At 70.3% G+C, this 115,343-nt stretch carries 99 protein-coding genes, 4 pseudogenes and 1 riboswitch (1 of these 104 running past the window's edge); of the genes and pseudogenes, 67 read left to right on the top strand and 36 right to left on the bottom strand.

Going from position 1 to position 115,343, the window contains the following annotated elements; translation table 11 throughout:
• The 8 genes from hemL to ACFC09_RS20300 form a co-directional block, all read left to right on the top strand.
• Positions 1–806, top strand: partial view of a glutamate-1-semialdehyde 2,1-aminomutase gene (gene hemL / locus ACFC09_RS20335; protein WP_376530061.1) — the 3' portion only. Its footprint begins 526 nt before the window's first position; only the last 806 of its 1,332 coding nucleotides appear in the window; the start codon falls outside the window, past its left edge; the stop codon is at positions 804–806.
• On the top strand, positions 803–1,486 hold the full coding sequence (locus ACFC09_RS20330; protein WP_376530059.1) for a histidine phosphatase family protein: 684 nt from the start codon (positions 803–805) through the stop codon (positions 1,484–1,486). The genes hemL and ACFC09_RS20330 overlap by 4 nt, the downstream gene beginning before the upstream one ends.
• A gap of 228 nt (positions 1,487–1,714) precedes the next feature.
• The gene (locus ACFC09_RS20325; protein ID WP_376530057.1) at positions 1,715–3,025 is read left to right on the top strand and encodes a hypothetical protein; all 1,311 of its coding nucleotides are present in this window, start codon (positions 1,715–1,717) and stop codon (positions 3,023–3,025) included.
• Positions 3,026–3,091: 66 nt separating this feature from the next.
• Positions 3,092–3,682 carry a TlpA family protein disulfide reductase gene (locus tag ACFC09_RS20320; protein ID WP_376530055.1) on the top strand — a complete coding sequence of 197 codons (591 nt, stop codon included), beginning with the start codon at positions 3,092–3,094 and terminating at the stop codon, positions 3,680–3,682.
• A 1-nt stretch (position 3,683) separates the two neighbouring features.
• Positions 3,684–4,457: a cytochrome c biogenesis CcdA family protein gene (locus ACFC09_RS20315; protein WP_376530053.1), complete on the top strand. Its 774-nt coding sequence runs from the start codon at positions 3,684–3,686 to the stop codon at positions 4,455–4,457.
• A 3-nt stretch (positions 4,458–4,460) separates the two neighbouring features.
• On the top strand, positions 4,461–6,191 hold the full coding sequence (locus ACFC09_RS20310; protein ID WP_376530051.1) for a cytochrome c biogenesis protein ResB: 1,731 nt from the start codon (positions 4,461–4,463) through the stop codon (positions 6,189–6,191).
• Positions 6,188–7,288, top strand: coding sequence for a c-type cytochrome biogenesis protein CcsB (gene ccsB / locus ACFC09_RS20305; RefSeq protein ID WP_376530048.1), 1,101 nt, complete (start codon positions 6,188–6,190; stop codon positions 7,286–7,288). The genes ACFC09_RS20310 and ccsB overlap by 4 nt, the downstream gene beginning before the upstream one ends.
• Before the next feature lie 40 nt (positions 7,289–7,328).
• Positions 7,329–7,769, top strand: coding sequence for an SRPBCC domain-containing protein (locus ACFC09_RS20300; protein WP_376530046.1), 441 nt, complete (start codon positions 7,329–7,331; stop codon positions 7,767–7,769).
• An 80-nt stretch (positions 7,770–7,849) separates the two neighbouring features.
• On the opposite strand, the gene ACFC09_RS20295 is transcribed toward ACFC09_RS20300, so the two are convergent.
• Entirely contained in the window at positions 7,850–8,815 is a 966-nt protein-coding gene (locus ACFC09_RS20295) for an isopenicillin N synthase family dioxygenase (RefSeq protein WP_376530044.1), read from the bottom strand.
• A complete protein-coding gene (locus ACFC09_RS20290; RefSeq protein WP_376530042.1) occupies positions 8,808–9,281 on the bottom strand; it encodes a nucleoside deaminase in 474 nt (157 codons plus the stop codon). The genes ACFC09_RS20295 and ACFC09_RS20290 overlap by 8 nt, the downstream gene beginning before the upstream one ends.
• Positions 9,282–9,705: 424 nt before the next feature.
• Here ACFC09_RS20290 and ACFC09_RS20285 point away from each other — a divergent pair, with 424 nt between their 5' ends.
• Positions 9,706–10,473, top strand: a complete 768-nt coding sequence (locus tag ACFC09_RS20285) for a CDP-alcohol phosphatidyltransferase family protein (RefSeq protein ID WP_376530040.1) — start codon at positions 9,706–9,708, stop codon at positions 10,471–10,473.
• Between the two features lie 211 nt (positions 10,474–10,684).
• Here the strand turns inward: ACFC09_RS20285 and ACFC09_RS20280 are convergent, their stop codons facing one another.
• Together ACFC09_RS20280 and ACFC09_RS20275 are read right to left on the bottom strand one after the other, a co-directional pair.
• Positions 10,685–11,434 carry a TioE family transcriptional regulator gene (locus ACFC09_RS20280; RefSeq protein WP_376530038.1) on the bottom strand — a complete coding sequence of 250 codons (750 nt, stop codon included), beginning with the start codon at positions 11,432–11,434 and terminating at the stop codon, positions 10,685–10,687.
• Between the two features lie 36 nt (positions 11,435–11,470).
• The gene (locus ACFC09_RS20275) at positions 11,471–11,860 is read right to left on the bottom strand and encodes a PLD nuclease N-terminal domain-containing protein (protein WP_376530187.1); all 390 of its coding nucleotides are present in this window, start codon (positions 11,858–11,860) and stop codon (positions 11,471–11,473) included.
• 88 nt (positions 11,861–11,948) lie between these two features.
• Here ACFC09_RS20275 and ACFC09_RS20270 point away from each other — a divergent pair, with 88 nt between their 5' ends.
• From ACFC09_RS20270 to ACFC09_RS20230, 9 genes are all read left to right on the top strand, one after another.
• Complete coding sequence (locus ACFC09_RS20270) at positions 11,949–13,406, top strand: menaquinone biosynthesis decarboxylase (RefSeq protein ID WP_376530036.1); 1,458 nt, start codon at positions 11,949–11,951, stop codon at positions 13,404–13,406.
• Between the two features lie 79 nt (positions 13,407–13,485).
• Positions 13,486–14,388 carry a menaquinone biosynthesis prenyltransferase MqnP gene (gene mqnP, locus ACFC09_RS20265; protein ID WP_376530034.1) on the top strand — a complete coding sequence of 301 codons (903 nt, stop codon included), beginning with the start codon at positions 13,486–13,488 and terminating at the stop codon, positions 14,386–14,388.
• A gap of 46 nt (positions 14,389–14,434) precedes the next feature.
• Positions 14,435–15,007 (top strand): Uma2 family endonuclease, encoded by a 573-nt coding sequence (locus tag ACFC09_RS20260; RefSeq protein ID WP_376530032.1) that lies wholly within the window; start codon positions 14,435–14,437, stop codon positions 15,005–15,007.
• 31 nt (positions 15,008–15,038) lie between these two features.
• Positions 15,039–15,722, top strand: coding sequence for a UbiX family flavin prenyltransferase (locus tag ACFC09_RS20255; protein ID WP_376530030.1), 684 nt, complete (start codon positions 15,039–15,041; stop codon positions 15,720–15,722).
• Between the two features lie 100 nt (positions 15,723–15,822).
• Positions 15,823–16,278, top strand: coding sequence for an Lrp/AsnC family transcriptional regulator (locus tag ACFC09_RS20250; RefSeq protein WP_376530028.1), 456 nt, complete (start codon positions 15,823–15,825; stop codon positions 16,276–16,278).
• A 57-nt stretch (positions 16,279–16,335) separates the two neighbouring features.
• A complete protein-coding gene (gene mqnE, locus ACFC09_RS20245) occupies positions 16,336–17,499 on the top strand; it encodes an aminofutalosine synthase MqnE (RefSeq protein WP_376530026.1) in 1,164 nt (387 codons plus the stop codon).
• Between the two features lie 87 nt (positions 17,500–17,586).
• Positions 17,587–18,111 (top strand): GNAT family N-acetyltransferase, encoded by a 525-nt coding sequence (locus ACFC09_RS20240; protein ID WP_376530024.1) that lies wholly within the window; start codon positions 17,587–17,589, stop codon positions 18,109–18,111.
• A 127-nt stretch (positions 18,112–18,238) separates the two neighbouring features.
• Entirely contained in the window at positions 18,239–18,550 is a 312-nt protein-coding gene (locus tag ACFC09_RS20235; protein WP_376530022.1) for a DUF4229 domain-containing protein, read from the top strand.
• A 124-nt stretch (positions 18,551–18,674) separates the two neighbouring features.
• Positions 18,675–19,436: a TetR/AcrR family transcriptional regulator gene (locus tag ACFC09_RS20230; protein ID WP_376530020.1), complete on the top strand. Its 762-nt coding sequence runs from the start codon at positions 18,675–18,677 to the stop codon at positions 19,434–19,436.
• On the opposite strand, the gene ACFC09_RS20225 is transcribed toward ACFC09_RS20230, so the two are convergent.
• On the bottom strand, positions 19,424–20,260 hold the full coding sequence (locus ACFC09_RS20225; RefSeq protein WP_376530018.1) for a MaoC family dehydratase: 837 nt from the start codon (positions 20,258–20,260) through the stop codon (positions 19,424–19,426). The two genes, ACFC09_RS20230 and ACFC09_RS20225, sit on opposite strands and share 13 nt — an antisense overlap.
• Complete coding sequence (locus ACFC09_RS20220; protein WP_376530185.1) at positions 20,260–21,837, bottom strand: 3-oxoacyl-ACP reductase; 1,578 nt, start codon at positions 21,835–21,837, stop codon at positions 20,260–20,262. The genes ACFC09_RS20225 and ACFC09_RS20220 overlap by 1 nt, the downstream gene beginning before the upstream one ends.
• 125 nt (positions 21,838–21,962) lie before the next feature.
• Between ACFC09_RS20220 and ACFC09_RS20215 the strand changes: the two genes are divergently transcribed.
• Entirely contained in the window at positions 21,963–23,288 is a 1,326-nt protein-coding gene (locus tag ACFC09_RS20215) for an acetyl-CoA C-acetyltransferase (RefSeq protein ID WP_376530016.1), read from the top strand.
• A gap of 311 nt (positions 23,289–23,599) precedes the next feature.
• A complete protein-coding gene (locus ACFC09_RS20210) occupies positions 23,600–25,465 on the top strand; it encodes an AMP-dependent synthetase/ligase (protein WP_376530182.1) in 1,866 nt (621 codons plus the stop codon).
• A gap of 281 nt (positions 25,466–25,746) precedes the next feature.
• Here ACFC09_RS20210 and ACFC09_RS20205 read toward each other — a convergent pair whose 3' ends face one another.
• The gene (locus ACFC09_RS20205; RefSeq protein WP_003974443.1) at positions 25,747–25,950 is read right to left on the bottom strand and encodes a cold-shock protein; all 204 of its coding nucleotides are present in this window, start codon (positions 25,948–25,950) and stop codon (positions 25,747–25,749) included.
• 286 nt (positions 25,951–26,236) lie between these two features.
• On the opposite strand from ACFC09_RS20205, the gene ACFC09_RS20200 reads away from it, so the two are divergent.
• Complete coding sequence (locus ACFC09_RS20200; protein ID WP_376530011.1) at positions 26,237–27,082, top strand: menaquinone biosynthetic enzyme MqnA/MqnD family protein; 846 nt, start codon at positions 26,237–26,239, stop codon at positions 27,080–27,082.
• 354 nt (positions 27,083–27,436) lie between these two features.
• Here ACFC09_RS20200 and ACFC09_RS20195 read toward each other — a convergent pair whose 3' ends face one another.
• Positions 27,437–32,011 (bottom strand): FtsK/SpoIIIE domain-containing protein, encoded by a 4,575-nt coding sequence (locus ACFC09_RS20195; protein WP_376530009.1) that lies wholly within the window; start codon positions 32,009–32,011, stop codon positions 27,437–27,439.
• A gap of 387 nt (positions 32,012–32,398) precedes the next feature.
• Between ACFC09_RS20195 and ACFC09_RS20190 the strand changes: the two genes are divergently transcribed.
• Positions 32,399–32,701 carry a WXG100 family type VII secretion target gene (locus ACFC09_RS20190; protein WP_376530006.1) on the top strand — a complete coding sequence of 101 codons (303 nt, stop codon included), beginning with the start codon at positions 32,399–32,401 and terminating at the stop codon, positions 32,699–32,701.
• Positions 32,702–33,485: 784 nt separating this feature from the next.
• The gene (locus ACFC09_RS20185; RefSeq protein ID WP_376530004.1) at positions 33,486–33,701 is read left to right on the top strand and encodes a hypothetical protein; all 216 of its coding nucleotides are present in this window, start codon (positions 33,486–33,488) and stop codon (positions 33,699–33,701) included.
• A gap of 811 nt (positions 33,702–34,512) precedes the next feature.
• Here the strand turns inward: ACFC09_RS20185 and ACFC09_RS20180 are convergent.
• The 6 genes from ACFC09_RS20180 to ACFC09_RS20155 all read right to left on the bottom strand — a co-directional run bounded on the left by ACFC09_RS20180 (position 34,513) and on the right by ACFC09_RS20155 (position 40,028).
• Complete coding sequence (locus ACFC09_RS20180) at positions 34,513–35,181, bottom strand: hypothetical protein (RefSeq protein WP_376530002.1); 669 nt, start codon at positions 35,179–35,181, stop codon at positions 34,513–34,515.
• Between the two features lie 27 nt (positions 35,182–35,208).
• Positions 35,209–35,874, bottom strand: a complete 666-nt coding sequence (locus ACFC09_RS20175; RefSeq protein WP_376530000.1) for a hypothetical protein — start codon at positions 35,872–35,874, stop codon at positions 35,209–35,211.
• A 24-nt stretch (positions 35,875–35,898) separates the two neighbouring features.
• Positions 35,899–37,173, bottom strand: coding sequence for a hypothetical protein (locus ACFC09_RS20170; RefSeq protein ID WP_376529998.1), 1,275 nt, complete (start codon positions 37,171–37,173; stop codon positions 35,899–35,901).
• A gap of 312 nt (positions 37,174–37,485) precedes the next feature.
• Positions 37,486–38,532, bottom strand: a complete 1,047-nt coding sequence (locus ACFC09_RS20165; RefSeq protein WP_376529996.1) for a hypothetical protein — start codon at positions 38,530–38,532, stop codon at positions 37,486–37,488.
• The gene (locus ACFC09_RS20160; RefSeq protein ID WP_376529994.1) at positions 38,520–39,176 is read right to left on the bottom strand and encodes a hypothetical protein; all 657 of its coding nucleotides are present in this window, start codon (positions 39,174–39,176) and stop codon (positions 38,520–38,522) included. The genes ACFC09_RS20165 and ACFC09_RS20160 overlap by 13 nt, the downstream gene beginning before the upstream one ends.
• 555 nt (positions 39,177–39,731) lie before the next feature.
• Entirely contained in the window at positions 39,732–40,028 is a 297-nt protein-coding gene (locus ACFC09_RS20155) for a hypothetical protein (protein WP_376529992.1), read from the bottom strand.
• A 160-nt stretch (positions 40,029–40,188) separates the two neighbouring features.
• Here ACFC09_RS20155 and ACFC09_RS20150 point away from each other — a divergent pair, with 160 nt between their 5' ends.
• Positions 40,189–40,479, top strand: a complete 291-nt coding sequence (locus ACFC09_RS20150) for a winged helix-turn-helix domain-containing protein (protein ID WP_376529990.1) — start codon at positions 40,189–40,191, stop codon at positions 40,477–40,479.
• Positions 40,480–40,539: 60 nt separating this feature from the next.
• On the opposite strand, the gene ACFC09_RS20145 is transcribed toward ACFC09_RS20150, so the two are convergent.
• From ACFC09_RS20145 to ACFC09_RS20120, 6 genes are all read right to left on the bottom strand, one after another.
• Entirely contained in the window at positions 40,540–41,280 is a 741-nt protein-coding gene (locus ACFC09_RS20145; protein WP_376529988.1) for a hypothetical protein, read from the bottom strand.
• 41 nt (positions 41,281–41,321) lie between these two features.
• Entirely contained in the window at positions 41,322–42,233 is a 912-nt protein-coding gene (locus ACFC09_RS20140; protein ID WP_376529986.1) for a hypothetical protein, read from the bottom strand.
• 104 nt (positions 42,234–42,337) lie between these two features.
• On the bottom strand, positions 42,338–43,588 hold the full coding sequence (locus ACFC09_RS20135) for an enoyl-CoA hydratase/isomerase family protein (RefSeq protein ID WP_376529984.1): 1,251 nt from the start codon (positions 43,586–43,588) through the stop codon (positions 42,338–42,340).
• A gap of 1 nt (position 43,589) precedes the next feature.
• Entirely contained in the window at positions 43,590–43,889 is a 300-nt protein-coding gene (locus ACFC09_RS20130) for a hypothetical protein (protein WP_376529982.1), read from the bottom strand.
• 73 nt (positions 43,890–43,962) lie between these two features.
• Positions 43,963–44,952, bottom strand: a complete 990-nt coding sequence (locus ACFC09_RS20125; RefSeq protein WP_376529980.1) for a hypothetical protein — start codon at positions 44,950–44,952, stop codon at positions 43,963–43,965.
• A gap of 44 nt (positions 44,953–44,996) precedes the next feature.
• Positions 44,997–45,509, bottom strand: a complete 513-nt coding sequence (locus ACFC09_RS20120) for a hypothetical protein (RefSeq protein ID WP_376529978.1) — start codon at positions 45,507–45,509, stop codon at positions 44,997–44,999.
• A gap of 660 nt (positions 45,510–46,169) precedes the next feature.
• On the opposite strand from ACFC09_RS20120, the gene ACFC09_RS20115 reads away from it, so the two are divergent.
• The 14 genes from ACFC09_RS20115 to ACFC09_RS20050 all read left to right on the top strand — a co-directional run bounded on the left by ACFC09_RS20115 (position 46,170) and on the right by ACFC09_RS20050 (position 60,242).
• Positions 46,170–46,889 (top strand): hypothetical protein, encoded by a 720-nt coding sequence (locus ACFC09_RS20115; RefSeq protein WP_376529976.1) that lies wholly within the window; start codon positions 46,170–46,172, stop codon positions 46,887–46,889.
• Between the two features lie 17 nt (positions 46,890–46,906).
• The gene (locus tag ACFC09_RS20110) at positions 46,907–47,887 is read left to right on the top strand and encodes a hypothetical protein (protein ID WP_376529973.1); all 981 of its coding nucleotides are present in this window, start codon (positions 46,907–46,909) and stop codon (positions 47,885–47,887) included.
• Entirely contained in the window at positions 47,884–49,191 is a 1,308-nt protein-coding gene (locus tag ACFC09_RS20105) for a CpaF family protein (protein WP_376529971.1), read from the top strand. Before ACFC09_RS20110 ends, ACFC09_RS20105 begins: the two co-directional genes overlap by 4 nt.
• Before the next feature lie 110 nt (positions 49,192–49,301).
• Entirely contained in the window at positions 49,302–50,309 is a 1,008-nt protein-coding gene (locus ACFC09_RS20100) for a type II secretion system F family protein (RefSeq protein ID WP_376530180.1), read from the top strand.
• Positions 50,306–51,226, top strand: a complete 921-nt coding sequence (locus ACFC09_RS20095) for a type II secretion system F family protein (RefSeq protein ID WP_376529969.1) — start codon at positions 50,306–50,308, stop codon at positions 51,224–51,226. The genes ACFC09_RS20100 and ACFC09_RS20095 overlap by 4 nt, the downstream gene beginning before the upstream one ends.
• 130 nt (positions 51,227–51,356) lie before the next feature.
• Positions 51,357–51,608 (top strand): hypothetical protein, encoded by a 252-nt coding sequence (locus ACFC09_RS20090; protein WP_376529967.1) that lies wholly within the window; start codon positions 51,357–51,359, stop codon positions 51,606–51,608.
• A gap of 60 nt (positions 51,609–51,668) precedes the next feature.
• Positions 51,669–52,130 (top strand): TadE family protein, encoded by a 462-nt coding sequence (locus ACFC09_RS20085; RefSeq protein ID WP_376529965.1) that lies wholly within the window; start codon positions 51,669–51,671, stop codon positions 52,128–52,130.
• Positions 52,131–52,544, top strand: a complete 414-nt coding sequence (locus tag ACFC09_RS20080; protein WP_376529963.1) for a TadE/TadG family type IV pilus assembly protein — start codon at positions 52,131–52,133, stop codon at positions 52,542–52,544.
• Complete coding sequence (locus ACFC09_RS20075; protein ID WP_376529960.1) at positions 52,541–53,002, top strand: TadE/TadG family type IV pilus assembly protein; 462 nt, start codon at positions 52,541–52,543, stop codon at positions 53,000–53,002. The genes ACFC09_RS20080 and ACFC09_RS20075 overlap by 4 nt, the downstream gene beginning before the upstream one ends.
• 285 nt (positions 53,003–53,287) lie before the next feature.
• Positions 53,288–56,332, top strand: coding sequence for a BTAD domain-containing putative transcriptional regulator (locus tag ACFC09_RS20070; protein ID WP_376529958.1), 3,045 nt, complete (start codon positions 53,288–53,290; stop codon positions 56,330–56,332).
• Positions 56,329–57,225 (top strand): prepilin peptidase, encoded by an 897-nt coding sequence (locus ACFC09_RS20065; RefSeq protein ID WP_376529956.1) that lies wholly within the window; start codon positions 56,329–56,331, stop codon positions 57,223–57,225. The genes ACFC09_RS20070 and ACFC09_RS20065 overlap by 4 nt, the downstream gene beginning before the upstream one ends.
• Positions 57,226–57,636: 411 nt before the next feature.
• Positions 57,637–58,836 (top strand): cyclic dehypoxanthinyl futalosine synthase, encoded by a 1,200-nt coding sequence (mqnC, locus tag ACFC09_RS20060; protein ID WP_376529954.1) that lies wholly within the window; start codon positions 57,637–57,639, stop codon positions 58,834–58,836.
• 17 nt (positions 58,837–58,853) lie between these two features.
• A complete protein-coding gene (locus ACFC09_RS20055; protein WP_376529952.1) occupies positions 58,854–59,300 on the top strand; it encodes a hypothetical protein in 447 nt (148 codons plus the stop codon).
• Between the two features lie 246 nt (positions 59,301–59,546).
• On the top strand, positions 59,547–60,242 hold the full coding sequence (locus ACFC09_RS20050) for a demethylmenaquinone methyltransferase (RefSeq protein WP_376529950.1): 696 nt from the start codon (positions 59,547–59,549) through the stop codon (positions 60,240–60,242).
• 188 nt (positions 60,243–60,430) lie between these two features.
• Here ACFC09_RS20050 and ACFC09_RS20045 read toward each other — a convergent pair whose 3' ends face one another.
• Both ACFC09_RS20045 and ACFC09_RS20040 read right to left on the bottom strand, forming a co-directional pair.
• Positions 60,431–60,739: a PASTA domain-containing protein gene (locus tag ACFC09_RS20045; protein WP_376529948.1), complete on the bottom strand. Its 309-nt coding sequence runs from the start codon at positions 60,737–60,739 to the stop codon at positions 60,431–60,433.
• A 392-nt stretch (positions 60,740–61,131) separates the two neighbouring features.
• Positions 61,132–61,596: pseudogene (locus tag ACFC09_RS20040) on the bottom strand (GNAT family N-acetyltransferase); the annotation flags it as partial.
• A 47-nt stretch (positions 61,597–61,643) separates the two neighbouring features.
• On the opposite strand from ACFC09_RS20040, the gene ACFC09_RS20035 reads away from it, so the two are divergent.
• A complete protein-coding gene (locus ACFC09_RS20035) occupies positions 61,644–62,978 on the top strand; it encodes a geranylgeranyl reductase family protein (protein WP_376529946.1) in 1,335 nt (444 codons plus the stop codon).
• Positions 62,979–63,304: 326 nt separating this feature from the next.
• Here the strand turns inward: ACFC09_RS20035 and def are convergent, their stop codons facing one another.
• On the bottom strand, positions 63,305–63,931 hold the full coding sequence (def, locus tag ACFC09_RS20030; protein ID WP_376529944.1) for a peptide deformylase: 627 nt from the start codon (positions 63,929–63,931) through the stop codon (positions 63,305–63,307).
• An 89-nt stretch (positions 63,932–64,020) separates the two neighbouring features.
• Between def and ACFC09_RS20025 the strand changes: the two genes are divergently transcribed.
• On the top strand, positions 64,021–65,856 hold the full coding sequence (locus ACFC09_RS20025) for an FAD-dependent oxidoreductase (protein ID WP_376529942.1): 1,836 nt from the start codon (positions 64,021–64,023) through the stop codon (positions 65,854–65,856).
• A gap of 54 nt (positions 65,857–65,910) precedes the next feature.
• On the opposite strand, the gene ACFC09_RS20020 is transcribed toward ACFC09_RS20025, so the two are convergent.
• Positions 65,911–66,741, bottom strand: a complete 831-nt coding sequence (locus ACFC09_RS20020; protein ID WP_376529940.1) for a C40 family peptidase — start codon at positions 66,739–66,741, stop codon at positions 65,911–65,913.
• An 801-nt stretch (positions 66,742–67,542) separates the two neighbouring features.
• Here ACFC09_RS20020 and ACFC09_RS20015 point away from each other — a divergent pair.
• The 14 genes from ACFC09_RS20015 to nuoN are packed head-to-tail and all read left to right on the top strand — an operon-like array spanning position 67,543 to position 83,422.
• Positions 67,543–67,902, top strand: a complete 360-nt coding sequence (locus ACFC09_RS20015) for an NADH-quinone oxidoreductase subunit A (RefSeq protein ID WP_376529938.1) — start codon at positions 67,543–67,545, stop codon at positions 67,900–67,902.
• Positions 67,903–67,915: 13 nt separating this feature from the next.
• Positions 67,916–68,470, top strand: a complete 555-nt coding sequence (locus ACFC09_RS20010) for an NADH-quinone oxidoreductase subunit B family protein (protein ID WP_018528252.1) — start codon at positions 67,916–67,918, stop codon at positions 68,468–68,470.
• The gene (locus tag ACFC09_RS20005; RefSeq protein WP_376529936.1) at positions 68,467–69,219 is read left to right on the top strand and encodes an NADH-quinone oxidoreductase subunit C; all 753 of its coding nucleotides are present in this window, start codon (positions 68,467–68,469) and stop codon (positions 69,217–69,219) included. Before ACFC09_RS20010 ends, ACFC09_RS20005 begins: the two co-directional genes overlap by 4 nt.
• Positions 69,216–70,556 (top strand): NADH-quinone oxidoreductase subunit D, encoded by a 1,341-nt coding sequence (locus ACFC09_RS20000; protein WP_376529934.1) that lies wholly within the window; start codon positions 69,216–69,218, stop codon positions 70,554–70,556. The genes ACFC09_RS20005 and ACFC09_RS20000 overlap by 4 nt, the downstream gene beginning before the upstream one ends.
• Entirely contained in the window at positions 70,553–71,335 is a 783-nt protein-coding gene (gene nuoE / locus ACFC09_RS19995) for an NADH-quinone oxidoreductase subunit NuoE (RefSeq protein ID WP_376529932.1), read from the top strand. The genes ACFC09_RS20000 and nuoE overlap by 4 nt, the downstream gene beginning before the upstream one ends.
• A complete protein-coding gene (gene nuoF / locus ACFC09_RS19990; protein ID WP_376529930.1) occupies positions 71,332–72,681 on the top strand; it encodes an NADH-quinone oxidoreductase subunit NuoF in 1,350 nt (449 codons plus the stop codon). The genes nuoE and nuoF overlap by 4 nt, the downstream gene beginning before the upstream one ends.
• The gene (locus ACFC09_RS19985) at positions 72,678–75,182 is read left to right on the top strand and encodes an NADH-quinone oxidoreductase subunit G (RefSeq protein ID WP_376529928.1); all 2,505 of its coding nucleotides are present in this window, start codon (positions 72,678–72,680) and stop codon (positions 75,180–75,182) included. Before nuoF ends, ACFC09_RS19985 begins: the two co-directional genes overlap by 4 nt.
• A complete protein-coding gene (gene nuoH / locus ACFC09_RS19980) occupies positions 75,179–76,543 on the top strand; it encodes an NADH-quinone oxidoreductase subunit NuoH (RefSeq protein ID WP_376529926.1) in 1,365 nt (454 codons plus the stop codon). The genes ACFC09_RS19985 and nuoH overlap by 4 nt, the downstream gene beginning before the upstream one ends.
• On the top strand, positions 76,536–77,147 hold the full coding sequence (nuoI, locus tag ACFC09_RS19975) for an NADH-quinone oxidoreductase subunit NuoI (protein ID WP_376529924.1): 612 nt from the start codon (positions 76,536–76,538) through the stop codon (positions 77,145–77,147). The genes nuoH and nuoI overlap by 8 nt, the downstream gene beginning before the upstream one ends.
• Complete coding sequence (locus ACFC09_RS19970) at positions 77,144–77,986, top strand: NADH-quinone oxidoreductase subunit J (protein ID WP_376529922.1); 843 nt, start codon at positions 77,144–77,146, stop codon at positions 77,984–77,986. The genes nuoI and ACFC09_RS19970 overlap by 4 nt, the downstream gene beginning before the upstream one ends.
• On the top strand, positions 77,983–78,282 hold the full coding sequence (gene nuoK, locus ACFC09_RS19965; protein WP_023547474.1) for an NADH-quinone oxidoreductase subunit NuoK: 300 nt from the start codon (positions 77,983–77,985) through the stop codon (positions 78,280–78,282). Before ACFC09_RS19970 ends, nuoK begins: the two co-directional genes overlap by 4 nt.
• Before the next feature lie 15 nt (positions 78,283–78,297).
• On the top strand, positions 78,298–80,199 hold the full coding sequence (gene nuoL / locus ACFC09_RS19960) for an NADH-quinone oxidoreductase subunit L (protein WP_376529919.1): 1,902 nt from the start codon (positions 78,298–78,300) through the stop codon (positions 80,197–80,199).
• 5 nt (positions 80,200–80,204) lie between these two features.
• A complete protein-coding gene (locus ACFC09_RS19955) occupies positions 80,205–81,776 on the top strand; it encodes an NADH-quinone oxidoreductase subunit M (protein ID WP_376529917.1) in 1,572 nt (523 codons plus the stop codon).
• Positions 81,773–83,422: an NADH-quinone oxidoreductase subunit NuoN gene (gene nuoN, locus ACFC09_RS19950; protein ID WP_376529915.1), complete on the top strand. Its 1,650-nt coding sequence runs from the start codon at positions 81,773–81,775 to the stop codon at positions 83,420–83,422. The genes ACFC09_RS19955 and nuoN overlap by 4 nt, the downstream gene beginning before the upstream one ends.
• Positions 83,423–83,527: 105 nt before the next feature.
• Here the strand turns inward: nuoN and ACFC09_RS19945 are convergent.
• A pseudogene (locus tag ACFC09_RS19945) lies at positions 83,528–83,752 on the bottom strand (Uma2 family endonuclease); the annotation flags it as partial.
• Positions 83,753–83,940: 188 nt separating this feature from the next.
• Here ACFC09_RS19945 and recQ point away from each other — a divergent pair.
• Positions 83,941–85,980, top strand: coding sequence for a DNA helicase RecQ (gene recQ / locus ACFC09_RS19940; protein ID WP_376529913.1), 2,040 nt, complete (start codon positions 83,941–83,943; stop codon positions 85,978–85,980).
• A gap of 129 nt (positions 85,981–86,109) precedes the next feature.
• Here recQ and ACFC09_RS19935 read toward each other — a convergent pair whose 3' ends face one another.
• The gene (locus tag ACFC09_RS19935) at positions 86,110–87,048 is read right to left on the bottom strand and encodes a M56 family metallopeptidase (RefSeq protein WP_376529911.1); all 939 of its coding nucleotides are present in this window, start codon (positions 87,046–87,048) and stop codon (positions 86,110–86,112) included.
• Positions 87,049–88,217: 1,169 nt separating this feature from the next.
• A complete protein-coding gene (gene fahA / locus ACFC09_RS19930; RefSeq protein WP_376529909.1) occupies positions 88,218–89,444 on the bottom strand; it encodes a fumarylacetoacetase in 1,227 nt (408 codons plus the stop codon).
• A 234-nt stretch (positions 89,445–89,678) separates the two neighbouring features.
• Between fahA and ACFC09_RS19925 the strand changes: the two genes are divergently transcribed.
• The 4 genes from ACFC09_RS19925 to ACFC09_RS19910 all read left to right on the top strand — a co-directional run bounded on the left by ACFC09_RS19925 (position 89,679) and on the right by ACFC09_RS19910 (position 93,379).
• On the top strand, positions 89,679–90,953 hold the full coding sequence (locus tag ACFC09_RS19925) for an ATP-grasp domain-containing protein (protein WP_376529907.1): 1,275 nt from the start codon (positions 89,679–89,681) through the stop codon (positions 90,951–90,953).
• Positions 90,950–91,162 (top strand): hypothetical protein, encoded by a 213-nt coding sequence (locus ACFC09_RS19920; RefSeq protein WP_376529905.1) that lies wholly within the window; start codon positions 90,950–90,952, stop codon positions 91,160–91,162. The genes ACFC09_RS19925 and ACFC09_RS19920 overlap by 4 nt, the downstream gene beginning before the upstream one ends.
• Positions 91,159–92,355 carry an NAD(P)-binding domain-containing protein gene (locus ACFC09_RS19915; RefSeq protein ID WP_376529903.1) on the top strand — a complete coding sequence of 399 codons (1,197 nt, stop codon included), beginning with the start codon at positions 91,159–91,161 and terminating at the stop codon, positions 92,353–92,355. Before ACFC09_RS19920 ends, ACFC09_RS19915 begins: the two co-directional genes overlap by 4 nt.
• 217 nt (positions 92,356–92,572) lie before the next feature.
• On the top strand, positions 92,573–93,379 hold the full coding sequence (locus ACFC09_RS19910; protein ID WP_376529901.1) for an HAD family hydrolase: 807 nt from the start codon (positions 92,573–92,575) through the stop codon (positions 93,377–93,379).
• 51 nt (positions 93,380–93,430) lie between these two features.
• Here the strand turns inward: ACFC09_RS19910 and ACFC09_RS19905 are convergent, their stop codons facing one another.
• Positions 93,431–93,937, bottom strand: coding sequence for a transglycosylase SLT domain-containing protein (locus ACFC09_RS19905; protein WP_376529899.1), 507 nt, complete (start codon positions 93,935–93,937; stop codon positions 93,431–93,433).
• Between the two features lie 2 nt (positions 93,938–93,939).
• Positions 93,940–94,114: riboswitch (cyclic di-AMP (ydaO/yuaA leader) on the bottom strand.
• Positions 94,115–94,905: 791 nt separating this feature from the next.
• Positions 94,906–95,515 (bottom strand): annotated as a pseudogene (locus ACFC09_RS19900) (hypothetical protein); the annotation flags it as partial.
• A 206-nt stretch (positions 95,516–95,721) separates the two neighbouring features.
• Between ACFC09_RS19900 and ACFC09_RS19895 the strand changes: the two are divergent.
• The 6 genes from ACFC09_RS19895 to ACFC09_RS19870 all read left to right on the top strand — a co-directional run bounded on the left by ACFC09_RS19895 (position 95,722) and on the right by ACFC09_RS19870 (position 104,024).
• Complete coding sequence (locus ACFC09_RS19895) at positions 95,722–96,732, top strand: polyprenyl synthetase family protein (protein WP_376529897.1); 1,011 nt, start codon at positions 95,722–95,724, stop codon at positions 96,730–96,732.
• A 386-nt stretch (positions 96,733–97,118) separates the two neighbouring features.
• Positions 97,119–98,351 (top strand): outer membrane lipoprotein carrier protein LolA, encoded by a 1,233-nt coding sequence (locus ACFC09_RS19890; RefSeq protein WP_376529895.1) that lies wholly within the window; start codon positions 97,119–97,121, stop codon positions 98,349–98,351.
• A 32-nt stretch (positions 98,352–98,383) separates the two neighbouring features.
• Complete coding sequence (locus ACFC09_RS19885; protein WP_376529893.1) at positions 98,384–99,370, top strand: ABC transporter ATP-binding protein; 987 nt, start codon at positions 98,384–98,386, stop codon at positions 99,368–99,370.
• Positions 99,357–100,289, top strand: a complete 933-nt coding sequence (locus tag ACFC09_RS19880; RefSeq protein ID WP_376529891.1) for an ABC transporter permease — start codon at positions 99,357–99,359, stop codon at positions 100,287–100,289. The genes ACFC09_RS19885 and ACFC09_RS19880 overlap by 14 nt, the downstream gene beginning before the upstream one ends.
• Positions 100,290–100,870: 581 nt before the next feature.
• Positions 100,871–102,187, top strand: coding sequence for a tetratricopeptide repeat protein (locus tag ACFC09_RS19875; protein ID WP_376529889.1), 1,317 nt, complete (start codon positions 100,871–100,873; stop codon positions 102,185–102,187).
• 256 nt (positions 102,188–102,443) lie between these two features.
• Positions 102,444–104,024, top strand: coding sequence for a hypothetical protein (locus ACFC09_RS19870; RefSeq protein WP_376529887.1), 1,581 nt, complete (start codon positions 102,444–102,446; stop codon positions 104,022–104,024).
• Between the two features lie 219 nt (positions 104,025–104,243).
• Here ACFC09_RS19870 and ACFC09_RS19865 read toward each other — a convergent pair whose 3' ends face one another.
• Complete coding sequence (locus ACFC09_RS19865) at positions 104,244–104,678, bottom strand: winged helix-turn-helix transcriptional regulator (RefSeq protein WP_376529885.1); 435 nt, start codon at positions 104,676–104,678, stop codon at positions 104,244–104,246.
• A gap of 145 nt (positions 104,679–104,823) precedes the next feature.
• On the opposite strand from ACFC09_RS19865, the pseudogene ACFC09_RS19860 reads away from it, so the two are divergent.
• Positions 104,824–105,978: pseudogene (locus ACFC09_RS19860) on the top strand (MFS transporter); the annotation flags it as partial.
• Between the two features lie 80 nt (positions 105,979–106,058).
• On the opposite strand, the gene rarD reads toward ACFC09_RS19860, so the two are convergent.
• Together rarD and ACFC09_RS19850 are read right to left on the bottom strand one after the other, a co-directional pair.
• Positions 106,059–107,042: an EamA family transporter RarD gene (rarD, locus tag ACFC09_RS19855; RefSeq protein ID WP_376530177.1), complete on the bottom strand. Its 984-nt coding sequence runs from the start codon at positions 107,040–107,042 to the stop codon at positions 106,059–106,061.
• 275 nt (positions 107,043–107,317) lie between these two features.
• Complete coding sequence (locus ACFC09_RS19850) at positions 107,318–108,172, bottom strand: NAD(P)H-binding protein (RefSeq protein ID WP_376529883.1); 855 nt, start codon at positions 108,170–108,172, stop codon at positions 107,318–107,320.
• 123 nt (positions 108,173–108,295) lie between these two features.
• Here ACFC09_RS19850 and ACFC09_RS19845 point away from each other — a divergent pair, with 123 nt between their 5' ends.
• Complete coding sequence (locus tag ACFC09_RS19845) at positions 108,296–108,718, top strand: winged helix-turn-helix transcriptional regulator (RefSeq protein ID WP_376529881.1); 423 nt, start codon at positions 108,296–108,298, stop codon at positions 108,716–108,718.
• 306 nt (positions 108,719–109,024) lie between these two features.
• On the opposite strand, the gene ACFC09_RS19840 is transcribed toward ACFC09_RS19845, so the two are convergent.
• The 4 genes from ACFC09_RS19840 to ACFC09_RS19825 form a co-directional block, all read right to left on the bottom strand.
• Positions 109,025–110,104 (bottom strand): 2-oxoacid:ferredoxin oxidoreductase subunit beta, encoded by a 1,080-nt coding sequence (locus tag ACFC09_RS19840; protein ID WP_376529879.1) that lies wholly within the window; start codon positions 110,102–110,104, stop codon positions 109,025–109,027.
• A complete protein-coding gene (locus tag ACFC09_RS19835) occupies positions 110,097–112,025 on the bottom strand; it encodes a 2-oxoacid:acceptor oxidoreductase subunit alpha (RefSeq protein ID WP_376529877.1) in 1,929 nt (642 codons plus the stop codon). The genes ACFC09_RS19840 and ACFC09_RS19835 overlap by 8 nt, the downstream gene beginning before the upstream one ends.
• A 351-nt stretch (positions 112,026–112,376) precedes the next feature.
• Positions 112,377–113,036, bottom strand: a complete 660-nt coding sequence (locus ACFC09_RS19830; protein ID WP_376530174.1) for a LuxR C-terminal-related transcriptional regulator — start codon at positions 113,034–113,036, stop codon at positions 112,377–112,379.
• A 515-nt stretch (positions 113,037–113,551) separates the two neighbouring features.
• Positions 113,552–114,901, bottom strand: a complete 1,350-nt coding sequence (locus ACFC09_RS19825; protein WP_376529875.1) for a sensor histidine kinase — start codon at positions 114,899–114,901, stop codon at positions 113,552–113,554.
• Positions 114,902–115,343: the final 442 nt, after the last annotated feature.

The raw sequence follows: 115,343 nt of genomic DNA, 5'->3' as shown, positions 1-115,343 counted from the left end.
TGCCCGACACCCCGGGCGTCACCGGTGCCCAGGCCGGCGACACCATCGTCCTGCCGTACAACGACCTGGAGGCCGTGCAGGAGGCGTTCCACCGGTACCCGGGTGAGATCGCCTGCGTGATCACGGAGGCGTCGCCCGGCAACATGGGGGTCGTGCCGCCCGCGCCCGGGTTCAACCAGGGACTGAAGGACGCGTGCGCCAAGAACGGCGCGCTGTTCATCTCCGACGAGGTGATGACCGGTTTCCGTACCAGCAGGAGCGGCTGGTACGGGATCGACGGCGTCAGGCCGGACCTGATGACCTTCGGCAAGGTGATGGGCGGCGGGTTCCCGGCGGCCGCCTTCGGAGGCCGCGCGGACGTCATGGCCCACCTCGCCCCGGCCGGGCCGGTCTACCAGGCGGGCACGCTCTCCGGGAACCCGGTCGCCACCGCCGCCGGCGTCGCGCAGCTGCGGTTGCTGGACGACGCGGCCTACGAGACGGTCGACGGCGTCTCCGCGCAGATCCGCTCCCTCGTCACCGAGGCGCTGACCAAGGAGGGCGTCGCCCACCGGGTGCAGGCCGCCTCCAACATGTTCTCCGTGTTCTTCACCGACCGGCGGGTACGCGACTACGAGGACGCCAAACGGCAGGAATCCTTCCGCTTCACCGCCTTCTTCCACTCGATGCTCGCGAACGGCGTCTACCTGCCGCCGTCGGCCTTCGAGTGCTGGTTCGTGTCCACGGCCCACGACGAACGGGCCCTCCAGAAGATCGCCGACGCCCTTCCGGCGGCGGCCCGAGCCGCCGCGGAGGCCACCGCATGAGCACCGACAAGGACATCACGGTCGTCCACCTCATGCGGCACGGCGAGGTCGCCAACCCGGACGGGGTCCTCTACGGGCGGCTGCCCGGCTACCACCTGTCCGAACTCGGACGGCAGATGGCCGACCGGGTCGCCGAGCACCTCGCCCCGCGCGATGTGACGTACGTCGTGGCCTCCCCGCTGGAGCGGGCGCAGGAGACCGCGACCCCGATCGCCAAGACGCACGGGCTGGCCCTCGACACCGACGAGCGGCTGATCGAGGCGGAGAACCTCTTCGAGGGCAAGGCGTTCGGGGTGGGCGACGGCGCGCTGCGCAAGCCCGGCAACTGGAAGTACCTCGTGAACCCGTTCAGGCCGTCCTGGGGCGAGCCGTACGTCGACCAGGTGGTCCGGATGAAGAGCGCGCTGGACGCGGCCCGGGACCGGGCGCGCGGGCACGAGGCGGTGGTGGTCAGCCACCAGCTCCCGATCTGGATCGTGCGCTCGTACGTGGAGGGGCGGCGGCTGTGGCACGACCCGCGCAAGCGGCAGTGCACGCTCGCGTCGCTGACGACCTTCACCTACCAGGGCGACCGGATCGTCTCGGTCGGCTACACCGAGCCCGCCCGTGACCTGGTCCCGCCCCACCTCCTGGCCGGCGCCAAGCCGGTGAAGGGCAAGAGCAAGGCGTTCGGGGCCTGAGCGCCGGCCCCGGCCCACAACCGCCCGGCCCGCCGCATCCGTACCGTGATGTACGGCACTTTCGCGGGCGGCGCCGGGGCGGTCCGCCGGGCGGGACCCGGAGCGCACGGGGCCTTGCGGTGTTTCCGCAGCCTTGCTGAGAAAAGTATGAGAATAGGCGGAACCTCCCTGTACATCACGCCCTCTGACTGGATGACCACCAGCAGGACGTGATGAATCGGGGACCTCATGCGCACCTTCTCCCGCAGGGGAATGCTCGGCCTCGGCGCGGGAGCCGCGGCCGCCGCCGGGCTCGTGGGCTGCGGCACGCTCAATGCCTCACACGGTGGCGGGCACGGTTCCGGTTCCGCCGGGAACGCGGTCGGGAGCGGGAGCGGGAGCGGCACGGGACACGGCAAGGGTCAGGGCGCCACCGGAGCGCCCGCCCGGCCCATCGGCGACGGTTCCACGTCCTTCACCGGCAAGCAGCCGCACCAGCCCGCCGCGCCCGAGCCGCTGGAGCCCGGCCAGGTGCCGCCGCAGTTCGTGATCTTCTCCTGGGACGGGGCGGGCGAGGTCGGCACCGGCCTCTTCCCGCGCTTCCTCGACCTGGCCAAGGAGCACGGCGCGGCCATGACCTTCTTCCTCTCCGGGCTCTATCTGCTGCCCGAGTCGAAGAAGCGGCTCTACGACCCGCCGAACAACCCGCGCGGCGCCTCCGACATCGGCTACCTCACCGACGAGCACATCAAGGCGACACTGGCCGGCGTCCACCGCGCCTGGCTGGAGGGCCACGAGATCGGCACCCACTTCAACGGGCACTTCTGCTCCGGCCACGGCACCGTCGGCGACTGGACCCCGCAGCAGTGGCGGAGCGAGATCGAGCAGGCCAAGTCGTTCGTGAAGGAGTGGCGGACCAACAGCGGCTGGACGGATCTGCCCGCGCTGCCCTTCGACTACGACAAGGAACTCGTCGGCGGCCGTACGCCCTGCCTGCTCGGCCAGGACAACCTGCTGCCGACCGCCCGCGAACTGGGCTGGCGCTACGACGCCTCCTCGCCCGGCGGCCGACAGGTGTGGCCGCGCAAGCGGCAGGGCGTGTGGGACCTGCCGTTGCAGCAGATACCGTTCCCCGGCCACTCCTTCGAGGTCCTGTCGATGGACTACAACATGCTCGCCAACCAGTCGGTCAACTCGACCAAGGCCCCCGCCCACAATTATCCGGGCTGGCGCCGACAGGCAACAGAAGCCTACATAGCGGGATTCAAGCGGGCATACAAGACAAATCGCGCACCTTTCTTCGTGGGCAACCACTTCGAGCAGTGGAACGGCGGCATCTACATGGACGCCGTGGAGGAGTCCTTCGAGCACATCGCGCGGGAGCGGGACAAGGGCGCCGACGTCCGGCTCGTCTCCTTCCGGCAGTTCGTCGACTGGCTCGATGTGCAGCGCCCCGAAGTGCTGGACAAACTGCGCACACTGGACGTCGGGCAGGCTCCGGCCGGCGGCTGGAAAACCTTCCTCTCCGAGTCGTCCCCGAACCCCTCGAACACCGCCTGAAATGCGGGTTTCCGTCCGTGAGGGGGGTGCGCAAGATCCCCGGATCGGACATGCGAAACTTTTCACATGAGTACCCGCAGCCGCGCCGTCCTGTTCAGCGCCGTGGCCGCCGCGGCGGCCCTGACCCTGTCCGCGTGCGGCTCCGGCGGCACGTCCGGTGGTGGTGGCCACACCAACTTCATCACCGGTAACAACGGCATCGACACGGTCGCCAAGGGCTCGCGGGAGGCGGCACCCGACCTGTCCGGCAAGACGATCGACGGCCAGACGCTCGACGTCGCCGACTACAAGGGCCAGGTCGTCGTCATCAACGTCTGGGGCTCGTGGTGCGGTCCGTGCCGGGCCGAGGGGAAGTACTTCGCCCAGGTCTCCAAGGACTACGCGGGCAAGGGCGTCCAGTTCGTCGGGATCAACACGCGGGACACCAGCACCACCCCGGCGATCGCCTTCGAGAAGGACGAGGGGATCACCTATCCCAGCCTGTACGACCCGGACGGCAGGCTGATGCTCCGGTTCAAGAAGGGCACGCTGAACCCGCAGCTGATCCCCTCCACCCTCGTCCTCGACCGGGACGGCAAGATCGCCGCCCGTGCCTTGCAGGCCCTCGACGAGGAGAACCTGCTCAGGATGATCAAGCCGGTCGTCGCGGAGAAGTGACGTGAGTGCGCTCCTGACGCTCGCCGAGGAGACGGGCCGGAACCAGACGGTCTTCAGCGGGGCCCTGCTCATCGCCGTGCCGGTCGCCGTGATCGGCGGTCTCGTCTCGTTCTTCTCCCCGTGCGTCCTGCCACTCGTGCCCGGCTATCTCTCCTATGTCACCGGAGTCGCCGGCACCGACCTGGCGGAGGCCCGCCGGGGCCGGATGGTCAGCGGCGCCTCCCTGTTCGTCCTCGGCTTCACCGTCGTGTTCGTCTCCGGCGGCGCGCTGTTCGGCTTCTTCGGCTCGACCTTGCAGGAGCATCAGTCGGTCCTCTCCAAGGTGCTGGGCGGGCTCATGGTCGCCATGGGTGTGTTCTTCATGGGGCTGATGCCGTGGCTCACCCAGCGTGAGTTCCGCTTCCACCAGCGGCCGAGCACCGGACTGGTCGGCGCGCCGCTGCTCGGCGCGCTGTTCGGGATCGGCTGGACGCCCTGCATCGGCCCGACCCTCGCCTCGGTGCAGGGACTCGCCATGAACCAGGCCAGCGCGGGCCGCGGCGCGCTGCTGACGGTCGCCTACTGTGTCGGTCTGGGCGTGCCCTTCGTGCTCGCCGCCATGGCTTTCCGCAAGGCGCTCGGCGCTTTCGGCTGGGTCAAACGCCACTATGTCTGGGTGATGCGCATCGGCGGCTCGATGATGATCGTCACCGGTGTGCTCCTGCTGACGGGCGCCTGGGACCGTCTGGTGCAGGAGATGCAGACCTGGTCCAACGGCTTCACTGTGGGGATCTGATCGATGAGCACGACTTCGAAGACCGCGCCCGACGACTCCCCGGGCGGACGGGAGGACCAGGGACTCGGGGACGCCGGCGCCCAGTTGTCCACCGCCCCGCGCGACGAACCGGTGAACCTGCCCGGCCTGGGCGTCATCGGCTGGGCCCGCTGGTTCTGGCGGCAGCTCACCTCCATGCGGGTCGCGCTGCTGTTGCTCCTGCTGCTGTCCCTCGGCGCGATCCCCGGTTCGCTGATCCCGCAGAGCGGCAGTGACGCCAGCAAGGTCGACGACTTCCGCAAGGCGCACAAGACACTCGGCCCGATCTACGACAAGCTCGGCCTTTTCCACGTCTACAGCTCGGTGTGGTTCTCCGCCATCTACATCCTGCTGTTCATCTCCCTCATCGGCTGCATCGTGCCCCGCACCTGGCAGTTCGTGGGCCAACTGCGCAGCCGGCCGCCGGCCGCGCCCAAGCGGCTGACCCGGCTGCCCGCCTACACCACCTGGCGCACCACGGCCGACCCCGAGCAGGTCCGCACGGACGCGCTCGCGCTGCTGAGGAGGCGCCGCTTCCGCGTCCATGCCGTCGGGGACGCGGTCGCCGCCGAGAAGGGCTACGCCCGTGAAGTGGGCAACCTGCTCTTCCACATCGCGCTGATCGTGCTGCTGGTCGCCTTCGCCACCGGTCAGTTGTACAAGTCGGACGGCACCAAGCTGGTCGTCGAGGGCGACGGGTTCTCCAACTCGATCCTCCAGTACGACGACTTCCAGTCCGGCAACCTCTTCACCAACGACGACCTGGTGCCCTTCAGCTTCGACCTGAAGGACTTCAAGGGCACCTACGAGCTGACCGGTCCGAACCGCGGCACCCCGCGCACCTACGAGGCGAAGATCTCCTACAACAAGGGCGCCTACGGCAAGGAGCAGACGACCACCATCCAGGTCAACCAGCCGCTGGACATCGACGGCGCCAAGGTCTACCTCGTCAGCCACGGTTACGCGCCGGTCTTCACCGTCCGCGACGGCAGCGGCAAGGTCGTCTTCCACGACGCGGTTCCCCTCCTCCCGCTGGACGGCAACTCGACCGGATCCGGTGTGGTCAAGGTCATGGACGGCTACAAGAACCCCCAGGGCGTCAGCGAACAGCTCGGCTTCCAGGTGTTCTTCCTGCCGACCTGGGGCGGCAAGGGGAGCCCGATGCTCTCCCAGTTCCCGGGGCTGCTCAACCCGATGATCGCGCTGAACGCCTACCACGGTGACCTGGGCGTCGACTCGGGCATTCCGCAGAGCGTGTACCAGCTGGACAAGAGCCATATGAAGGAGTTCAAGGACTCCAAGGGCGGTCTGCTGAAGCAGCAGCTCACCCCGGGGCAGACCATGACGCTCCCGGGTGGTGCCGGCTCGATCACCGTCGACAAGGACATCAAGGAGTGGGCCGGCTTCGAGATCGTCCAGGAGAGCGGCGGCCGCTGGATGCTCGGCGGTGCCCTCGCCGCCATCTTCGGTCTGGCCGCGTCCCTGTTCATCCAGCGCCGCCGCGTCTGGGTGCGCGCCGTGCCCGGCCCCGACGGCGTCACCGTCGTCGAGATGGCCGGCCTCGGCCGCAGCGAGTCCGCGAAGGTGCCCGAGGAACTGGGCGACCTCGCCGGCCTCCTCTACGACCAAGCCCCAGGGGCCCCCGATCCCTCCGACGATCCCTCCCCATCCCCCGACTCCCCAGTCGTACTTGCCGAAGGGGCTGAGAAGCAGTGACTTCCGCCGCCGCAATCGATCTCGCCGCCGCGACCAACGAACATCTCGCGAGCCTCAGCAACACGCTGATCTATTCGTCGATGGCCGTGTACACGCTGGCCTTCTTCGCCTATATCGCGGAGTGGCTGCTCGGCAGCCGCAGCAAGGTCGGCCGCACGGCCGCCGCGCTGACCGCCGACGTCCCGAAGAAGGAGGCCGCACCCGCCGTCACCGTGAAGAGGGCCGGCGGTACCGCCGTACTGGAGCGGCCGAAGGTCGTCGTCCGGGCGGCGGCCGGTGCCCGGGACGTGCCGGACGGTCCGGGCGCCCACGGCGGTGACGAGAAGGGCGATCTGTACGGACGGATCGCCGTCTCGCTCACCGTGCTCGCCTTCCTGGTGGAGTTGGTCGGGGTCATCACCCGCGCCGCCTCCGTGGAGCGGGCGCCGTGGGGCAACATGTACGAGTTCAACATCACCTTCTCCACGGTCGCCGTCGGCGTGTACCTCGGCCTGCTGGCGCTGCGGAAGAACGTCCGCTGGCTCGGGCTGTTCCTGATCACCTCGGTCCTCCTCGACCTCGGCCTCGCTGTCACTGTCTTGTACACCGCCAGCGACCAGTTGGTTCCCGCCCTCCACTCGTACTGGCTGTACATCCACGTCTCCACCGCGATCTTCTGCGGTGCGATGTTCTACGTCGGCGCGGTCGCCACGATCCTCTACCTGTTCAAGGACTCGTACGAGAACAAGCTCCAGACCGGCGGCACGCCGGGCCGGTTCGCCACCTCGGTGCTGGAGCGGCTGCCCGCCTCCGCCTCGCTCGACAAGTTCGCCTACCGGCTCAACGCGGCCGTCTTCCCGCTGTGGACGTTCACGATCATCGCGGGCGCGATCTGGGCGGGCGACGCCTGGGGCCGCTACTGGAACTGGGACCCCAAGGAGACCTGGTCCTTCATCACGTGGATCGGCTACGCCGGCTACCTGCACGCCCGCGCCACGGCCGGCTGGAAGGGCCGCAAGGCCGCCTACCTCGCGATGCTCGCGTTCGCCTGCTGGCTGTTCAACTACTACGGCGTGAACATCTTCGTGAGCGGCAAGCACTCGTACGCGGGCGTCTGACCCGCGTGCGGAACCCCTCCCGCCGGTCCAGGCTGGTGTCATGGCCGGATCCATCGAACAGGGCAGCAGCCAGACCCGCGGGAACAAGCACATACTCCACTTCCTGGTACGGCTTCCGCGGCCCATGGAGACGGTCTGGCCCGCGCTGACCACGCCGGAGGGACTCGCCCGCTGGCTGACCGCCGCCGACGTCCTCGAACCCCGGCTCGGCGGCGCGGTCACGCTGCGCGGCCTCGGCACCGGCCGGGTGAGCGCGTGGGACGTGGACCGGGTCGCGGAGTACACGCTGGAGGGCCGTGGCCGGATCAGGTTCCACCTGGAGCGGGGCGGGCCCGACCGGAGCGTGCTCCGCTTCACCCACGAGTACCGGGGCGGGGCGGCGGAGGAGTCACGCTGGCGGGCTCGCTTCGAACGGCTGATCGATATCTTGGCGGCGGCCCCGCAGCGGAGCGGCGACCTCACGAACGGCCGCGGCCGGTAGGGGCGGAGCGGCGGCGGCGACGGCCTGCCGCCAGGCCCCTGCCGCCAGGCGGTCACCGGGGCGGTGTCCGGCCGGCCCGCTCAGCCGACGGTGATCGAGTCGAGTTTCTCCCGCAGGTAGACGTGGGAGTCGACGGGCGGATACGCCACCCGCCCCACCGGCGCGGGCACCGACTCGACCAGCGTGCCCGGGGTGCACTCACCGAAGTAGACCAGCGACATCAGCTCCTCGGCGGGCGCGTCCGCGGGCGGCGGCAGCACCCGGTGCCGTCCCGACCGCCACCGGTCCCCGGTCCACCGGGCCATCAGGTCACCGATGTTGACGGTGAGCGCGGCGGGGTCGTAGGGCGCGTCCGCCCAGCCGTCGTCGTCCGTGTAGACCTGAAGCCCGCCCCGGCCCGCCTGCCGGTCCAGGACGGTGACCGTCCCGAAGTCGGTGTGCGGCCCGATGCGGAACTGTCCGGGCAGCGGCTCACCGGTCACCTCCCGCCCCGGATACCAGTTGATGTTGAAGCCGTACGTCGGATGGTCCAGGTGCCGGGTGAAGAAGTCCGGTTCGAGGCCGAGGGAGTGGCCGAGCAGCGCCAGCAGGTGCCTTTGCAGGACGGCCAGCCGCGCCAGGTACTCCTCGCACAGCGGCCGCAGCCGCGGGATCTCGGCGGGCCACACGTTCGGCGCGTACCACTCGGCGTTGACGGCCGGGTCCGCGAACGGCTCGTGGGTCGCGAAGGTCAGCGACTCCTTCAGGTCCGGCGGCGTCTCGGTCCCCTCGGAGTACCCGTTGGCCTCGGCGCCCGGTCCGAGCCAGCCGCGCCCGCCGACCCGCGCCGCGTAGACCTCCTTCGCCTCGGCGGGGAGCAGGAAGAACGCGCGGGCCGCGGCCCGGATCCGGGTGCGCAGCCCCGGATCCACACCGTGCCCGGTGACCAGCAGGAAGCCGGCCCGTTGCAGGGCCCGGTCGACGGTGCGGGCGAGGTCCGCGCGGGCCCCGGGGTCGCCGGAGAGCCAGGGCAGCAGGTCGATCGTGGGGATGCGGGGGTCAGTCACCGATGTCCTCGTTCCACAGAGCCGGATGGTCCCTGATGAAGTCGCGCATCAGCCGTACGCACTCGGCGTCGTCCAGCAGCACGATCTCCACGCCGTGCCCGGCCAGCCAGTCGTGTCCGCCGCGGAAGGTGACGGCCTCGCCGACCACGACCCGCGAGATGCCGAACTGGCGCACCAGACCGCAGCAGTACCAGCAGGGCGACAGCGTGGTGACCATCGTCGTGCCCCGGTACGTCCGCTGTCGGCCCGCCGCGCGGAAGGCGGCCGTCTCCGCGTGCGTCGCGGGGTCGTCGTCCTGCACGCGGCGGTTGCGGCCGCGGCCGAGGAGGGTGCCGTCGGGACCGTAGAGGGCGGCGCCGATCGGGATGCCGCCCTCGGCGCGCCCGGCGCGGGCCTCGGCGACGGCGGTGGCGAGCCAGTCGCGGGCCCGGTCCGGGTCCAGGCGTTCGGCGCGGTCCATGCCCATGCGTCAACCCTCCTTGCGCGTCAACCCTCCGCGGGCTGTCCGGCCGCCTCGGTCCCGCGGCCTCCGGTCCTGCGGCCTTCGGTCCCCGGTCCTTCGGTCTCCGGTCCTTCGGTCTCCGGTCCTTCGGTCTCCGGTCCTTCGGTCTCCGGTCCTTCGGTCTCCGGTCCTTCGGCTTTTGGTCCCCGGTCCTTCGGCTTTCGACACGGAACCCGTCCGACGCGCGCGGAGCAGTCGCCGGGAGCCGGGAGAGCCGACCGGCCCGCTGACATTCTGCCCGGACGCGGGCGGCGGACGCCGTCGGACGCGGTTACCGGGACCTGACGTCCCGTGGTGGCCTCGGTAAAGCACATGGAAACGCACTCTGTACGCTGGCCCGATCGTCGCCGCGCGAGCGGCAGTTGGGCCCCGGGTGGGAGGAACGGTCATGGGTGCTGCTCCGGTTCTTCAGGAGCTGCGAGAGGTCTGCCAGCCGCAGGCCAAGCTGGCGAGCCGCAACGGCGAGCACTGGGCCGGGCGGCTGTACATGCGGCGGATCTCGCTGCGGCTGACCCGCCAGTTGGTGCGCACCCCGGTCACTCCGGACCAGCTCACCTGGACCATGGTGGTCTGCGGGGTCGCGGCGGGCGCCGCCCTGCTGGTCCCGGGCCTGCCCGGGGCCGTCCTGGCGGTCGTCCTGATGCAGTTGTTCCTGCTGTTCGACTGCGTGGACGGCGAGGTCGCCCGCTGGAAGGGACAGAACAGCGCCACCGGCATCTACGTGGACCGGCTCGGCGCCTATCTCGCGGACGCCGCGCTGCTGGCGGGCGCCGGCTTCCGGGCCGCCGAGAACGGCTTCGGCGGCTGGCTGTCCGTCGGGATCGCCACCGCGCTCGGCGTCGTCCTGCTGAAGGCGTCCACCGACCTGGTGGACGTGGCCCGTGCCCGGCGTGGACTCGGCGTGGCCGGCGACGAGTCGACCCGGCCGCGCTCCGAGGGCGTGGCCGCGGTGCGGCGGCTGGCGGCGGCGTTCAAGATCCACCGGGTGACGAACGGGATCGAGGCGTCGCTGGTGCTGCTGGCGGCGGCCGTCGCGGACGCGGCGACCGGCGGGCTGGAGCCCACGCGCTGGGCGCTCGGCGCGCTGGCCGTGATCACGTGGGTGATGGTCCCGGCCCACCTGCTGTCGATCCTGTCGTCCTCCCGGCTGCGCTGAGCCGACCCGTCCGACCCGTCCGACCCGCCCGGCCGGGCCAGTCGGATCGCCGGACTAGCCGGATCAGCCGGACCGGTCGTGCCCCTCACCCGCACCAGCCATCAGCCTCGCCCACCTGCCCCACCCACCTGCCCCACCCACCTGCCCCACCCACCTGCCCCACCCACCTGCCCCACCCACCTGCCCCACCCACCTGCCCCACCCACCTGCCTCACCCACCGCCGTTCGGATGGTCGAGGTACCCCAGGTAGTCGTGCAGTCGGCCCGAGCCCGCGAGCATCGCGCGCGACCGTGCCGTGAGCGCGCGTTCGCGCGTCACGAGTGCCGCCCGCAGCGCCTCGTCACCGCCCTCGCGGCGCAGGTCGTCGAGGACGGGGCGGATCTGCTCGAAGAGGTGCTGGGCCCGGCGCAGCGTGTGGATCAGCCGGGCGTCGCGTACGTCGGCGGGGCCGTAGCGGCGGTAGTGCGTGCCGTGTTCCCGGCCCGGCGTGAGCAGGCCGGCGTCCTCCCAGACGCGCAGCGCGGAGGTACGGACGCCGAGCAGTGCCGCGACCTCGCCGATGCGCAGCCCGGTCCGGGGCCCGGGGCCAAGGGGCCGCCCGGCGAGGGTCCGCAGTGCCTCGCCCGTCGCCCGCAGCGCGCCGCGTTCCTCGTGCAGCGCCGCGTGCGCCGCGTCCACGAGGGCGAGCGCGCCGGGCACGTCCGCCTCGTGCACCGCCCGCATGATCCGTACCGCCTGCGTCGTCCCGTACCCCGCGGGCAGCGACCGGTACGTCAGCAGCGCCCGCCGGTGCACCTCCCGGAAGGTCCGGTAGCCGGACGCCGACCGTTCGGCCGGGGGCAGCACGCCCGCCTCCTCGTAGTTGCGGATCTGCTGCGTGGAGACGCCGGCGGCGCGGGCGAGGTCGACGGTGCGCAGCCGCTCGCCGCGGGGCTCGGCCCGGTGTTCGTCGCTCGTCATCGGTGCGCGGGGCGGGGCAGGACGGATCCGGGCCCCTCAGCCCTCCTGCGGTTCCTCGCCCTTCTCCTTGCGGCGCAACTCCTCCTCGCGGCGGCGCAGATCGGCCTCCCAGTTCTTCAGCAGCCGCTCGTCCCGCTTGTTCTCCTCGGCGAGGGACTTCAGGAACTCGGGGTCGTCGTCCGGGGCGACCTGCTCGAAGCGGTGGTTGCGGTGCCATTCGGACGGCGTGCGGCCGTCGGCGGGCGGGACCCGGACCTTGCCCGTGGCCAGCCAGACGATGGGGCCGACGATCCAGAAGAGAAGGATGATGAAGACCCAGGCGATCTTGGGCAGGTGCCGTGCCTCGTCCTCGGGCGTGTTGAGGCAGTCGATGAGCGCGAAGATCGTCAGTGCCAGCGGCACGAGGTACATCAGCACCCTGAGCATGTCGAGAAGTCCCCTGGAGACGATGGAGGGGTTCCGCACCGGCCCCCCGTGACCGGGCCAGAGTAGCCGCTCGGGGATACTGGACCCCATGGCTTACGACGATCTTCGCTCCCTGCTCAGGGCTCTGGAGCGCGAGGGCGACCTCAAGCGCGTGAAGACCGAGGTCGATCCCCATCTGGAGGTCGGGGAGATCGTCGACCGGGTGCAGAAGTCCGGCGGTCCGGCGCTGCTGTTCGAGAACGTGCGCGGCTCGCGCATGCCGCTCGCCATGAACGTGTTCGGCACCGACCGGCGGCTGCTGAAGGCCCTCGGCCTCAAGTCGTACGGCGAGATCTCCGACCGGATCGGCGGGCTGCTCCGTCCCGAACTGCCGCACGGCTTCGTCGGTGTGCGCGAGGCGTTCGGGAAGCTCGGCGCGATGGCGCACGTGCCGCCGAAGAAGGTCAAGCCGGACAACGCGCCCGTGCAGGAGGTCGTCCTGCACGGCGACGACGTCGACCTGCACGCCCTGCCCGCGCTGTTCACCTGGCCCGGGGACGGCGGCTCCTTCTTCAACCTGGGGCTCACCCACACCAATGACCCGGAGACCGGGATCCGCAACCTCGGCCTGTACCGCCTCCAGCGCCACGACAAGCGCACCATCGGCATGCACTGGCAGATCCACAAGGACAGCCGGAACCACTACCAGGTCGCCGCCCGCCGGGGCGAACGGCTGCCGGTCGCCATCGCCTTCGGCTGCCCGCCCGCCGTGACCTACGCGTCCACCGCCCCGCTGCCCGGTGACATCGACGAGTACCTCTTCGCCGGGTTCCTCGCGGGCCGGCGGATCGAGATGGTCGACTGCAAGACCGTGCCGCTCCAGGTGCCGGCCAACGCGGAGGTCGTCCTGGAGGGCTGGCTGGAGCCCGGCGAGATGCTGCCGGAGGGTCCCTTCGGTGACCACACCGGCTTCTACACGCCGCAGGAGCCCTTCCCGGCCCTGACCATCGACTGCGTCACGATGCGCAGGCGGCCCCTGCTCCAGTCGATCGTCGTGGGCCGGCCGCCGACGGAGGACGGCCCCCTCGGCCGGGCGACGGAGCGTTTCTTCCTCCCCCTGCTGAAGATCATCGTCCCGGACATCGTGGACTACCACCTGCCCGAGGCCGGCGGCTTCCACAACTGCGCGATCGTCTCGATCGACAAGAAGTACCCGAAGCACGCGCAGAAGGTCATGCACGCGATCTGGGGGGCGCACATGATGTCCCTCACCAAGCTGATCGTGGTCGTCGACGCCGACTGCGACGTGCACGATCTGCACGAGGTCGCCTGGCGGGCCCTCGGCAACACCGACTACGCCCGTGACCTCACGGTCGTGGAAGGCCCGGTCGACCACCTCGACCACGCCTCCTACCAGCAGTTCTGGGGCGGCAAAGCGGGGATCGACGCGACGAGGAAATGGCCCGAGGAGGGCTACACGAGGGACGGGGGCTGGCCGGACATGGTCCTGTCGGACCCCGATACGGCGGCCCTGGTGGACCGTCGCTGGAAGGAGTACGGACTGTGAGGAACACCGCCACGACGGGATGCGGCAGCGCGGGGACGAGGCTTCCCCGCCGCCGCGGGGGCGAACCGGAGTACGGCCTGTGAGCAGCGCTTCCGCCGCGATCCCGCAGCCGGGACGCACCCGGGCGTTCCTGCGCCTGGTGATGATCGAGCACTCCGTCTTCGCCCTGCCCTTCGCCTACATCGCGTCGCTGACGGCGATGTACGAGTGGGACAGGAACATCCACTGGGGCCGGCTGCTGCTGGTCACCGTCTGCATGGTGGGCCTGCGCACGTTCGCGATGGCGGTCAACCGGATCATCGACCGGGAGATCGACGCGCGCAATCCGCGTACCGCCCACCGTGAGCTGGTGACCGGCGCGATGTCGGTCCGGCACGCCTGGACCGGCGCCCTGATCGCGCTGGTGGTCTTCCTCGGCGCGGCGGCCCTGCTGAACCCGCTGTGCCTGGCCCTCGCCCCCATCGCGGTGATCCCGATGGTGGTCTACCCCTACGGCAAGCGCTTCACGAACTTCCCGCAGGCCATCCTGGGCCTGGCGCAGGCCATGGGCCCGGTGGGCGGCTGGCTGGCGATCAGCGGCGAGTGGTCCTGGCACGCGGTGATCCTGGGCCTCGCGGTCGGCATCTGGATCGGCGGCTTCGACCTGATCTACGCCTGCCAGGACGTGGCGACCGACCGCGCGATCGGTGTCCTGTCGGTCCCGGCCCGGTTCGGCATCCCCGCGGCGATCTGGGGCGCCCGGGTCTGCCACACGATCACGACGGCCCTGTTCGTCTGGTACGGGGTGGCCACGGGCGCGGGCGCCTTCTTCTGGCTGGGCCTGGTGATCGTCGCGGGCGCGTTCGTGTACGAGCACAGCATCGTCCGCCCGCACGACCTGACCCGCCTGAACCGGGCGTTCTTCAGCGTCAACGGGTTCATCGGGATTGCCCTGTTCGTGTGTGCGCTGCTGGATCTCCTCGTGCGGGGGCTGACCGTCTGAATACGGTCCGGACTAGCATCGAGGGCAGGACTCCAGGGAGGACACCGTGACTGTCTCGGACCTTGACCGCCTGCACTCGCAGCTCAGCAAGCTGGAGGACATGTTCCCCGGCTATGTGACGGAGATTGTCGAGGGCAGCATCGTGATGAACCCGGTCAGGCCGTTCCACGGGAGGACGATCCAGCGATTGTGGGGGATCGTCGAGGAACAACTGACACCGGAGTGGGCGCTGGTGACCGATGTGGCGTTCTTCTTCGACGAAGCCAACGAGTTCTGCCCGGACCTCGCCGTCATCCCCGCCGCGGCCGAGACCGAGAACCGCGGTTCCTACCCTGCCGACCTGATCGAGTTCGTCGCCGAGGTCGTGTCCCCGGAAAGCGTTCGCCGCGACTACACCCTGAAACCCCTCCGGTACGCCTCCCGAGGCATCCCGAATTACCTGGTCGTCAATCCGCTGGAGGGCCACGTCGTCACGATGTGGAACCCCGGCCCCGAGGGCTATAGGGGCCGCGACACGATTCCGTACGGACCGGAGATCAAGGTCGATTCACCGCTCGGCAGGTTGGTGATTCCCACGTCGGACCTCCCCGTCGACCCCAAGGCCCCCCACCCGTCCTGAACACCCCCGGGCCCACCGGTACGCTCAAGGTGTGAACGCAGGAGAATCGCAGCGCGCGCCTTGGATCGTGGGGGTGTCCGGAGCTTCCGGGACACCGTACGCGGCTGCCGTGCTGCGGTCGCTGCTGGCTGCCGGGGAGCAGATCGACCTGGTCGTGTCCCGGGCCTCCCGGCTGACGCTCCTCGACGAGACCGGGATCGCCTTCCGGGACTCGCACTGGCGTCAGGACCTGCGGGAATGGCTCGCGCGTGGGGCCGACGGCAAGCCCGGTACGTTCCCCGTGGCCGCCGCGGACACCGAGCGGGTGCGGTACTGGAGCGCGGGCGACCTGGCCGCCGGGCCCTCCTCGGGGTCGTATCCCGCGCGGGGGATGCTCATCGTGCCCGCCTCCACCGCCTGTGTGGCCGGTGTGGCGCTCGGGCTGTCCAAGGACCTGCTCCAGCGGGCGGCGAGCGTCACCCTCAAGGAGCGCCGCCCCCTGGTCGTGGCCGTGCGGGAGACCCCGCTGAACGGCCAGACGCTGCGCCACCTGGTAGCCCTGGACGACGCGGGCGCGCGGGTGGTGCCGGCCTCCCCGGCCTTCTACGCGGGGGCCACCCACATCCAGGACCTGGTGGACTTCGTCGCCGGACGGGTCCTCGACGCGGCGGGCGTCGCGCACCGGCTCTACCGCCGGTGGGCGGGCGACCTCGGCGGTGGTTCCCGGACCGCGTGAGCATCGGGCGGCACCGGCCGTGCTCCGGTCTTCTCTTCGGAAAACTTCAGGAACTCGGCAGATCTCTCTTCGGATCTCATCAGCGGAAGGCTTCGATCGCATGGACGTGGTGGACAGACAGCTCATCCAGGCCCTGAGGGAGAACGGCCGGGCCTCCTACGCCGAGCTGGGGCGCCTCGTCGGCCTGTCGGGCCCCAGCGTCACCGACCGCATCAACCGGCTGGAGGCGGCCGGTGTCATCACCGGCTACCGGGCCACCGTGGACGCGGCCTCGCTCGGCCTCGGCGTCACCGCCCTGATCGGCATCTCGCTGTCCGACGCGACCGACCACGAGGAGGTGGCCCGCAGGCTGAAGGACCTGCCCGAGATCGAGGACTGCTGGTTCATCGCGGGCGAGGACTCGTACATGCTCAAGGTGCGGGCGGCGGACGTGGACGGCCTGGAGCGGATCATCCGCCGGCTGTCGGGCACCAAGGGCGTCTCGCGCACCCGTACCACCATCGTGCTGTCCACCAAGTGGGAGAACCGGGTGGGTGAGCTGCCCGAGGAGGTGTAGCTCCCGGGGCGTACGGTGGGGCCGGAATCGTCGAGACGCCGAGAGAGAGGCACGGACATGGACGTCGGGCTCAAGCGCGAGCTGGAGGAGAAGGTGCGCTCCGGCGAGCGGCTGACCCGCGAGGACGGCATCGCGCTGTACGAGTCGGACGACCTGGCGTGGCTCGGCGGCCTCGCCCACGAGGTGCGCACCCGCAAGAACGGCGACGTCGTGCACTTCAACGTCAACCGGCACCTCAACATGACGAACGTGTGCACGGCGGCCTGTGCCTACTGCTCCTTCCAGCGCAAGCCGGGCGAGAAGGACGCGTACACGATGCGCATCGAGGAGGCCGTCGGACTGGCCAAGGCGATGGAGCCGGAGAACATCACCGAGCTGCACATCGTCAACGGCCTGCACCCGAACCTGCCGTGGCGCTACTACCCGCGTTCGCTGCGGGAGTTGAAGGCCGCCCTGCCGAACGTGTCCCTGAAGGCGTTCACGGCGACGGAGATCCACCACTTCGAGACCATCTCCGGGCTCGGCGCGTCCGAGATCCTCGACGAACTGATCGACGCCGGCCTGGAGTCGCTGACCGGCGGCGGCGCCGAGATCTTCGACTGGGAGGTGCGGCAGCACATCGTCGACCACCAAACGCACTGGGAGGACTGGTCGCGCATCCACCGCCTGGCGCACGAGAAGGGGCTCAGGACCCCGTGCACCATGCTGTACGGCCACATCGAGGAGCCCCGTCACCGGGTCGACCACGTGCTGCGGCTGCGTGAACTCCAGGACGAGACCGGCGGTTTCCAGGTCTTCATCCCGCTGCGCTACCAGCACGACTTCGTCGACATGAAGGACGGCAAGATCCGCAACCGCCTCCAGGCCCGGACGCAGATGGCGACCGGCGCCGAGGCGCTGAAGACCTTCGCCGTCTCCCGGCTGCTCTTCGACAACGTCCCGCACGTCAAGGTGTTCTGGGTGATGCACGGCGTGCGGACCGCCCAGCTCGCCCTCCAGCACGGCGCCGACGACATGGACGGCTCGGTCGTCGAGTACAAGATCACTCATGACGCGGACAACTTCGGCACCCCGAACAAGCTGACCCGCGAGGACCTGCTGGACCTCATCCGCGACGCGGGTTTCCGCCCGGTGGAGCGCAACACGCGCTACGAGATCGTCCGCGAGTACGACGGCCCGGACCCGCTGCGCCGCGAGTCGCCGCAGCCGATGCGGCTCTGAACGGGCTGCGGCCGACGGGGCCGCCGGGTGGCCGTGCCGCGTCGGACGGCCGCCCGGCAGCACGGTGGTAATGGGTACGATGGCTCCATGTCCCTTACTTTCACGCTCGATCCGGCCGTCGACCGCGCGCTCCGCGACGGCGTCCTGGACCTGTGGGCCGACGTCTCCGACGCGGGCGGCGCCGTGGGCTTCGTACCGCCGGTGTCGCGGGAGCTGATACGTCCGGAACTGGTCCGCCACCTCGTGGCGATGGCCGAGGGGCGCACCCGGCTGCTGGTCGGGCACGACGCGGCGGGCGAGGTCGCCGCCACGGCCTTCCTCTCCTTCAACCCGCACCGGCTGATGCGGCACTGGGTGTGGCTGTACACGGTGATGGTGCACCCGCGCCACCAGGGCCGCGGATACGGCCGTGACCTGCTGGCCGCCGCCGCGGACGCGGCCCGCGGCTTCGACGGTATCGATGCCATCCGGCTCACCTGCCGCGGCGGGCTCGGCCTGGAGCGGTTCTACGCCTCCTGCGGGTACAAGGAGGTCGGCCGGGTGCCCGGCGCCATCCGCGTCGCCGACGGGGACGACCGCGACGACATCACGATGCTGCTGCCGCTCGCCTGACACCCGCACCCCCCTCACAAGATCGAGCCGGCGGCGTGCTTCACTGGATGGTGCCTCTTTGGGGTGTTCCGACCTCCCTCGACTCCATCGAGCGGGGTGACCGCCAGAAACGGAAGAGTGGATTGCGATGCTCCGCTACACGCTGATGCGCCTCGGTATCTTCGTGGGCTGCTTCCTCGTCGTCTGGGGTCTCGTCTCCTCCGGCCTCTTCCCGCGCGGTTTCGGCGACTCCAACCTCCTGTGGGTGCTGCTGCTCGCGCTGGTGCTCTCGGCGCCGATCAGCTTCATCGTGCTGCGCCGTGAGCGGGACCGCGCCTCCGTGCAGATCGTGCGCAGGGTCGACCGGGCGAAGGCCAACCTGGAGGCCAACCGCAGCCAGGAGGACCCGGCCGACGACGCCGCCCGCACCCAGGGCCACGCCCAGAGCCAGCCGTCCTGACCACACCCCGGGGCGACGCGACCGCGCCCTTCAGGGGCGCGGGGAACTGCGCGACCGGCCACGACACCGCCGCAGCCGAACGACACACGGCCCCCCTCACCGGCTGAGCGCCTACGCTGGGCCCATGGGTGCCGGGAAGACCAAGCGGATGCCGCGGGCGGTCCGCGAGCAGCAGATGCTCGACGCCGCCGTACGGACCTTCGGCCGACGCGGGTACGCGGCCGCTTCGATGGACGAGATCGCCGAACTGGCCGGTGTGTCCAAGCCGCTGGTGTATCTCTACCTCAACTCCAAGGAAGACCTGTTCACGGCGTGCATCCGGCGTGAGGCCAAGGCGCTGACGGACGCGGTGCGCTCCGGTGTCCGCCCCGGGCTGCCGGCCGACCGGCAACTCTGGGACGGCCTCCGGGCGTTCTTCACGCACACCGGTGAGCACCCGGACGCCTGGTCCGTGCTGCATCTCCAGGCGCGCACCCACGGCGCGGCCTTCGCCGCCGAGGTCACGGTGATGCGGGAGGAGATCGTCGCGTTCGTGACCGAGCTGATCGCCGTCGCCGCCCGCGAGGCGCACCGCAACCCCGACCTGCTCGAAGGCGAGGTCGCGGGCCTCGCCGAGGCCCTGGTCGGCGCCGCCGAGTCCCTCGCCGCCTGGGCCAACGCCACCCCGGACGTCACGGCCCGGCAGGCCGCGGCGACCCTGATGAACTTCGCGTGGGCGGGCCTCGGCGACCTCATGGCGAACCGCCCCTGGACACCGCCCGAGGAACCCGCCGAGCCCGCCGAATCCGCCGAGCCCGCTATGCCGGCCGAGCCCGCCGAGCCCGCCGGGTCGGCCGGGTCCGCGGCTTCCGACAGGTCCGGTGAGCGGGTCGTTCAGGTCGGGTAGACCGCGCCGGTCAGATGGATCCGGCCGTCCCCGCCGCGCAGCTCGAACCGCCCCCCGTCCGCCCCGTACGTCACCGTCCCCGGCAACAGCACCGGCGCCCGGAACTCCGCCCGCACCCGTACCGCCTCCGGGCTGCCGTGCGCAGCGAGGCAGCGGGCCACCGTCCACATGCCGTGCGCGACGGTCCGGGGGAAGCCGAACAGGCGGGCGGTGAGCGGGTGGAGGTGGATGGGGTTGCGGTCGCCGGACGCGGTGCCGTAGCGCCGGCCGATGTCGGCGGCCAGCCGCCACTCGGCGAGCGCGGGCAACGGCCGGTGCTCCGGCCGCCGCCCGGCCGCCGCGGCGCCGGACGTCCGGTGGCGTGCCAGATAGGTGCTCCGCGACTCCCACACCACCTCGCCGCCGGCCCGTACCTCGGTGACCACGCACGCCTCCGTACCGCGCCGGTGCGGCGCCAACCCCGCCAGGTGTACGGCGAGTTCGTACTCCCCGGTGGCCGTGAGCGCCCGGTGCCGGGTCAGCTCGACCGACGTGTGGACGAGCCCGAGCAGCGGCAGCGGGAAGGCGCGGTCGCTCATCAGCCGCATGGCCAGCGGGAAGCCCAGCACCTGCGGATAGGTCAGGGGCAGGGCGTCGTCGCCGGTCGCGAAGCCGCACACCCGCTCGTAGCGCGCCAGCCGCGCCAGGTCGATGCGCTGCGCGGGCAGCACGAGCCGGTCGCGGGGGAAGTCCGCGTCCGGGCGGGGCCGTTTGAAGGGGGAGCGCAGGGCCCCGCGGGCGAGCAGCGGCGCGAGCGCGGGCGGCTGGGTGAGGACGACGGACATCACGCCCCCAGCAGGCTCTGCCCGCAGACCCGTACGACCTGCCCGTTCACCGCGCCCGAGGCCGGGTGGGCGAGCCAGGCCGTGGTCTCGGCGACGTCGGCGGGCAGCCCGCCCTGGGCGAGCGAGTTCATCCGGCGGCCCGCCGCACGGATGAGGAACGGGACCGCGGCGGTCATCCCGGTCTCGATGAACCCGGGCGCGACCGCGTTGACGGTCACCCCGTGCGCGTCCAGCGCGCGCGGTGCCAGGGAGCGGACCAGACCGACGATCCCCGCCTTGCTCGCGCCGTAGTTCGTCTGCCCCGCGTTGCCCGCGAGCCCGGCGATCGAGGCGGTGGCCACGACGCGCCCGCCGGGCCGCAGGGTCCCGCGGGCGAGGAGCGCGTCCGTCGTGCGCAGCACGCTGCCCAGGTTGACCTCCAGCACCGGACTCCAGCGTTCCGCGGGCATGTTGACCAACCGCCGGTCCCGGGTGATGCCCGCGTTGTGGACGAGTACGTCGAGACCGTCCGGGAGCGCGGCGGCGATCCGCTCGGCCGCGTCGGCGGCGGTGATGTCCAGGGTGAGCGCGCTGCCGCCGAGCCGTTCGGCGACCCGGCAGGCGTCGGCCTCGGCGGCGGGCACGTCCAGGACGACGACGTGCGCCCCGTCCCGGGCCAGGGTGCCGGCGACGGCCTCGCCGATACCGCGCGCGGCACCGGTGACCAGGGCGGTGCGCCCGGCCAGGGGCCGATCCCAGTCGCCGGGCGGCTCGACGGGGCCCGCGCCGACGTGGATCACCTGGCCGCTGACGTAGGCGGACTTGGGGGAGAGCAGGAAGCGGAGGGTGGACTCGGCGGCGGACGCATCGCGCAGCCGCAGCAGATTCACGGTCCGGCCGCGGCCGATCTCCTTGCCCAGCGACCGGGTGAAGCCCTCCAGGGCCTGCTGGGCGGCCGACTGATGGTGGTCGGCGGGGTCGAGCGGCGCGCCCAGCACCAGCACCCGGCCGCTGTCGGCGACCGAGGGGACGACGGGGTGCAGGGCGGAGTGCACCTCGGCGAGCGCGTCGACGTCCCGCACCCCGGTGGCGTCGAGGACGACGGCGGCCGGGCGCCCCCGACCGGCGGCGGGCTCGTCCCGGCGGACGGCAGACTGCTCCCGCCCGTCGACGCCCCACTTCCGACCGGCGGCGCCCCGCTCCCGACCGGCCGCGGGCTGCCCCCGATCGACGTCGGCCGGCCGCTCCCCACCGGCGGCCGACAACTCCTCGTCGACGCCCGGCCGCTCCCCGTCGACGCCCGGCCGCTCCCCGCCGACGCCCGGCCGCTCCCCGCCGACGTCCGGCCGGTCGCCGCCGGTGGCGGGGCGCTCCCCGCCGTCGGCAGGCCGCCCCTCGCCGACGGCGAGCCCCGTGCGGGCCAGTACGGGGGCGAGTACGAGGCCGGAGGTGCCCGCCGTCAGGTGGAGCAGGCCGCCGTCGAGCGCCGGGGACCCCGGTGACCAGCGGCGCAGCACCGCCGGGCGGGGCAGCCCGAGCCGACGGGTCAGGAAGCGGCCGGGTGCGGTGCCGGCGAAGCTCAGATAGCGGTCGGCCATGTCTCCCACTTCCACGGGGTCCGGGGTGCCGTCCGGAGCAGGCGTCCGGAGCGGTGCTCAGCTCACTTACTCTGGAGTAAGGTTACCGGAGGTAAGCCTACGACGGGGTGGAGGAGCAGATCGAGATGAGTCCCCTTGAGCCGCCGCGGGCCCGCCGGGTCGCGGTGATCGGCGGCACCCGCATCCCGTTCGCCCGCTCCGACGGCCCCTACGCCACCGCCTCCAACCAGGAGATGCTCACCGCCGCCCTGGACGGCCTCGTGGAGCGGTACGGTCTCCACGGCCCCGGCGCGGTCGGCGAGTTCGTGGCCGGCGCGGTCCTCAAGCACAGCCGGGACTTCAACCTCGCGCGCGAGACGGTCCTCGGCTCGACGCTCGACCCCCGCACCCCGGCCTACGACATCCAGCAGGCCTGCGGCACCGGCCTCCAGGCCGTCATCGCCGCCGCCAACAAGATCGCCCTCGGCCAGACCGAGGCGGCGGTCGCGGGCGGCGCCGACACCGCGAGCGACGCCCCGCTGGGCGTCAACGACGGCCTGCGCCGCCTCCTGCTCCAGGCCCGGCGGGCGAAGTCGGCCGGGGCCCGGCTGAAGGCGCTCGCGAAGCTGCGGCCCGGCCACCTGGTCCCCGACATCCCGCGCAACGCCGAACCCCGCACCGGCCTGTCGATGGGCGAGCACGCCGCGGTGACGGCCCGAGTCCGGGCCCTGCCCGAGCGCTCGGCTCCGTCCGGGCGGGGCGGCCGCCGGTCCCGCGCCGCGCAGGACGAACTGGCCGCGACCAGCCACCAGCGCCTCGCGGCGGCCTACGAACGCGGCTTCTTCCAGGACCTGGTGGTCCCGTTCCGGGGCCTGGCGCGGGACCAGAACCTGCGCCCCGACTCGACGCCGGAGAAACTGGCCGCGCTCAAACCGGTGTTCGGGCTGGCGCACCCCGACCCCACCATGACCGCGGGCAATTCGACCCCGCTGACGGACGGCGCGGCAGTGGTGCTGCTGGCCTCCGAGGAATGGGCGCGGCAGCGGGACCTGGAGCCGCTGGCCTACCTCACGGCGTACGAGACGGCGGCCGTGGACTTCGTCCGCGGCGATGTGGCGGGCGGCGAGGACGGCCTGCTGATGGCGCCCGCCCACGCCGTGCCGCGCATGCTGGAGCGGGCCGGCCTCGGCATGGCGGACTTCGCACTCGTCGAGATCCACGAGGCGTTCGCCTCCCAGGTGCTGGCGACGCTGGCCGCCTGGGAGGAACGGGGCCTCGCGCCGGTGGACCGCGCGCGGCTGAACGTGGCGGGCTCCTCCCTGGCCACCGGCCATCCCTTCGCGGCGACCGGCGCCCGTATCGTGGCCACGCTGGCCAAGCTGCTGGCCGAGCGGGAGGGACCGGCCCGCGGGCTGATCTCGGTCTGCGCGGCGGGCGGGCAGGGCGTCACGGCGATCCTGGAACGAACGTGACACACCCTCACGTAATCCCCGAGACTGCACGTCCCCGGCGCCGGATCCCTCCGGAAACCGCACACCCCCGCCACAGCCGGGCCGTACGATCACCTGCCTGATCGCTGTCCGACTGCCGGAGACGCCGCTCGCGCGGCCTGTCGGCCCGCCGTCGGCGAACGCCTCGGTGCGCGAGGCACGTACGCCACGCGGCAAGCAGTCCGCCGCTGCACGCCCGAGGAGCCGCCCCCGTGTCCACCCGGTACCCGAACGCCCCCGTCTCCTTCGGCCAGACGGTCACCGCCACCGACTACGACGGCGCGCCGATCCTCGTGGAGCCCGAGATCCGGCGCCTGGACGGCGCCGTGCGCGAGGTGTCCGTACCGCCGTTCACCCCGCCGGTACGGCACGGATCGCTCGCCGACCTGCCCTTCGACAACGCGGCGGCCGACCCCGACGCGGTCGTCCTCAGCCGCCGGACGGCGGACGGCGACTGGACGGAGGTGACCACAGCGGCCTTCGCCGACCAGGTGCTCGCCCTGGCCAAGGGGCTGCTGGCGGAGGGGCTGGCACCGGGCGACCGGATCGCCGTCATGGCCCGCACCCGCTACGAGTGGACCCTCCTCGACTTCGCCGCCTGGGCGGCCGGCCTGGTGACGGTCCCCGTCTACCCCACCTCGTCCGTCTTCCAGACGCGCTGGATCCTCCAGGACTCCGGCGCGGCCGCCCTGGTGACGGAGACCGCCGCCCAGGCCGCCGCCCTCGGCCCGGAGCTGGACCGGGTACCCGATCTGCGGCACCTGTGGGTGATCGAGAAGGAGCACCTGGAACGGCTCGCCGAACGCGGCGCCGCCCAGGTCCCGGACGCGGAGGTCGCCGTCCACCGGGGCATGCTCGGCCCGGACACCCTCGCCACCCTCATCTACACCTCCGGCACCACCGGCCGCCCCAAGGGCTGCGCCCTCTCCCACGGCAACTTCTTCGCCGAGGTCGACAACGCCATCGAACTGCTCTACCCGGTGTTCAAGGCGAGGACCGGCGAGGAGCCGTCCGTCCTGCTGTTCCTCCCGATGTCCCACGTCTTCGGCCGCATGGTGGCGATCGCCTGCGTCCGCGCCCGGGTACGCCTCGGCCACGCGCCGAGCCTCAAGCCCGAGGACCTGCTGCCGGACCTCGCCGCCTTCCGGCCGACCTGCCTGCTGACCATCCCGTACATGCTGGAGAAGGTCTTCAACACCGCGCGCGCCAAGGCGGAGTCGGGCGGCCGGGCCTCCTCGTTCGACCGCGCCGCCGCCGTGGCCAGGCGCTACGGCCAGGCCCTGGAGGCCCGGCAGACCGGCACCGGCAGCGGCCCTGGCCGCACCCTGCGCGCGGCCCGCGCCCTCTACGACCCGCTGGTCTACCGCCGCATCCGCAACGCGATGGGCGGCCGGGTGCGCTACGCGATCTGCGGCGGCTCCCCGCTGGGCAGCCGCCTGGCCGCCTTCTACGCCGGGGCGGGCATCGAGATCTTCGAGGGGTACGGCCTGACCGAGACGACCGGTGCCTCCACCGTGACCCCGCCGCTCAGGCCCCGCCTCGGCACGGTGGGCTGGCCCATGCCCGGCACGAAGGTCCGGATAGCCGCGGACGGCGAGATCCTGATCGCGGGCGAGCACGTACTGCGCGGCTACTGGGACCCGTCGGCGGGCGGGGTGGTCCCGGCGACCCGGGAGGGCTGGCTGCCCACGGGCGACATCGGGGAGTTGGACGACGAGGGCTATCTGACGATCACCGGCCGCAAGAAGGAGCTGCTGATCACCGCGGGCGGCAAGTCGGTGGCACCGGCGCCGCTGGAGAACTGGCTCCGCTCGCACCCGCTGATCTCCCAGGTCATGCTGGTCGGCGACGCCCGCCCCTATGTCACCGCCCTGATCACCCTCGACCCCGACGGCATCACGCACTGGCGCCGGATGAACGGCAGACACCCGGTCCCGGCCGAGCTGCTGGTGGACGACCCGGACCTGAACGCCCTCCTGCAACGCGCGGTGGACGAGGCGAACCGCATGGTCTCCCGCCCCGAATCCATCAGGAAGTTCACCGTCCTCCCGACGGACTTCACCGAGCGGGCGGGCCATCTGACCCCCTCGATGAAGCTGCGCCGCGCCGAGATCATGCGCGACTTCTCGGCGGCGGTCGAGGCCCTGTACGAGGGGTAGCCGGGGCGGGACGGCACCCGAGACCGCGCGTCCGGCGCGTATGCCGCGCGGCGCACGTGGCCCCTGTTGCCCCTGCCCCTGTTGCCTCTGAAACCCCTGATGCTCTTGTTGTGCCTTGAGGCTGGTGTGGCTGGTGTGGCGTGGCTGGTGTGGCTGGTGGGTCTGCTGTGGCTGTCGGCGGCCGGTCGTCGGCGGGGAAAGGGCAGGAGCCCCGTCGCCGGAAGGCGCGGGGCTCCTTGGGTACTTCTTTCAGGCTGCGATCGGCTCGCTGCTCAGACGGCTCAGACGGGGGTGACGTTCTCCGCCTGCGGGCCCTTCGGACCCTGGGTCACGTCGAAGCTCACCTGCTGGTTCTCTTCGAGGGAACGGAAACCCTGAGCGTTGATCGCGGAGTAGTGGACGAAGACGTCGGGGCCGCCGCCTTCCTGGGCGATGAATCCAAAGCCCTTTTCGGCGTTGAACCACTTCACGGTTCCGGTAGCCATAAGCCCTCCTTGGGCTCACAAAGGGTTGCCCTGCTCCAGAACCTGCAAGTGTGAAACCGTGCCGCACAAGTGCATATGTCTGAAAACGACGAGAGCCCGCGGTTACATGCTCCGCAGGCTCTGTACTGCAAGGGAAACCAAACTGCAACTTGCGGCGAGCCTAGCACGCGGGCCGCCCCGAGCAATAGAGGTCAAGATCACGTCACCCGGAAGTTTGAACACCTGCTGGGCCACTTGACGTAGGGGCGGTCCCGGAACCGTACCTCAGGGGGTCTAGTCTCGCGATGTGGACATTTCTCGCACCCGGCCGCGCGTCGGCCACATCCAGTTCCTGAACTGCCTGCCCCTCTACTGGGGGCTCGCGAGAACCGGCACCCTCCTCGACTTCGAGCTGACCAAGGACACCCCGGACAAGCTCAGCGAGCAGTTGGTGCGGGGGGACCTCGACATCGGGCCCATCACCCTCGTCGAGTTCCTCAAGAACGCGGACGACCTGGTCGCCTTCCCCGACATCGCGGTCGGCTGCGACGGCCCGGTGATGTCCTGCGTGATCGTCTCCCAGGTCCCCCTCGACCAGCTCGACGGCGCCCGGATCGCCCTCGGCTCGACCTCCCGCACCTCCGTGCGCCTCGCCCAGCTCCTGCTCGCCGAGCGGTTCGGCGTACGGCCCGAGTACTACACCTGCCCGCCCGACCTCAGCCTGATGATGCAGGAGGCGGACGCGGCCGTACTCATCGGCGACGCCGCGCTGCGCGCCAACCTCCTCGACGGCCCGCGCTACGGGCTCGCCGTGCACGACCTGGGCACCCTGTGGAAGGAATGGACGGGCCTGCCGTTCGTCTTCGCGGTCTGGGCGGCCCGGCGTGAGTACGCGGAGCGCGAGCCGGTGATCACCCGTCAGGTGCACGAGGCGTTCCTGTCCTCGCGCAACCTCTCCCTTGAGGAGGTCGGCAAGGTCGCCGAGCAGGCGGCCCGCTGGGAGTCGTTCGACGAGCGGATCCTGGAGCAGTACTTCACGACCCTCGACTTCCGCTTCGGCGGCCCGCAGCTGGCGGCGGTCACCGAGTTCGCCCGCCGGGTCGGCCCCACGACGGGCTTCTCGGCGGACGTGAAGGTGGAACTGCTGGCGTAGCGAGGGCGCAGCCGCCGCCGCGAGGGACGGGCGAAGGAGCGGGCGAAGGGCGCAGCTGCCGGTACGGGCAGCCGGAGCCGGCCCGTACGGGCGGAGCCGGCCGGTACGCAGGGGCGGGCGCCCCGATCTCCCGCCCGACGAAGACCGACCAGCTCGCGTCGCCGCCGTGACCCCGCCCGCCGTGACCCCGGCCGCCGTGACCCCGCTCGCCGTGACCCCGCTCGCCGTGACCCCGGCCGCCGTGACCCCGGCCGCCGTGACCCCGGCCCCACCCCGGCTTCCCCGAGACCTCGGCCCCCCCGAGACCCCGGCCCCGTGACCGGTGCCCGGGGACCGAGGCCCGGTGCCCCGGTCTCAGCCCGGTACGACCACCGTGCGCAGTTCGCCGTCGCCCAGGTGGAGCATGCCCCTGCCGGGGGCGATCTGACCGCCCACCAGGCTGCGGGACAGGCGTACGCCGATGAGGTCGCCGCTGGAGGACTCCTGCGGGGACAGCAGGATGCCGCGGCGGGCCTTCTTCGCGTCCACCTGCCAGCCCGAGAAGCCGCTGCACACGTCCTCCTCGTCACCGGCGATGACGAGGGCGAGGCCCAGTTCGGCGCCGCGGGAGACGATGCGCTTCATCTGGGAGGCGGCGTCGCAGTCCTCCAGGATCTCCCCGTCGTCGACGAGCACGGCGATCGGCTCCTCGGGTGACGCCGAGTCGATGACCTCCTCGAACTCGTCCTCGTCCACGTCGTCGCCGGTGAAGACCTTCAGCACGCCGTCCGTGCCGTCGAGCTGCCGCAGCGGCGACTGGCGCGGGGCCGCGACGACCAGCCGTACGCCCTGGGCGAGATAGGACCGGGCGAAGTTCAGCAGGACCGTCGAGCGGCCGGACTTCGCCGGGCCCGCGACCACGAACGACGGGACGCCGTCCGCGAGATCGGGACCGAAGCCGACGATCTCGTCGCCGCCGATGCCCGCCAGCGCCCACAGCCGCGAACGGGACGCCTCCGGATCGCGCATCTCCCACGCCTCCGCGAAGGAGATCCGGCTCGGCAGGCTGTCCACCCGGAACGGCCGGCGCGAGCGCGGTACGTCCGCGTCCCGGGCCGCGGCCGCCTCGCCGATCGCCGCGATCGCCGCCGCCTGCCCCTGCCCGGTCGTGTCCTCGGCGAGCAGCGCGAACTGCGTCTCCGTACCCGACTCGTTGCGGAACGCGCGGCCCGGCGGGATCTCCTCGGGCACCTTGCGGGCGGGGATGCCGAGCGTGGAGAAGTCGCTGCGGTCGGCCAGCCGCAGCCCGTACTTGTCCTCCGTCAGCGTCGCGATCCGGCCGACGAGCAGCGTACGGTCACCGGTCAGCACCAGATGGATGCCGACGCTCGCCCCCTCGCGCATCAGCGTCGTCAGCTCGTCCGTCAGCGAACCGTGGTCGATCTCGCCCAGCGTGGGCACCCAGCCCTCCCAGCGGTCGAGCAGTACGACGATGTGCGGCAGCCGCTCCTCCGCGGGCGCCGCGGCCCGCTGCTCGCCGATGTCGGCGAAGCCCTTGTCCGCCAACAGGTCCTGGCGGCGGGAGAGCTCGCCCTTGAGCCGGCCCACGAGCCGGACGACCCGCTCGGTCTGGTTGCGGCCGACGACCGCGCCGCAGTGCGGCAGCCGGGTCAGCGCGTTGAGGGCGCCGTTGCCGCAGTCGATGCCGTAGAGATGGACGTCGGCGACGGAGTGCGTACGGGCGAGGGAGCCCGCGATGGTGCGCAGCACCTGCGACCGGCCGCTGCGCGGGGCGCCGCCGATCATCAGATGGCCGAAGGACGCGAAGTCCACGACCACCGGACGGCGCGCCTGGTCGGCGGGCAGGTCCTCCACACCGTACGGCGCGGGCGCGAGCCGCCCCGGCGCGAGCGCCGCCGCCGACGGCGCTGCGATCTCGTCGATCTCCGCCAGCAGCAGCGTCTCGGCGAGCGCGGGCAGCCACGGGCTGTGCTGGGCCGGGATGCGCAGCGCGGCGTTGGCGTCGCGCACCGCGTCGACCAGCACCTTCAGATCGGTGATCTCCTCGTCCTCGCGCGCCTCGGCCTTCGGCTTCACCAGCGCGGCCCGGCCCAGGTCCGCCCAGGCCAGCTCGCTCACCCAGGGGGCGAGCGCGGCGGGGTCGGCGGCACCGGGCCGACGGCCGCCCACCCGCCCGGACTGGAACGGCACCAGCGACGCGTGCCCGAGCCGGACGTACGCCCGGCCCGGCGTGTTCTTGGAGATGTGCCCGGCCTCCGGCGAGTCGATGACGTCGCTGGACTCGCCGCCGTCCGTCACGCGCAGCGCGATCCGCAGGTTGGTGTTGGCCCGGATCTCGGGGGAGACCACACCGCTCGGCCGCTGGGTGGCCAGCAGCAGGTGGATGCCGAGCGAACGGCCCCGCTGGGCGATGTTGACCAGACCGGTCACGAAGTCCGGCAGATCGCGCACCATCGAGGCGAACTCGTCGATCACGATGAGCAGCCGGGGTACCGGGGCGTGCGAGGGATCCCTCCGCACCAGGTCCTGGTAGTCCTCGATGTCCTTGGCGTCGGCGGCGGCCAGGATGTGCTCGCGCCGCTTCAGCTCCGCGCCCAGCGACTCCAGGGCACGTTCCACCAGGTGGGCGTCGAGGTCGGTGACCATGCCGACGGTGTGCGGCAGTTGCACACAGTCCTTGAACGCCGAGCCGCCCTTGTAGTCGACGAGGACGAAGGTCATGTTCTCCGGCGTGTTGGCCACCGCCAGCGAGGCCACGATGGTCTGCAACAGCTCCGACTTGCCGGAACCGGTGGTACCGGCGATCAGCCCGTGCGGCCCGTCCTTGCGCATGTCGATGCCGAACGGGCCGTCGTACGACTCACCGATCACCGCGAGCGTCGACTGACCGCCCATCCGCCAGCGTGCGCCGATCGCGTCACCGGTCGGCGGCTCCAGTTGCAGCACGTCCAGCAGCCGGCTCGCGGCCGGCAGCGCCGAGTCCTCCGTCTCCCCGCTGATGTCCCGCAGCGGGGACAGGGAGCGCGCGAGGCGCAGGCACCAGGGGGCGGAGACGAAGTCCGGCCGTACGTCCTTGATGCGCTCCGCGCCCGCCTCCTCGACTCGCAGCCGCAACTCCTTTTCCGCCACGGCCTGTTCGGGCTCGGGTCCGCCCGTCGCATGCCACGCCTGGAACGACGGGAACCCGCCGGCGGCCTGCTGCGGGACCACCTGCTGGGCCGGGCTGTCGTACTCCCGCGCCTTCGGCTCGGCGACGACGTACGCCTGGCACTCGCCCGGCAGGAACCGCTCCTCCGCGTCCAGACACACCGCGTACATCGACACCGCGGGCCCCTCGCGCAGCAGCCGCACCACTCCGGGCAGCGACCGCAGCCGCCGCGACCCGTCCCAGACCACGACGATGTCCGGATCGCTGAACGAGGTCCCCTGCCCGCGGTTCTGCTCGGCGGTCTTCTTCCGGGCGTCGAGGATCTGGGTCAGCTCGCCTATCCGGGCGCCCACGGTCTCGGCGTCGGTGCCGATGAGGACGTTCGCGTCCTGCCCGCCGGTCGGCCGGGCGTGCGGCAGCCACCGCATCCAGTCCCAGCTGCCCTGCGCACTGCTCTCGCTCAGCACGTACACCTGGACGTCCATCGGGCTGTGCAGCGCGGCGGACTGTGCCACCGCCCACCGCCCCATGGCCCGCGCGGAATCACCGGGGCCCGCCATGCCGATGACGCCGAGCGAGCGCAGCGAGAGCGAGACGGGCGCGTCCTCGATGTCCCAGGTGACCTGCCGCCGGTGGTCGTCCTGCTCCGGGTCGTCGAGGACGACCTCCGACGGCAGCCGTCCCGTCCCGACCCGTACCACCAGATGGTCGCGATCGGTGCGCCGCCGCTCCCACAACCGGGTGCGCGGACCGGTGCCGAGCGACAGCACGGCGGCCGGGTCGGGCACCGCGTTCCGCCGGTCCTGCCGCTCCGCGACCAGCGCGTCCTGCGCGTCCTTCTCGATCCGCTCCTTCTGCTCCTTGTACTCCTTGAGCTGCTTCGCATGGGACTTGCGCCCGTGCTTCTTGTCCATGAAGTAGTTGGCGAACAGCAGGACGGGACTGAGCCCCGCCATGATCAGGTAGTACCAGCGGTGGAAGATCAGCACGGAGACGACGGAGCCGACGAGCGGCGTGAGCGCCATCAGCCAGGGCAGCGGCCGGGCCTCGTAGTCCCGGGGCGGGCTCGGCAGCCGGAACTTGGTCTGCCGGTCCGGCGGACGCAGCCGGGGCGGCCGGTTGTAGTCGAGCCCCACCCCGTCCTCCGACCACTTCAGCGCGGCGTTGGGCGGGCTGTAACGCCCCAGTTCGAGCAGCGAGTTGCCGACGGCGACCTGAGCGCCGAGCGGCCAGGCCCCGTCCTCGCCGGCCTCGGCGATCTTCTTCCCGTCGAGGGTGACGGCCTCCTGATCGGCGTGCACGGCCACCCGGCAGGTGCCATCGGTTGCGACTGACAAGGTGAGGGCGCGGGCGTCGAGTTCGGGATCGTCGATACGGAGGTACGAGGCCGGCCCGCTGCCGATGTCGTACCGCCCGACCCCGAGCCGGTGCACGAACCCGGCGACCGGCCCGCCCACCACCCGCAGCTCCACCAGCCCGGTGGGCTCGCCGGGCAGGCACCCGGCGGGATCCTGAAGGCTGACGACGGCCCCGTCCCGCAGCGGCGAACCGACCACGGTGGCACCAGGATCGACGCCGTACCCGTCCACGTACACGAGCGGCGCACCGCCCGCCGGAACCGGTTGATGCTGCCCGATCGGAATGACCTGCGCCCCGCTGACCCCGACGTGCTTGGCCAGTTCCACGGCGATGTCCCCGACGCTGGACTCGGGGTCGGCATCGAGTACGACGTCGGCGGAATCACCGCCGAACGGATCGACGACGGTCAGAGTCAGGCGCACGCTTGTCCTCCCCAAGCCCCCCGTGCCCGCTTCCCTTCCGCAGGTCACAGTCGAAGCGACGATATCCGCTCGGCGCTCGGGCGGGGCAACGGGGAAGCGGACCCTTCCCGATGGCAATGCACCGCGCCGAGCCCACCAGGCCGCGCACCCGCATTCGGTTCCGTGTCCGTGTCCGTGTCCGTGCCTGTGTCCGTGCCTGTGTCCGTCCCGTATCCGTTCCCGGACCCGGTTCCCGATTCGGGGATGTGGCCGGTCAGTTGACCCCCGTAAGCTGCAGTCGCAAGAGCGGACGATCGCACCGGCGGAACCATGTGTACCAGCCGTCTCGTCCGCGCACAGGGAGCCACGGGGGTTGGCCCTGCGGCGTTTTGAAGAGGGAGCAGCTTCATGGCCAAGGACCTTGACGTCACATACCAGGACATGCGGGATGCGGCCAAGCATGTCGTCAAGGAGAAGGAAAAGCTCCAGGAGAAGCTGGACGGCCTGCGCAAGTACATCGCGAACCTGGTCGAGTCCGGCTACGTCACCAAGAGCTCGTCGAAGGCGTTCGACGAGAACTTCGACGAGTTCGTACGGGGGACTAAGGACACGCTGGACGGCCTGGACGGCATGGGGGACTACCTGACGACGGCCGCGGACAAGTTCGAACAGATCGACGAGGAACTGGCTAAGTCGGCCAAGAGCCGGTAAGAGTCGGTATATCGGGGTCGACTTGGTGCGGTGGTGCGTACGGGCGTGCCACCGCACCGAGTGCCCTGAACACGACGCAACGCCACGGGGTGCTATGTCCGGCCAAGATGACCAATCACCAGTTGGCTGAGGCCGTCCGAGGTGCTCGAACTCCCGGGCGGGCCAAGAGGGGGACATAGAATATGCGACCCAGGGATTGGTTCCGGTCGCGGACAGCGATCCCGTTCCCGGTGACCCTGACCAAGTTGCCGCACTCGGGCGCCGGCTACGCGAGACCACCGAAGAGCTGGATCGGCAGATCCGGAATCTCAATGCGGTGAAGTCGACTCCTGGGACAGTAAGGCGGGAAAAGAGTTTCGAGAGAAGGCCAAGGGGAGCGTCAGAAAACTCGAAGCTGCATTCAAGCGCTAGGATGCTGCGGCGGATGCTCGCAGCCTAAATGATGGCCTGTCCGAGAAAGACAAGGACGACAAGAAGAAGCTCGAAGACCGGCGGGATGCTGCCGGGGACGAGATCGAGGCCGCTCGCGAGAAGATCAGGCGTGCCCAGGAGATACGGGACAGCGCCGCCAAACGGGCATGCGAGGCGATTAATGCGGTCATCAGTCACGACTCTCTGAAGGACGGTTTCTGGGACAAGTTCGATAACTGGGTCGAAGAGATCGGGAAGTGGACTGGGTCAGATCGCAACTTGGCTCGGCGTCGCGTCACTGGTCATCGGTTGGATCCCGGTCATTGGCCAAGCTCTGGCCGGTGTTCTGGGAAGCCTGTCCATGCTCTTGACCTTGGTCAGCACCCTTGCGACGCTCATTGAGTTTGCGCGAGGTAACGCGGACTGGATGGACCTCGGGATGGCCGTGGCAGGATTCCTCATGATGGGTGTGGGGAAGGCTTTCTCCGTTGGTTTCGAAGGTCCCATTCATCCAGCTGATCCGCCAGGTGATGGTTGCGTTGAGATGGAAAGCGACGTCACCAGAGGGTCGCAGGTACTCTTCATCTGACGCTTCTCACGCCGGCTCAGCTTGCGCTGGTGCAACCGGGCGCTTGCCTCAAGTTGGAGATCCAGCCACTGCGCAAACTCAGACTCGGGAGCTGACAACGGCATGGAAAACCACAGCGTCGGGTTGGAGTCGGTCTAGACGATCACCATCTGCGATCCCTTTCCTGTCATTTCAGGGCCGGTTTAAACCATATGCTGCGTGCGAACTCGTCCCAGTCCTCGACGAGCGAGGACAAAGGCACCGCAACCCCTCCCCGAGGTGCTCCGAGTGGAAAGCCGGGACGTCCGGGGGACGGACGGGACTCTCCTCGTCCGCCTGGTTCACTTTGAGGAGCCCCGTGTCGCGGTTTTCGTTGCCAGGCTGTACGGATAGTGCGTAGAAGGGGTGGGGAACGCTGCGCGGGTCGCCGCCGTAGAGGAATAGCTGGTCCGTCGGCACTGCCGGATGAGGGTGCGCGTCCAGAAGCTGCCGGAACCGTGTGGCAAGGACTTCCTTGTTGGGGCTCCGCTACCACTTCCTGTCTCTGCAGACCATGATCTCGGCTCAGGTCTCCTACCAGTCCCGCAACTTGGCCTGATCGAGTTCGGTCCAGTGGAGAGGTATCAGGTACACCTCGGTGGGGTCGGCCTCGGTCTCGAAGGAGATCATGTACAGCTCCAGCGGAAGGTTGTCATCATGGCCTCGTAGAGGTCTGCTAGACGCTCCAGTACGTGGAGTCGACGCCTACTCCCGATCTACTGGGTGGTTCGGAGACGATGAACGACGCTGGTAGGCAAGTGTCTTAGAGACGTGCCGAGGGACCTCCCGTTACTCAATTCTTCTGCATTGCTACCAGAGGAGATTCGAAACTTGTCAGCTGGGCAATCTGTCGCAGGATCGCCCGATACTGGGTCCGTCGTTCCACCACGCTGGTAGTCAGCATCAGGACTGCCATGCGCTTGCAGTCCGGGTGCGGAAGGTAGGCGTAGATCTGCAGCAGCGGAGTCGATGGAAGGCCGGATTCAGGGGAAGGGGTCCGAACGGTCTCACCCATCGATGCAGGCCCGCTGGGCAGTTCTAAATATTCGACATGCGCGTGCTGCTCTGCTGTCGCCACCGCCCGTGCCGCACTTACAGACCGTGGAGACCATGCGATCCCGCGCCATGACACCGTGAAGAGTGAATGCAGGGTTCTTCCGCTGCCTTCACCCACATCGTCTTGATGCACTCCAAGGGAGCAATGGACTGTACCCACCTCGCGCAGGGCGCCGAGGAGTTGCCGGCCCGATGCCAGCTGGGCAACGAACTGCTGGCGGGTGACACCATCGGGAATGGCCTGGGCCAGCGGAGCAAGGGATTCTCTGAGCCGGTCGGCCTCGGTAGACGCAGGCGGGGCCAGTAAAACATCGATCGGTATCTCGGTGAAGCCGCCGGGGACGGCGAACCAGATACCGGTACTGGGGTCATTGACCGAATCGTCGATGACGACACTGGATGTCATATCTATGAGATTTCGTTGGTGAACGCATCATGGACGAGCAGGTCGGACCCCGGCGCGGCGACCGCGCTCGATGTCCTCGGCGGTGGCTCCCCAGTCGCTGACAGAACGACCGCCTCCGTCTGCTGACATCTGCTGGTGCAGGAATCGGAACCGGCGGGGGCTCACCCCGTCGGGCGAGGACGCGGCGATCACGCCGATGAAACGGGGGTCCCCTGCTAGCCACACCACATCGATCTGAGATTTCAGTTCGGGGTTCGCCCTGGGAGCCATACGCCGATGCCACCAGCCGACCCCCCAGTGGCGGGGGAACACCATGGGAAGCTGCTCGTCCGGTTGAGCAGGATTCGGAAACTCGAACCAACCGTACTGCCTGCCTACGACATCGGCTCGATCAGTGAGCCCGCACGGGATGGCACTGTACAAACGCCACGGGTACTCCCGCAGAATCCGCCTGGTACGGAAGACGACGGGGATGGAGAAGACCTGGATGAACGCGCGATAGAAGCTGTACAGCAGGAATGGTACGAAGAGGATCGTGTACCGGGGGGACAGGAAAACCACCAGGACGGCCAAGAGGGCAATCCAGAGAGCGATCCAGCCGACGAGCGCGAGCAGGCTTACTGACAGTTGCTTCGACCATGCGCGCTGGGTCGGAGCATGCTCCCATGCTGTGAGATTGTCTGTGGGATCCATATGAATTCTCTCTCGTCCTTTGATTCAGAACACGTAACGGGCGAGGTCTACCAGGGCGCCGCCGTCCAGAATGCTCCTTACGCCGTCAACCCCGGTGGCACCGTCCGAAGCTCCATCGTTGTCCAATGCGTCCACGGCGCTGGACACCAAGCCATAACCGGCCGTCAGGGCACCGAGTGAGGCAGACGAGATTTCCACGACTTCGCCTACCTTGGCGGAGTCGCGGGCTCCGCGCACCACGAGATCCAGGGCTGGATTGCCGAGATCTGATATGGCTTTCGCTTCGCTCATCGTCTTCCCGCCCAGCGTCGTCATTACCTTTCCGAGGGTGACCGCTTCTTCGCTGGTACGCAGGGCACTCATCGTTCCGCGAACGCCCATGCTTACGGCGCCGATTCCCGGAACGGCGCCCAGGATGTCGCCGCCCAGACTGACGACATTGCCCCAGAAGTCGGAGTCAAACTCACCTTTGGTGAAGCCGTCTTTCAAGGAAGCAAGTACTTCGGAGTCAGACAGCCGCATGACCAGTGCGGATGCGCTCAACGCAGCCGCAGCCAGCAGTAGGACCGCGGCAGCGGTGCCTCCCGTCGCCACGAACAGGGCAACCAGGCCGATAACGCCGGCGGTGAAACTCAAAATGTCCGGAAGGTTTTCTGTGAACCAGTCGGTGAATTCGTCAAGCCATCCCGGCTCGTGCGGTGCCAACTTCTTCGTGGCATCCCGGATCTTGGCGGCGCGGTATCCGGCTTTATCCTTGTGCTCCTCGGCGAGCTTCTTCGCCCTTCCAATGATTTCGTCGAGGTCGGCCTGGGCCTGCTCCACCGCCAAGTTTGCCTTGGCCAAGGATTTCTGTGACTTGTCGTACCGACTTCCTTCCCCCTTGAGGCCGGGATCGTTCTTCGCCTCTGCGGCGTGTCCCTTTGCCGCGTCTATGACGGCCTGTGCACCCTCGGCGTCTTGCTCAAGCTTCCTGGCTCGTCGTCGGAACTCTTCAAGCTCACCTTCCCAGTAGTTGAGCTGTCGAGCAGCCTTCCGGATCGAGTGGGCGGCGTTCTTCAGATTGCGCGGGAGGGGGCCGCCATCGAGTTGCTCTCGGAAGGCCACAGCAGCGTCCCCCTTCCAATAACTTCCATCCATTAGCTGCGTGACGAGCCCATGCGTCTCCTCCAGAGCTTTGGTGCAACTGCTGAGCTTCTTGTACAGGTCGCTGACCGTCTCGGTAGAGCCCGGTGCCGGATTGAAGCCTAGGTGTGGAAAGTCGGGGTTCGGCGACTGCCCAAGGGCTGGCGGGTAAGTCATTGTCTACCCCCTGAGTGGTAAAGCCCAGTCATCCCTAACGCCTTTTTCGGAACTCGTCGACGTCTTGGCAACGGCCGTTCCGTGAAGCGGAAAATTTCACCTGCAGTCGGAGACGAGCGACATTGCCTCACGACGCTGGAGAGGGTCATGGAAACCGTACCTGTGTAATCATGCCGACCCCTTCAGGGGAACTTCGGAGCGACCGTGCCGCCCGTCAAGCAGGACACGCATCGTGACTCCCGTGAGGGTGACGGATATGCGGGCGAGGGATTTTCCTTCGGTTCGGGCTGCCAGACGTTCATGGCGTTCCCGCTATCTATTGAGGGCCTGCGCTTCCTGCGCTGTGACGTCCTGAGTGGTCCCGAAGGTCCCGTTCGGCAGATCGCCACCCGCGCCACCTGTTCCGGTCCAGCTGATCTGCCAGGTGATGGTTGCTTTGAGATGGAAGGCGGTGTCACCAGAGGATCGCAGGTACGTGACGCCGCATGGCGGGATGTCATCGGCCTTGCCCTTGGCGTAGGGCTCGCCGATGGATCCGTCGGCGTTGAAGGCGCACTCGCCCGAGGCGGGGAAGGTCTCGGCGTCCGCCGTGCCGGGTTCGAGCTTGAGGGAAACTGGTTTGGCGGTAGTGGTGGCTTGGATACTGAGGCCGTTGGCGTTGAGCTGGGCGGTGACGGAGACAGGCTTGAAGGTGGCTCGGTCGAGCCACGCCCAGGTTGCGAGGTTGACCTTGGTGATGTTCGCGGGGGCGAGGCTGACCTTCGTGTCCGGAACTTTGACGCGGTTGTACGCCAGTTGGGCCAGCATCTCCGGTGTGACGGCGTTCTCCACGTTCGGGGTTTCACCGTTTTTGACCCAGAATGGCTGCTTGTTGCATTTCTGGGCTTCATCGCTCAGCCAGCGGTCCGGGTCCCGCGTGGCGACCCACCAACTGCCTTCGTCCGCCTTGTCCTTGTTGTAGTTCTTGTATTTACCGTCTTTGTAGTAGTCGCGGTTTTGGGCGACGGCGCTCTTGGCGTAATTGGGCTGCTGGGGATCGTTGGCCACGAGGTCGTAGCCTGCCTCAGTGGTCTTCGCGAATTCGTCGGCGGAGTAGGGCTCGTACCAGCAGGCGGGCGGGGTCCAGTCGCCTGCTGGTACAAGGGGCCCGGAGGCGCTGTCGCTTTCTTTGACGGATCCGCTGAAGGCGATTCGAGATTCGAGTGTCTGGCCGCTCCGCGAGCCCTCCGGCTTCGGGTCAGAGCCTTCGTTCCCACCGCCTGGGGCGACGTCCGCGTGCACGGGACCGGCCAGGACCACACATCCGACAGCGATGCCAGCCACCAAGAGCAGGCGGCGCTGGGGGGTCATGGCGTGCATGCGGAGTTGCCCCTCTCGGAGTGCAGTACGGCGGTCTGCCAAACACCCTTGGTGCTCTTCTCCAGACGTGTGGAGTAGAGGAGATAGGACTTGTTCGTCACCGGAGTGATCTGGGCTTTCCCGGTCTTCTTGTCCTTGACGTACGCCTTGCCCTCGAATGAGCAGTAGGTGAGGGTCGCCATTCCGGTGGCATACACATCGACCTTGGGGTTGAAATAGCGGGTTTCGCCAGTCATGGATTGCTTGGCGTCCACGAACTGCTTGACCCACTGGGACGCGCCCACCAGAGCGTCCCCTTTGTAGTACACGCCGAGAACAGGGTCGTCGGCGTTGCTCTGGGTGATGGCATAGTCCAGCGCGTTGATACGCCGGGAGGTGTCCGCCAGAACGACGTCCTTGGTGGCGTCGCCGGTCTTCCAGTTCTCGAAGACGTTCGAGACATCGCTGGGCAGCGTGACCTGCGGGCGCTCCGCCGATCCTGAGGCGCTTGCGCTCGGCGTGGCAGAGGTTCTGGTGTCGCCGGTATCGGCTCCGGCGATCTTGTCGCTGCCCTTCGCCACGCTGTCACTACCGCCGCATGCGGTCAGAACAAGGACTGTCGTCGCGCTGATCGCGACAGCAACTGGCAAGGTGCGGCGCTTCACTGTGGCTCCCCGTGAGACAAAGTTCCAGTCAAGAGTCCAACGCTATCGGTAGGGTTCTCGCTTCCGCCAGGACGAACTTCCCCATGCACATGGGCAATTCCGGCGTAAGGGATCCTTCCGGGAGTGCCTCGTGGCTTGAATGTGTTCGAACGGCAGACGGCTCCGGGCGCGGTCGGGTGCCATGTCCGGAGCCGTCGTTGTGCGCTTGTTTGTTTTGCTATCGCGCAACTGTGCATCTCGGGCAGGAGCACGGTGGATACGCCGAGGTGAACGGCACCGGTTCCCCGTGCCCGCCGGCCACGACCTCGACCTTGCCCCGGTCGTCGGTCACCCTGCCCTCCCTGTCGATTCTGTAGATGCGGAGGCTGAGACGGGAATGGCGGGGTGTGGGATCGAGGAGTTCGAATCCGTCCGTCCCGGGTGAGTAGTGCGCGGCGCATTCCGGGCATGCGTAGACGTTGAAGCCGGGGCCTGTTGGGGCGTGGACCTCGTGGATCAGGACCGGTTCGTTCGTCGAGCGCTCGCAGCGGGCGCACATGCGCAGAGCCGGGCGGGTCATCGGCCGGCCGCCGGTACGCGTACGCCGTGGATGAGCTTCGGGCCCACGTCGATTCCGAGGGTGGCCAGGGAGGCGGCCCGGCGGCGTTCGCGTTGGCGGCGGTGTTCGTCGGGGGCCAGGACGTAGGGGCGTACGAGGCGCGATGCGTTGCCGTCGAGGGGATCGGTGAAGCGGGGTGGCGGGACGGGGATGAAACGCAGGGGTGGGGGTGCGCCTCGGCGGTGGCGGCCCTGGGGGCTTGGGGTGCAGACGCTCAGCATCCAGGTGAGGAGGCGGACGATACAGTCCGGCATGTCGACGCTCCGATTCAGCGTTGGCCGTGCCCCGGGACGGCTTCCACCCGTCGCCGGGGTCTATTGCGCAATCAGCCTACATTGCTGCGCATGTCAGTGCATAGCAGTATGCAGCATCGCACCCATCAATGCAGCTCAGGGCTGTTTTACGGTGGTTGCTATGGCAGCAGACGCAGGGGATTCGCCGATCGACCCCAACAAGATCGCGTACGTCTATATGCAGGTGGCTGACCACATCGCTGCCCGGATCGCGTCGGGTGCGCTGAGGCCGGGAGCGCGACTGCCAGGTGAGCGGGATCTCGGTGAGGAATACGGGGTCGCGTACCTGACCGCCCGCCGAGCCGTTCGCGAACTCCGTGAGCGCGGCCTCGTCGTCACTCTCCCGGCGAAGGGCACCTTCGTCGCGTATCCGGAGGCCGACGTGTCGTCAGATGGTGAGGGACAGGAGTAGCAGGGTCCGGGTGCCGAGCTTGGGCTCCGGGACTTTGCTTGGCCGGCGTCGTTCTGGCTCTCAGGCTTCCTCGGCCGACGTGAGGGGCGTCAGATCCTCGGTGGGATCGACGAAGGAAACCGTCTGGAGAATCGCCCCCATCATCTCGACGAACTGGCTCCACTGATCCACGGAGGCGGTGAAAAGCGTGAAGACAGCGGTGAACGGGCCGGTCGGGAACGGTACGTGGACCTGGATCTGGGCGGTGACGAGTTCCGTGGCCTCACCGCTTGCCGTCACGGCGGGGTTGAGGTTCAGCTGACGCCAGGCGACGCATGACACGGCCGGGCCGCAGGGGAGGTCGAGCCAGTCGACCTCGTTGTACCGGTCCGCGGACAGGGCCGCGAGGATTCCCTGTGCTACGACATCGGTTTCGGCGTCGGCCTGGTCCGTGGGTATCGCGGCCAGGGTGAAGGCGCACTGGGCGGCACCGCCGGAGAGGTCGTGCCTGGCTATGTCGCCCTCGGGGGTGCGTTCTTCCTCGGAGGTGGAGAACAGGCCCATCGCGGCGTAGGAGACACCGGTGTTCTGCATGAGTTCGGCTATGGCCGAGTAGTACGGGGCGGCGGGTTCCCAGACGGTTTCGTCACCGCGGGAGTAGAGGTCCCGTACGAAGGAGTGCGCTCGGGCCGCACGCTCGTCGGGGCTGTCGGCGAGGGGGAGTGGGAAGAAGCCTTCGGGGGTCAGGAACCAGACGGGTGGGGGATCCGTCAGGGGGAGGGGAGGTGGGAGGGGGGACGTGGATTCGGCAGATGGTGGCATGGAAGCGGGATCCCCGTTTCGGGTGTGATGTGCCTTCGGGTTCAGAGGTCTTCGGGGTGGTACTTCAGGGGGTCGGCCTCTTGGCCGTCCTCGTCCATGGTGAGAGTCTGCTCCGAGGCTCCGAAAGCAGAAGTGAGTCGACTTGGTAGCAGAATGTCGACGTGATAGTGGCCGCAGGAGTTACGTGTGATGATGGGAGCAACAGATTCCGGTGTCTTCGCCTCCATAGCGAAGTTCAGAATCGTTGCCCTCTGCTGCAGTGTGAGGGAATCAAGCGGAAGTAGTTCCAGCGTAGGCTTCAGGTACCGTGTCAGCCGACTGCGTGCAGTGGACCTGAGCCTGCACCACGATCCGTCCTCGAAGATGACCTTGAAGTCGTCTCCGTCTCTGAAGTCTTTGAGTTGAACGGCGCTGATGTCGGTACGTGGACACTGCCATAGGACCGTATCGTTGATCGCTTCGAAGTTTTTCTTCTCATAAGGAAGTTGGACGACAACAAGTCTGCGGTCGGTGACGATTACGTGTGTGAGCTGGCGCTTCTGATCAGTGCGGCTTGGATCCAACTGCCAGGGCAGGTTGCGGGCAATGGTGCCAGGCGCGGCCCACATGACCGGAAAGTCCTCGACCTCGTCCGCTGGTTCGTCCGGGGTGTCGGAGCCGAAGTCCCCGGAGGGGCCGGCAATGTTGCCGCCTGCCGCGCTGAGGAGGGCCATGAAGGCTACACCGACAACCATGCCTGCTCCCTTGAGGGATTTCAGGGCGACAGTGCCGCCCGTTGAGCGGGCAGTGAAGGCGGGGCCTTCGGGCCAGCCAGGCAAATCGTGCTGGATGTCGTTGCGGCCGGTATCACGGAACCAGCGCATACCCTTGACGCGCATCGCGGCGCCCGTTGCGAAGGTGACGGGCGCGCGGGCAAGGAGAATTTCCCCCGGTTCGGGCTGCCATACGTTCATTTCGCTATACACTCCCTGCACTCTGATCCCCGGGTTTGCAGTCCTGTGACGTTCTTTGTCGTCCATGCTTGGCAGTGGTCACGGTATGGATTTCAGTTGCCATGCTAATCGCTGGAGACGGCGTCCTTGATATTGGTGATTGCCTTGGGGGCGATCTTGAGGCTGCCGTCGATGACTCGGCCCATTCCGCTCATTGGATCTACCTCCAATTTTGTGAGGGTGTTGATTCCCTTGGTGCCGATCCACTGTCCCTCGTGATAGCCGGCGCTCACGACGCCCCCCATGCGCGTTGCCAGTCCGCTGGTTGCGTGGGAAACCTCGTAGGTGAATTCGGACATTCCACGGATCTTCACCAAGCCCGCTAGTCCGAGTCCGCCCTTGATGTCTATCGATGCCTTGCCCATGGCCATCTGAATGCGTGATTCACCGATATTCGCGATCCGGAATCCCTTGCCCAGCGCGGCAGCCTTGGCCGCCGCTGCCCCCTTCGCCACCTCAGCGGACTTACCAGCGATCTTGATCCCCTTCCCGAACATCCCGAGCCCCGGCATCAGCCCCAACGCATCGGTCCCGAGCGTCATCCAGCTCACATCCGCACCGGCGGCCATGGCGACGCCATGGGCCGCCAGGGCCAGTCCGCTGCCGATGAGGGCGGCTGTGCCGAAGATGGCGGCGAGTGGAGGGAAGGGGAGGGTGGCGATGGCCAGCATGCCCAGTACCGCGGACGCGTTGCTGAGGATGTCGCCGACCGTTTTGATCAGGTCGGCGTGTTCCTTGAGCCAGTCGCCGGTGGCGTCCCAGGCGTCCGCTATGCCCTTGCCGAGTTTTTCCCAGAAGCCGGGTTCGTCGGGGGCTATGTCCGCGGCCTTGTCGAGTTCCTTGCCTATCTTGTGGGCGGCTTGCTTGTAGCGGTCTTCGAGGTCGTGGACCTTGTTGATGACCTCGTCGACGGCGCCGGAGGCTTTGCCGAGTTCGTCGCTGCCGTCGCTGCCGGCCTCGGCTTTGGCCTTGTCCTTGGCGTCGAGTTTCTCGCCGGCGAGTTTTTCGAGCCGGTCCGCTTCGTCCTGGAAGTCCTGGAGCTCTCCTGCCCACCGGTGGAGCGCCCTGGACGCCTTGTCGAACGATTCGTAGCTCTTGCGGATGAGCGGTGTGACGTCCTCGCCGATGTACTCGGTGAAGGCGATCGCGGTCTTGCCCTTCCAGGCGCCGCATTCGATGCGTTCGAGTTCGTGTACCGCGGTGCCGAGTTCGCCGGCCAGGTTGCCGAGTCGTTTGGCGAGTTCCCGGGTGTCGATCACGTCCCCGGGGGTGGGGTCCCAGCCTATGCGGGGGAAGGAGGGCCGCTTGCCGGTCACGTCACTTGCCCTTCTTCTTGACCTTGAGTGATTCGGCGAGTTCCTGGTCGAGCTTGTCGAAGGTGTCGCCGATGGTGTTGATCATCTTCACGGCGCCCTGGGTGTGCTTGCCGAGCTGTTTGATGCCGTAGCCCCAGTCGTCGGCGAAGTCCTGGACGTCGTCGACGAGTTTGCTCTCGCCGACGGCCGAGGCGTCGGTGCCGCGCAGGCTGCGGCGGGCGTCCTCCATGCGGTCGCTGATGGTGGAGAAGGTCTTCTTCAGGTGTTCGAAGACGGTGTCTTCGAGGCGCAGGTCGCTCATGTCGTCTTCCGGTCTCCGGTCTCCGGTCACGGGCCCGTCGCGAGGGCACGTCGCGAAGCTGGTGGGTGGGTCGTCAGCGGTTGACCGACTGGATCTCCTGGACCGTGACGGCCTGGTCGTTGCCGAACGTGCCGTCAGGGAGCCGCTTCGGGTCGGGATTGCCCGTGCCCGTCCAGGTGATCCGCCAGGTCACCGTGGCCCGCAGCCTGAACGTGCCGTTCCCGGAGGAGCGCAGGTAGGTGACGCCGCACGGCGGGGTCCGGTCGGCCTTGCCCTTGGCGTAGGGCTCTCCGACGGAGTCGTCGGCGTTGAGTGTGCAGTCGCCCGAACCGGGATGGGTCGTGGCGTCTCGGGTGCCGGGTTCGAGCCTGAGCGCGACTGGTTCGGCGGTGGTCGTGGCCTGGATGTGCATGCCGCCGACATCGAGGGCGGCGGTCACCGAGACCGGTTTGAACCGGGCCTTGTCGAGCCAGGCCCAGGTGGGCAGATTGACCTTGGTGGTGTCCTGCGGCGCCAGGCTCACCTCGGTGGCGGGCAGCCGCACGCGGTTGTAGGCGAGTTCGGCGAGGATCTGCGGGGTGACCGCGTGGTCCACGGGCGGCGCGGCACCGTTCTCCACCCAGAAGGGCTGCTTGTCGCAGACCTGGGCGGCCGGCTCCATCCAGCGGTCCTGGTCGACGACGGCGACCCACCAGTTGCCCTCGTCCTGTATGCCGAGGTTGTAGTTCTTGTACGTGCCGTCCTTGTAGTCGTTGCGGAACATGCCGACGGACGCCTTGGCGTAGCTGTGCTGGCCCGGCGTATTGATCGTTTCGGTGTACATGTTCTCGACGTACTCGGAGAAGTCCGCGGCGCTTCTCGGTTCGTACCAGCATGCGGGTGGGGTCCAGTCGCCGACGGGTGTGACATGGCCCTTGTCGCCGCCTCCGCCCGCGGTGGAACCGCTGAAAGTGATCAACGAGTAGAGCCGTCCGCCGTCCTGCCCGCCGCGGGTCTCGGTCTTCTGGCCGTTCGACTTTCCAGGCGTTCCCCACCCGAAGGCGGTGCCGGGAAGGAGCGCCAAGGTGACCGCGGCTGCCCCTGCGGGGAGCCAGCAATGCCTGATCCTCAAGGAGTGCACGCCTTGTTCCCCCGCTCCGATTCGAGCTTCGTGGTCTGCCAGACGCCCTTGTCGTTCAACTGAAGGCGGGTGCTGTAGAGCACATAGGATTCGGCGGTCGCTGGTTCCTTGTCGACCTTCTCCGTCTTCCGGTTCTTGTTGTACGCCTTGCTCTCGTCCGCGCAGTACGACACACCGGCGGTCTTCTTGTCGAAGACACTGATCCTGGCCGCGTAGTAACGCACAGCACCCGAGTAGGTGAGGCCGGAGTCCACGATCGACTTGACCCAGTCCTGGCTCCCGGCGAGGGCCGTGTCGGCTTGGTAGAAGGCCAGCGCGGAGGTTTCCGGGTCCCCCTTGGTGACGGAGTACGTCACCGCGGTCTGCGCCCTTCCGGCGTCCGCCAGGACCGCGTCCTTGGTGGCGTCCCCGGTCTTCCAGCCCTCGAAGGTTTCGTGTACGTCGCTCGGCAGCGCCAGGTCGGGCCGCGTGGCGCCGCTCGTCGTCGGGCTCGGAGCCACGGAGGGCGAGGAGTCCCCGCTGTCGGCCCCCGCGATCCTCCCCCCGTCCCCGCCCGAGTCACCCCCGCCGCACCCCGTCAGCAAGAGGCTTGCGGTTGCGGCAACCGCGGTGGCAATCGGCGCAGAGCGGCGCATCACTGTGGGCTCCCCGTTGAGACATGAAGGCTGTCAAGGGCACTGACGGTATCCCTGGGATTGGAGGTTCCGCCAGGCTGGAGCGGCGTCGGCCGCCGGAACGGTGCGGGGGCAACAGCGGTTTCCCGTACGGAGGGTGGGGAACCGCCCGCACCTCTCGTGGGCGAAACGTGCAGGCATCGTGTCCGCCCGGTGAGCGCTTGCCCGGCGGTGGGATTGTCGGGTGTTCGTCGGAGCGCAGGCAGTAGGCTCCGTACCCCCTTGGTTCAACTGCTGTGTGTTGGGGGGATGTTGCGGAGCGCGACCGCGTTCCGGGTGGGTCCACGCACACGGAGCGTGCCTTGAGGGGCTTATGTACGGCTGATACGGTGCGTTCGCTTGACACTCACCCTGGTGCTGGGTATCCGCCCGGCTCGGGCGGTGCGTCCAGCACGTCTCGTGTTTCACGCGCGGGCGTCGGGGGTGAAGTGTCCGCTTTTTTTGGCAACTTGGCAGGCATTTCTTGCGGGTACGGGGAGCGGTTGCGTGAAGATCCAGGAGCGTACGGGGGCGGGCGCGGGTCGTGCCGCCGCTCCGGCTCAGCCGTCGGTCGGTGACCGGCTGCCCACTCCGCCTCGTGAGCGCAAACCGGCGTTGGCCGCGCTCGCCGTGCTGCTGATCCTGCTCGGCGCGCTCGGCGCCACGACGCTCGTGCTGCGCGCCGGTGACCGGATCGAGGTCATCAAGGTGACCAAGGAGATCCCGGTCGGCGAGTCCGTCAAGAACGGCGGGGTGACGTCCGTGATGGTCGCCGCCGACGACGGCATCGACTACGTCCGCTGGGACCAGCTCGACACCCTCAAGACCCTCAAGGCCAAGTCCACCATCTACACGGGCACGGTCGTGGTGGGGCAGATGTTCGCCGCGGGCGACTCCCTCCCCAAGGGGAAGGCGTCCGTCGGCGTCTCCCTCAAGCAGGGCCAGTACCCGGCCGACATCAAGCCCGGTGACACCGTCGCCGTCTACAGCGTCGACTCCGGCGGCTCGAACTCGGGCAGCTCGGCCGACTCGTCCGGGACCTCCTCCGGCGGGCTCATCGTCGGCGACGCGCGGGTCAGCTCGAAGTCCGACGGCAGTGACGCCACCGTCAGCACGGGCAACCTCTCGCTGACCCTGCTCGTCGACGAGGCCGACGCCGCCGCCGTGGCACGTGCCGCGTCCGCCAACGCGGTGGCCGTCGTGCGAGTTCCCGGCACCGGCAACTAGAAGGCGGCACCCACCCCATGGCGCTCATCGCAATCGCCGCCGACAAGGGTTCCCCCGGCGTCACCACCGCGGCCGTCGCCCTCGCCGCCGTCTGGCCGAGGCGCGCGCTGCTCGCCGAGGCCGACCCGGCCGGCGGTGACCTCGTCTACCGCAGCGCCGCCGCGCACGGCGGGCCGCTCAACCCGAACACCGGCATGCTGTCCATAGCGGCCACGGCCCGGCGCGGGCTCGTGCCCGACCAGCTCTGGGACCACGTGCAGCCGCTGAGCGGCGGGCTCGAAGTCCTCGTCGGGCTCGGTATCGCCGAGCAGGCGGCCGGGCTGGCCGGCCTGTGGCCCACCCTCGGGCACGCCTTCGCCTCCCTGGCCGACTCCCCGAACGCCCCCGCCGACGTCATCGCCGACTGCGGACGCATCAGCGGCGACACCCCGGCCGTGGAACTGTTCCCGCACGCCGCGCTCGTCCTGCTGGTCTCGCGTACCGAGCCCGAGTCGCTGGCCCGGGTCCGGGACCGCGCCGCCGCGCTCTCCGTCAAGCTGCACGGCGGCCCGCGCGGCGCCGCGACCCTCGCCACCCCGCTCATCGGCGTCGTCCTGGTCGCCGACCCGAGCAGTTCCGCCAAGCTCGCCGGCCAGGTCAACGACATGCTGGTGCACGCCCAGACCGGCGCGCGGGTCGTCGGCACGCTCGCCGACGACCCGTCCGGCGCGGAGCAGTTGGCCGGCCGCAAGCGGGGGCGCCTGGAGAAGTCGCTGCTGATCCGCTCGGCCCGCAAGGTCACCGCCGACCTGTACCAGCAGTACGGCGCCGCGTGGGCCGCGTCCGCCCAGGCCCAGCAGGCGCACCAGTCCCAGCAGCAGGCGCACCACGGCGGACAGCAGCCCCAGCAGCAGGCGTACCAGCCGCAGCAGGGCCGGCAGCAGCCGCCGCAGCAGGGCCAGCAGCCGCCGCAGCAGGGCGAGCGGCCCCAGCAGGGTCACGCGGGGGCCGGACGATGACCGCTGTCGACCACCAGTTGGTCAAGCGGTTCCGGCAGGACGCCGGCGACCGCATCGCCGAACAGCGCCGTCAGGACCAGGTCCGCGGCGTGTCGCCGATGTCCACGGAGGACGAGCGGCAGTACGCCCGCGCGGTCATCGCGCAGATCCTGGAGGAGTACGCCCGCACCGAGATCAACGCGGGCCGTACCCCGCTGGACGCCGAGACCGAGGAGCAGTACGCGGCCGCCGTGCACGCCGCCCTCTTCGGTGTGGGCCGGCTCCAGCCCCTGCTGGACGACCCCGACGTCGAGAACATCGACATCAACGGCTGCGACCAGGTCTTCGTCGGCTACTCGGACGGGCACGAGGTCAAGGGCGAGCCCGTCGCCGAGACCGACGAGGAACTGATCGAGCTGATCCAGGTGCTGGGCGCCTACTCCGGTCTGTCCTCCCGGCCCTTCGACTCCGCCAACCCGCAGCTCGACCTGCGGCTGCCCGACGGCTCCCGGCTCTCGGCCGTCATGGACGTCGCCCGGCGGCCCGCGCTGTCCATCCGGCGGGCGCGCATGGGCAAGGTGTTCATCTCCGACCTCGTCGGCAACGGCACCCTCGGCCCCGAGCTGGGCCACTTCCTCGCCTGCGCCGTCCGCGCCCGCAAGAACATCATGATCGCGGGGGCCACCAACGCGGGCAAGACGACCCTGCTGCGTGCCCTCGCCAACGAGATCCCGCCGGGCGAGCGGCTCATCACCGTCGAACGCGCCCTGGAACTCGGCCTCGACACCTTCGCCGACCTGCACCCCAACGTGGTGGCGTTCGAGGAACGGCTGCCCAACTCCGAGGGCCAGGGCGCCATCAGCATGGCCGAGCTGGTCCGCCGCTCGCTGCGCATGAACCCGTCCCGGGTGATCGTCGGTGAGGTGCTGGGCGACGAGATCGTCACCATGCTCAACGCGATGTCGCAGGGCAACGACGGCTCGCTCTCCACGATCCACGCCAACAGCTCCAGCGAGGTCTTCAACCGTATCTCCACCTACGCGTTGCAGGCGTCCGAGCGGCTGCCCATCGAGGCCAGCCAGATGCTGATCGCGGGGGCCGTGAACTTCGTCGTCTTCGTCCAGCGACGCAACAACTTCCAGACCGGCGGCCGGCTCCAGCGCGTGGTCACCTCGATCCGCGAGGTCAACGGTGTCGACGGCCGGGTGCTGTCCAGCGAGGTGTTCGCCGAGACGCCCGACGGCCGGGTCGTACCGCATGCGCCGATAGCCTGCCTGGAGGACCTGATGGCCTACGGCTACCAGCCGCACGGGGCGTGGGGGTGACCATGACGTACTTCACCGCCACCGCCACCGCCACCGCTGCCACCCTCGGCACCGGCACGGGCACCGGCACCGACGCCGTCACGCGTACGGCGTTCGGCTCGCTCGGCTCCATGGGCGGCCTCTTCTCCACCACCGTCCTGTACTCGATCGGCAGCGGCGTCGCCGTCGGCGGCGGCATCGCGCTGCTGATGCTCGCCGTGCGCGGCCTGCCCGCCAAGCCGGCGCACGAGAAGCAGAAGGCCAACGAGCGGGCCGCCGAACTGATCCGGTTCGCCGGGCAGCGCGGCTCGCTCGCCGCGATCGTCGGGCTCGCCGTCCTGCTGCTGACCCGCTGGGCGGTGGCCGGTCTCGCGGCCGGCGTCCTCGTCTTCTTCTGGGACCGCCTCTTCGGCGGCGCCGGGGAGGAACGAGCGGCCATGCGCCGGGTGGAGGCCCTGGCCTCCTGGACCGAGTCCCTGCGCGACACCATCGCCGGCGCGGTCGGCCTGGAGCAGGCCATCCCGGCGTCCGCGCGGGCCGCGGCCCCCGTCCTGCGCCCCCACCTCGACTCCCTCGTCGACCGGCTGCGCGCCCGTACTCCGCTGCCCGACGCGCTCCAGGTGCTCGCCGACGAGATCGACGACGCGTCCGCGGACATCATCGTGGCCGCGTTGATCCTCAACGCCCGGCTGCGCGGCCCCGGTCTGCGTCAAGTCCTCGGCGCGCTCGCCAAGTCGGCGCGCGAGGAGGTCGACATGCGCCAGCGCGTGATGGCCCAGCGCGCCTCCACGCGCCGCTCGGTGCAGATCGTGGTCGCGGTGTCGATCGCCTTCGTCCTCGGACTCGCCATCTTCAACCGCGACTTCGTCTCGCCGTACGGCAGCCCGGTCGGCCAGCTCGTACTCGCCCTCGTCTGCGCCCTGTTCGCGCTCGGCTTCTGGTGGCTGCGCAAGCTGTCCACGATCGAGACGCCCGAACGCTTCCTGGTCCGCGACGAGTCGTCGGTGCAGTTCGTACGGCCCCGCGGCGCGGTCACGAGCACACAGCCGCACGCCCCGCAGGCCCAACAGCCGCTCCATCCTCACCAGCACCACCAGTCGCAGCCGCCGTTCCAGTCGGAAGAGGGTGTACGCCGGTGAACCTGACGATGCCGATCCTGATCGGCGTGGTGTTCGGACTGGGCGTCTACGCCCTCGTCCGCGCCCTGATGCCGTCCAGGCGGAGCGCGGTCGCCCAGGTCGCGCGGATCGACGCGATGCGGGCGCGGGGCGCGGCGTACGAGTCCGCGCGGCAGACGCAGGACACGGGACGCTTCGGCGCGCTGCGCGCCGAGATCGGCGCCCGCGTCTCCGAGTTCTACCTGCACCAGGGCTGGGAACAGCGCTCGCTGCGCGCCGACCTCGCCGTCCTGGACCGCAGCTGGGAGAAATTCCTGGCGACGAAGGTGCTGCTGGCCACGGCCGGGCTGTTCTTCGGGCCGTTCCTGTTCGCGGTCGTCTACACGATGGGCTTCGGCCGCAGTCCGGTCATCCCGGTCTGGCTGGCCCTGATGTGCGCGGCGCTCTTCTTCTTCCTGCCCGACCTCGAAGTACGGCGGGACGCGGCCGACAAGCGCCGGGACCTGCGACGGGTCATCGGGGCCTATCTGGACCTGGTGTCGATGAGCCTGGCCGGCGGGCGCGGCCTGCCCGAGGCGTTGATGGCGGCGGCCGAGGTCTCCGACGGCTGGGCCAACCAGCGCATCCGCAGCGCCCTGTCCGACGCCCGGATCACCGGCATCAGCCAGTGGCAGGCGCTCGGGCAGCTCGGGGAGGAGCTGGGCGTCGAGGAACTCAAGGACCTCTCGGCCTCGCTGGCGCTGGTCGCGGACGACGGCGCCAAGGTGCGCGAGTCGCTCGCCTCCCGCGCGGAGACCATGCGGCACCGCGAACTCGCCGAGATCGAGGGCAGCGCGGGCGAGAAGTCCCAGTCGATGCTCGTGGCGCAGCTGCTGCTGTGCGCGGGATTCCTGGTGTTCCTGATCTTCCCTGCGGCCGTGCGGGTGTTCCAGGTGTGAACCTCCGACCGGCAACGACGAGCCCCACGACCCGAATCCATCGCCTTCACTTCACTTCACTGCTTCCGCTCCATTTCTCCCACTGCCCAGACCGTCAGCCGAGTCGAGCTGAGTCGAGAGGACGACTTCCATGACTGAACGCACCGTCCGCACCGGAATCCCGGCGGTGGACTTCCTGATCACCTTCCTCCAGTGCCGGGTGCAGCGCGCCCGCTCCGGCGAACTGGACCGTGGTGCCTCCGCCGTCGAGTGGGTCATCATCTCCGCGGTGGTGGTGGCGATCGTCGGCGTGGTGGCCGCGATCATCAACGCCGCGCTGAGCGACGGCGCGAACAAGGTCGGCGACTGCATCAGGGGCGCGGACGCGGGCAAGACCTGCTGACCGCTGTAAGGCGCGACAAGAAGACGCGAAGACGCGAAGACACGACGCGACACGACGGGGATGACGGGGTTGTTTGTGGGCGTGGGCAGATGGGCGCGCCGCCGTGCGCGGGCCGCGCGCGGCGAGAGCGGTGACTCGGGCATGACCGCGATCGAGTTCGTGCTGCTCACCCCCGTCCTGTTCTTCATGATCTTCGCGACGGTGCAGTTCGCGCTGTACTTCTTCGCCGACCACGTGGCCCAGGCGGCGGCCCAGGCGGGCGCCCGCAAGGCCCGCGCCACCGCCGACGAACAGCCCGGCGCCTGGCGCGGCGAGGCCCGTGATGTCGTCGACTCCTACATCAGCCAACTCGGCCCGCAGCTGGTGGTCGCGCCGGACGTGAAGCTGCTCCAGCCGGACGCGGGCACGGTGGGTGTGGAGATCTCGGCGCGGATCCCCACGGTCTTCCCGGGACTCGACCTGACCGTGCACGCGCAGTCCTCCGGACCGGTGGAGCGGTTCGTGCCGGAAGGGGGCAACTGAATGCGCGGCCGCGACCCCGCGGGCGACGACCGGGGTCTGTCCACGGTCGAGGTCGTGATCCTCGCGCCGGTGATGATCCTGTTCATCCTCGTCCTGGTGGCCTTCGGCCAACTGGTCGACGGCCGGGGTGCGCTGGACGGCGCCGCGCGGGACGCGGCCCGCGCCGGCTCGATCCAGAAGGACCACGGCACCGCCATGGCCGAGGCCCGCAGGGCCGCCGAGGCGGACCTCGCCGACGTGTGTTCCGGCCCGGTCTCCGTCGTCCAGACCAGCCAGGGCTTCGCACCCGACAGCATCTTCACCGTCGAGGTGAGCTGCCAGGTACGGGGCCTGGCCATGCTGGGCCTGGACATCCCGACCCGGCTGTCGTCGAGCTTCAGCTCCCCGCTCGACCCGTACCGGAGGTCGGCGTGAGGACAGCGGTACGCGCCTGGTGGTCCGCGCGCCGGACCGGTCTTGACGACCGGGGTTCCGGCGCCGGAGCGGTGATCATCTTCGCCCTCGTCTTCCTCTCCTTGTCCGCCTTCGTGATCGACGGCGGCATGTCCATCTCCAAGCGGGAACGCGCCGCCGACATCGCGGAACAGGCGGCCCGTTACGCGGCCCAGGACATAGACAAGGACGCTCTCTACGACAACGCGGGCGGCCCCGCGCCGATCAACTTCCAGAACTGCGACGCGCGGGTGAAGACCTTCGCCCGCGAGATGGACATGACGGGCGCCGACATCGCCGCGACCCACTGCGTGCTGGCCGACACCCAACAGGTCGAGGTCGAGGTGCAGTTGACGTACCAGCCGGTGTTCACCGGCATGTTCTACGGCGGGAACGTGGTCGTGCACGGCCAGGCGGTGGCGCGGAACGAGGTCGGCTGAGCCGGGGGTGCGGCGTGACGTTCGTACGGGGTGAAGGGGCGGAGAGGTGAAGGGGTGGAGAAGTGAAGGGGGGAGACGTTGCACGGGGAACCGATGACGATCGCCGGGGGCGACGCTCGTGGACCGGTGATCCGGTGAACGGGAGGGCCGGTGCGCCGGGTTCGGCCGCCGCGGACCTTCGACGCTGTCAGTCCCAGTCAATAGGATCTCCCTAGGATCTCCTAGGAACCACTCGCTCGACCCGCCCCGCCCAGTTCCTCCCACCCACGACCCAGGACACCCGCCATGGCGCGACGCAGCACATCAAGCTCGACGGGAAGACCGACGGGCCCGAGGAATCGGACACCGCAGCCGGTACGCGTGCGGCGGCGTACGTTCGGGGACTTCGTCAAGGCGTTCTTCGCGTTCCTCGCCCTGCTCGTGCTCGTCGTCGGCGTGCCCGGTGCCCTCGCCGTCACCGTCGGGTGGCCGCTGCCGCACGGGGCGCCGAGCCTGGAGTGGTTGCAGCAGGAGATCACCGTCCAGACCTTCCTGCACGTGCTGACGGTGATCGTGTGGCTCGCCTGGGCCCAGTTCACCGCCTGCGTGCTCGTCGAGGCCAAGGCCGCGCTGTCCGGCGTGGGGCTGGCCGGGCGGGTGCCCGGCTCCGGGCCCAGCCAACTGCTCGCCCGGCAACTCGTCGCCGCGCTGCTGCTGGTCGGCGCCACCGCGGCCAGCCTCACCCCGGGGCTGTCGCAGCTCGGGCACAGCATGGAGGGCAACCAGCGGGGCACGGTGGCCGCCGCCCAGCAGACCCCCGGACTCTTCGCCCAGCAGCAGGAGCAGGTCTCCGGCACGGCCGCCGCCCTCGCCGAACAGGCCGCGCAGGCGGCTGAGGCGGCGCAGACCGGCGTCCACGGCGTCCACGCGGACGCGGGCGGCACGGTCGCCAAGGACGCCGGGACGAAGTACTACCGGATCCAGCCGCCCGAGGGCCGCCACCACGACTCCCTCTGGGAGATAGCGCAGCGGCACCTCGGCGACGGCCGCCGGTACAAGGAGATCTACGAACTCAACAAGGACCGCGTCCAGCCCGACGGTTCGCGGCTGTCCGAGGCCAGCCTCATCCGGCCCGGCTGGATCATGGAGATGCCCGCCGACGCGCGCGGCGGCGAACTGGTCGAGATGCCCGCCGCCCAGGCCGCCGCCCCGGACGTCCAGCAGCAGATCCAGGACTATGCGCGCAACGGGGGACCGGACGGGGGAGCGAACCAGCAGGCCCAGGGACATGCCCAGCAGGGCGGCGGCTCGGGTGCCGCCCAGGTCTCGCTGCCCGCGCAGCAGACCGGCGCGCACGGCGGTGCGCACGCTGGCGCGGACGGCGGATCGGACGGCGGCGCCGGCGCCGGGCACGGGCAGCGGCACGCGACGCCCGCCGCGTCCGGCAGCCAGTCCACCGGCCACGCCTTCGGCCTTCCGGAAGCCCTCATCGGCGCGCCGCTGCTCGCCGCCGGCCTGCTCGGCGCGCTCGGCAGGCGGCGCCGGCAGGCGCTGTGGCAGTCGGCCCTGGGAACCGTCGGCGGCCGGCGCGGCATGGAGCCGCCCACGCCGACCGGCGACGCCCAGGACGCGCAGGACGCGCTGCTGGTCGGCGCCGACCCCGAGGGCGTACGGCTGCTCGACCGCTCGCTGCGCGGCCTGTCCGCCTCCCTCGCCGCCGAGTCCCGCCCGCTGCCCGTCGTCTACGCCGCCTGGCTGAGCAACGGCGACCTGCACCTCCAACTCGCCCAGCCCGCCGGCAAGCCGCCCGCGCCCTGGCAGCTCGGGCAGGACCAGACGTTCTGGACGCTCGCCCGCGCCGACGCCGACCGGTACGAGGACACGGACACCGCCGCGCCCTACCCCGGCCTCGTCAGCCTGGGCACCATGGACGACTCCCGGCTGCTGCTCAACCTGGAAGCGGTGCCCGGCATCGTCTCGCTCGGCGGACGCGAGGCCGACCGGGCCGCCGTGTTCGCGTCGGTCGCCGCCGAACTCGCCACCAACGGCTGGTCGGACCGCATGACCATCACCCTGGTCGGCTTCGGCGAGGACCTGACCGCGCTCGCCCCCAACCGGCTGCGCCACCTCGACGGCATCGAGGCGCTGATCGAGACCATGGCGGCCGAGACCCGGCAGCGGCGCGGCGCCCTGGGCGCCGCCGGGCACGACTCCGTCCTCACCGGCCGTACCGGGCCCGCCCAGCACACCCGTTGGGCGCCGCACCTGGTGCTGCTCGCCGCGCAGCCCTCCGCCGAGGACGCCGTGCGGCTCGCCGAACTCGCCGCCGACGCCGGCCGCCTCGGCATCGGCTACCTGGTCGGCACCGAGACCGGTGATCTGCCCGGCGCGGCCTGGGAGATGGAGATCACCGCCGCGGGCAGGCTGCTCGCCCCGCTGCTCGGCCTGGACCTGGACGCCCAGCTGCTGCCGGTGGCCCAGCAGCGCGCCGTCGTCGAACTGTTCGTCGAAGCCGACCCCGAGCACGATCCGGACGGCCCGGTCAACGCCCCGCCGTTCCTGGTCGACATCAGCGAGCAGGGCCGGCCCGCGGTCTACGCCCGCCTCGTCGGACCGTACGAGATCATCGGCCTGGACACCCCGGACGGCGAGCGCAGCGCGCTGCTCCACGAGGCGCTGGCCCTGCTGCTCCTGCACCGGGAGGGCGTGCACCCCCGGGTGCTGGCCTCCGCGCTGTGGCCGCGCGGCGTCACCGAGGACGTACGGGACGCGCTCGTCGAGCGGCTGCGCGGCTGGCTCGGCAGCGACCCGGACGGCACCGCCCGCCTCGCCGCCGACGCGACCGGCCGGCTCACCCTCGCCAAGTCCGTCGTCTCCGACCTGGACGTCCTGCGCTCCCTCTACCACGAGGCCACGCAGGGCAAGGGCGTGGACAGCAGGGCCGTCCGCGGGCGGCTGCTGACCGACGCGCTGGTCCTGGTCCGCGGGCCGCTGCTCGCGGACCGTCCCGAGGGCCGGTACCGCTGGCTCACCCACGAGATCGTCGACGCCCAGCTGCCGCTGCTGGTCGCGGACATCGGGCTCGCGCTGTCCGCGTTCCACCTGGAGAAGGACCGCGCGGAGAAGGCGATCGAGGCGCTGGACGCGGCGCTGCGCACCGCGCCGTCCGACGAGCGGCTGTGGAACGAGTCGCTGCGCGCCACCCACGCCACCGGCGAACCGGCCCGGCTCCGGGCCCGCGCCGCCGACCTGCTCACCCGCAGCGGCGCCCGCGGACTGCCGCCGCGCACGGAAGCGCTCCTCGACGAGCTGCTGCCGACGTGGCGCGACGGCGTCGCGGCGGCGGGATGAGCGACCTCGCGCTGATCGTCGTCGCCGCGCTGTGGGGCGCGGCGGCGGGCGTGCTGCTGCCCCGGGCCGCCTACCGGTTCGCCGCCCCGGCGGGCGAGCCGTGGCGCGACCACTGCCCGGCCGGACACCCGGTACGGGGCTGGCTCGGACCGGGCCGCTGCGGACAGTGCGCCGCACGGCCTGCCGAACCGGACGCCCTGCCCCTCGACGCCCTGCCCCTCGACGCCCTGTCCTCCGACGCCCTGTCCTCCGACGCCCTGTCCTCCGACGCCCTGTCCTCCGACGGCCCGTCCCCCGACGGCCCGTCCCGGGACGACCGGAGCGCGCGCGGCGCCCGCGGCGCGGCCCGGTACGGCCCTCGTGTCCTGAGCCTCGCGGCCGTCACCGCGCTCGTCTGCGCCGCCCTCGCCGCCACCACCGGTACCCGGCCCGAACTCGGCGTCTGGCTGCTGCTCGCCCCGCCGGGGGTGCTGCTCGCGGTCGTGGACTTCCGGGTGCAGCGGCTGCCGGACCCGCTGACCCTGCCGCTGGCCGCCGCCGCGCTCGGTCTGCTCGCCGTGGCCGCCGTCGTGCCCGAGCACGCCGGTGACTGGCTGACGGCGCTGTACGGCGCCCTCGCGCTCGGCGGCGGCTACTTCGTGCTGTTCCTCGTCAACCCCGGCGGCATGGGCTTCGGCGATGTGAAGCTGGCCCTCGGCGCGGGCGCCGCACTCGGCTGGTACGGCTGGCCGACCCTGCTGCTCGGCACCTTCGCCGGGTTCCTGTCCGGCGCGCTGTACGCGGGCGGCCTCGTGGTGGCCCGCCGGGCCGGCCGGAAATCGGCCATCGCCTTCGGGCCGTTCCTGATCGCCGGGGCATACGTGGGGCTGCTGATCGGCGGGTACGCGGCCTGAGCCCGGCGGGGTCGCAGCAGGGGACCGGCGGGGTCGCGGCCTGGGACCGGCGGGTACGCGGCCTGAGCCCGGCGGGGTCGCGGGGCTCGCGGTGGTGGGGCTCGCGGTGGTGGGGGTCGTGGCGGTGGGGTCGCGGTCACTGCCGGGCGGGCTCGTCGCGGTGGGCTCGTGGCCGGTGGCCGGGCTCGTACGGAATCTGCGGCGGGGCTGGTAAGCGGCCCGGGGCCAGGCCATGGGGAGCCTGCGGCCGGGGGCTGGTACGCGGCGGGGGCCAGGCCGTACGGAGCCTGCGGACGGGCAGGTGAACGGCCTGGCGTAGGCTGGCCCGGTCTGTCCGCCGCCGCCCAGAACCACCGTTCACAGCGCGTTTCGCGCGCACCTTTTGATTCAGTCGACGAAAGGGACGCCCCGGTGACCGAGAAGGCCGACCTCCAGTCCGTCCTCGACCGTGCGGCCGCCGGAGGGCGGATCACCCCCGAGGAGGCGCTCGACCTCTACCGCGACGCTCCGCTGCACGCCCTGGGTGCCGCCGCCGACGCGGTGCGCCGGCGCAAGTACGCGGGCATCGAGCACATCGCGACGTACATCATCGAGCGCAACATCAACTACACGAACGTCTGCGTGACCGCGTGCAAGTTCTGCGCCTTCTACGCCGCGCCCAAGGACACCGCCAAGGGCTGGACCCGCGACCTCGACGACATCCTGCGGCGCTGCGCCGAGACCGTCGAACTGGGCGGCACCCAGATCATGTTCCAGGGCGGCCACCACCCTGACTACGGCGTCGAGTACTACGAGCAGCACTTCCGGGCCATCAAGGAGGCGTTCCCCCAGCTGGTGATCCACTCGCTGGGCGCGTCCGAGGTCGAGCACATGGCCCGGATCTCCGGGGTGACGGTCGAGGAGGCCGTCACCCGGATCCACGAGGCCGGCCTCGACTCCTTCGCGGGCGCGGGCGCCGAACTGCTGCCCGAGCGGCCGCGCAAGGCCATCGCCCCGCTGAAGGAGAGCGGCGAGCGCTGGCTGGAGATCATGGAGACCGCGCACCGGCTGGGCGTCGAGTCCACGTCGACGATGCTCATGGGCACGGGCGAGACCAACGCCGAGCGGATCGAGCACCTGCGGATGATCCGCGACGTACAGGACCGTACGGGCGGCTTCCGGGCCTTCATCCCGTACACCTACCAGCCCGAGAACAACCACCTGAAGGGCCGCACCCAGGCCACGCTCTTCGAGTACCTGCGGATGATCGCCGTCGCCCGCGTCTTCCTCGACAACGTCCAGCACATCCAGGGCTCCTGGCTGACCACGGGCAAGGAGGTCGGACAGCTGTCCCTGCACTACGGCGCGGACGACCTCGGCTCGATCATGCTGGAGGAGAACGTGGTCTCCTCGGCGGGCGCCAAGCACCGTTCCAACCGGCTGGAGATCATCGACCTGATCCGCAAGGCGGGCCGGGTACCGGCGCAGCGCGCGACGACGTACGAGCACCTGGTCGTCCACGACGACCCGGCGAACGACCCCGTCGACGAGCGGGTGATGTCGCACATCTCGTCCACCGCCATCGAGGGCGGCACGGCCCACCCCGAGCTGAAGCTGCTCGCGTCGAACTGAGCGGTGGAGGGGGCGAGTTGGAGACCATTCACGCGGCCGACCAGGTCTACGTCACCTGGGAGTCCGCGCCGGTCGCGGACGGTGCCGTCGTGGTGGGGCGGGACCGGATCGGTGCCGTGGGGACGTTCGCGGAACTGCGTGAGCGGTTCCCGGGTGCGCGGGTGCGCCGCTGGCCCGGCCGTCTGGGGCCCGCCCGGGTCCACGAAGGGCCGCTCCCGGATGCCCCGAGCCCCCGCGAACGGATCCACGCCGTGCTGAAGCTCGGCGCGGCGGCGGTCCTGGCGGACCACGTCGACTCACCCGCACTCCGCGCGGCCGCCGAACGCAACGACGTGGCGGTGCTGCCGGGTTCCGGGCCGACCGCGCTCCGTCCGTCCGGCCGCGCCGACCTGGCCGTCCTGGACGACACCGGCGCCTGCATCGCCACGGTGTGCGCGGGCCGCCTGGTGCACCGTAGACGGTGAGGGTCCGGGCTGCGCCGCCTGGTGCACCGTAGACGGTGAGGGTCCGGGCTGCGCCGCCTGGTGCACCGTAGACGGTGAGGGTCCCCGGGCTGCGCCGCCTCGTGCACCGTGGACGGTGAGGGTCCGGGCTGTGCCGCCTCGTGCACCGTGGACGGTGAGGGTCCGGGCCGGAGGGAAACGTCTCGGACGGGGGTGAGGGTGAGGCTGCTGCCGGGACGGTCCTGCCCCTCCTGCCACAATGGGTCCGTGACCCGCGCATCCCTGGACAAGCAGCCGCACGAAGTCGCCTCGATGTTCGACGACGTGGCGGCACGGTACGACCTCACCAACGACCTGCTGTCGCTCGGCCAGGACCGGGTGTGGCGCAAGGCCGTCGCGCAGGCGGTCGACGCCCGCCCCGCCCAGAAGGTCCTCGACCTCGCCGCGGGCACGGCGACCTCGTCGCTGCCGTTCACCCGCACCGGCGCCTACGTCGTCCCGTGCGACTTCTCCCTCGGCATGCTGCGGGTCGGCAAGCAGCGGCACGCCTGGATGCCGTTCACCGCGGGGGACGCGACGAGGCTGCCGTTCAAGGACGACACCTTCGACGCCGTGACGATCTCCTTCGGGCTGCGCAACGTCCAGGACACCGACGCCGCGCTGCGGGAGATGCACCGGGTGACCCGGCCGGGCGGGCGGGTGGTGATCTGCGAGTTCTCGCATCCCACCTGGACGCCGTTCCGCACCGTCTACACCGAGTACCTGATGCGCGCGCTGCCGCCGGTGGCGCGGGCGGTCTCCTCCAATCCCGACGCGTACGTCTACCTCGCCGAGTCCATCCGGTCCTGGCCCGACCAGCCCGGCCTGGCCGGGCGGCTGCGCGCGGCGGGCTGGTCGAAGGTGGCGTGGCGCAATCTCACCGGCGGTGTGGTGGCCCTGCACCGGGGCTTCAAGGTGAGCTGAGCGCCGACGCCCGCCGGACGGACGTGGGGCGGTCCGCCGCGTGGTCCCCGCACCGGCTGCGCCGGCCGACCGGCGTGGTTCCCGCGCCGGTCCCGGCCGGTTGCCCCCGGCAGGCCGTCCCCGGCAGGCCGTCCCCGGCAGGCCGTCCCCGGCAGGCCGTCCCCGGCAGGCCGTCCCCGGCCCGTGGCTCACCCTTTGGTCATCTCGAAGGTGTCGCCCGGCTCGTCCAGTTCACGTTGCAGTCCGCCCGAGGGCGGTCTCGGGATGCGTGGCTCGCGGACTCCGCCGCCGCCTTCGCTCTCGCCGAAGTCGAACCACACGTACACCATGGACTCCCGCGGCACTTCGGCACCGGGCTGCGGGTACTGGCGCACGACGTAGTCGACGACGGTGAGATGGAAGTCCGGCCGGTCCGGCGCGTTGAGAAAAAGGCCCTGTGCTCGGGCCCTCTCGCGCGCGTCCACGGCCATCAGACCGACCAGACGCGGGACACGCACTTCGGGTGTTTTGGGTGTTATGCGCACAGATGTCACCCCCAGCGGTACTGGAAGGGTAACCCCGGCGCGCGCCGCCCGGAAGCGACAGATGTCTTTCTGTGACAGACGACTACTGTCCGTCACAGATCAAGGCGGTAGCAGTGCCCCTGCCGCTGCCCGGCCCTCGTCGCCTCCCTCGCCACCGCCGCCCCACCAGTGGGTCCTGCCGCCCCCATGGGCCCGGTCCCCATGGGCCCCGTCCCCATCGGCCCGGAACTCATGGGCCCCGTCGCCGTCGGTCCCACCGTCCCCGGCCGCGCCCCTTCCGTTCCCGTACTCCGTTCCATTCCCGTACTCCGTTCAGTCGCCGTCCGCCCCGCCGCCCCCGGCCGTACCCCCGTCGGCTCCGCGGGCGGCGTCATGAACCTCTCCGCGAGCCGCATCCCCAGCCGCCGGGTGACCGCGATGGACCGTTCGTTGCGGGCGTCCACCATCGCCACCACGCTCGGCACCCCCACCGCCCGCAGCCGCTCCAGGGTCTCCAGCGCCGCCGCCGTGGCATGGCCCTTGCCCCAGTGCGCCCGTCCGAGCCGCCAGCCGATCTCCGGCTCGCCCGTCGGACCCCAGCTCCGCTCCCACGGCTGGGCGCCGGTGAAGCCGATCACCTCACCCGACGCGTCCAGCATCGTCCACAGGCAGAAGCCCAGTTCAGCGTCGTGCCGCCGCTGGCGCGCGGTGAGTTCCTGGTAGACGGACAGCTCCGCGGGCCGACCGCCGTGGAACTCCATGACCTCCGGATCGTCGAACACCCGGTGCCAGGCGAACGCGTCCTCGTGGGTGGGCACACGCAGCCGTACTGTGGGGAGGGTTCGGTTCACGGGGCAGCCCTTCAGCCGGGTGATCAGTACCGCTGAATAGACTGCCCATGTCCAGTGCCCTTCGGCACCTACCATTCGAACCTGGGGGAGATCCCGCCGTGACCGAGCCCCTCTCCGACAACACCGCCGATGTGATCGTCGTCGGCGCGGGGCCAGCCGGCTCCACGACCGCGTACCACCTCGCCAGGGCCGGACTCGACGTACTCCTGTTGGAGAAGACCGAGTTCCCGCGGGAGAAGGTCTGCGGTGACGGCCTTACCCCGCGCGCCGTCAAACAGCTCGTGTCGATGGGCATCGACATCTCCGAGGAGGCCGGCTGGCTGCGCAACAAGGGCCTCAGGATCATCGGTGGCGGGGTCCGCCTCCAGATGGACTGGCCCGATCTGGCCTCCTTCCCCGACTACGGACTCGTCCGCAAGCGCGACGACTTCGACGAGCAGCTGGCCCGCCAGGCGCAGAAGGCGGGGGCCCGGCTGTACGAGCGCTGCAACGTCTCCGGGCCGATCGTCGACGACCGCACCGGCCGCATCACCGGGGTGACGGCCAAGCTCGGCGAGGAGAAGCGGGAAGTCACCTTCCGCGCGCCCCTGGTGGTCGCCGCCGACGGCAACTCCACCCGGCTGTCCCTGGCGATGGGTCTGCACCGGCGCGAGGACCGCCCGATGGGCGTCGCCGTCCGTACGTACTTCACCTCCCCGCGCCACGACGACGACTACCTGGAGTCCTGGCTGGAGCTGTGGGACCGGCGCGGCTCGCAGGACCGGCTGCTGCCCGGCTACGGCTGGATCTTCGGCATGGGCGACGGCACGTCGAACGTCGGCCTGGGCGTGCTCAACACCTCCGCCTCCTTCAAGGACCTGGACTGGCGCGAGATCCTCAAGGCGTGGTGCGCGTCCATGCCGGAGGACTGGGGCTACACCCCGGAGAACATGACCGGCCCGATCCGCGGCGCCGCGCTCCCCATGGCCTTCAATCGCCAGCCGCACTACACCAAGGGCCTGCTGCTCGTCGGCGACGCCGGCGGCCTGGTGAACCCCTTCAACGGCGAGGGCATCGCCTACGCCATGGAGTCCGGCCAGATCGCCGCCGACGTCATCGTCCAGGCGCAGGCGCGGGCGACTCCGGGCGGGCGCGAACTGGTCCTCCAGCGCTACCCGCGCGTCCTCAAGGACACCTACGGCGGCTACTACACGCTGGGTCGCGCCTTCGTGAAGCTCATCGGCAACCCGAAGGTCATGCAGATCGCCACCCAGCGGGGCCTGTCCCACCCGATCCTGATGAAATTCGCCCTGAAGCTCCTGGCCAACCTCACCGACCCGACGGGCGGCGACGCGATGGACCGGATCATCAACGGCCTGACCAAGGTGGCCCCCAGGGCCTGATCCGCCCCGACCGGAATCCGCCCCGACCGGAATCCGTCCCGACCGGAATCCGTCCCGCGAGGGCGCCCTTTCGGGGCGCGCCGGGAAGGCGCCCCGAAAGGGGCGCGGGGAACTGCGCGCCCAGCCACGGCGCAGCCGCGGACGCACGACGGCGCTCGGTCCTTCCATAGGTCGGCGCCCGGCGCCCGGCGGCGAGCAGCCGGCAGGCTGCATTCGGCAGCCGGAGGGCGGTTGCCGACGGCCGGTTGCCGACCGCCGGTGACCGGCAACCGGCGGTCGCCGACCGGCGGTCGCCGACCGGCGGTCGCCGACCGCCACCGGCCCGCCTAACTCGTCAGGGCCGCCGTCCGGGCGGCCCGGCGGGCGAACACCTCCTCCCGCCGGTCCGCCACCTGCCGCAGCGCCTCCTTGCGCTCCCGCTTGGAGAGCCGGTCCAGGTAGAGGTGTCCGTTCACGTGGTCGGTCTCGTGCGCGAGGCAGCGCGCGAAGTACCCGGTGCCCTCGACGACGAGCGGACCGCCGTCCCGGTCCAGACCGCGCACCATGGCCCGGTCCGGACGCGGCACCTCCACCACGGCACCCGGTACGGACAGGCAGCCCTCGCTCTCGTCGAGCAGGTTCCGGCCGGCCGGGTCGAGCTGGTCCAGTACGGGATTGACGATGTGTCCGACATGTCGGACACCGTCGTCGTCGAGGCAGTCGTAGACGAACAGCCGGAGGTCGACCCCGACTTGGTTCGCCGCGAGACCGGCCCCCTCGGCGATGTACATCGTCAGGAACATGTCGTCGATGAGCGCGGCGAGGTCGGGTCCGAACTCGGTGACGTCCCGGCACGGCTTGTGCAGGACCTCCTCGCCGGCCTCGGTGATCCGCCGTACCGAGCCGCGCCCGGCCTCGGGGGCGAGCCGCGGATAGGAGTCGACGGGCCTGCCCTGGACGAAGACGCTCGGCATCTGATGCCTCCTTGTGGTTGTGAGAATGCTGTGGGTGACGGGACTTTTGGGTTCCCCGTTGCGGAACCCCTCCCTACTCTCCGGGTTTCATGACACCAGAACACGCTCAGCAGTCCCAGGGGCGCGTCGGACACTCCCGCAGACGCTTCCTTGCCGCCGCGGGCGGGATGGCGGCCGGGGGAGCGGCCGCCGCCACCGTCCTGGGACCGGCCGGAAGCGCCGCCGCGGCCCCCGGCGCCACGGGCAGACGGGTCGCCGTCCTCGGCGGCGGCGTCTCGGGTCTCAGCGCCGCCCACGAACTGGCCGAACGCGGCTACGAGGTCACCGTCTACGAGTACTACGACGCCCTCGGCGGCAAGGCCCGCTCGATGGACGTCCCCGGCACCGGGGTCGGCGGACGCAGGCCGCTGCCCGGTGAGCACGGGTTCCGCTTCTTCCCCGGCTTCTACCGGAACCTGCCGGACACCATGCGCCGCATCCCCGTCCCCGGTAACCCGGGCGGGGTCCACGACAACCTCCGCAGTGGCACCGAGGCTTTGTTCGCGCGCGACGCCGGCCGCCCCGATCTGCACTTCCCGCTGCGCCGGCTCACCACCCCGCCCGCACCCGGTGACCTCACCCCGTCCTGGATCCGCGACCAGCTCCTGTCCGTCCTCGACCTCGGCACCCGGCTGCCCGCCCACGAGGCGGCCTACTTCGTCGACCGCCTCCTGGTCCACCTCACCAGTTGCGACGCCCGCCGCGAGGAGCAGTGGGAGAAGGTCGCGTGGTGGGACTTCATCCGGGCCGGCGAGATGAGCCGCGAGTACCAGGTGCTGCTCGGCATCGGCCAGACCCGCAACCTGGTCGCCACCCGCGCCGAGATCGCCTCCACCCGCACGGTCGGCCGGGTCATCATCGAGGCCCTGCTGCTGTGGGGTCTGCTGGGCCGGGGCATGGACGGCGACGCCGACGTCGACCGCGTCCTCAACGCCCCCACGAGCGAGGCATGGATCGACCCCTGGGAGACGTACCTGCGCTCACTCGGCGTCGAGTTCGTGCTCGGCACGCAGGTGCGGGAGGTGGTGTACGAGGGCGGCCGGGTGAGGGGAGTGCGGGTGTCCGCGCGGGACGGCGGCGCGGAGCGCACCGTCACCGCCGACCACTACGTCTCCGCGCTGCCCGTCGAGCACGCCCGCGCGACCTGGGGCCGGGCCCTGCGCGCGGCCGACCCGCAACTGGGCCGGTGCGACGCGCTGAAGACGGACTGGATGACGGGCGTGATGTTCTACATGCGAGGCCCGACCCCGGTCGTGCACGGGCACGTCAACTGCATGGACTCACCCTGGGCGGTGACCGCCGTCGGGCAGGCCCAGTTCTGGGACGGCCGGGACTTCGCGCGCGACTACGGGGACGGGCAGGCCCGCGACTGTCTCTCCGCCATCGTCTCGGAATGGGACAAGCCCGGCATTCTGTATGGGAAGACGGCCCGCGAGTGCACCCGGGAGGAGATCGTCGCCGAGCTGTGGGCACAGCTGAAGGACGGTCTGAACGACCCCGGCAAGACCACCCTCAGGGACGAGGACAGGCTGGGCTGGTTCATGGACCCGGCGGTGACGGGGCTGGGCGGCCCGGACCCGCAGAACCGCGAGCAGCTGCTCATCCACCCCACGGGCACGCTCTACAACCGCCCCTCGGCGAGGACGGCCGTACCGAACTTCTTCCTCGCGGGCGACTACATCCGCACGGATGTGGATCTCGCGACGATGGAAGGCGCCAACGAGTCCGCGCGACGGGCCGTCAACGCACTCCTGGATGCGGACAATTCGGACGCCGAGCCCTGCCGGCTGTGGGAGCTGTTCCGCCCGCCGGAGCTGGAACCCCTCAAGCGGGTCGACGAGCTGCGCTACCGGCTCGGCCTGCCCAACACCTTCGACCTGGGATGAGGCGGAGGGCCGCCGCCCCCGAGCGGCGGCGGCCCTTTCCGGTCGGAGGTGTGCTCACAGCACGCGCACCGCGCCGCTCGGCGGGTCGTACGACAGCGGCTTCTCGACGATGCCCGTGGACGGGTTCTGCGCGCCGACGAACATCCCGTCGCCGACGTAGACCGCCACGTGGTAGGCGCTGCCCGAACCGCCCCAGTAGAGGATGTCGCCCGGCTGAAGGTTGCTCAGCGAGACCTGGGTACCCGCGGTCGACTGGTCCTGGGAGACGCGCGGCAGGCTGACCCCGATCTGCTTGAAGGCCGCCTGTACCAGGCCGGAGCAGTCGTAGGCGCTGGGGCCGGAGGCGCCCAGCACGTAGGACTTGCCGATCTGCGCCTTCACGAACGAGATGACCGCGGCGACCGAACCGGTGGCCGTGGAGCTGCTGCTGGAGACGCTCGCCGAGGCGCCCGAGCCGGAGGCGGACGCCGAAACGGAGAGGGCGGCCCGCGCTGCTGTGCGCGAGGCGCGCTCGGCGGCGGCCTTGCGGGCGGCCTCTGCCGCCTTCTTCTTCCTGGCCTCGGCCTTCTTCTTGGCGTCCGCCAAGTCCGCCTTGGCCTGCTTCGCGGCGTTTGCGGCGGCGGCGTCGCGTTCGGCCGCGAGCTCGTAATTGGCGGCGGCCAGCTGAGTGACCTCCGCGGACTGGGCCACCTGCACGGCCATGTCGGCCGTCAGGGTGGGCAGTTCGAGCGTCTGGGTCACGGGTTCGGCCGCGTTCGCCGAACCCGACGCTCCGGCGACTGCCAGGGTGCCGAGGACACCACCGGCGACTCCGGCCCGCATCGCCATCCTGGACGAGCTGCGGCGGGGTTTCCGGTGGCTTCGTATGTGAGCGGTGTGGGACATGGGAATAACCGGTACCAGGGGCTCCTTCATATCTTCAAGAAACGTGTGGTGCGCCACAGTTGCTCGGTCGCGACAGCGAATCCCGGGCGTGTCGCTTTTTATTGACGCCGTAACGGACATTGTGGACGCAGGCGATCATGCCCGTGATCATGGGCTTTCGCTAATACGCCCGAATTGCCCTGCGCCTATCACCGCTTGGGGTCGGGGCCAAGCCTGCTCTTATGCGCCTCTCATCGATGTGGCAGAGGTCACGGAACGGTCACCGCGGCGCTCGCGTCTCGTGTCCGGTTTGCGCCCCGTCGACTTCGTGAACGCGTGCACGCGGCCACGAGTGCGTGTGCGCGTCCACATCGCGCCCCTCGCCCTCCCCTGAGGTGTGAACGCGCTCCTCTATCACCACGTCCGGTCCCATGCCAATTTGCATGCAAGAGAAGTCTCTTGATATTGAGACGCACCCTCCAACCTGCGCTGACGAGCGAAAATGTCACCTCTGGTGACTGCTCGAACGCTTCGCGTGTGAAGATCACTGCTCATCCGACTTCATGATCCTTCGTCAGGTGGTGGAGATCACAAAGCTTGTGTAATACCCCGTGTCGCAGATCACAGAGCGGCGGGCATAAGATGCGTGTCAGTTGGGCTTGTGACCTGCTTCACATGTTCTCGATCTTCGCTCGGGACGAGCGGGGCCCGTGGGACGGGTGGGGCGGCTGTGAGTCCGATGCAACCTCCCCCGGGTCCCGGCTTCGCCCGACCAGGGGGGACGCCCATGCAGTCAGTGCCGACTGAGAGGAGCGAGGAGCGGTGAACGCGTATGCGCCCATCCTCGTACTGGGAGCCCTCGGGGCAGGCTTTGCGATCTTTTCCGTGGTCATGGCCACGTTGGTCGGGCCGAAGCGGTACAACCGCGCCAAGCTCGAAGCCTACGAGTGCGGCATCGAGCCGACCCCCACGCCGACCGGCGGCGGACGCTTCCCGATCAAGTACTACCTGACGGCGATGCTCTTCATCGTCTTCGACATCGAGATCGTCTTCCTCTACCCCTGGGCCGTCACCTTCGACGCCCTGGGTGTCTTCGGGCTCGTGGAGATGCTGCTTTTCGTACTCACCGTCTTCGTCGCGTACGCGTACGTATGGCGGCGCGGCGGCCTGGAATGGGACTGAGGGGCCTAGGGACATGGGACTCGAAGAAAAACTGCCGAGCGGTTTCCTGCTGACCACCGTCGAACAGGCCGCGGGCTGGGTGCGCAAGTCGTCCGTCTTCCCCGCGACCTTCGGCCTCGCCTGCTGCGCCATCGAGATGATGACGACCGGCGCCGGCCGTTACGACCTGGCGCGCTTCGGCATGGAGGTCTTCCGCGGCTCGCCGCGCCAGGCGGACCTCATGATCGTCGCGGGCCGGGTCAGCCAGAAGATGGCCCCGGTGCTGCGGCAGGTCTATGACCAGATGCCCAACCCCAAGTGGGTGATCTCCATGGGCGTCTGCGCGTCCTCGGGCGGCATGTTCAACAACTACGCGATCGTCCAGGGCGTCGATCACATCGTCCCGGTGGACATCTATCTCCCCGGCTGCCCGCCCCGCCCCGAGATGCTGATGGACGCGATCCTCAAGCTCCACCAGAAGATCCAGTCCTCGAAGCTCGGCGTGAACGCCGAGGAAGCGGCCCGCGAGGCGGAGGAGGCGGCGCTCAAGGCCCTGCCCACGATCGAGATGAAGGGGCTGCTGCGATGAGCGACGCGAACGGCACCGGCGGCACCAACGGCGTGAACCCCGAGAAGGACCTCGCCGCCTCCAACCTCCCCGGCCGGCGTGGCGACGGAGGCGAGGAGATCCGCGTCCAGCGCGGCATGTTCGGTGCCAACAACGGCGGTGACACCTCGGGCTACGGCGGCCTGGTGCGCTCGGTCCGGCTCCCGGGACCGGCCACCCGCCCCTACGGCGGCTGGTTCGACGAGGTCGCCGACGAACTGGAGGGCGCGCTGGAGGAACAGGGCCTGGTCCCCGGCAACGCCATCGAGAAGACGGTCGTCGACCGGGGCGAGGTGACCTTCCACATCGAGCGCGAGCACCTGGTCCGGGTCGCCCGCACCCTGCGCGACGACCCGGCCCTGCGCTTCGAACTGTGCACCGGCGTCAGCGGCGTCCACTACCCGCAGGACAAGGGCCGTGAGCTGCACGCCGTCTACCACCTGCGCTCGATCACCCACAACCGGTTGATCCGCCTGGAGGTCAGCGCCCCGGACAGCGATCCGCACATCCCGTCCCTGGTCTCCGTCTATCCGACCAACGACTGGCACGAGCGCGAGACCTACGACTTCTTCGGAATCGTCTTCGACGGTCATCCGGCCCTGACGCGGATCATGATGCCGGACGACTGGCAGGGCCATCCGCAGCGCAAGGACTACCCCCTCGGCGGCATCCCCGTCGAGTACAAGGGCGCCCAGATCCCGGCCCCGGACCAGCGGAGGTCTTACTCGTGAGCACGCAGTCAGCATCCGCGGCGTCGGCGGCTTCGGCGCGCGAGACCACCGAGGGCACCGTCTACACGGTCACCGGTGGCGACTGGGACGAGGTCGTCCAGTCGGCGGCCCGTGCCGACGACGAACGCATCGTCGTCAACATGGGGCCCCAGCACCCCTCCACCCACGGGGTGCTCCGCCTGATCCTGGAGATCGAGGGCGAGACGGTCACCGAGGCCCGCTGCGGCATCGGCTACCTGCACACCGGTATCGAGAAGAACCTTGAGTACCGGACGTGGACGCAGGGCACCACGTTCGTGACGCGCATGGACTACCTGACGTCCTTCTTCAACGAGACCGCCTACTGCCTCGGCGTCGAGAAGCTGCTCGGCATCGAGGACGACATCACCGAGCGAGCCAAGATCATCCGGGTGCTCCTGATGGAGCTGAACCGGATGTCCTCGCACCTGGTGTGCATCGCCACCGGCGGCATGGAGCTGGGCGCCACCACGATCATGATCTACGGATTCCGTGATCGTGAACTGATTCTCGACATCTACGAGCTCATCACGGGCCTCAGGATGAACCACGCGTACATCCGGCCCGGCGGACTCGCCCAGGACCTGCCGCCCGGCGCGGTGGACCAGATCCGCGAGTTCGTGAAGAAGATGAAGAAGAACCTCCCGGAGTACGACAAGCTCGCCACCGGCAACCCCATCTTCAAGGCCCGCATGCAGGACATCGGCTACCTCGACCTGGCCGGCTGCATGGCCCTGGGCGCCACCGGCCCGATCCTGCGCTCCACCGGCCTGCCGCACGACCTGCGCAAGACCCAGCCGTACTGCGACTACGAGACGTACGACTTCGACGTCCCGACCGCCGACAGCTGTGACGCCTACGGCCGCTTCCTGATCCGCCTGGAGGAGATGCGCCAGTCGCTCAGGATCGTCGAGCAGTGCCTGGACCGGCTCCAGCCGGGACCGGTCATGGTCGCCGACAAGAAGATCGCCTGGCCCGCCCAGCTCGCCCTGGGACCGGACGGGCTCGGCAACTCCCTCGACCACATCAAGAAGATCATGGGCACCTCCATGGAGGCCCTGATCCACCACTTCAAGCTCGTCACCGAGGGCTTCCGCGTTCCGCCGGGACAGACGTACGCGGCGGTCGAGTCGCCCAAGGGCGAACTCGGGGTGCACGTCGTGTCCGACGGCGGCACCCGCCCCTTCCGGGTCCACTTCCGGGACCCGTCCTTCACCAACCTGCAAGCCATGGCGGCGATGTGCGAAGGCGGCCAGGTGGCCGACGTGATCGTGGCCGTGGCATCCATCGACCCAGTGATGGGAGGCGTCGACCGGTGACCACCTCTTCTTCGGAGCGGGGCGTCAGCCTGGGCATGCCGCAACTGCCCGCGCCCGCGTACCCGGACGACGTACGGGCCCGGCTGGAGGCGGACGCGCGAGAGGTCATCGCGCGCTACCCCGACTCCCGGTCGGCCCTGCTGCCGCTGCTGCACCTCGTGCAGGCGGAGGAGGGCCACGTCACGCGCACCGGGATGCAGTTCTGCGCGGACATGCTGGACCTGACCACGGCCGAGGTCACCGCGGTCGCCACCTTCTACACCATGTACCGGCGCAAGCCGTCCGGTGACTACCAGGTGGGCGTCTGCACCAACACACTGTGCGCGGTGATGGGCGGCGACGCGATCTTCGAATCGCTCCAGGAGCACCTGGGCGTCGGCAACGGCGAGACCACCGACGACGGCAAGGTCACCCTGGAGCACATCGAGTGCAACGCGGCCTGCGACTTCGCACCGGTCGTGATGGTCAACTGGGAGTTCTTCGACAACCAGACCCCGGCGAGCGCCGCCCGCCTCGTCGACGACCTCCGCGCGGGACGCCCTGTCGAGCCCACGCGCGGGGCCCGCCTGTGCACCTTCAAGGAGACCGCACGCATCCTGGCCGGCTTCCCCGACGAGCGGCCAGGGGCCGTCGAGGAGAGCGGCAGCGCGGGACCCGCCTCGCTGGTGGGCCTCCGCCTGGCCAAGGGGGAGACCGCACCCGCGCGCGTGGTCCATCCGCGCGCCCAGGAACCCCAGGACACGCCGCCCACCGGCCAGGCCACCGAGGAGGGGGAGTGATGAGCGTGGCAGCCGAACTCAAGGACCACAGCCCCGAGAAGCTGCTCGCACCCGTGCTGTCGGCCTTCTGGGACGAGGACAAGTCGTGGACGCTGGACGTCTACCGGAGGCACGAAGGGTACGAGGGGCTGCGCAGGGCGCTCGCCATGTCGCCGGACGACCTGATCGCGTACGTCAAGGACTCCGGTCTGCGCGGGCGCGGCGGCGCCGGCTTCCCGACGGGAATGAAATGGCAGTTCATTCCCCAGGGGGATGGAAAACCGCACTATCTAGTTGTCAACGCCGACGAATCGGAGCCCGGAACCTGCAAGGACATCCCGCTCCTCTTCGCGAACCCGCACAGCCTCATCGAGGGCATGGTGATCGCGTGCTATGCCATCAGGTCGTCTCATGCCTTCATCTATCTGCGTGGTGAAGTCGTCCCCGTTCTGCGGCGGTTGCACGAGGCCGTGCGCGAGGCCCGTGCGGCCGGCTACCTCGGCGAGAACATCCTGGGCAGCGGACTCGACCTCGAACTCACCGTGCACGCCGGCGCCGGCGCGTACATCTGCGGTGAGGAGACCGCGCTGCTGGACTCGCTCGAAGGCCGCCGCGGTCAACCGCGGCTGCGTCCCCCTTTCCCTGCTGTCGAAGGGCTCTATGCCTGCCCGACTGTTGTGAATAACGTCGAGTCCATCGCGTCGGTTCCCGCCATCCTGAAAAACGGCAAGGAATGGTTCAGGGCGATGGGCAGCGAGAAGTCTCCCGGCTTCACGCTCTACTCGCTCAGCGGTCACGTCGCGAGCCCCGGCCAGTACGAGGCGCCGCTCGGCATCACACTCCGCCAGCTCCTTGAGATGAGCGGCGGGATGCGCCCCGGCCACCGCCTCAAGTTCTGGACGCCGGGCGGCTCCTCGACGCCGATGTTCACCGACGAGCACCTGGACGTCCCCCTCGACTACGAAGGAGTGGGCGCCGCCGGTTCCATGCTCGGCACCAAAGCCCTGCAGTGCTTCGACGAGACGACCTGCGTGGTGCGGGCGGTGACCCGCTGGACCGAGTTCTACGCCCACGAGTCCTGCGGCAAGTGCACCCCGTGCCGCGAAGGAACGTACTGGCTCGTGCAACTGCTGCGGGACATCGAGGCCGGCAAGGGTGCCATGACCGACCTCGACAAGCTCGCCGACATCGCCGACAACATCAACGGCAAGTCCTTCTGCGCCCTCGGCGACGGCGCCGCCTCGCCGATCTTCTCCTCGCTCAAGTACTTCCGCGAGGAGTACGAGCAGCACATCACGGGCCGGGGCTGCCCCTTCGACCCGGCCAAGTCCACGGCCTGGGCCGACCGCCCGGAGGTGAACGCATGACCGTGACCACCAGCGCTCCCTCAGGCGGGGGAGAAGCGGCGGTCCCGCCGGAAGACCTCGTCACGCTGACGATCGACGGCGTCGAGATCAGCGTGCCCAAGGGCACCCTGGTCATCCGGGCCGCCGAGCAGCTCGGCATCGAGATCCCCCGTTTCTGCGACCATCCTCTCCTCGATCCGGCCGGCGCCTGCCGGCAGTGCATCGTCGAGGTCGAGGGCCAGCGCAAGCCCATGGCGTCCTGCACGATCACGTGCACGGACGGGATGGTGGTGAAGACCCACCTCACCTCGCCGGTCGCCGAGAAGGCCCAGCACGGTGTGATGGAGCTGCTGCTCATCAACCACCCGCTGGACTGCCCGGTCTGCGACAAGGGCGGCGAGTGCCCGCTGCAGAACCAGGCGATGTCGCACGGCAACGCCGAGTCCCGCTTCGAGGGACGCAAGCGGACCTACGAGAAGCCCGTCCCCATCTCCACCCAGGTGCTGCTCGACCGCGAGCGGTGCGTGCTGTGCGCCCGCTGCACCCGGTTCTCCAACCAGATCGCGGGCGACCCGATGATCGAGCTGCTGGAGCGGGGCGCGCTCCAACAGGTCGGCACCGGCGAGGGCGACCCCTTCGAGTCGTACTTCTCCGGGAACACCATCCAGATCTGCCCGGTCGGCGCGCTCACGTCGGCGGCCTACCGCTTCCGCTCCCGCCCCTTCGACCTGGTGTCCTCGCCGTCGGTCTGCGAGCACTGCTCCGGCGGCTGCGCGACGCGCACGGACCACCGGCGCGGCAAGGTCATGCGGCGGCTCGCCGCAAGCGACCCCGAGGTCAACGAGGAGTGGATCTGCGACAAGGGGCGGTTCGCGTTCCGGTACGCCCAGCTGAAGGACCGGCTCGACACGCCCCTGGTGCGCAACGCCGAGGGCGAGCTGGAACCGGCGTCCTGGCCGGATGCCCTGCAGATCGCCGCCCAGGGGCTGCTGGCGTCGCGCGGCAGGACCGGTGTCCTCACCGGCGGCCGGCTGACCGTCGAGGACGCGTACGCCTACAGCAAGTTCGCGCGCGTGGCGCTCGACACCAACGACATCGACTTCCGCGCGCGTGTGCACAGCAGCGAGGAAGCCGACTTCCTGGCCTGCCGGATCGCCGGCCGTGGCCGTGACCTCGACCGCACGGGTGTCACGTACACCTCGCTGGAGAAGGCGCCCGCCGTCCTCCTGGTCGGGTTCGAGTCCGAGGAGGAGGCGCCCGGGGTCTTCCTACGGCTGCGCAAGGCGTGGCGGGGGCACGGGCAGCGGGTGTTCGCACTGGCCACGCACGCCACCCGCGGGCTGGAGAAGGCAGGCGGCACGCTGCTGGCCGCGGCCCCGGGCACCGAGACCGAGTGGCTGGACGCGCTCGCGTGCGGCGTCGGCCTGGACGGGCCGGGGATCAGGGCGGGCGAGGCGCTGCGCGCCGAGGGCGCGGTGATCGTCGTCGGTGAACGGCTGGCCGGGGTGACCGGCGGCTTCACCGCCGCGGTACGGGCCGCGTCCGCGACCGGGGCGCAGCTGGTGTGGATCCCGCGTCGGGCCGGCGAGCGCGGGGCGATCGAGGCGGGCGCGCTGCCGTCGCTGCTGCCGGGCGGACGCCCGGCGACCGACCCGCGCGCGCGTGAGGAGGTCGCGGCGGCCTGGGGGCTCGCCGAACTCCCGCTGGGCTACGGCCGAGACACCGGCCAGATCGTGGCGGCCGCCGCGAGCGGTGAGCTGCAGGCGCTGCTGGTCGCGGGCGTGGAGGTCGCCGACCTGCCCGACCCGGCACGCGCGCGTGCCGCGCTGGCCGAGGCCGGGTTCGTGGTCTCGCTGGAGCAGCGGCCCAGCGAGGTCAGCGAGCAGGCCGATGTCGTGTTCCCGGTCGCCGCGGTCGCCGAGAAGGCGGGCACCTTCCTCAACTGGGAAGGCCGGGCCCGGTTCTTCGAGGCCGCGCTGAAGCCCGACCAGATGACCCGGCGGCTGCCGCCGACCGACGCGCGCGTGCTGCAGATGCTCGCGGACGCCATGGACGTCCACCTGGGTCTGCCGGATCTGCGCACCACGCGCGCGGAACTGGACCGGCTCGGCCCCTGGGACGGTCCGCGGGCCGCCGAACCGCTGGAGACGGTGACCGCGCTGCCCCGTCCGGCCGTCGGCGAGGCCGTGCTCGCCGGGCACCGGCTCCTGCTCGACCAGGGCGTCCTCCAGCAGGGCGACGAGGCGCTGGCCGGAACCCGGCACGCGGCCCACGCGCGCGTGTCGGCCGCGACGGCCGCCGAGGCGGGCGTCACGGACGGCGACGTCCTCACCGTCACCGGCCCCGCCGGCACGGTCGGACTCCCGGTCCAGATCACCGAGATGCCCGACCGGGTGGTGTGGCTCCCGCTGAACTCCGTGGGCGGCGGCGTGGCCTCCGACACCGGGGCCCGGCCCGGCTCCCTCGTTCGCATCGGCCCGGCGACCCCCGCCGACCAGGCCCCCAAGGAGGTGGAGGCATGAGCCCGTACATCGCCGCTGAAGACCTCTCGATGTTCGGCCGTGACCCCTGGTGGCTGATCGTCGTCAAGGCGGTGTTCTGCTTCGCCTTCCTGATGGTGACCGTGCTGTTCTCCATCGTCTGGGAGCGCAAGGTCGTCGCCTGGATGCAGTTGCGCATCGGCCCCAACCGGCACGGCCCCTGGGGCATGCTCCAGTCGCTCGCCGACGGCATCAAGCTGATGCTCAAGGAGGACCTCGTCGTCCGGCGCGCGGACAAGGTGGTCTATGTGCTCGCGCCGATCGTCGCCGCCATCCCGGCGTTCATGGCGATCGCGGTGATCCCCTTCGGCCCGGCCGACAACCAGGTCTCGATCTTCGGCCACCGCACCACGATGCAGCTCACCGACCTGCCGATCGCGATGCTCTACATCCTCGCGGTCGCCTCGGTCGGCATCTACGGCATCGTCCTCGCGGGCTGGAGCTCCGGATCGACCTACCCGCTCCTCGGTGGCCTGCGCTCCTGCGCCCAGATGATCTCCTACGAGATCGCCATGGGCGCCGCGTTCGCCTCGGTCTTCCTCTACTCGGGGTCGATGTCGACATCGAGGATCGTCGAACAGCAGCACGACCAGTGGTACATCCTGCTGCTGCCGGTCTCCTTCATCCTCTACATCGTCACGATGGTCGGCGAGACCAACCGCGCCCCCTTCGACATGCCGGAGTCCGAGGGCGACCTGGTGGGCGGCTTCAACACCGAGTACTCGTCGATCAAGTTCGCGATGTTCATGCTCGCCGAGTACGTGAACATGGTGACGGTCTCGGCCGTGGCGACCACCCTCTTCCTGGGCGGCTGGCGGGCCCCGTGGCCGATCAGCACCTTCTGGGAGGGCGCGAACCACGGCTGGTGGCCGATGCTCTGGTTCGTTGTCAAGGTCCAGTTGCTGCTGTTCTTCTTCATCTGGCTGCGCGGCACCCTCCCACGCGTCCGCTACGACCAGCTGATGAAGCTCGGCTGGAAGGTCCTCATCCCGGTCTCCGTGGTGTGGCTGATGCTCGTCGCCTCCGTACGGGCCCTGCGGAACGAGAACTACGACTTCGCCGACATCGCCCTGTACGTGGGCGGCGCCATCCTCGCCCTGCTGCTTCTGTCCTTCATCGTCGACATGTTCATGGAGAAGGCGAAGGCGGACCGGCAGCCGGCCGGACCACCGCCCGGCTTCGACCCGATGGCGGGCGGATTCCCGGTGCCGCCCCTGCCCGGACAGGAACTGCCGCCGGTTCCACGGCGCCGCCCGCGCCGGGACCGGGAGCTGATTGTCAGTGGTGGGGCGGACACTGTCAGTGACGGATCTTCGGATGGAAAGGAGGCGTCCAATGGCTGAGGAGCCCAAGGAGTCCGGGAACACGTCACCCGGTTTCCAGAACCCCGTGGCCGGCTTCGGCGTGACCTTCAAGGCCATGTTCAAGAAGCGGCTGACCGAGCAGTACCCGGAGCAGAAGAAGACCACGGCCCCGCGGTTCCACGGACGGCACCAGCTGAACCGCCATCCGGACGGCCTGGAGAAGTGCATCGGCTGCGAGCTGTGCGCCTGGGCCTGCCCCGCCGACGCCATCTATGTGGAAGGCGCCGACAACACCGACGAGGAACGCTACTCGCCGGGCGAGCGGTACGGCCGCGTCTACCAGATCAACTACGCCCGCTGCATCCTGTGCGGCCTGTGCATCGAGGCGTGCCCCACGCGCGCGCTCACGATGACCAACGAGTTCGAACTGGCCGACTCCAGCCGCGCCAACCTCATCTACACCAAGGAGCAACTGCTCGCCGGTCTCGAAGAGGGCATGGTCGACACCCCGCACGCGATCTACCCGGGCACCGACGAGCAGGACTACTACCGAGGACTCGTCACCGAGGCGGCGCCGGGCACCGTGCGCCAGCCCGCCGTCTCCGAGGGCGAGAAGCCCGAGGGGCAGGGGGTGGACGCATGACCGCGCAGCTCGCCGCCTACACCACCTCCATCGGTGAGGCATTCCAGTTCTGGGTCCTCGGCACCGTCGCCGTGATCGGCGCCCTGTGCACCGTCTTCATGAAGAAGGCCGTGCACAGCGCGCTCTCCCTGGCCGGCACCATGATCGTCCTGGCGGTGTTCTACCTCGCCAACGGTGCCTACTTCCTGGGCATCGTGCAGATCGTCGTCTACACCGGCGCGATCATGATGCTGTTCCTGTTCGTGGTGATGCTCGTCGGTGTCACCGCGGCGGACTCCCTGAAGGAGACCATCAAGGGCCAGCGCTGGCTGGCCCTTCTGTGCGGGGTCGGCTTCGGCGTCCTGCTGTTCGCGGGCATCGCGAACGCCTCCCTGAAGCAGTTCAACGGCACCGGCCGGGCGAACGCGAACGGCAATGTGGAGGGCCTCGCCTCCCTCATCTTCACCAAGTACGTCTTCGCCTTCGAGATCACCGGCGCCCTGCTCATCACCGCCGCGGTCGGCGCCATGGTGCTCACCCACCGGGAGCGCACCGAGCGCGCCAAGACCCAGCGCGAGCTGGCCGAACAGCGGGTGCGCGAGGGTACGCACGTACCGCCGCTGCCGGCCCCCGGCGTCTACGCCCGGCACAACGCCGTGGACATCGCGGGCCTGCTGCCCGACGGCACCCCGGCCGAACTGACGGTCAACAAGACGCTGCGGGAACGCGGCCAGATCCGTGACGTGTCGACGGAGGCGCTCGACGACCTCCGGGCGCTCGAACAGCGCGCGGAGGACCGGCTGGAGCGGACCGAGAGCGAACCGGCGAACTCCAGGCGGCCCGAGGAGGCGTCGAAGTGAACCCCGTCAACTACCTCTACCTCGCCGCCCTGTTGTTCACGATCGGCGCCACGGGCGTGCTCATCAGGCGCAACGCGATCGTCGTGTTCATGTGCATCGAGCTGATGCTCAACGCCTGCAACCTGGCGTTCGTCACCTTCTCCCGGATGCACGGCAATCTCGACGGCCAGATCATCGCGTTCTTCACGATGGTCGTCGCCGCCGCGGAGGTCGTGGTCGGGCTCGCGATCATCGTGTCGCTGTTCCGTACCCGCCACTCGGCCTCGGTCGACGACGCCAGCCTGATGAAGCTGTAAGGGGCACTGAACCGTATGAACGCAGAGAACCTGATTGCGCTGCTGATCGCGGCGCCTCTGCTCGGCGCGGCCGTCCTGCTGGTCGGTGGCCGGCGCCTGGACGCCGTCGGCCACTGGATCGGCACACTGCTGTCGACGGCTTCCTTCGTGATCGGTGTGATCCTCTTCGCCGACCTGCTCGGCAAGGGCGCCGAGGACCGCACCCTGATCCAGCACCTGTTCAGCTGGATCCCGGTCGCCGGTTTCCAGGCGGACGTCACCTTCCGCCTCGACCAGCTGTCGATGACCTTCGTCCTGCTGATCACCGGTGTCGGGTCGCTGATCCACCTGTACTCGGTCGGGTACATGGAGCACGACGAGCGGCGCCGCCGCTTCTTCGGCTATCTGAACCTGTTCCTCGCGGCGATGCTCCTGCTCGTCCTCGCCGACAACTACCTGCTGCTGTACGTCGGCTGGGAGGGCGTCGGTCTCGCCTCCTACCTGCTGATCGGCTTCTGGCAGCACAAGCCCAGCGCGGCGACCGCGGCGAAGAAGGCGTTCCTGGTCAACCGGGTCGGCGACATGGGCCTGTCGATCGCCATCATGCTGATGTTCACGACGTTCGGGACGTTCGCCTTCGAGCCGGTCCTCAGCCACGCCGCTGACGCCGGCGAGGGCAAGCTCACCGCGATCGGCCTGATGCTGCTGCTCGCCGCCTGCGGTAAGTCCGCCCAGGTGCCGCTGCAGTCCTGGCTCGGGGACGCGATGGAGGGCCCGACCCCGGTCTCGGCCCTGATCCACGCCGCCACGATGGTGACCGCGGGCGTCTACCTGATCGTCCGCTCCGGCGCGATCTTCAACGCGGCACCGGACGCGCAACTCGTCGTCACGGTCGTCGGCGCGGTCACGCTGCTGTTCGGTGCGATCGTCGGTTGCGCGAAGGACGACATCAAGAAGGCCCTGGCCGGTTCGACGATGTCGCAGATCGGCTACATGGTGCTGGCGGCGGGCCTCGGCCCGATCGGCTACGTCTTCGCGATCATGCACCTGGTGACGCACGGCTTCTTCAAGGCCGGGCTGTTCCTCGGCGCCGGTTCGGTCATGCACGGCATGAACGACGAGGTCGACATGCGGAAGTTCGGCGGCCTCAGGAAGTACATGCCGGTCACCTTCATCACCTTCGGCCTCGGCTACCTCGCCATCATCGGCTTCCCGGGCCTGTCCGGCTTCTTCTCCAAGGACAAGATCATCGAGGCGGCGTTCGCCAAGGGCGGCACCGAGGGCTGGATCCTCGGCGGCGCGGCCCTGCTCGGCGCGGCCATCACCGCGTTCTACATGACCCGCGTGATGCTGATGACGTTCTTCGGTGAGAAGCGCTGGCAGCCCGACGAGAACGGCAACGAGCCGCACCCGCACGAGTCGCCCAAGGTCATGACGATCCCGATGATCGTGCTGGCCGTCGGCTCGGTCTTCGGCGGCGCGGCCTTCAGCATCGGTGACCGCTTCCTGCACTGGCTGGAGCCGGTCACCGGCCATGCGGAGGGACATCCCCCGGTCAGCGCCGGCGTGGTCACCGGCGCCACCCTGGTGGTGCTGGTCCTCGGCGTCGCGGTCGCGTACCTCCAGTACGGCCGCAAGCCGGTCCCGGTCGTCGCCCCGCGTGGCTCGCTGCTCACCCGGGCCGCCCGGCGCGATCTGTACCAGGACGACTTCAACCACGTCGTCCTGGTCCGCGGCGGCGAACACCTGACGCGCTCCCTGGTGTACGTCGACCACACCCTGGTCGACGGAGTGGTCAACGGCACGGCGGCCGGCGTCGGCGGCCTGTCCGGACGGCTTCGCCGACTGCAGAACGGCTTCGCGCGCAGTTACGCGGTCTCGATGTTCGGCGGTGCGGCACTCCTGGTCGCCGCGACCCTGCTGATGAGGGCGGTCTGATACCGATGTCCTTTCCCCTGCTGACAGTGACGGCGGCGCTCCCGGCCGTCGGGGCGGTCGCCACGGCGGCCGTACCGGCCGCGCGGCGCACCGCCGCCAAGTGGCTGGCGCTGCTGGTCTCGCTGGCCACGCTGGCCCTGGCGATCGTCATCCTGGTCCGTTTCGACCCGGGCGGCGACCGCTACCAGCTCACCGAGTCCCACTCCTGGATCAGGGACTTCGGGGTCAGGTACGAGCTGGGTGTGGACGGCATCGCGGTCGCCCTCATCGCCCTGACCGCCCTGCTGATCCCGTTCATCGTCCTGGCGGGCTGGCACGACGCCGACCCGCTGGAGACCGGCAGCCGCCGCTGGCGGCCGACCCAGGGCTTCTTCGCCCTGATCCTGGCCGTCGAGGCGATGGTGATCATCTCCTTCGAGGCCACCGACGTCTTCCTCTTCTACATCTTCTTCGAAGCCATGCTGATCCCGATGTACTTCCTCATCGGCGGCTTCGGGGACCGAGCCCACGAGCACGGCGAGAAGGCGGCGGCGACGCAGCGGTCGTACGCGGCGGTGAAGTTCCTGCTCTACAACCTGGTCGGCGGTCTGATCATGCTGGCCGCGGTGATCGGCCTCTACGTGGTCGCCGGGAACTTCAGCCTCCAGGAGATCGCGCAGGCACGGGCCGACGGCTCACTGCACATGGCGACCAGCACCGAACGCTGGCTGTTCCTGGGCTTCTTCTTCGCCTTCGCGGTGAAGGCGCCGCTGTGGCCGCTGCACACCTGGCTGCCCAACGCCATGGGGGAGGCCACCGCCCCGGTCGCCGTCCTCATCACCGCGGTCGTCGACAAGGTGGGCACCTTCGCGATGCTCCGCTTCTGCCTCCAGCTGTTCCCGGAGGCGAGCAAGTGGGCGACTCCGGTCATCCTCGTCCTGGCGGTGATCAGCATCATCTACGGGGCGCTGCTCGCCGTGGGCCAGCGGGACATCAAGCGTCTGGTGGCCTACGCGTCGATCTCGCACTTCGGCTTCATCATCATGGGCATCTTCGCGATGACCAGCCAGGGCCAGTCCGGTGCCACCCTCTACATGGTCAACCACGGCATCTCGACGGCCGCCCTGATGCTGGTCGCGGGCTTCCTGATCTCCCGGCGCGGCTCGCGGCTCATCGCGGACTACGGAGGAGTGCAGAAGGTCGCCCCGGTGCTCGCCGGCACGTTCCTGATCGGCGGACTCGCGACCCTGTCCCTGCCGGGCCTCGCGCCCTTCGTGAGTGAATTCCTGGTCCTGGTCGGCACGTTCACGCGATATCCGGTCATCGGCATCATCGCCACCTTCGGCATCGTCCTCGCCGCGCTGTACACCCTCGTGCTGTACCAGCGCACGATGACGGGCCCGGTGAAGGCCGAGGTCGCCAGGATGCCGGACCTCCGGGTGCGGGAAGTCCTGGTGGTCGCCCCGCTGGTGGTGCTGCTGATCTTCCTGGGCGTCTACCCGAAGCCCGTCGCGGACATCGTCAACCCGGCGGTCAAACAGACCATGTCCGACGTACACAAGACCGACCCCAAGCCCGAGGTGGAGGCGGCCAAGTGAGCGCAGCAGCCGTCCACAGCCTGTGGACAACCGTGGCCGACCCGATCTCGAAGATCGACGCGCCGAAAATCGAGTACGGACAGCTGTCACCGACCCTGATCATCATCGGCGCGGCGATCGTCGGGGTGCTGATCGAGGCGTTCGTGCCGCGCAGGTCCCGTTACTACGCCCAGGTGTTCGTGTCCGTCGTGGCGCTGTGCGCCGCCTTCGCCGCGGTGGTCGCGCTCGCGGCCGACGGATTCGGTACGACCAAGGCGCACATCGCGGCGATGGGCGCGATCGCCGTGGACGGACCGGCCCTGTTCCTCCAGGGCACGATCCTGCTGGCCGGTCTGGTCGGCCTGTTCACCTTCGCCGAGCGGCGCCTGGATCCCGAGGCGCACGGCAACCGGGTCGACTCGTTCGCCGCGCAGGCGGCTTCCGTGCCCGGCAGTGACAGCGAGAAGGCGGCCGTGAAGGCCGGGTTCACCACCACCGAGGTCTTCCCGCTGCTGCTGTTCGCGATCGCCGGCATGCTGGTCTTCCCCTCGGCGAACGACCTGCTGACGTTGTTCATCGCCCTGGAGGTCTTCTCCCTCCCGCTCTACCTGCTGTGCGCGCTGGCCCGCCGCAAGCGGCTGATGTCGCAGGAGGCCGCGGTCAAGTACTTCCTGCTGGGCGCGTTCGCCTCCGCGTTCACCCTGTTCGGCATCGCCCTGCTGTACGGCTACGCGGGCTCGGTGTCGTACGCGACGATCGCGCAGGTCGTCGACGGCACGGTCACCACGGTCGACCCGGCCCTGGCCAACACCATGGGCAATGACGCGCTGCTGCTGATCGGCGGCGCGATGATCGTGATGGGCCTGCTGTTCAAGGTGGGCGCGGTCCCGTTCCACATGTGGACCCCGGACGTCTACCAGGGCGCGCCGACCCCCGTGACCGGCTTCATGGCGGCGGCCACCAAGGTGGCCGCGTTCGGCGCGCTGCTGCGGCTGCTGTACGTCGTCCTGCCCGGCCTGCGCTGGGACTGGCGCCCGGTGATGTGGGCGGTCGCGATCGTGACCATGCTGGGCGGCGCGATCGTCGCGATCACCCAGACCGACATCAAGCGACTGCTGGCGTACTCGTCGATCGCGCACGCGGGCTTCATCCTCGCGGGTGTCATCGCGACCTCGAAGGACGGCGTCTCCTCCGTCCTCTTCTACCTGCTCGCGTACTCCTTCGTGACGATCGGCGCGTTCGCCGTGGTCACCCTGGTGCGCGACGCGGGCGGTGAGGCGACGCACCTGTCCAAGTGGGCCGGGCTCGGCCGCCGTTCGCCGCTGGTCGCGGCCGTGTTCGCGGTGTTCCTGCTGGCCTTCGCGGGCATTCCGCTGACCTCCGGGTTCGCCGGAAAGTTCGCCGTGTTCAAGGCGGCGGCCGAGGGCGGTGCGGCTCCGCTGGTGGTGATCGGTGTGATCTCCTCGGCGATCGCGGCGTTCTTCTACATCCGGGTGATCGTGCTGATGTTCTTCAGCGCGCCCCAGCCGGAGGGCCCGACCGTCGCGGTGCCGTCGCCGCTGACGATGGCGGCGATCGGGATCGGCGTCGCCGTCACGGTGGTGCTCGGCGTGGCACCGCAGTACTTCCTGGATCTGGCGAACCAGGCGGGCGTCTTCGTGCGCTGACCGTCGCACGTCGATCTCCGTGTGCCGACGCGCCAAGCGTGTGACGCGGCGGCGGCCCGGTAACGCTCGGGGGTGCCGGGCCGCCGCCGTCTGCCTGGTACCGGGTCACCGCGTCCCGCCGTGGCGCGTCCTGATCCGGGTGAGGTCCAGGTCGACCGGGAACGGGACGTCCACCTTCATCCGCTCACGGAAGATCCCCACGCTGGCGTAGGTGCCGGTCGTCGGCTCCAGCTCGAAGGCGTGCACGGCGGCGCGGCCGTTCTCGTTCTCGACCCGCCAGTAGTGAGGGATCTTCGCTCGGGCGTACTTCAGGGGCTTGGTCTCGCGGTCAATGGGACGGAGTCTCGCCGGTGCAATCAGACTATCCGCCGGAAACGGGCAGGTTCCCCGCGAACGTGTGAACGAGTGTCGTGTCCTTGACGTGGGGTGGGTCGAAGCCTGTGGATAACTCCGGGGCTGTCGGTTCGGACCCCTATCGTGGAGGCAGTGGTCGAAGGACGACGTACGGGGGCACGGCGATGGGCGTGACGGGCGGGATCGGCGAGATGCCAGGGGTGACAGAGAGCGAGGCGCTGGCCACGCTGCACCGGGTCTTCGGGTACGAGGCATTCCGGGGCGAGCAGGAAGCGGTCATCGAGCACGTGGTGGCGGGCGGGGACGCGGTCGTCCTCATGCCGACCGGTGGCGGCAAGTCGCTGTGCTACCAGATCCCGGCCATGGTCAGACCCGGTACGGGCATCGTGGTCTCGCCGCTCATCGCGCTGATGCAGGACCAGGTGGACGCGCTGCGGGCGCTCGGCGTGCGTGCCGGGTTCGTCAACTCCACCCAGGACTTCGACGAGCGGCGCGTGGTGGAGGCGGAGTTCCTGGCGGGGGAGCTGGATCTGCTCTACCTCGCCCCGGAGCGGCTGCGTCTGGACTCCACCCTCGACCTGCTCTCCCGCGGCAAGATCTCCGTCTTCGCGATCGACGAGGCGCACTGTGTGTCCCAGTGGGGCCACGACTTCCGCCCCGACTACCTCGCCCTGTCCCTGCTCGGCGAGCGCTGGCCGGACGTCCCGCGGATCGCGCTGACGGCGACGGCGACCCGCGCCACCCACGAGGAGATCACGCAGCGGCTGAACATGCCGTCGGCCCGGCACTTCGTGGCGAGCTTCGACCGGCCCAACATCCAGTACCGGATCGTGCCCAAGGCCGACCCCAGGAAGCAGTTGCTCGCCTTCCTGCGCGAGGAGCACGCGGGCGACGCGGGCATCGTGTACTGCCTGTCACGCAACTCGGTCGAGAAGACCGCGGAGTTCCTGAGCCGCAACGGCATCGAGGCGGTGCCCTACCACGCGGGCCTGGACGCGGGCACGCGCGCGGCGCACCAGTCACGGTTCCTGCGGGAGGACGGCCTGGTCGTGGTGGCGACCATCGCCTTCGGCATGGGTATCGACAAGCCGGACGTGCGGTTCGTCGCCCACCTCGACCTGCCCAAGTCCATCGAGGGCTACTACCAGGAGACGGGCCGCGCGGGCCGGGACGGACTGCCCTCCACGGCCTGGATGGCCTACGGGCTCAACGACGTCGTACAGCAGCGCAAGCTGATCCAGTCCGGCGAGGGCGACGAGGCGTTCCGCCGCCGGGCCGCGGCCCACCTGGATGCGATGCTCGCGCTGTGCGAGGCGGCCGGCTGCCGGCGCGGCGGACTGCTCGCCTACTTCGGCCAGGATTCCGCCCCGGCGGGCTGCGGCAACTGCGACACCTGCCTCACCCCGCCCGAGACCTGGGACGGCACGATCGCCGCGCAGAAGGTGCTGTCGACCGTCGTGCGGCTGCAACGGGAGCGCGGGCAGAAGTTCGGCGCCCTACAGATCGTGGACATCCTGCTCGGCAAACGCACCGCCAAGGTCATCCAGTTCGACCACGACCAGCTGTCCGTCTTCGGCATCGGGGACGACCTGGCCGAGGGCGAGTGGCGGGGGGTGATCCGGCAGCTGCTCGCCCAGGGGCTGCTGGCGGTCGAGGGGGAGTACGGCACGTTGGTGCTGTCCGAGGCGAGCGGCACGGTGCTGCGGCAGGAGCGGGAGGTGCCGCTGCGCAAGGAGCCGAAGAAGCCGGCTGCCGCACGCACGTCGTCCTCGGCGTCCTCGGCGTCCGGCCGGGGCGACCGCAAGCCCAAGGCGGCCGTGGCCGAGCTGCCGGCGGAACTGCTCCCCGCCTTCGAGGCGCTGCGCGCCTGGCGCGCCGACCAGGCTCGTGAGCAGGGCGTTCCTGCCTATGTCATCTTCCATGACGCGACCCTGCGGGAGATCGTCACCAGATGGCCCGGGTCGGTGCGGGAGCTGGCCACGGTGGGCGGCGTCGGTGAGAAGAAGCTGACGACGTACGGGGACGGGGTGATCGAGGTGCTGTCCGGGCTCGGTGCCCCGTCCGCGGCCGGGGAACCTGCTGCCACTGCCACTGCCACTGCCACTGCCACTGCCGCTGCCGCAGCAGGGGGCGGGGCGGCGGCGGACGACGCCTGGCCCGACCCGGACGCCGAACCGGAGCCTGAGCCGGAGGACTGGTTCTAGGAGTTCCTGGGGCCTCTCCAGGGCCTCTTCCGGGGGCCTGGTGCCTCTCCTGGGGCCTCTCCTGCACCCCTTCTCCGGTTCCCCCGGACCTTCCTGGACGAGGGCCGTACCGGGGCTGTGCGGTCAGCGTCAGGACAGCGCCGTCAGCCCCGGGGCGAAGGTGATCAGCAGGGGCAGCAGCGGCACCAGCGCGGCCACCGTCGTGGTCAGGGCCCGGTGTCGGCGCAGCAGCCGGGGCGGGGGCTCCAGCAGGCGGTCCACCCGCTCTCCCAGCAAGCGTCGGCTGGAGGCGCAGGTCAGAACACCGCGGTGCTGGTTCAGCTCGATCAGGGCGAGGGCCGTGGTGAGGTGTCCGCAGCGGCGCGACGCCGTGTCGTCGGCGGCCAGTTCGACCAGGCGGTGGGTCTGGTCGCAGAAGTGGGCGAACAGCGGGACCCGGGGGAAGCCGGTGGCCAGTGCGGTGGACAGATGCAGCAGCCAGTCGTGGTGGGCGCGGGCGTGGCCGCGTTCGTGGGTGAGGACAGCGTCCAACTGGTGATCGGTGAGACGTTGCAGCGCACCGGTGGTGACCACCAGCTGCGGCGGATGGCCCGGCATCCACCAGGCGTCGGGGTACTCGTCCTCCAGCACCAGCATGGGTCCGCGCGCCGTGGGCAGCCCGGCGGGCAGGTCGGGGGCGCGTTCGCGCAGGTGCGCGCGGGTCTGGTCGCGGCTCCGGCGCGCCTCGACCAGCTCGCGGGCGAGCATCGCCGTGGTCCAGGCGGCGCCGCAGGCCAGCAGCACGGTGAGAGCGCCGGCCCAGACCGGGGTGGCGGAGAGGTCGTACGCGGCGGTGACAGAAGGGGGAGCGGGGGCGAAGACGTGATCACGAACGGTGTGGAAGACGGCCGCGGCACCCAGCGTCAGCCCGGCCAGGCAACTGAGCAGCACCGTGGCGACCAGGCACTGCCATGCCCACAGTCCGACCACGGGCTCCCGTTCGGGCCAGGCGGCCCGGGTCAGCGCACGGGGCGCCGGCACGGCGAACGTCAGGGTGACGACGCTCAGCAGGAGCAGGCAGACGGTCATGCCGGGGGCTCCGGTTCCTGGTCGAAGCGGAACGGGTGTCTGGTGGTGCGTGGGAACCGGCGCATCGGGTGGTGCGATGTCCCGCTCGCCAGTATGACGGGGTCGGGCGGCTGGAGTCAGGGGTCGAGACCGATCCGGCGCCGCGTTTGTCGGGCTCCGGGCCGCCTTTCCTGTGGCTTGCGTTGCCTGTCGACTCGGTTGGGGGTGCGGGGTGGCAGGAGACGGGGTGGGGTCTGGCCGGGTCGAAAGGGGGCGAGTCGGGACGAACGGGGGATGTGGTGGCTCGGGGCTCCGCCTTCGCCCCGCCCGGCCCCGTACGGGCGGACTGCCGCGACTGCCGTGCCGGGTTTCGGCGTACAGCCCGGCCTGGCAACGGCGTACCGCCCGGCCCGCCCGGCCCTGCACGGGCGGACTGCCGCGTCTGGCTCCTGCGGTCCGCGCAGGCTGGGGCCAGTGGACCGTCCCGCTCGGTTCCGGTGGCCGGGTTCGGGCGGTCCGACCCCGCCCGGCTCCGGTGGTCCGGCCCCGTCCGGCTCCGGTGGTCCGGCCCCGTCCGGCTCCGGCGGTCCGGCCCTGCTCGGTCCTGGTGGTCTGGCTCCTCTGGTTCCGGCGGTCCGACCCCGCCCGGCCCCGGTGGTGCGACCCTGCTCGCTTCGGGTGGTCCGGCCCCGCTCGGTTCCGGTGGTCCGGCCTTCGGCGCGGCGAACCGTCCGCCCACGCCTGGCCCACTCGGTCGGCCACCTCCGGCCGGTGCCAGGAACGTACCGGCGGCGACGATTCCCCCGGAGCCCGGAGCCCGGAGCCCGGAGCCCGGAGCCCGGAGCCCGGAGCCCGGAGCCCGGAGCCCGGAGCCGGAGCCCGGAGCCCGGAGCCGAGGGCCTGTGCTGCGCGGAACGCTGCTCAGTGGTCGAAGGCGAAGGCTGATACGGGTGGGGGGCGGGGTGGGTGACGAGTTCGCGTCGGGCTGACGGTGAGGTCAGGGGATGGCGGCTTCGAGGTCAGGGCCGGGTGCCCGTCGGCCTGGGGTCGGCGGAGCCTGGCCGCGCGGGATCACCCGGATCCCTCGACGAGGTGAGCCGGCGGCCCGGCGGGTCGGCGGGCGGCCTCGGCTGGGTGGCGGCTCGGCGTTCCGGGGCCGCGGTGGTGACGCGGCGGCGGCCGGTCCGCGGTCAGACGCGTGGGACGACCCGGCCGGTGACGTCGCCGAGTCCCACCCGGGCACCGCCGGGGCCCGGTGCCCAGGCCGAGAGCGTCACCTCGTCCCCGTCCTCCAGGAACGCCCGCTTGCCGTCGGGGAGTTCCAGCGGGTCCTGCCCGTTCCAGGTCAGTTCGAGAAAGGAACCGCGCTGGGCCGGTTCAGGTCCGCTCACCGTGCCCGACCCGTACAGGTCGCCGGTGCGCAGGGAGGCGCCGTTCACCGTCATGTGCGCCAACTGCTGGGCCGCCGTCCAGTACATGGTGGAGAACGGCGGTTCGGAGACCACGTGGCCGTTGACCGCGACGGTGATCCGCAGGTCGTACCCGCCGGGCTCGTCGCCGGAGTCGGAGTCGGAGTCGTCCAGGTACGGCAGCAGGGGGTGGGTGCGCCGTGGGGGTGCCACCCGGGCCTCCTCCAGGGCTTCCAGCGGGGTGATCCAGGCCGACACGGAGGTGGCGAAGGACTTGCCGAGGAACGGGCCGAGGGGCGCGGCCTCCCACGCCTGGATGTCCCGCGCGGACCAGTCGTTGAGGAGGCACAGCCCGAAGACGTGTGCGCGGAAGTCGCCCAGCCCCACCGGCTCGCCCTGCCGCGACGGCATCCCGACGACGAAGCCGACCTCGGCCTCGATGTCCAGCTTCACCGTCGGCCCGAAGACCGGGGCCGGGTCGGCGGGGGCCTTGCGCTGTCCCGACGGCCGTACCACCTCGGTGCCGGAGACCACGACCGTGCCGGAGCGGCCGTGGTAGCCGATCGGCAGGTGTTTCCAGTTCGGGGGCAGCGGCTCCGGGGCATCGGGGCGGAAGATCCGGCCGGCGTTTCGGGAGTGGTGTTCGGAGGAGTAGAAGTCGACGTAGTCGGCGACCTCGAAGGGGAGGTGCAGGGTCACCGACGACAGCGGGTGGAACAGCGGCTCGATCGTCTCCCGGTGGGAGGGGACCGTCACCCACGCGGTCAGCGCGCGCCGCACGTCCGACCACGCCGTGCGGCCCGCGGCGAGCAGCGGGTTGAGGGTGGGTCGTGCGAGCAGGGAGACATACGGCGAGCCGAGCGCGGCGGCCGCGGCCCCCGCGTCGAGCACGTGGTCGCCGAGCCGGACGCCGACTCGCCGCTCCTGGCTGCCGAGGGGCGAGAACACGCCGTACGGGAGGTTGTGCGGGCCGAAGGTGTCGCCCTCGGGGACGTCGAAGGGGGGCATGGGTGGTGCCTCGCTCTCATCCGTGCCGTGCATGGCCAGGGGTGCCATGGTTCGCGGCACACGTTACGGGTGTGGCGCCTTCCAGGGCAGTGTCTAAAGAGTTCGCAATGTCCAAATAGGGCTTGTTGTCGGAGGGGGCAATTCCGGCTTAGCGTCCTTCGGGGGACGCGGACGGGGTGGGTCCGGTCCGTGGGGGGACACGTGGGGGGACCCGTGGCCGGCGATGCCGTCAGCATGCCTTTCCGGGCGGACCGTGAGGTGCCCGGCCTGATCGTCAAGTTCGGTGACTACCCCTTGCACCACGGTGGCGTCGGAGCGATCCGCAGCCTGGGCCGACTGGGGGTGCCCATGTACGCGATCACCGAGGACCGCTACACGCCCGCGGCGTCCTCCCGTTATCTGGAGCGCGCGTTCGTCTGGCCGACGAGCGGTGCGGAGGAACCGGGTTACCTGGTGGAGGGTCTGCTGCGGGTCGGCCGGCGCATCGGCCGGCCCGCCGTGCTCATCCCCACCGACGAGGAGGCGGCCGTCCTGATCGCCGAGCACCAGGACGTGCTGGCGGACCGGTTCCTCTTCCCGCGGGTCGATCCCCGCCTGCCACGCCGCCTGGCCAGCAAGCAGGGGTTGCACGAGTTGTGCGCACAGCACGGTGTGCCCAGTCCGGTGGCGTCCTTTCCGCGGTCGTACGACGAGGTCGTGGAGTTCGCCGAGCGGGCCCGGTTCCCGGTGGTGGCCAAGAACCGCGAGGCGTTCGTACGGCGTCGGCGGCCCGCCGTGAACGGCACCACCAAGATCGCCACCCCTGCCGGGCTGCTCACCCTTGCGCGTGACTGGGGCGAGCGGCCCGGTGTCATCCTCCAGGAGTACCTGCCGCGGGAGGAGGCCGAGGACTGGATCGTGCACGCCTGCTTCGCCGCGGACTCGACGCCGCTCGCTCTGTTCACGGGCGTCAAGGTGCGCTCCTGGCCGCCGCACGCGGGCATGACGGCGCACGCGTACGTCGTCGACAATCCGGAACTCGCGGATCTGGCCGTGCGTTTCATCAAGCAGATCGGCTTCAGCGGCATCGTCGACCTCGACCTGCGCTACGACCGGCGCGACGGACGGTACAAGCTCCTCGACTTCAACCCCCGCATGGGCGCCCAGTTCCGGCTCTTCGAGAACGGGGCGGGGGTGGACGTCGTACGTGCCCTGCACCTGGATCTGACCGGCCGTCCCGTTCCGGAGGGGGAGCAGCGCGCCGGACGCCGCTATGTCGTGGAGAACATCGACCTGGCCGCCCTCATCGCCTACCACCGCAGCGGCTATACGACGCCGCACGCCCCGAACCGGCCGAGCGGGACGGAACTCGCCTGGTTCGCGGGTGACGATCCGCTGCCGTTCCTCACCATGCTCGCGCGGTTCGTGCGGCCGGGCGCGAAGCACCTCTATCAGTTGTGGCGGAGCAACCGCAGCGGCGGAACCGCCACCTCCACCAAGTGCATGAAGCGGACGAAGCGCGCGACATGAATGAAGCACGTGAAGCACGTGAAGCACGTGAAGCACGTGAAGCACGTGAAGCACGTGAAGCACGTGAAGCACGTGAAGCACGTGAAGTGCGTGAAGCACGTGAAGTGCGTGAAGCACGTGAAGTGCATGAAGTGCATCAAGTACATGAAGTACATGAAGTACGCGAAGTGCACGAAGTAGGTACCACGTCCTGGGGAGGGACTTCGTGATCCGACCGGTAGCAGTCATCGGTGCCGGGCCCTTCGGCCTGTCCACCGCCGCCCACCTCAAGGCGGGCGGGATCCCCGTGCGCGTCTTCGGCGACCCCATGGTGAGCTGGCGCGACCACATGCCCGCCGGGATGCTCCTCAAGTCGACCCCGGCGGCCTCCACCATCGACGCACCGCGGCGCGGCCACACCCTGGCCGACTACTGCGCCGTCGCGGGCATGGCGCGGCTGGTCGGCGACGAGGACATCGTCCCCGTCGAGACGTTCGTCTCCTATGGGGAGTGGTTCCAGCGGGAACTGGTGCCCGGCCTGGAACGGGTCCGGGTCGTCTCGGTCGACCACCGCCCGGACGGCGGCTTCGAGGTCGAGCTGGACTCGGGCGAGTCGTTCACGGCGCGCGCGGTCGTGGTGGCCACCGGTCTGTCGGGCCTGTCCCATCTGCCCCGGGAGCTGGCCGCCGCCGCGACGGACGGGCCCGCCCCGACCGGCCCGGTGTCCCACAGCTGCCAGCACCACGACCTCACCCGGTTCGCCGGCCAGGAGCTGATCGTCGTGGGCGCCGGCCAGTCCGCGCTGGAGACGGCGGCGCTGGCGGCCGAGGCGGGCGCGCGGGTACGGGTGGTCGCGCGGCGCCGCGTCGGCTTCGGCGCCCCTCCATGGCGTCAGCCGCGGCTGCGCCCCGGGTCACCGTTCGGCCGAGCCTGGTCGCTGTGGGCCCTCAGCCACTACCCGCAGCCCTACCGCTACCTCCCTGCCCGCACCCGGCACTATCTGGTCCGCCGGGTGCTCGGCCCGCTCGGCGCCTGGTGGCTGCGGGACCGCTTCGAGGGCAAGGTGCGGGTCGAGGAGATCGACCGTGTCCTGGGTGCGGAAGCCCTCGACGGGGCCCCGGTTCTCACGGTCCGTACCCGTGCCGGTGCCACCGGCCGACTGGTGGCCGACCACGTCATCGCGGCGACCGGCTACCGCGTCGACATAGCTGCGATGGGCTTCCTGGCCCATGGGCTTCGCACCCGGCTGACCGTCAGCCGCGGCACTCCGAAGCTCGGCCCGGGATACGTCTCCTCGGTCCCCGGCCTCTACTTCACCGGCCTGCCCGCCGCGGCCTCCTACGGACCGGTGATGCGCTTCGTGTGCGGCACCGAGTTCGCCTCCCCGCGTCTGGCCAGACACCTGGTGGCGGCCCACGGCTGAGACGGCCGCCGCCTCCGCGTCACGACTGCACAGGGGGAAGGGTCGCTGAACGTACGGGAGACGGGCGCGAGGGCGCGAAGAAGGGGAGTGGGAGGAGGAGAAGGGGAGCGGGAGGAGAAGAAGGGGCGTGGGAAGAGGAGACGGACGCCACGGCGCGGCGAGGAGGGGCGGGAAGCGGACGTGAGTCGGAGCGGCGCGCTGTCCGTATTCTCGGATCATGGCCGCTCCTCCCGCATTCTCACTCGTCGCCACCGACCTCGACGGGACGCTCCTGCGTGGTGACGACACCCTCTCCGACCGGTCCCTCGCCGCGCTCGCGCGCGTGGCGCGGGCCGGTGCCCGGCACCTGGTGGTCACCGGGCGCCCCGCGCCGCGGGTACGGCCGCTGCTCGACAGACTCGGCGGCGAGGGGCTCGCGGTGTGCGGACAGGGCGCGCAGTTGTACGACGCCGGCGCGGACCGCCTGCTGTGGTCGGTCACCCTGGACCGGGAGTTGGCCGAGACCGCGCTCGGCAAGATCGAGGCCGAGGTGGGGGAGGTGTACGCGGCCGTCGACCAGGACGGGGTGGACGGGCTCACGCTCATCGAACCCGGGTATCTGATGCCGCATCCGACGCTGCCCGCGGTACGCGTCGAGCGGCGCGATGATCTGTGGTGCGCGCCCATCAGCAAGGTTCTGGTGCGGCATCCGGCGCTGTCCGACGACGAGTTGGCGACGACGGCGCGCGCGGTCGTGGGCTCCCTGGCGAACGTCACGATGTCGGGGCCGGGGACAGTGGAGTTGCAGCCGTGCGGCATCACCAAGGCCACCGGTCTGGCGCTGGCCGCGGAGCACCTGCGACTGGGCGCGGACCGGGCCGTCGCCTTCGGCGACATGCCGAACGACATCCCGATGTTCCGGTGGGCCGCCTACGGGGTGGCGATGGGGGGAGCACACCCCGAACTCAAGGCGGTGGCCGACGAGATCACGACGTCGAACGAGGACGACGGCGTGGCCGTCGTCCTCGAACGACTGTTTCCGTGAACGCCGCGAACGGTTCTTCCGCGAACGGTTCTTCGGTGAGCGGCGGGTCCGTCAGTAGGCGCTGTTGACGTTGTCGATCGAGCCGTAGCGGTGGGCGGCGTAGTTGCACGCGGCCGTTATGTTGGCGACGGGGTCGTAGATGTCGTTGGACGTGCCCGCGACGTGGTAGGCCCGGAACGTCGGGTCGATCACCTGGAGCAGGCCCTTGGACGGGATGCCCTTGGCCGCGTTGGAGTCCCAGAGGTTGATGGCACGGGGGTTGCCCGAGGACTCGCGGATGATGTTGCGGTAGATGCCGTTGTAGGTGCCCGGGATCTTGTTGCGCGCCATGACGGCGAGCGACTCGCGGATCCAGCCGTCGAGGTTGTTCGTGTATCCGGCCGTCGTCAGGGCCGTCGTGGTCCCGCTGACGGCCGTCGTGGTCGCGGTGGTGGCCGCGTGGGCGCCGGCGGCGCCGATAAGAGGCAGGGCGAGTACGGCGGCGCCCGTGCCGGCCACCGCGAGGGTGCGAGCGAGGCGGTTGACGCGGTGACGGCGGTGCTGAGCGGCAGCAGACATGGTGTTCCTCTCCGGCGCCTGCGAGGTGAGCTGTCGGGTTCGGGCGGGGGAGATGCCCGGCCGGCCGCCACATGGCGACTCGGCTTCACCCCTAGCCGTTCCGGTCGGCTGTGCCGTCCGGCCCGGCGACTTACCTGGGTCCCCCGCTCCTGCCGTGCGAATTTGTGTTCGTCGATGGGTCGCGACGGGTGGCGGCAGGATTCGGCGTCCACCCGACTGGCCCGGAAGCTATGCGACCGCACATGCCGGAAACAAGTACCGGATTCATAGCTCATGCCGATTGACTGCGGGATGAGGGGTATGACCGGTAGATCCTTTGCGACTGCCAACGGTCAACTGGGCGACTGGGAACGGCGGGTTGAGGGTGCGGTCCGGGCGCCGACACGCCGTCGCGTGTGACTCAAATCACCCGTCTCGGGCTCGAAGTGCATTAAGCACCAAGAGGAATTGAGGTGGCAATGGCGGCAAAACGGTCACTTCACCCCATGGTCCCCGGAATTACCTTTTCTCGTGCCCGGCGGAAGGCCGCCTCGGCGCCTGTCGTGCAGATCGCCTTGTCGGCGGGGTGGAAGTGGCTTGCGTCACAGGTGAACCCCCGGGTGGGCCCGGACCGCGGTGTCCCGCGTGGATCCGGTCGGTGCAGGCGGAACGGCGGGTCCGAGCGGGTGCGTGCACGGGCCGACGCGGGGCGCGCCCGACGATCGTGTGTGTCTCCGGTGCGGCATCGCACTACTCCGGACGGTCTGAACTATCCGAATGGTCCGAATCATCCTGATTGTGCGGGCCGTTCGAGTACACCCGCTCGCCGGTGCGGCACGGAGTGACTTCCTTCCGCCTTTCTTCCGCCTGCCTTTCGTCTCCCTTCTGTCTCCCCTGCACCTTCCTTCCGCCTGGAGCCTGTGCGCGAGGTATGTCACCCGGGGGACGGCCAGGCGGGCTCGCCGACCGGGCGGCCTTGGAGGAAGTGCGGTCTCCTTGAGGAAGTCGACGGCCGGTCCGGGTGACGGGCCGTGGTCGGGGTACTGGTGCGACCAGGGGCCGATCAGCCGCGCGGACACGGTCGTGGGGCAGAGGCTCGACCAGACGGAGGACGGTGTCGTGGTACGGGACGTGTCAGCAGCCCACCGCCGGCCCTGCCGCCTTGGTGGCACCGCGTGCCGCGGCCTCACCGGTAGGGCTGTACGTTTCGCTGCCGCTGCCGCTGCCGCTGCCGCTGCCGCTGCCGCTGTCCGCGCCGCCGGACCCGCACCCGCCGGCACCCCCTCGCTGTTGCCGTACCCGTGCGCGTCGACCCGGACGGACGTATGGCCGTGTCCCGCGTGCCAGGGGTGCCGCCGGGCGTCGCGTGGCGCGGTCCGTCGGAGAGCCGGTCCGGGGCGCATTCGCCGAGGTGGGCCGGTACGGATCGGCCGTCGGTGGGCGCCGCACGCGCGTATCGGTGGGCGCCACGCGCGCGTGCAGAAGTGTCCCGTCAGTGTCCCGTCGGCCAGAGGGGATCCGGAGGTCTGTGTGAGCGGTTTCGTGGGGGAGCGACGTGCGGATGTGCCCGGTCTGCGTTCCGAGGCAGTAGCGGGGCAAAAGATGTCATATCCCGCCAGCTCCATAAATATCGGGTTGTATCAACTGGTCAGCAACATACCGGCCGTGATCCGGTACCGCCCGGCCTGGGCCGTGGGCGCTATCGGTGATCGAAACCTGACCGGATACGCTGACTTGAGTGATGGCGCCGACCTATCGACACACCGTGTAACCGCCAGCAGACACCAGCAGACAGGAGACCCCTCGTGACCGTCGTCGGGCCGTTCGGGCTGAGCGTGCGGGACCAGGCTCTGGAAGCCGATGTCCAGGCCGGATTGGCGGCTGTCGAGGAAGGCTTGCTCGAAGCCACCAAGAGCGAGGTCCCGTTCATCACAGGGGCCGCACAGCACCTGGTGCGGGCGGGCGGCAAACGTTTCCGCCCCCTGCTCGTGATGCTCGCGGCACAGTTCGGCGATCCGTACGCACCCGGGGTCGTACCGTCCGCGGTGGTGGTGGAGCTGACCCATCTGGCGACGCTGTACCACGACGACGTGATGGACGAGGCCGCCGTACGCCGCGGGGTGGACAGCGCGAACACCCGCTGGGGCAACTCGGTCGCGGTCCTGACCGGGGACTTCCTTTTCGCCCGTGCCTCGCAGATCCTCGCCGACCTCGGTCCGGAGGCGGTGCGGGTGCAGGCCATCGCGTTCGAGAGGCTGGTCACCGGGCAGATCCTGGAGACGGCCGGGCCCTCGGACGGCCGGGACCCGGTCGAGCACTACCTGGACGTGCTCAGCGGCAAGACGGGGTCGCTGGTCGCCGTGTCGTGCCGGTTCGGCGCGATGATGTCGGGCGCCGACGACACGGTCGTGGACATGCTCACCCAGTACGGTGAGCGGCTGGGCGTCGCCTTCCAGCTCGCCGACGACGTACTGGACATCGCGTCGGACTCGCACGAGTCCGGCAAGACCCCGGGCACGGACCTGCGGGAGGGCATCGCCACGCTCCCCGTGCTGCGGCTGCGGGAGCGGGCGGCGCGGCTGGGGCTGCCCGAGGACATCGCGCTGTGCGAGCTGCTGGACTCCGATCTGTCCGACGACGGCCGGCACGCGCAGGCGCTGGCCGCCCTCCGGGCGCACCCGGCGCTGGAGCAGGCCCGGCGGGACACCGTGCGGTATGCGGAGGAGGCTCGGGCGGTGCTCGCCCCGCTGCCGGAGGGCGACTCCAAGGCGGCCCTGCTGGAGCTGTGCGACGCCGTGGTGCACCGGGCGGGATAGCCCGTGGCACCCGTGGTGCACCGGGCGGGATGGCCCGTGGCACCCGTGGTGCACCGGGCGGGATGGCCCGTGGCACCCGTGGTGCACCGGGCGGCGCCGGGAACCCTAGGGGCCGGGCCCCCTAAGGGACAAGATCCCACCAGGTCGGGACCGCTCCGGCAGACCGGAACCCCTACGGGACGGGGGGAGGCGTCCGCTCTCCCCGTCATACCGGAGGTGTACAGGGACTTGCCTCTGCGGGTTGACGCATCCGCGCGGCGGATTTGGTCAGATGGAAGCCACGGACATCACCACTCCTCACCGTTTCGGGTGAGAATGGCGGCTCAGGGTGGGAACAGTGCAACAGTGCGAAGAAGGCCGCCGCCGACGACGGAGGTAAGCCACACATGGCACGGTACGAATCCGATTCCGATGACAACTCGGGGGCAGCGGAGACCGGGGCACTGCGCTCCGGCCGACGCAAGGCCGCTCGCTACGGCGTCCCGGTCGCGGTAGTGGGCGTGACGGCGGCGACCATCGGACTGGTCCCGGCACTCGCCGACTCCGGTGACCCCAGTCTGCCGAAGATCACCGCACAGCAGCTCATAGAGAAGATCGCGAAGTCGGACGTCCAGCAACTGTCCGGCACGGTGAAGGTCAGCACCGACCTGGGCCTGCCCGACCTGGGTGGTCTGGAGAACAGCCTGGCCTCGGGCGCCGCGCCCTCCGGCTCGGGCTCCTCCGCCGACCCGACGTCCAAGCTCACCGAGCTGGCCTCGGGGACGCACACTCTGCGGGTCGCCGCCGACGGCCCGGACCGGCAGAAGCTGTCCCTGATACAGAGCGCGGCCGAATACAGCCTGATCCACAACGGCAAGGACGTCTGGGGCTACGACAGCAAGTCGAACGAGGTCTACCACGGCAGCGTGGGCCAGGACGGGGCGGAGCACAAGGACGAGGCGCCGGCCACGCCCAAGGACTTCGCCGACGAGGCCCTGAAGTCGGTGGACGACACCACGTCGGTGACCGTCGACGGGACCATGCGGGTCGCGGGCCGGGACGCCTACAAGCTGCTCGTCAAGCCGAAGCAGTCCGGCACCACGGTCGGCGCGATCAGCATCGCGGTGGACGCGAAGACCGGCATGCCGCTGAAGTTCACGCTGACCGCGGCGAGCGGCGGCGCCGCGGTCGTCGACGCGGGCTTCACCCAGGTCAGCTTCGCCAAGCCGGCCGCCTCGACCTTCGACTTCACCCCGCCGAAGGGCGCCACGGTCACCGAGGGCGACAAGTCCCCCCAGGGGGTCAATTCCCCCGACGGCGTCAAGTCCGCCGAGGTCCCGGGGGCGAAGTCCGATCACGACCTCGCCAAGGGCTCCGAGGACCACAAGGTCCTCGGCAAGGGCTGGAACTCCATCGCGGTCTTCGACACCGGAGCGCGCGGCGGCGTGCCGTCCGGTTCCGCCGGCGGCGACCTGGGCGGCTTCCTCGGCTCGCTCGGCGACCAGGTCAGCGGCAAGTTCGGCAAGGGCACGGTGTACTCCACCCGCCTGGTCAACGCCCTGATCACGGACGACGGCAAGGTGTACGTCGGCGCCGTGACCAAGGACGCCCTGGTGAAGGCGGCGGACTCGGCCCCGTAGGCACGCTGCGGCACGACGAATCGAGGGAGCCGATGGACGAAGCGTCCGCCACCGGGCGCAGGACGGCGCGGGAGCCGGGAGACGCGGGGCCGAGCGTCATCGACACCCGCGGCCTGACCAAGCGCTACCGCGGCGGACAGCTCGCCGTCGACGGTCTCGACCTGACCGTCCCGGCGGGCAGCGTCTTCGGCTTCCTCGGTCCGAACGGCTCGGGCAAGACCACCACCATCCGCATGCTGATGGGCCTCATCGAGCCGACCTCCGGCACGGCGCGGGTGCTCGGGCGGCCCATGCCCGGCTCGGCGCGCGCCGTACTGCCGCACGTGGGCGCGCTCATCGAGGGCCCCGCCCTGTACGGCTTCCTCACCGGCCGGGACAACCTCGTACGGTACGACGCCGCCGACCCGACCGCCGACCCGCGCACCCGGAGCGCCCGCGTCGCCGCCGCCCTGGACCGGGTCGGCCTGGCAGCCGCCGCGGGCAAGAAGGCGAGAGCGTACTCACTGGGCATGAAACAGCGCCTCGGGCTCGCCGCGGCGCTGCTCCAGCCGCGCAGGCTGCTCGTCCTGGACGAGCCGACCAACGGACTCGACCCGCAGGGCATGCGCGAGATCCGCTCGCTGGTCAGGGAGTTGGCCTCCGACGGTACGACCGTCTTCCTCTCCTCCCACCTCCTCGACGAGATCGAGCAGGTGTGCACACACGCGGCGGTGATGGCGCAGGGCCGGCTCATCGCCCAGGGCCCGGTGGCCGACCTGGCCGCGGGGGCGCGCGGCAGGCTGGTCGTGACCACGCCGGACACCGGTGACGCGGCCCGGGTACTGAAGGAGCGGGGCGTGGGTGACGTCGTCGTCACCGAGGACCGGCTGACCGCCGAGCCACCGGAGGGTGAACTCGCCGACCTGAACTCCGCGCTGGTGGCGGCCGGTGTCCGGGTCCGCGGCTTCGGGGTCGAGCGGGCGTCGCTGGAGGACGCCTTCGTGGCGCTGACCGGAGAGGGCTTCGATGTCGCAGGCTGACGCGTCACAGGCCGACGCCGGGGTGGGCGGGGCCGCGGCTGCGGTGCCGGCGGGCGGGCCCGGTGCCGGGCGCGCCCCGAACCCGCTGTGGACCTTCGGCCTGCTCCGCAGCGAACTGATCACCACCTTCCGGCGCTGGCGCACGCTCGCGCTGCTGGGCGTGCTGGCGGCGGTGCCGATCCTGGTCGGCATCGCGGTCAGGATCGAGACGCGCGGCGGTTCGTCGGTCGGCCGGGGCGGCGGTGAGGGGCCGGCGTTCATCACGCAGATCACCAACAACGGCCTGTTCCTGGTGTTCACCGCGCTGGCGGCCACGCTGCCGTTCTTCCTGCCGATGGCGATCGGGGTCGTCGCGGGAGACGCCATCGCGGGCGAGGCCAACGCGGGAACGCTGCGCTACCTCCTGGTCGCCCCCGCGGGCCGCACCCGCCTGCTGCTCACCAAGTACGCGACGACGATCGCGTTCTGCCTGGTGGCCACGCTGGTGGTGGCCGTCTCGGCGCTGGTCGTCGGGGCACTGCTGTTCCCGCTGGGCGACCTGACGACCATCTCCGGCACGCAGATCAGCTTCGCCGAGGGCCTGGCGCGTGCCCTGCTGATCGCCCTCGTGGTGGCCGCGTCACTGGTCGGTGTCGCCGCCCTCGGCCTGTTCGTCTCCACCCTGACCAACAGCGGGATCGCGGCCATGGCGACCACGGTGGGGCTGGTGATCACCGTGCAGATCCTCGATCAGATACCGCAACTGCACGCACTCCAGCCGTACTTCTTCTCCCACTATTGGCTGTCCTTCGCCGATCTGATGCGGGAGCCGGTCTACTGGGACGACCTGGTCAAGAACCTGGGGTTGCAGGCGCTGTACGCCGTGGTGTTCGGCTCGGCGGCCTGGGCCCGGTTCACGGCGAAGGACATCACCGCGTAGCGAGTCGCCGCCGCGGACCGGACGGTGGCGGCCGACGGGGCGTCCGCCTCGTATGGTCGCCATGCGGTCCGTCTCGCAGGGCTGGCGGGGTGTCAGTCCCGTACGGTCGGCATGCGGCCCGCCTCGCACGGCCGGCGGGGTGTCAGTCCCGTACGGTCGGCATGCGGTCCGTCTCGTACGGCTGGCGGGGCGTCCGCCTCGTATGGTCGCCATGCGGCCCGCCTCGCACGGCTGGCGGGGTGTCCGTCCCGTACGGTCGGCATGCGGTCCGTCTCGTACGGTCGGCAGGGTGTTCCGTTCGCACGGAAGCGGGTGCCCGCGTCCGTGTCCTTGAGCACGGCTGGGCGCGCGCGGGCGGAATGTTCGGTGGTGCCGTCGAGAGGGCCGCCGCCCGTCGTCGAGCGCGCCGAAGGCACCGGCATCAGGTCCGTGCGGCGCGTGCACCCCGCCGGTCCGGCGGCCGGGAGTTCCTGGTGCGAGGCTGTGACGTCGCAGTGACGCGGGGGCGGCGCCGAACAGCGACACTCGATATTACGCATGAGTACAACCCGGATCGTTACGCCGGGGGAGTGAGGGGACCGATGTCTCGACCCAGCCGCGAGGACAAGCGGGATGAACGGCGCGGCACTGGTCCGGTGGTACCGGTGGACATCCGTGTCTCGGACGCGGGAGAGGCGACGGTCGACGGCGTGCCCCTCGTCGCGCCTCCCGGCCGGGAGATCCAGCACGCCGTCCTGGACCACCTGCACCGGCTCGCCCTCGCGGTCGGCCACCCCGTACAGGCGGCCATTCACGACGCCCGGGTCGGCTACGTCGTCCCCCTCCAGGTGGACACCGACGGCGCCAGCAGCTTCACGGGGGATCCGGCCAAGCTGGCCCGCGGGGACGTCCCGCCGACGTCCCCGCTGCGGCCCGTCCCCGAGCCGACGCCGCCGGGTGAGCGTGCGCCCGCGTCCGCCCTGCGTCCGGTGCCGGACGTCGTCCCCGGCACCGTCCAGCCACCGACCGGTGTCTTCGGACCGCCCCCCGTCATGCCCGCCGGCCGGCCCGGCACCGTGAATCCACCCGCCTCCGTCAAGCCGTCCCGGGCCGCCGGTCCGCTCCGGCCTGCCGAGCCGCGCAAGCTGACCGTGCCGCCCCGGCCCACCGCCCCGCCCCGGTTCGCCAAGCCGGGCCCGGGTCTGGCCGGTGAACCCGCCGGGACCGCCGTGCCGGGCGCCCCCGCCGGGACCGCCGTGCCGGGCGCCCCCGCCGAGGTGAGGGCCGTCGGCGCCCCGCCCTCCGTTCACCGGCCGCCCAGGAATCCCCTGCCTCCCGTCACCCACCTCCCCGTCGGGGCCGACTACGACCCCAGGCCCACCCCGGCGCGCGGGTTCGACGCCGTGGCCGAGGCGGTTCTCGGGGACGGTGACGGGAACGGGAACGGGAACGGGAACGGCGGCGAACTGCTCGGGGAACCGACCGCCCGGATCAACGAGGCCGTCAGGGCGGGACGGATCGACCAGGCGGCCGAACTGGCGCAGCACACGGTCGAGGCGGCCTCCGCCGACCTCGGGCCCGACCACCCCGAAGTGCTCCGGCTGCGCGAACTGACCGCCTACATCGCCTACTTGTCCGGTGACCCGCTGCACGCCTTCCGGCTGTCCTTCGACCTGGCCCGGCTCCACCACCGCGCCCACGACCCCGAGGCGGCGTACGGAAACGTGCACAGCGCGGCGACGGCCTGGCGTGCCGTACGCGACGCCGAGCAGGCCCTACGCCTCGGCCGGGACCTGATCGCGCTGTGGACGGAACTCGTCGTCGAGGAGGGCCCGGCGGCCGACGACATCGAGGAACTGGAGTCCGCCCGAGCCCGTATGGTCCGCCTGACCGAGCGGGCGGCGCGAGCGGCCGACTGATACCCCGGCCGGACCCCAGCGGCTTGAAACCCCAGCGGCCTAAAATCCCAGCCGAATGGCCTGCCGGGACTGGCCGGCGCACCGCCTTCATGGGCGAATTGAGGCGGCCTTCGCTGCGCGCAACCGCTCCGGAACCGCTCCGCAACCCTCCGCAACCGAGAACGGGGCCTTGCCGCGGCGCGGACCGATCGCCGGACACACCGTGATCCAGGCCCAGGACGGTGCGGGACGTACGTTCCGAGGGAGGACGGAGCCCATGGAGGAAGAGGGCGGAAAAGGGAGGTCCGACGACCGGGGACCGGTGAATCCGAGCAGGCGCAACTTCGTCGCGGGCGCGACCCTCGGACTGGCTCTCGCCTCCGCGGGCATCTACGAAGTCATCGACAAGCTGGTCACCCCGCCCGAACGGTCCACCGCGCAGATCGGCAAACCCCTGCCGCCCGAGCAATATGCCATTCCGACACCGCGGCTCATCAAGGACGACGGCACCGGGGTCGCCGGCAGCAAGGGCACGATCACCGTCCTGATTCCGCCGCTGCACAATCACGTCATCACGGCGACGTTGAAGGTTCCGCCGAATGCGCGGGCCCTCCAAGAGGCGCAGCGCCACCTGGAATCCGTCATCCAGGGTCTGGAGAGACGCTTTCCTCCCCCGCCCAGCGGCCTGGGCGTCGTCGTCACCTGGGGACTGCCCTACTTCCAGCACTACATCCCGAGCCTCGGCCGCGGGTCCGAATTCTTCAGGGCGGGGACGCGTTATCCGGATTACCTGCCGGTGGACCTGGTGACGTCCGGACAACGGGGCCGTACGGTCCATGCGCTCCAGGACGCCATCACCTATCCCAGCGACCAGCCGCCGCCCGGCTTCGGGGCGGTCCGGCTGGAACAGCACCACGTGGCCGTGCTCCTGCGCAGCGACTCGCTCGACACCATCATGCAGGCCACCAACGTCCTGTTCGCGACGGGCAGCGGCCAGGCCGGTGACCTTTTCGACGTGACCAGCATCCGCAGGGGTTTCACGGGCGGCGCGCACACGGGACAGCAGTCACTCGCCAGCAGACTGGCCGTTGAGGCGGGCCTGCCCGGAGCCAAATCCGTTCCGACGCATTCCCCCCTCTTCTTCGGCTTCACCACCACGCTCAAATCGGGGGAGAGTTCCACGCCCCTCTCGAATCTGGAGACGCTTCCGGGGTGGACCGACCAGTGGCCGAACGGCTACTTCAAGTACGGGACCATCATGCCGCTGTCGCACCTGTACTCGGATCTGGCCACCTGGTACGGGGAGGGGCGAACGGGAGCGCAGGAATTCACCGGGTACGGGGACCGGCTCCGCGCCATGTACCAGCCCGGACTCTTGGTCCCGCGGGGGACGGTGACGGTGAATCCACCCACACTGAGCCAAAGCGACGTCTTCCACGGGGTGGAGAAATCCGGCAGTTACGGCCACAACGGCAGCATGCAGCCGGTGAACCGGCTGCGGAAATCCACCACCAGCAATTACGGGAAGACCTATCCGGTGGGCACGCCCGTGTCCAATCGCGGTGATTTCGCCACCCTGGACAGTCCGTTCCACTACACCTCCGACCCGGTCGGCGACCATTACAGCTCCCAGAGATCCGCCGGGTTGCACTTCCTGATCTTCGTGCCGACGACGGAGACGTTCAACCGTGTTCGCCTGGCCATGGACGGTTGCTACCCCGACGGCAAAAGGGTCGCGTTCTCGTCGCGTTCCCGCAATGCCGGTCTGAACGCGGCGATCCACACCACCCACCGGCAGAACTTCCTGATCCCGCCGCGCAGTCGCCGTTCGTTCCCGCTGGCGGAGTTCCTGAGCTGACCCGCACCTGGACCGGCCTCCTCGGCTCCACCGGGCAGTGCGGCGCGGCGGCCCAGAAGCCGGCCTGCGCGTGCGGGTCGGTGGCGTCGATGACCCGTTTGAAGTGCAGCGGGGCAGGGTCCGGTGCGGGTGTCTGCGACATGTCGGCCATGCACAGCCGCCACCACTGACAATCCCGGCCGGCCCGAGCCCGTGCTCCTGCGGCCGAGGACCCTGACTCTAGGCGGGCTGCTGGTCCCGTGCGTCGTAGGCGGAGCGGGCCGCCGCGATCTCCTCCTGGTGGTCCTCGGTCCAGGTCACCAGGGACCGGATGGTGGCGTGCAGGGTTCCGCCGAGCGGGGTCAGTTCGTACTCGACCCGCGGCGGCACCACGGGATGGACGGTGCGCTTCACGAGTCCGTCGCGCTCCAACTGGCGCAGCGTCACGGTCAGCATGCGCTGGCTGATCCCGTCGATCTCCCGCCGCAGCGCGGTGAAGCGCAGCCGCCGGTTGTCCAGCAGCGCGATGACGAGGAGCGACCACTTGTCGGCGACCCGGTCGAGGATCTGCCGTACCTGGCAGTCCTCCCGGGTGTCCCACTGAAAGGGATCGGCGTCGCCGTAGTCCACGGTGCTCTCGCAGTGACTCGGTGACTTCGAAGTGCCTTCTTCCATACCGCTTGATGCTGCCCCAGGCTGGACCTCGGTTACAAGAGGGAACCGACCCCCGGCCCCTGAACCGGCACCCCCCTCTCCTCGCCTCTCCCTCTCCTCCCTCCCCTTCTTTTCCCTTCTCCTCGCCTCTGTCCTAGGAGTTCTCATGGGCACCCGTGCCTGGGCCCTGCTGCTCGTGCTGTGCGGAACGATCTTCCTGGAGGGCATCGACATCGCCATGATGGCCGTGGCGATCCCCGCCATCCGCGCCGATCTCGGCCTCGCCACCGACACCGCGGCCTGGGTGATGAGCGCCTACGTCCTCGGGTACGCCGGTTTCACGCTCCTCGGCGGTCGCGCGGCCGACCTGCTGGGCCGCCGTCGGATGTTCCTGGTGTGGCTGGTCGTCTTCCTCGTGTTCTCCGGTCTCGGCGGGTTCGCGACCGAAGGCTGGACCCTGGTCCTGGCGCGCTTCGTCACCGGTGTCGCGGCGGCGTTCATGACACCGGCCGCGCTGTCCCTCATCACCACCTCGTACGAGGAGGGCCCGCGGCGCGACAAGGCCCTGCTGGTGTTCGCCGGTACGGCCGCGGGCGGCTTCTCGCTCGGCCTGGTCACCGGCGGTCTGCTCACCGAGCTCGGCTGGCGCTGGGTGTTCTTCGCTCCGGTGCTGCTGGCCGGCGCGCTGTTCCTGGCGGCCGTGCGGCTGATCCCGGCGCAGGTCGCCCCGCCGCTCCGGCTGCGCGGCTTCGACCTGCCCGGCGCGGTCACCGCCGCCGCCGCAATGTTGCTGGCCGCCTATACCGTCGTACGCCTGGAACACGGCGCCACGGGCCGGTGGCTGACCGCGCTGACGGCCCTCGCCGCGGTACTGGTGGCCGCCGCCTTCGTGGCGATCGAACGCCGCTCGCCGCACCCGCTGGTGCGGCTCGGCATCCTGCGCACCGGCTCGCTCGTGCGCGCCGACCTCGGGGCGCTGCTGTTCGTCGGCGCCTTCTTCGGATTCCAGTTCGTGGTGACCCTCTACCTCCAGGAACTGCGCGGCTGGTCGTCCTTGCAGACGGCCCTCGCACTCGTCGTCATGGGCTGCGACGCGGTCCTCGCCCCGACCCTCACCCCGAAACTGGTCGCCCGCTTCGGCAACGCCCGCGTGATCGTCGGCGGCTTCGTGCTGGCCGTACTGGCCTACGGGCTGTTCCTGCCGATCGGCCCGGACTGGCCGTATCCGGCGATGTTCCCCACGCTGATCATCGCCGGCACGGCCTTCGCGCTCGCCTACGGGCCGCTGACGATCGCGGCGACGGACGGGGTGGCCGAGGCGGAGCAGGGCCTGGCGGGCGGTCTGCTGACCACCTCGACCCAGTTCGGCTCGGCGATCGGGATCTCGGCGGTCACCGCGGTCTACGGCCTCGCGGCAGGCTCCGCATCGGGTTCCGGGTCGGGCTCCGGTCCCGAGGTGGACCCGGAGGCGACGCTCTCGGCGTTCCGCACCGCCCTGACCGTGCCCTTCGCCATGGTCCTGCTGGGCACACTGCTGTCGCTGGCGAGCGTACGGGCGGCGCGGCGGGCGGAGCGCAGGGCGTCCCAGGTCAGCAGCGACAGCGCCAGCCAGACCAGCGCGAACCCGGCCCAGCGCTCGGGCGGCATGGCCTCGTGGAAGTAGAGGATGCCCAGCACGAACTGGAAGACGGGCGCCAGGTACTGCAACAGCCCGAGGGTGGACAGCGGCACGCGTATGGCCGCCGCGCCGAAGCAGACCAGGGGGAGTGCGGTGACCACGCCGGTGGCCGCGAGCAGGGCCGCGTGCCCGGTGCCGTCGGTGGTGAAGGTGGCCTCGCCGTGCGCGGACAGCCACAGCACATAGCCGAGCGCGGGCAGGAACTGGACGGCGGTCTCGGCGGCGAGCGATTCGACGCCGCCGAGGTTGACCTTCTTCTTCACCAGCCCGTAGGTGGCGAAGGAGAAGGCGAGGCTCAGGGAGATCCACGGCGGGCGGCCGTATCCGACGGCCAGCACGACCACCGCGGCGAAGCCGACCCCGACCGCCGTCCACTGCGCGGGCCGCAGCCGTTCCTTCAGGATCAGCACGCCCATCGCGATGGTGACCAGTGGATTGATGAAGTACCCGAGGGACGCCTCGACCACGTGCCCGGCGTTCACGGCCCAGATGTAGACGCCCCAGTTGACCGTGATCACCGCGGCCGCGACGGTGATCAGCGCGAGCCGTCGCGGCTGGCGCAGCAGCTGCCCCGCCCAGGCCCAGCGCCGTACGGCGAGCAGGGCCACGGCGACGACGGCCAGGGACCACAGCATCCGGTGGGCGAGGATCTCCATCGCCCCGGCGGGCTTCAGCAGCGGCCAGAACAGCGGGACGAGCCCCCACATACCGTACGCGGCGAAGCCGTTCAGCAGACCTGTCCGCTGCTCGCCCCTCTTGTCGGCCACCGGCCCTCCTTCTCTTCCGCCGCGGCTTTCCTCGCGCGCGTGTTCGCTGCACGAAGGTAGCGCCGAGGGGCCTCGCCTGTCATGGCCGTATCGCCATACGGTCATGACAGGCGGGGGCGGGTGGCGGTGAGGGGGATGAGGGCGGACGGTGGGTGAGGGCGGTGACGGTCGGTGGGGGTGACCGGGGGAGACCCGGATCTTCCCGGTGGAGAGGGTCAGCCCTTGAGGCCGGCGGCTACGGCCTCCGCCAGCGGGGTGGTCGGCCGGCCGGCCAGGCGGGACAGGTCGCCGGTGGAGATGACCAGCTCGCCCTCGGCGATCGAGGCGTCCACGCCGACCAGGATCGATGCCAGCGGCTCGGGGACACCGGCGTCCTTCAGGATGCCCAGCTTGGTCTCGCCCGGCACCGAGTCGTAGGCGATCTCCCGGCCGGTCTGCCTGCTCAGCTCGGCCGCGTACTCCGCGAAGCTCCACGCCTCGTCGCCGCCCAGCTCGTACGTCTGGTTCTCGTGCCCCTCGCCAGTGAGCACGGCGGCGGCGGCTGCCGCGTAGTCGGCGCGCGAGGCGGAGGACAGCCGGCCCGCACCGGCCGCCGCGACGACGGCGCCCTGCGCCAGCACCGGCGCGAGGTTCTCGGTGTAGACCTCGTGGTACCAGCCGTTGCGCAGCAGCGTGTAGGGCAGACCGGAGGCGAGCAGCGCCTGCTCGGTGGCCCGGTGGTCGTCGGCGAGCGCGGCGGTCAGGCTCCCGGGGGCGCTGGTGTAGGCGAGCAGGGCGACACCGGCCGCCTTGGCAGCGTCGATGACGACGGTGTGCTGTCCGACCCGGCCCTTGTCGAACTCGTTGCCGGATATCAGCAGCACCTTGTCGCCCGCGGCGAAGAGGCCGTCGAAGGTCTCCGGCCTGTTGTAGTCGGCCACGGCGAGCTTGACGCCCCGCGCCGCGAGGTCGGCGGCCTTCGCCTCGTTGCGCACGACGGCGGTGACCTGCTCGGCCGGGACCTTCTCCAGCAACTGGTGCACGACAAGGCGGCCGAGGTGTCCGGTGGCTCCGGTGACGACGATGCTCATGATTCAGAACTCCTGGTGGGGTGCGTGTGCCACGAACCATAGGAGGAGTACTAACTTTGGGAAAGTACCCACTTTGAAGTAAGGTACTTATGAGCCAGTAAGGACGAGCGAGCGAGGACGACAGTGAGCGCGACGCAGACGGTGGCCCGTGACAACGACGAGGCGTTGTGCCCCTACCGCCTCGTCCTCGAACACGTCACCAGCCGCTGGGGCGTCCTGATCCTCATCGAGCTGCTGGAGCACCCCCACCGCTTCAGCGAGCTGCGCCGCGCGGTCGGCCGGTACGGCCGCACCGTCAGCGAGAAGATGCTCGCGCAGACCCTGCAGACCCTGGAACGCGACGGAATCGTCCACCGCGACGCCAAGCCGGTGATCCCGCCCCGGGTCGACTACTCCCTCACCCCGCTCGGCCGTGAGGCGGCGGAACAGGTCCGGGCCCTGGCGCTGTGGACCGAGGAACGGATGGAGAAGGTGCGGACGGCCCGGGGGGCGTACGACGCGGCCAAGCGGGCTCTGGACGTGGTCGGGGAGGATCCGGCGGCGTGAACCGGGCCCGGCCGCGCGCGGCGTGAGCCGGGCATGGCCGCGGGTGCGCGAAACGGGCGATCCGCTCGCCTGGGCCGGGCATGGCCACGGGCGGGTGAAACGCGCGGTCCGGGCGCCTGGGCCGGGCGGGCCGGTCGCACGATACGCATGACACGCGCGGCCCGGTCGGCCGACTCGCCCGGCCCCGGTACGGGTACAGGAACGGACGAGGGCCCGGACGCGTGTGGTGCGTCCGGACCCTCGTCCGTGTGTGGCGTCGGCCGGTGCCGGTGCCGGTGCAGGCGTCGGTGCAGGCGTCGGCGTACGTCAGCCGATGACGGTCCAGGTGTCGTTGCCAGTGAGCAGGGCGGCGAGGTCACCCCTGCCCTTCTGCTCCACGGCGGCGTCGAGCTGCCCGGCCATCTGCGTGTCGTACACCGGGCGCTCCACGTTGCGCAGCACGCCGATCGGGGTGTGGTGCAGGGTGTCCGGGTCGGCCAGCCGGGAGAGGGCGAAGGCCGTGGCCGGAGAGGCCGCGTGGGCGTCGTGGACCAGGACGCGGTCCTCGTTCTCGGGCGTCACCGTGACGATCTCCAGGTCGCCGGTGAGCGGATCGCGCACCACGCCCCGGCCGCCGTCCGGGCCGAACCGGACCGGCTGCCCGTGTTCGAGGCGGATCACCGCCTCCTCGGCGCTGCGCTGGTCCTTGAGCGCGTCGAAGGCACCGTCGTTGAAGATGTTGCAGTTCTGGTAGATCTCCACCAGCGCCGTGCCCGGATGGGCGGCCGCCTCCCGCAGGACCCCGGTGAGGTGCTTGCGGTCGGAGTCGATGGTGCGCGCCACGAACGACGCCTCCGCGCCGAGCGCCAGCGACACCGGGTTGAACGGCGCGTCCAGCGAGCCCATCGGCGTCGACTTGGTGATCTTGCCGACCTCGGACGTCGGCGAGTACTGGCCCTTGGTCAGACCGTAGATCCGGTTGTTGAACAGGAGGATCTTCAGGTTGACGTTGCGACGCAGGGCGTGGATGAGGTGGTTGCCGCCGATGGACAGCGCGTCGCCGTCACCCGTCACCACCCAGACCGACAGGTCACGGCGGGAGGCGGCCAGACCGGTCGCGATGGCGGGGGCCCGCCCGTGGATGGAGTGCATGCCGTAGGTGTTCATGTAGTACGGGAAACGGGAGGAGCACCCGATGCCCGACACGAACACGACGTTCTCCCGGGCCAGCCCCAGCTCCGGCATGAAGCCCTGCACGGCCGCCAGGATCGCGTAGTCACCGCACCCCGGGCACCAGCGCACCTCCTGGTCCGACTTGAAGTCCTTCATCGACTGCCGGGCCCCGGCCTTCGGGACGAGCGAGAGCGCCTCGATCGTGCCTGTGCCGCTGGTGGACGTCTCAGCCATCGATGGCCTCCTTCAGCGCCGCGGCGAGCTGTTCCGCCTTGAACGGCATTCCGCTGACCTGGTTGTAGGAGCGGGCGTCGACCAGGTACTTCGCCCGGATCAACAGGGCCAGCTGCCCCAGGTTCATCTCCGGGACCACGACCTTGTCGTAACGCCGCAGCACCTCCCCGAGATTCCCCGGGAACGGGTTGAGATGGCGCAGGTGGGCCTGTGCGACCGGCAGCCCCTTCAGCCGTAGCCGGCGCACCGCTGCGGTGATGGGACCGTAGGTGGAACCCCAGCCGAGGACGAGGAGGCGGGCTCCGTCCGGATCGTCGACCTCGATGTCGGGCACCTCGATGCCGTCGATCTTCGCCTGCCGGGTGCGGACCATGAAGTCGTGGTTGGCCGGGTCGTAGGAGATGTTCCCCGTCCCGTCCTGCTTCTCGATGCCGCCGATGCGGTGCTCAAGGCCCGGCGTGCCCGGGACGGCCCACGGACGGGCCAGGGTCTCGGGGTCGCGCTTGTAGGGCCAGAACACCTCGGTGCCGTCGTCCAGGGTGTGGTTGGGGCCCTGCGCGAACCGCACCCGCAGATCCGGCAGCTCGTCGATGCCGGGGATCCGCCACGGTTCGGAGCCGTTGGCCAGATAGCCGTCGGACAGCAGCAGCACCGGCGTCCGGTACGTCAGCGCGATCCGGGCCGCCTCCAGCGCCGCGTCGAAGCAGTCCGCCGGCGTGTACGGCGCGATGATCGGCACCGGGGCCTCGCCGTTGCGGCCGAACATCGCCTGTAGCAGGTCGGCCTGCTCGGTCTTGGTCGGCAGACCCGTCGAGGGCCCGCCGCGCTGGATGTCGATCACCAGCAGCGGCAGCTCAAGGGACACCGCGAGACCGATCGTCTCCGACTTCAGCGCCACACCCGGACCGGACGTCGTCGTCACCGCCAGCGAACCGCCGAAGGCCGCACCCAGCGCGGCGCCGATGCCGGCGATCTCGTCCTCGGCCTGGAAGGTCCGTACGCCGAAGTTCTTGTGCTTGGACAGTTCGTGCAGGATGTCCGAGGCCGGCGTGATCGGGTACGAGCCGAGGAACAGCGGCAGCTCCGCCTGGCGGGAGGCGCTGATCAGGCCGTAGGCCAGGGCCAGGTTCCCGGAGATGTTGCGGTAGGTGCCGACCGGGAAGGCTTTCGCCGCCGGGGCGACCTCGTAGGAGACCGCGAAGTCCTCGGTGGTCTCGCCGAAGTTCCAGCCCGCGCGGAAGGCGGTCAGGTTCGCCTCGGCGATCTCCGGCTTCTTCGCGAACTTGGTCCGCAGGAATCTCTCCGTACCCTCGGTCGGCCGGTGGTACATCCACGACAGCAGGCCCAGCGCGAACATGTTCTTGCTGCGCTCGGCCTCCTTGCGGCTGAGGTCGAAGTCCTTGAGCGCCTCCACCGTCAGCGTGGTCAGCGGCACCGGATGCAGCCCGTAGCCGTCCAGCGAGCCGTCCTCCAGCGGGCTGGTCGCGTAGCCGACCTTCTGCATCGCCCGTTTGGTGAACTCGTCCGTGTTGACGATGATCTCCGCGCCGCGCGGCAGGTCGGCGATGTTCGCCTTCAGCGCCGCCGGGTTCATCGCCACCAGGACGTTCGGCGCGTCGCCCGGGGTGAGGATGTCGTGGTCGGCGAAGTGGAGCTGGAAGGACGAGACACCGGGCAGGGTTCCTGCGGGGGCGCGGATCTCCGCCGGGAAGTTCGGCAGCGTCGACAGGTCGTTGCCGAACGACGCCGTCTCCGACGTGAAACGGTCTCCTGTGAGCTGCATACCGTCACCCGAGTCCCCCGCGAACCGGATGACCACCCGGTCGAGACGCCGGACGTCCTTGGTACCGCCCGGTTTGCGCTGCTCTCCTACGACGGTTCCGTCGGACTGCTCCGCTGGGCTGCTGACCTGGCTGGTCACTGAAGTGGACCTCCTTCGAGGCGGCTGTCCGGGCATGGTCGTCCCCCGGACCTTCCCAGGATCAACCCTACGTCGCTTAGGGTCGCCTTCCCGCGGCCATTCGCATGATGGCCGGCATTCCGGAACGGTCCGTCACCCTGACTTCTCACCATTTCGCCCCCCGGGCTCCGCTGCGTGGCTCCCCGCTCGTTCCTCGGTTCTCATTTCCCGTTCTCGGGCACCGCCATCCCGCGTGCCGGGCGGGCGTGACCAGCGCCACGCCCGCCGTCGCGGTCCCACGACCGTGCCGTCATGAGTTCAGACAGGGCCGTCATGAGTTCAGACAGGCCGTCATGAGTTCAGACAGGGCCGTCATGAGTTCAGATAGGTCAGAACGGCCAGAACGCGTCGGTGGTCCCCCTCGCTCTGCGACAGGCCCAGCTTCAGGAAGATGTTGCTGACGTGCTTCTCCACGGCTCCGTCGCTGACCACCAGCTGCCTGGCGATCGCCGAGTTGGTCCGCCCCTCCGCCATCAGCCCCAGGACCTCGCGCTCCCGCGGAGTCAGCCCCGCGAGTACGTCCTGCTTGCGGCTGCGTCCGAGCAGTTGGGCGACGACCTCCGGGTCCAGGGCCGTACCGCCCTGAGCCACCCGCACCACCGCGTCGACGAACTCCCGCACCTCGGCGACCCGGTCCTTGAGCAGGTATCCGACGCCGCGGCTGGATCCGGCCAGCAGTTCGGTGGCGTAGCGCTCCTCCACGTACTGCGACAGCACCAGCACCCCGAGGTCCGGATGCGCCTTGCGCAGCCGTACGGCGGCCCGCACCCCCTCGTCCGTGTGGGTCGGCGGCATCCGTACGTCGGCGACGACCACGTCCGGCAGCGCGCCCTGCGCGTTCAGGTCGGCGATGGTCTTGAGCAGCGCCTCCGCGTCCCCGACACCGGCCACCACGTCGTGCCCGCGGTCGGTCAGCAAACGGGTCAGGCCCTCCCTGAGCAGCACTGAATCCTCGGCTATGACCACCCGCACTCTGTCCTCCACGATCTTCCGGCCCCCCACAGCCTGAACGTCCGACGGTGTCCGTCCGTACGGAAATCCAGCATCCCAGTATTCCCGGCGCATCGCGCCCGGACTCCGGGACGAGCCTTCGAAGCAGGCCCCGGGAGGGGAGACCGCGGCCTGGCGGATCGGGTTGCCCGCGGTTCCTCATTCAACACGCGGATCGGCCGCCGGGTCGGCGCGGGCTGCGGATGTAGGGGGCGGCTGGGGGCGGTCCCGGAGTCCGGCAGGGGGTGCTCCGGGAGCTGACAGGGGGAGCGGTCATGGGTCATGGGCCGTAGGCCGTAGGTCATGGGTCATGGGGCATGGGGCATGGGGCATGGGGCATGGGGCATGGGGCATGGGTAATGGGGCATGGGGTGAGCGGGCGGGGCCGGAGGCGGTCAGGGACGGCTTTGCGGGCGGGGCCGGAGGCCGACAGGGGCCGCCGCTCGGCCGAGGCGCGGGGCCGGAGGCCGAGGCGCGGGGCCGGAAGTCGGCCGGGGTCAGCCTCGCCAGGGCAGTTCCGCCGTCACCCGGGTCGGTCCGCCGGGCGGCGAGTCCACCACCAGGATTCCGTCCACCGCGTCCAAGCGCTCCGCCAGCCCGGCCAGACCCGAACCCCCGGTCACCCCGGCGCCGCCCACCCCGTCGTCCACCACCTGGAGCATCAGCCGGTCGTCCGTCCGCCACACGTCCACCGACGCCGAGGTCGCCCGCGCGTGCTTGCTGATGTTCTGCAGCAGCTCCGAGACCGTGAAGTAGGCGATGCCCTCGATCGCGGGGGCGGGGCGGTGCGTCAGGTCGACCTCGACCCGCACCGGCACGGTGCAGCGGGAGGCCACCGCGGAGAGTGCGGCGTCCAGGCCGCGGTCGGTCAGGACGGCGGGATGGATGCCGCGGGCCAGATCGCGCAACTCCTGGAGCGCCGTCTTCACCTCGCCGTGCGCCTCCGCCACCATCCGCGCCGCCGAGTGCGGGTCCTCGGCCAGCTTCTCCTTGGCCAGCCCCAGATCCATGGCCAGCGACACCAGCCGCGCCTGCGCCCCGTCGTGCAGGTCCCGCTCGATCCGCCGCAGGTCCGCCGCCGCCGTGTCGACCACCACGCCCCGGTCCGACTCCAGCTCCACCACCCGCGCCGACAGCCGCGACGGCCCGAGCAGCCCGTACACCAGCAGCCGGTCCACCATCGTCAGCGCCCGCACGATCCACGGCGTGGCCAGCGTGAAAAGCAGCCCGACCAGCGCCGTGACGGTGATCTCGAAGGGGTTGTCCAGGTAGATCCCGTGGTGGCCGTCGCCGTACAGCTGGATACCGCCCTGGCCGGCGTACATCGGGAAGACCCAGAACCACAGTGGATACGTCAGCAGCGACCAGCCGATGGACCAGAAGGTCACCCCGACGACGAAGGAGAACACCGCCCACGGGAAGTGCAGCAGCGCGTACAGCACGTGCCGCCACGACGCGCCGCTCTTCAGCACCGCGCCGACCCAGGCCATGAGGCCCGGCTTGCGCATCCGCAGCGGTTCCGGCTCGCCCACCTCAAGACCGAGCAGGCCACGTGCTCGTGCCCGCTCCAGCATGCCCAGACCGCGGCACCCCGCCAGCGCCGCCGCCAGGACCGGAACGCCGAGGAACGTCACCAGCAGACCCGCCCCGAGCGACAGCATGGTCACCGTGAACACGAATGTCAGGATGCTGATCGGCAGGTTCAGCAGCACATAGCCGAACTCGCGCCAGCTGCGCGCCTCGAACGGCGCGCGCAGGGCGGCCGGCAGCCGGTGCCGACGCTCGCCGTCGTAGTCGTACCGGTGCCCGTACCCCGGCCCGTACCCCTGTCCGTACTGCGTGGCCATCGGTGTCGTCCTGTTCTCCTCGTCAGCGGCCTTCTGCCGTATCACCACCCTCGTCGGCCGCAGGTCCGCGGACCATGGAGGTCGTCGGCGTCTTGGACGGGGGGTTTTCCCCACCCCGGTGGGGGATGTCGAGAGCGGTGGGGGATTCCCCACGCGGTCATCGAGTCCGACGGCCGGTCGGCCGCGGTGGGGCGGGGTCGGGGCGGGGCGGGTTGTGGTGGCGGGCCAGGGGGGCGTGGTGCCGGGTAAGCCGTCGTGGTGCGGGGCCAGCGGTCGTGGTGCGGGGCCTGCGGCAGTGGTGTCGGGCAAGGGGTGTGGCGCCGGTCAAGGGCAGTGGTGTCGGGCAAGGGGGTGCCCCTATCTGTTTCGTCAATCCCGGCAGGGTTGGTTCATGGGGGTTGGTCATGTTTTTCGGGAGCGTCCAGCGAAGCGGGATGTTCCC

The organism is Streptomyces sp. NPDC056161 (genome assembly GCF_042268025.1).
GTDB lineage: Bacteria > Actinomycetota > Actinomycetes > Streptomycetales > Streptomycetaceae > Streptomyces.
This window is presented reverse-complemented; position numbering and strand designations above follow the sequence as displayed.

Bases quoted from the DNA above. Each gene is read 5' to 3' on its own strand.
- ACFC09_RS20330 (WP_376530059.1), top strand. From the start codon at position 803: ATGAGCACCGACAAGGACATCACGGTCGTCCACCTCATGCGGCACGGC.
- ACFC09_RS20325 (WP_376530057.1), top strand. From the start codon at position 1,715: ATGCGCACCTTCTCCCGCAGGGGAATGCTCGGCCTCGGCGCGGGAGCC.
- ACFC09_RS20320 (WP_376530055.1), top strand. From the start codon at position 3,092: ATGAGTACCCGCAGCCGCGCCGTCCTGTTCAGCGCCGTGGCCGCCGCG.
- ACFC09_RS20310 (WP_376530051.1), top strand. From the start codon at position 4,461: ATGAGCACGACTTCGAAGACCGCGCCCGACGACTCCCCGGGCGGACGG.
- ACFC09_RS20300 (WP_376530046.1), top strand. From the start codon at position 7,329: ATGGCCGGATCCATCGAACAGGGCAGCAGCCAGACCCGCGGGAACAAG.
- ACFC09_RS20290 (WP_376530042.1), bottom strand. From the start codon at position 9,281: ATGGGCATGGACCGCGCCGAACGCCTGGACCCGGACCGGGCCCGCGAC.
- ACFC09_RS20285 (WP_376530040.1), top strand. From the start codon at position 9,706: ATGGGTGCTGCTCCGGTTCTTCAGGAGCTGCGAGAGGTCTGCCAGCCG.
- ACFC09_RS20280 (WP_376530038.1), bottom strand. From the start codon at position 11,434: ATGACGAGCGACGAACACCGGGCCGAGCCCCGCGGCGAGCGGCTGCGC.
- ACFC09_RS20275 (WP_376530187.1), bottom strand. From the start codon at position 11,860: ATGCTCAGGGTGCTGATGTACCTCGTGCCGCTGGCACTGACGATCTTC.
- ACFC09_RS20270 (WP_376530036.1), top strand. From the start codon at position 11,949: ATGGCTTACGACGATCTTCGCTCCCTGCTCAGGGCTCTGGAGCGCGAG.
- ACFC09_RS20250 (WP_376530028.1), top strand. From the start codon at position 15,823: ATGGACGTGGTGGACAGACAGCTCATCCAGGCCCTGAGGGAGAACGGC.
- mqnE (WP_376530026.1), top strand. From the start codon at position 16,336: ATGGACGTCGGGCTCAAGCGCGAGCTGGAGGAGAAGGTGCGCTCCGGC.
- ACFC09_RS20240 (WP_376530024.1), top strand. From the start codon at position 17,587: ATGTCCCTTACTTTCACGCTCGATCCGGCCGTCGACCGCGCGCTCCGC.
- ACFC09_RS20235 (WP_376530022.1), top strand. From the start codon at position 18,239: ATGCTCCGCTACACGCTGATGCGCCTCGGTATCTTCGTGGGCTGCTTC.
- ACFC09_RS20230 (WP_376530020.1), top strand. From the start codon at position 18,675: ATGGGTGCCGGGAAGACCAAGCGGATGCCGCGGGCGGTCCGCGAGCAG.
- ACFC09_RS20225 (WP_376530018.1), bottom strand. From the start codon at position 20,260: ATGTCCGTCGTCCTCACCCAGCCGCCCGCGCTCGCGCCGCTGCTCGCC.
- ACFC09_RS20220 (WP_376530185.1), bottom strand. From the start codon at position 21,837: ATGGCCGACCGCTATCTGAGCTTCGCCGGCACCGCACCCGGCCGCTTC.
- ACFC09_RS20215 (WP_376530016.1), top strand. From the start codon at position 21,963: ATGAGTCCCCTTGAGCCGCCGCGGGCCCGCCGGGTCGCGGTGATCGGC.
- ACFC09_RS20205 (WP_003974443.1), bottom strand. From the start codon at position 25,950: ATGGCTACCGGAACCGTGAAGTGGTTCAACGCCGAAAAGGGCTTTGGA.
- ACFC09_RS20190 (WP_376530006.1), top strand. From the start codon at position 32,399: ATGGCCAAGGACCTTGACGTCACATACCAGGACATGCGGGATGCGGCC.
- ACFC09_RS20180 (WP_376530002.1), bottom strand. From the start codon at position 35,181: ATGACATCCAGTGTCGTCATCGACGATTCGGTCAATGACCCCAGTACC.
- ACFC09_RS20175 (WP_376530000.1), bottom strand. From the start codon at position 35,874: ATGGATCCCACAGACAATCTCACAGCATGGGAGCATGCTCCGACCCAG.
- ACFC09_RS20170 (WP_376529998.1), bottom strand. From the start codon at position 37,173: ATGACTTACCCGCCAGCCCTTGGGCAGTCGCCGAACCCCGACTTTCCA.
- ACFC09_RS20165 (WP_376529996.1), bottom strand. From the start codon at position 38,532: ATGCACGCCATGACCCCCCAGCGCCGCCTGCTCTTGGTGGCTGGCATC.
- ACFC09_RS20155 (WP_376529992.1), bottom strand. From the start codon at position 40,028: ATGCCGGACTGTATCGTCCGCCTCCTCACCTGGATGCTGAGCGTCTGC.
- ACFC09_RS20150 (WP_376529990.1), top strand. From the start codon at position 40,189: ATGGCAGCAGACGCAGGGGATTCGCCGATCGACCCCAACAAGATCGCG.
- ACFC09_RS20145 (WP_376529988.1), bottom strand. From the start codon at position 41,280: ATGCCACCATCTGCCGAATCCACGTCCCCCCTCCCACCTCCCCTCCCC.
- ACFC09_RS20140 (WP_376529986.1), bottom strand. From the start codon at position 42,233: ATGAACGTATGGCAGCCCGAACCGGGGGAAATTCTCCTTGCCCGCGCG.
- ACFC09_RS20130 (WP_376529982.1), bottom strand. From the start codon at position 43,889: ATGAGCGACCTGCGCCTCGAAGACACCGTCTTCGAACACCTGAAGAAG.
- ACFC09_RS20110 (WP_376529973.1), top strand. From the start codon at position 46,907: ATGGCGCTCATCGCAATCGCCGCCGACAAGGGTTCCCCCGGCGTCACC.
- ACFC09_RS20105 (WP_376529971.1), top strand. From the start codon at position 47,884: ATGACCGCTGTCGACCACCAGTTGGTCAAGCGGTTCCGGCAGGACGCC.
- ACFC09_RS20100 (WP_376530180.1), top strand. From the start codon at position 49,302: ATGGGCGGCCTCTTCTCCACCACCGTCCTGTACTCGATCGGCAGCGGC.
- ACFC09_RS20090 (WP_376529967.1), top strand. From the start codon at position 51,357: ATGACTGAACGCACCGTCCGCACCGGAATCCCGGCGGTGGACTTCCTG.
- ACFC09_RS20085 (WP_376529965.1), top strand. From the start codon at position 51,669: ATGACGGGGTTGTTTGTGGGCGTGGGCAGATGGGCGCGCCGCCGTGCG.
- ACFC09_RS20080 (WP_376529963.1), top strand. From the start codon at position 52,131: ATGCGCGGCCGCGACCCCGCGGGCGACGACCGGGGTCTGTCCACGGTC.
- ACFC09_RS20070 (WP_376529958.1), top strand. From the start codon at position 53,288: ATGGCGCGACGCAGCACATCAAGCTCGACGGGAAGACCGACGGGCCCG.
- ACFC09_RS20065 (WP_376529956.1), top strand. From the start codon at position 56,329: ATGAGCGACCTCGCGCTGATCGTCGTCGCCGCGCTGTGGGGCGCGGCG.
- ACFC09_RS20035 (WP_376529946.1), top strand. From the start codon at position 61,644: ATGTCCAGTGCCCTTCGGCACCTACCATTCGAACCTGGGGGAGATCCC.
- def (WP_376529944.1), bottom strand. From the start codon at position 63,931: ATGCCGAGCGTCTTCGTCCAGGGCAGGCCCGTCGACTCCTATCCGCGG.
- ACFC09_RS20025 (WP_376529942.1), top strand. From the start codon at position 64,021: ATGACACCAGAACACGCTCAGCAGTCCCAGGGGCGCGTCGGACACTCC.
- ACFC09_RS20020 (WP_376529940.1), bottom strand. From the start codon at position 66,741: ATGTCCCACACCGCTCACATACGAAGCCACCGGAAACCCCGCCGCAGC.
- ACFC09_RS20010 (WP_018528252.1), top strand. From the start codon at position 67,916: ATGGGACTCGAAGAAAAACTGCCGAGCGGTTTCCTGCTGACCACCGTC.
- ACFC09_RS20005 (WP_376529936.1), top strand. From the start codon at position 68,467: ATGAGCGACGCGAACGGCACCGGCGGCACCAACGGCGTGAACCCCGAG.
- ACFC09_RS19985 (WP_376529928.1), top strand. From the start codon at position 72,678: ATGACCGTGACCACCAGCGCTCCCTCAGGCGGGGGAGAAGCGGCGGTC.
- nuoH (WP_376529926.1), top strand. From the start codon at position 75,179: ATGAGCCCGTACATCGCCGCTGAAGACCTCTCGATGTTCGGCCGTGAC.
- nuoI (WP_376529924.1), top strand. From the start codon at position 76,536: ATGGCTGAGGAGCCCAAGGAGTCCGGGAACACGTCACCCGGTTTCCAG.
- ACFC09_RS19970 (WP_376529922.1), top strand. From the start codon at position 77,144: ATGACCGCGCAGCTCGCCGCCTACACCACCTCCATCGGTGAGGCATTC.
- nuoL (WP_376529919.1), top strand. From the start codon at position 78,298: ATGAACGCAGAGAACCTGATTGCGCTGCTGATCGCGGCGCCTCTGCTC.
- ACFC09_RS19955 (WP_376529917.1), top strand. From the start codon at position 80,205: ATGTCCTTTCCCCTGCTGACAGTGACGGCGGCGCTCCCGGCCGTCGGG.
- recQ (WP_376529913.1), top strand. From the start codon at position 83,941: ATGGGCGTGACGGGCGGGATCGGCGAGATGCCAGGGGTGACAGAGAGC.
- ACFC09_RS19935 (WP_376529911.1), bottom strand. From the start codon at position 87,048: ATGACCGTCTGCCTGCTCCTGCTGAGCGTCGTCACCCTGACGTTCGCC.
- fahA (WP_376529909.1), bottom strand. From the start codon at position 89,444: ATGCCCCCCTTCGACGTCCCCGAGGGCGACACCTTCGGCCCGCACAAC.
- ACFC09_RS19925 (WP_376529907.1), top strand. From the start codon at position 89,679: ATGCCTTTCCGGGCGGACCGTGAGGTGCCCGGCCTGATCGTCAAGTTC.
- ACFC09_RS19920 (WP_376529905.1), top strand. From the start codon at position 90,950: ATGAATGAAGCACGTGAAGCACGTGAAGCACGTGAAGCACGTGAAGCA.
- ACFC09_RS19910 (WP_376529901.1), top strand. From the start codon at position 92,573: ATGGCCGCTCCTCCCGCATTCTCACTCGTCGCCACCGACCTCGACGGG.
- ACFC09_RS19905 (WP_376529899.1), bottom strand. From the start codon at position 93,937: ATGTCTGCTGCCGCTCAGCACCGCCGTCACCGCGTCAACCGCCTCGCT.
- ACFC09_RS19890 (WP_376529895.1), top strand. From the start codon at position 97,119: ATGGCACGGTACGAATCCGATTCCGATGACAACTCGGGGGCAGCGGAG.
- ACFC09_RS19885 (WP_376529893.1), top strand. From the start codon at position 98,384: ATGGACGAAGCGTCCGCCACCGGGCGCAGGACGGCGCGGGAGCCGGGA.
- ACFC09_RS19880 (WP_376529891.1), top strand. From the start codon at position 99,357: ATGTCGCAGGCTGACGCGTCACAGGCCGACGCCGGGGTGGGCGGGGCC.
- ACFC09_RS19875 (WP_376529889.1), top strand. From the start codon at position 100,871: ATGTCTCGACCCAGCCGCGAGGACAAGCGGGATGAACGGCGCGGCACT.
- ACFC09_RS19870 (WP_376529887.1), top strand. From the start codon at position 102,444: ATGGAGGAAGAGGGCGGAAAAGGGAGGTCCGACGACCGGGGACCGGTG.
- ACFC09_RS19865 (WP_376529885.1), bottom strand. From the start codon at position 104,678: ATGGAAGAAGGCACTTCGAAGTCACCGAGTCACTGCGAGAGCACCGTG.
- rarD (WP_376530177.1), bottom strand. From the start codon at position 107,042: ATGTGGGGGCTCGTCCCGCTGTTCTGGCCGCTGCTGAAGCCCGCCGGG.
- ACFC09_RS19850 (WP_376529883.1), bottom strand. From the start codon at position 108,172: ATGAGCATCGTCGTCACCGGAGCCACCGGACACCTCGGCCGCCTTGTC.
- ACFC09_RS19840 (WP_376529879.1), bottom strand. From the start codon at position 110,104: ATGGCTGAGACGTCCACCAGCGGCACAGGCACGATCGAGGCGCTCTCG.
- ACFC09_RS19825 (WP_376529875.1), bottom strand. From the start codon at position 114,901: ATGGCCACGCAGTACGGACAGGGGTACGGGCCGGGGTACGGGCACCGG.